106 protein-coding genes and 1 tRNA gene (1 of these 107 running past the window's edge) are annotated in these 113,733 nt (G+C 70.8%); 55 read left to right on the forward strand and 52 right to left on the reverse strand.

The window, feature by feature from the left end:
- Window positions 1-1,016, forward strand: the 3' portion of a protein-coding gene (locus OG509_RS20200; protein ID WP_406183829.1) for a PKD domain-containing protein. 679 nt of this gene lie to the left of the window's left edge; the window shows 1,016 of its 1,695 coding nt (coding positions 680-1,695); its start codon lies beyond the left edge, outside the window; the stop codon is at window positions 1,014-1,016.
- Between the two features lie 19 nt (window positions 1,017-1,035).
- Here OG509_RS20200 and OG509_RS20205 read toward each other — a convergent pair whose 3' ends face one another.
- Window positions 1,036-1,533 (reverse strand): DUF4232 domain-containing protein, encoded by a 498-nt coding sequence (locus OG509_RS20205; protein ID WP_406183830.1) that lies wholly within the window; start codon window positions 1,531-1,533, stop codon window positions 1,036-1,038.
- 299 nt (window positions 1,534-1,832) lie between these two features.
- Complete coding sequence (locus OG509_RS20210) at window positions 1,833-3,116, reverse strand: adenylosuccinate synthase (RefSeq protein ID WP_406183831.1); 1,284 nt, start codon at window positions 3,114-3,116, stop codon at window positions 1,833-1,835.
- A gap of 184 nt (window positions 3,117-3,300) precedes the next feature.
- On the opposite strand from OG509_RS20210, the gene OG509_RS20215 reads away from it, so the two are divergent.
- Complete coding sequence (locus tag OG509_RS20215; protein WP_406187635.1) at window positions 3,301-4,107, forward strand: diacylglycerol kinase; 807 nt, start codon at window positions 3,301-3,303, stop codon at window positions 4,105-4,107.
- Between the two features lie 31 nt (window positions 4,108-4,138).
- On the opposite strand, the gene OG509_RS20220 is transcribed toward OG509_RS20215, so the two are convergent.
- A complete protein-coding gene (locus OG509_RS20220; protein WP_406187636.1) occupies window positions 4,139-4,642 on the reverse strand; it encodes a GbsR/MarR family transcriptional regulator in 504 nt (167 codons plus the stop codon).
- Between the two features lie 75 nt (window positions 4,643-4,717).
- Here OG509_RS20220 and OG509_RS20225 point away from each other — a divergent pair, with 75 nt between their 5' ends.
- Window positions 4,718-5,677: an ATP-binding cassette domain-containing protein gene (locus OG509_RS20225; RefSeq protein WP_406183832.1), complete on the forward strand. Its 960-nt coding sequence runs from the start codon at window positions 4,718-4,720 to the stop codon at window positions 5,675-5,677.
- Entirely contained in the window at window positions 5,674-7,248 is a 1,575-nt protein-coding gene (locus OG509_RS20230; RefSeq protein ID WP_406183833.1) for an ABC transporter permease, read from the forward strand. The genes OG509_RS20225 and OG509_RS20230 overlap by 4 nt, the downstream gene beginning before the upstream one ends.
- Before the next feature lie 25 nt (window positions 7,249-7,273).
- On the opposite strand, the gene OG509_RS20235 is transcribed toward OG509_RS20230, so the two are convergent.
- Window positions 7,274-8,470 (reverse strand): cytochrome P450, encoded by a 1,197-nt coding sequence (locus OG509_RS20235; RefSeq protein ID WP_406183834.1) that lies wholly within the window; start codon window positions 8,468-8,470, stop codon window positions 7,274-7,276.
- 133 nt (window positions 8,471-8,603) lie between these two features.
- Between OG509_RS20235 and OG509_RS20240 the strand changes: the two genes are divergently transcribed.
- Both OG509_RS20240 and OG509_RS20245 read left to right on the forward strand, forming a co-directional pair.
- Window positions 8,604-9,260: a DUF6232 family protein gene (locus OG509_RS20240; RefSeq protein ID WP_406183835.1), complete on the forward strand. Its 657-nt coding sequence runs from the start codon at window positions 8,604-8,606 to the stop codon at window positions 9,258-9,260.
- Complete coding sequence (locus OG509_RS20245; protein ID WP_406183837.1) at window positions 9,257-9,616, forward strand: hypothetical protein; 360 nt, start codon at window positions 9,257-9,259, stop codon at window positions 9,614-9,616. The genes OG509_RS20240 and OG509_RS20245 overlap by 4 nt, the downstream gene beginning before the upstream one ends.
- A gap of 71 nt (window positions 9,617-9,687) precedes the next feature.
- Here the strand turns inward: OG509_RS20245 and OG509_RS20250 are convergent, their stop codons facing one another.
- The 7 genes from OG509_RS20250 to OG509_RS20280 all read right to left on the reverse strand — a co-directional run bounded on the left by OG509_RS20250 (window position 9,688) and on the right by OG509_RS20280 (window position 16,536).
- Window positions 9,688-10,347 (reverse strand): response regulator transcription factor, encoded by a 660-nt coding sequence (locus OG509_RS20250; protein WP_030152841.1) that lies wholly within the window; start codon window positions 10,345-10,347, stop codon window positions 9,688-9,690.
- Entirely contained in the window at window positions 10,344-11,696 is a 1,353-nt protein-coding gene (locus tag OG509_RS20255; protein ID WP_406183838.1) for a sensor histidine kinase, read from the reverse strand. Before OG509_RS20255 ends, OG509_RS20250 begins: the two co-directional genes overlap by 4 nt.
- Before the next feature lie 87 nt (window positions 11,697-11,783).
- Complete coding sequence (locus tag OG509_RS20260) at window positions 11,784-12,464, reverse strand: response regulator (protein WP_406183840.1); 681 nt, start codon at window positions 12,462-12,464, stop codon at window positions 11,784-11,786.
- A gap of 9 nt (window positions 12,465-12,473) precedes the next feature.
- A complete protein-coding gene (locus OG509_RS20265) occupies window positions 12,474-13,817 on the reverse strand; it encodes a sensor histidine kinase (protein ID WP_406183842.1) in 1,344 nt (447 codons plus the stop codon).
- Entirely contained in the window at window positions 13,810-15,033 is a 1,224-nt protein-coding gene (locus OG509_RS20270) for an acyltransferase (RefSeq protein ID WP_406183844.1), read from the reverse strand. Before OG509_RS20270 ends, OG509_RS20265 begins: the two co-directional genes overlap by 8 nt.
- Window positions 15,026-16,003 carry an alpha/beta hydrolase gene (locus tag OG509_RS20275; protein WP_406183846.1) on the reverse strand — a complete coding sequence of 326 codons (978 nt, stop codon included), beginning with the start codon at window positions 16,001-16,003 and terminating at the stop codon, window positions 15,026-15,028. The genes OG509_RS20270 and OG509_RS20275 overlap by 8 nt, the downstream gene beginning before the upstream one ends.
- Before the next feature lie 233 nt (window positions 16,004-16,236).
- A complete protein-coding gene (locus OG509_RS20280) occupies window positions 16,237-16,536 on the reverse strand; it encodes a hypothetical protein (RefSeq protein ID WP_406183848.1) in 300 nt (99 codons plus the stop codon).
- Window positions 16,537-16,626: 90 nt separating this feature from the next.
- Between OG509_RS20280 and OG509_RS20285 the strand changes: the two genes are divergently transcribed.
- Window positions 16,627-17,115 (forward strand): HIT family protein, encoded by a 489-nt coding sequence (locus OG509_RS20285; protein WP_406183849.1) that lies wholly within the window; start codon window positions 16,627-16,629, stop codon window positions 17,113-17,115.
- A gap of 10 nt (window positions 17,116-17,125) precedes the next feature.
- On the opposite strand, the gene OG509_RS20290 is transcribed toward OG509_RS20285, so the two are convergent.
- Together OG509_RS20290 and OG509_RS20295 are read right to left on the reverse strand one after the other, a co-directional pair.
- On the reverse strand, window positions 17,126-17,626 hold the full coding sequence (locus OG509_RS20290) for a MarR family winged helix-turn-helix transcriptional regulator (RefSeq protein ID WP_406183850.1): 501 nt from the start codon (window positions 17,624-17,626) through the stop codon (window positions 17,126-17,128).
- Complete coding sequence (locus OG509_RS20295) at window positions 17,619-18,281, reverse strand: DJ-1/PfpI family protein (protein ID WP_406183851.1); 663 nt, start codon at window positions 18,279-18,281, stop codon at window positions 17,619-17,621. Before OG509_RS20295 ends, OG509_RS20290 begins: the two co-directional genes overlap by 8 nt.
- A 170-nt stretch (window positions 18,282-18,451) precedes the next feature.
- On the opposite strand from OG509_RS20295, the gene OG509_RS20300 reads away from it, so the two are divergent.
- The 4 genes from OG509_RS20300 to OG509_RS20315 all read left to right on the forward strand — a co-directional run bounded on the left by OG509_RS20300 (window position 18,452) and on the right by OG509_RS20315 (window position 23,861).
- Window positions 18,452-19,834 carry an aspartate aminotransferase family protein gene (locus OG509_RS20300; protein ID WP_053692712.1) on the forward strand — a complete coding sequence of 461 codons (1,383 nt, stop codon included), beginning with the start codon at window positions 18,452-18,454 and terminating at the stop codon, window positions 19,832-19,834.
- A 99-nt stretch (window positions 19,835-19,933) separates the two neighbouring features.
- On the forward strand, window positions 19,934-20,614 hold the full coding sequence (locus tag OG509_RS20305; protein ID WP_406183852.1) for a GntR family transcriptional regulator: 681 nt from the start codon (window positions 19,934-19,936) through the stop codon (window positions 20,612-20,614).
- Complete coding sequence (locus OG509_RS20310; RefSeq protein ID WP_406183854.1) at window positions 20,611-23,034, forward strand: glycosyltransferase; 2,424 nt, start codon at window positions 20,611-20,613, stop codon at window positions 23,032-23,034. The genes OG509_RS20305 and OG509_RS20310 overlap by 4 nt, the downstream gene beginning before the upstream one ends.
- 176 nt (window positions 23,035-23,210) lie before the next feature.
- Window positions 23,211-23,861 carry a hypothetical protein gene (locus tag OG509_RS20315; protein WP_385573782.1) on the forward strand — a complete coding sequence of 217 codons (651 nt, stop codon included), beginning with the start codon at window positions 23,211-23,213 and terminating at the stop codon, window positions 23,859-23,861.
- A 52-nt stretch (window positions 23,862-23,913) separates the two neighbouring features.
- Here OG509_RS20315 and OG509_RS20320 read toward each other — a convergent pair whose 3' ends face one another.
- Window positions 23,914-24,678: an SLATT domain-containing protein gene (locus OG509_RS20320; RefSeq protein ID WP_406183855.1), complete on the reverse strand. Its 765-nt coding sequence runs from the start codon at window positions 24,676-24,678 to the stop codon at window positions 23,914-23,916.
- Between the two features lie 267 nt (window positions 24,679-24,945).
- Here OG509_RS20320 and OG509_RS20325 point away from each other — a divergent pair, with 267 nt between their 5' ends.
- The 7 genes from OG509_RS20325 to OG509_RS20355 all read left to right on the forward strand — a co-directional run bounded on the left by OG509_RS20325 (window position 24,946) and on the right by OG509_RS20355 (window position 31,143).
- On the forward strand, window positions 24,946-25,290 hold the full coding sequence (locus OG509_RS20325; RefSeq protein WP_385573776.1) for a YbaB/EbfC family nucleoid-associated protein: 345 nt from the start codon (window positions 24,946-24,948) through the stop codon (window positions 25,288-25,290).
- A gap of 38 nt (window positions 25,291-25,328) precedes the next feature.
- Window positions 25,329-25,928, forward strand: a complete 600-nt coding sequence (gene recR, locus OG509_RS20330; RefSeq protein ID WP_030152816.1) for a recombination mediator RecR — start codon at window positions 25,329-25,331, stop codon at window positions 25,926-25,928.
- Entirely contained in the window at window positions 25,921-26,577 is a 657-nt protein-coding gene (locus OG509_RS20335) for a DUF5063 domain-containing protein (protein WP_385573774.1), read from the forward strand. Before recR ends, OG509_RS20335 begins: the two co-directional genes overlap by 8 nt.
- Before the next feature lie 154 nt (window positions 26,578-26,731).
- Window positions 26,732-28,006, forward strand: a complete 1,275-nt coding sequence (locus tag OG509_RS20340; RefSeq protein WP_030152812.1) for an aspartate kinase — start codon at window positions 26,732-26,734, stop codon at window positions 28,004-28,006.
- Window positions 28,003-29,079: an aspartate-semialdehyde dehydrogenase gene (locus OG509_RS20345; protein WP_406183857.1), complete on the forward strand. Its 1,077-nt coding sequence runs from the start codon at window positions 28,003-28,005 to the stop codon at window positions 29,077-29,079. Before OG509_RS20340 ends, OG509_RS20345 begins: the two co-directional genes overlap by 4 nt.
- Window positions 29,080-29,248: 169 nt before the next feature.
- The gene (locus tag OG509_RS20350) at window positions 29,249-30,049 is read left to right on the forward strand and encodes a SigE family RNA polymerase sigma factor (RefSeq protein WP_406183858.1); all 801 of its coding nucleotides are present in this window, start codon (window positions 29,249-29,251) and stop codon (window positions 30,047-30,049) included.
- Window positions 30,046-31,143 carry a hypothetical protein gene (locus OG509_RS20355; RefSeq protein ID WP_406183859.1) on the forward strand — a complete coding sequence of 366 codons (1,098 nt, stop codon included), beginning with the start codon at window positions 30,046-30,048 and terminating at the stop codon, window positions 31,141-31,143. The genes OG509_RS20350 and OG509_RS20355 overlap by 4 nt, the downstream gene beginning before the upstream one ends.
- Here the strand turns inward: OG509_RS20355 and OG509_RS20360 are convergent.
- The gene (locus tag OG509_RS20360) at window positions 31,115-31,954 is read right to left on the reverse strand and encodes an SURF1 family protein (RefSeq protein WP_406183860.1); all 840 of its coding nucleotides are present in this window, start codon (window positions 31,952-31,954) and stop codon (window positions 31,115-31,117) included. The genes OG509_RS20355 and OG509_RS20360 overlap by 29 nt on opposite strands.
- Before the next feature lie 56 nt (window positions 31,955-32,010).
- On the reverse strand, window positions 32,011-33,804 hold the full coding sequence (locus tag OG509_RS20365) for a prolyl oligopeptidase family serine peptidase (protein ID WP_406183861.1): 1,794 nt from the start codon (window positions 33,802-33,804) through the stop codon (window positions 32,011-32,013).
- A gap of 108 nt (window positions 33,805-33,912) precedes the next feature.
- On the opposite strand from OG509_RS20365, the gene OG509_RS20370 reads away from it, so the two are divergent.
- From OG509_RS20370 to OG509_RS20440, 15 genes are all read left to right on the forward strand, one after another.
- A complete protein-coding gene (locus OG509_RS20370) occupies window positions 33,913-34,080 on the forward strand; it encodes a hypothetical protein (protein WP_385573759.1) in 168 nt (55 codons plus the stop codon).
- Window positions 34,081-34,192: 112 nt separating this feature from the next.
- A complete protein-coding gene (gene codA / locus OG509_RS20375) occupies window positions 34,193-35,488 on the forward strand; it encodes a cytosine deaminase (RefSeq protein ID WP_403733501.1) in 1,296 nt (431 codons plus the stop codon).
- 32 nt (window positions 35,489-35,520) lie between these two features.
- Window positions 35,521-36,069: a DUF5956 family protein gene (locus OG509_RS20380; protein WP_406183863.1), complete on the forward strand. Its 549-nt coding sequence runs from the start codon at window positions 35,521-35,523 to the stop codon at window positions 36,067-36,069.
- A 581-nt stretch (window positions 36,070-36,650) separates the two neighbouring features.
- Complete coding sequence (locus OG509_RS20385; protein WP_406183864.1) at window positions 36,651-37,433, forward strand: hypothetical protein; 783 nt, start codon at window positions 36,651-36,653, stop codon at window positions 37,431-37,433.
- Window positions 37,433-37,756, forward strand: a complete 324-nt coding sequence (locus OG509_RS20390) for a PqqD family protein (RefSeq protein WP_406183865.1) — start codon at window positions 37,433-37,435, stop codon at window positions 37,754-37,756. Before OG509_RS20385 ends, OG509_RS20390 begins: the two co-directional genes overlap by 1 nt.
- Window positions 37,757-37,820: 64 nt before the next feature.
- Window positions 37,821-39,818: a BTAD domain-containing putative transcriptional regulator gene (locus tag OG509_RS20395; RefSeq protein ID WP_406183867.1), complete on the forward strand. Its 1,998-nt coding sequence runs from the start codon at window positions 37,821-37,823 to the stop codon at window positions 39,816-39,818.
- Window positions 39,819-39,892: 74 nt separating this feature from the next.
- Entirely contained in the window at window positions 39,893-41,200 is a 1,308-nt protein-coding gene (gene purB, locus OG509_RS20400; protein WP_406183869.1) for an adenylosuccinate lyase, read from the forward strand.
- Complete coding sequence (locus OG509_RS20405; protein WP_406183870.1) at window positions 41,187-41,591, forward strand: GNAT family N-acetyltransferase; 405 nt, start codon at window positions 41,187-41,189, stop codon at window positions 41,589-41,591. The genes purB and OG509_RS20405 overlap by 14 nt, the downstream gene beginning before the upstream one ends.
- Window positions 41,592-41,657: 66 nt before the next feature.
- Entirely contained in the window at window positions 41,658-43,394 is a 1,737-nt protein-coding gene (locus OG509_RS20410; RefSeq protein ID WP_406183871.1) for a hypothetical protein, read from the forward strand.
- Window positions 43,384-44,922, forward strand: coding sequence for an amidase (locus OG509_RS20415; protein ID WP_406183872.1), 1,539 nt, complete (start codon window positions 43,384-43,386; stop codon window positions 44,920-44,922). Before OG509_RS20410 ends, OG509_RS20415 begins: the two co-directional genes overlap by 11 nt.
- Complete coding sequence (locus OG509_RS20420) at window positions 44,919-46,481, forward strand: glutamine synthetase family protein (RefSeq protein WP_406183873.1); 1,563 nt, start codon at window positions 44,919-44,921, stop codon at window positions 46,479-46,481. Before OG509_RS20415 ends, OG509_RS20420 begins: the two co-directional genes overlap by 4 nt.
- A 25-nt stretch (window positions 46,482-46,506) precedes the next feature.
- Window positions 46,507-48,411: an FAD/NAD(P)-binding protein gene (locus tag OG509_RS20425; protein WP_406183874.1), complete on the forward strand. Its 1,905-nt coding sequence runs from the start codon at window positions 46,507-46,509 to the stop codon at window positions 48,409-48,411.
- Window positions 48,411-49,850 (forward strand): lyase family protein, encoded by a 1,440-nt coding sequence (locus OG509_RS20430; RefSeq protein ID WP_406183875.1) that lies wholly within the window; start codon window positions 48,411-48,413, stop codon window positions 49,848-49,850. Before OG509_RS20425 ends, OG509_RS20430 begins: the two co-directional genes overlap by 1 nt.
- Window positions 49,851-49,911: 61 nt before the next feature.
- Window positions 49,912-50,595: a thymidylate kinase gene (locus tag OG509_RS20435; RefSeq protein ID WP_406183876.1), complete on the forward strand. Its 684-nt coding sequence runs from the start codon at window positions 49,912-49,914 to the stop codon at window positions 50,593-50,595.
- Window positions 50,595-51,830, forward strand: a complete 1,236-nt coding sequence (locus tag OG509_RS20440; RefSeq protein ID WP_406183877.1) for an MFS transporter — start codon at window positions 50,595-50,597, stop codon at window positions 51,828-51,830. Before OG509_RS20435 ends, OG509_RS20440 begins: the two co-directional genes overlap by 1 nt.
- A 34-nt stretch (window positions 51,831-51,864) precedes the next feature.
- Here the strand turns inward: OG509_RS20440 and OG509_RS20445 are convergent, their stop codons facing one another.
- Genes OG509_RS20445 through asnB form a run of 9 tightly spaced genes read right to left on the reverse strand, consistent with a single transcriptional unit; the run spans window position 51,865 to window position 62,184 of the window.
- Window positions 51,865-53,094, reverse strand: a complete 1,230-nt coding sequence (locus tag OG509_RS20445) for a GNAT family N-acetyltransferase (protein WP_406183878.1) — start codon at window positions 53,092-53,094, stop codon at window positions 51,865-51,867.
- Between the two features lie 52 nt (window positions 53,095-53,146).
- Window positions 53,147-54,196: a hypothetical protein gene (locus tag OG509_RS20450; RefSeq protein ID WP_406183879.1), complete on the reverse strand. Its 1,050-nt coding sequence runs from the start codon at window positions 54,194-54,196 to the stop codon at window positions 53,147-53,149.
- A complete protein-coding gene (locus OG509_RS20455) occupies window positions 54,193-55,128 on the reverse strand; it encodes a TauD/TfdA family dioxygenase (RefSeq protein WP_406183880.1) in 936 nt (311 codons plus the stop codon). Before OG509_RS20455 ends, OG509_RS20450 begins: the two co-directional genes overlap by 4 nt.
- Before the next feature lie 6 nt (window positions 55,129-55,134).
- On the reverse strand, window positions 55,135-56,436 hold the full coding sequence (locus tag OG509_RS20460) for a biotin carboxylase N-terminal domain-containing protein (RefSeq protein ID WP_406183881.1): 1,302 nt from the start codon (window positions 56,434-56,436) through the stop codon (window positions 55,135-55,137).
- 43 nt (window positions 56,437-56,479) lie between these two features.
- Entirely contained in the window at window positions 56,480-57,241 is a 762-nt protein-coding gene (locus OG509_RS20465) for a metallophosphoesterase (protein ID WP_406183882.1), read from the reverse strand.
- Window positions 57,238-58,350: a phosphonopyruvate decarboxylase gene (gene aepY / locus OG509_RS20470; RefSeq protein WP_406183883.1), complete on the reverse strand. Its 1,113-nt coding sequence runs from the start codon at window positions 58,348-58,350 to the stop codon at window positions 57,238-57,240. Before aepY ends, OG509_RS20465 begins: the two co-directional genes overlap by 4 nt.
- Window positions 58,347-59,201: an isocitrate lyase/phosphoenolpyruvate mutase family protein gene (locus tag OG509_RS20475; protein ID WP_406183884.1), complete on the reverse strand. Its 855-nt coding sequence runs from the start codon at window positions 59,199-59,201 to the stop codon at window positions 58,347-58,349. Before OG509_RS20475 ends, aepY begins: the two co-directional genes overlap by 4 nt.
- Window positions 59,201-59,902, reverse strand: a complete 702-nt coding sequence (locus OG509_RS20480) for a class I SAM-dependent methyltransferase (RefSeq protein WP_406183886.1) — start codon at window positions 59,900-59,902, stop codon at window positions 59,201-59,203. The genes OG509_RS20475 and OG509_RS20480 overlap by 1 nt, the downstream gene beginning before the upstream one ends.
- Before the next feature lie 26 nt (window positions 59,903-59,928).
- Window positions 59,929-62,184: an asparagine synthase (glutamine-hydrolyzing) gene (gene asnB / locus OG509_RS20485; RefSeq protein ID WP_406183887.1), complete on the reverse strand. Its 2,256-nt coding sequence runs from the start codon at window positions 62,182-62,184 to the stop codon at window positions 59,929-59,931.
- Window positions 62,185-62,802: 618 nt separating this feature from the next.
- Here asnB and OG509_RS20490 point away from each other — a divergent pair.
- Complete coding sequence (locus OG509_RS20490) at window positions 62,803-63,726, forward strand: hypothetical protein (RefSeq protein ID WP_406183888.1); 924 nt, start codon at window positions 62,803-62,805, stop codon at window positions 63,724-63,726.
- A 459-nt stretch (window positions 63,727-64,185) separates the two neighbouring features.
- Window positions 64,186-65,832, forward strand: coding sequence for a DUF262 domain-containing protein (locus OG509_RS20495; RefSeq protein WP_406183889.1), 1,647 nt, complete (start codon window positions 64,186-64,188; stop codon window positions 65,830-65,832).
- Between the two features lie 334 nt (window positions 65,833-66,166).
- On the opposite strand, the gene OG509_RS20500 is transcribed toward OG509_RS20495, so the two are convergent.
- From OG509_RS20500 to OG509_RS20510, 3 genes are read right to left on the reverse strand one after another with little or no spacing between them, the layout of a single operon-like run.
- Window positions 66,167-66,823 (reverse strand): hypothetical protein, encoded by a 657-nt coding sequence (locus tag OG509_RS20500; protein WP_406183890.1) that lies wholly within the window; start codon window positions 66,821-66,823, stop codon window positions 66,167-66,169.
- 5 nt (window positions 66,824-66,828) lie between these two features.
- Window positions 66,829-68,487 carry a DEAD/DEAH box helicase family protein gene (locus OG509_RS20505; protein ID WP_406183891.1) on the reverse strand — a complete coding sequence of 553 codons (1,659 nt, stop codon included), beginning with the start codon at window positions 68,485-68,487 and terminating at the stop codon, window positions 66,829-66,831.
- A 10-nt stretch (window positions 68,488-68,497) separates the two neighbouring features.
- Entirely contained in the window at window positions 68,498-70,843 is a 2,346-nt protein-coding gene (locus OG509_RS20510) for an ATP-binding protein (RefSeq protein ID WP_406183892.1), read from the reverse strand.
- A gap of 20 nt (window positions 70,844-70,863) precedes the next feature.
- On the opposite strand from OG509_RS20510, the gene OG509_RS20515 reads away from it, so the two are divergent.
- The gene (locus tag OG509_RS20515; protein ID WP_406183894.1) at window positions 70,864-71,256 is read left to right on the forward strand and encodes an AbrB/MazE/SpoVT family DNA-binding domain-containing protein; all 393 of its coding nucleotides are present in this window, start codon (window positions 70,864-70,866) and stop codon (window positions 71,254-71,256) included.
- Between the two features lie 6 nt (window positions 71,257-71,262).
- Here OG509_RS20515 and OG509_RS20520 read toward each other — a convergent pair whose 3' ends face one another.
- From OG509_RS20520 to OG509_RS20530, 3 genes are all read right to left on the reverse strand, one after another.
- A complete protein-coding gene (locus OG509_RS20520; RefSeq protein ID WP_406183896.1) occupies window positions 71,263-71,874 on the reverse strand; it encodes a very short patch repair endonuclease in 612 nt (203 codons plus the stop codon).
- A gap of 161 nt (window positions 71,875-72,035) precedes the next feature.
- A complete protein-coding gene (locus OG509_RS20525) occupies window positions 72,036-73,370 on the reverse strand; it encodes a DNA cytosine methyltransferase (protein ID WP_406183897.1) in 1,335 nt (444 codons plus the stop codon).
- A gap of 418 nt (window positions 73,371-73,788) precedes the next feature.
- Entirely contained in the window at window positions 73,789-74,022 is a 234-nt protein-coding gene (locus OG509_RS20530; protein WP_202200496.1) for a hypothetical protein, read from the reverse strand.
- Window positions 74,023-74,222: 200 nt separating this feature from the next.
- Between OG509_RS20530 and OG509_RS20535 the strand changes: the two genes are divergently transcribed.
- Window positions 74,223-76,670 carry a WD40 repeat domain-containing protein gene (locus tag OG509_RS20535; protein ID WP_406183899.1) on the forward strand — a complete coding sequence of 816 codons (2,448 nt, stop codon included), beginning with the start codon at window positions 74,223-74,225 and terminating at the stop codon, window positions 76,668-76,670.
- A gap of 141 nt (window positions 76,671-76,811) precedes the next feature.
- Here the strand turns inward: OG509_RS20535 and OG509_RS20540 are convergent, their stop codons facing one another.
- On the reverse strand, window positions 76,812-77,384 hold the full coding sequence (locus OG509_RS20540; protein WP_406183900.1) for a hypothetical protein: 573 nt from the start codon (window positions 77,382-77,384) through the stop codon (window positions 76,812-76,814).
- Window positions 77,385-77,456: 72 nt separating this feature from the next.
- Between OG509_RS20540 and OG509_RS20545 the strand changes: the two genes are divergently transcribed.
- Window positions 77,457-78,619 (forward strand): IS3 family transposase gene (locus tag OG509_RS20545; RefSeq protein ID WP_331741652.1). Its coding sequence is split into 2 segments (ribosomal slippage): window positions 77,457-77,741 and window positions 77,744-78,619, totalling 1,161 coding nucleotides; the frame shifts between segments, so codons are not numbered across the junction.
- 347 nt (window positions 78,620-78,966) lie between these two features.
- Here OG509_RS20545 and OG509_RS20550 read toward each other — a convergent pair.
- Window positions 78,967-79,434 (reverse strand): NUDIX hydrolase, encoded by a 468-nt coding sequence (locus tag OG509_RS20550; protein WP_406183901.1) that lies wholly within the window; start codon window positions 79,432-79,434, stop codon window positions 78,967-78,969.
- A 487-nt stretch (window positions 79,435-79,921) separates the two neighbouring features.
- On the opposite strand from OG509_RS20550, the gene aspS reads away from it, so the two are divergent.
- Window positions 79,922-81,238 (forward strand): aspartate--tRNA(Asn) ligase, encoded by a 1,317-nt coding sequence (aspS, locus tag OG509_RS20555; RefSeq protein ID WP_406183902.1) that lies wholly within the window; start codon window positions 79,922-79,924, stop codon window positions 81,236-81,238.
- A gap of 61 nt (window positions 81,239-81,299) precedes the next feature.
- On the opposite strand, the gene OG509_RS20560 is transcribed toward aspS, so the two are convergent.
- The 6 genes from OG509_RS20560 to OG509_RS20585 form a co-directional block, all read right to left on the reverse strand.
- Entirely contained in the window at window positions 81,300-82,082 is a 783-nt protein-coding gene (locus tag OG509_RS20560) for a hypothetical protein (protein ID WP_406183903.1), read from the reverse strand.
- Window positions 82,083-82,096: 14 nt separating this feature from the next.
- A complete protein-coding gene (locus OG509_RS20565) occupies window positions 82,097-82,975 on the reverse strand; it encodes a radical SAM protein (RefSeq protein ID WP_406183905.1) in 879 nt (292 codons plus the stop codon).
- Window positions 82,972-84,273, reverse strand: a complete 1,302-nt coding sequence (locus tag OG509_RS20570) for a radical SAM protein (RefSeq protein ID WP_406183906.1) — start codon at window positions 84,271-84,273, stop codon at window positions 82,972-82,974. The genes OG509_RS20565 and OG509_RS20570 overlap by 4 nt, the downstream gene beginning before the upstream one ends.
- 4 nt (window positions 84,274-84,277) lie before the next feature.
- A complete protein-coding gene (locus tag OG509_RS20575; RefSeq protein WP_266907177.1) occupies window positions 84,278-84,637 on the reverse strand; it encodes a hypothetical protein in 360 nt (119 codons plus the stop codon).
- Window positions 84,638-84,805: 168 nt separating this feature from the next.
- Window positions 84,806-85,078, reverse strand: a complete 273-nt coding sequence (locus OG509_RS20580) for a hypothetical protein (protein ID WP_406183907.1) — start codon at window positions 85,076-85,078, stop codon at window positions 84,806-84,808.
- Window positions 85,075-85,290 carry a hypothetical protein gene (locus OG509_RS20585; protein ID WP_406183909.1) on the reverse strand — a complete coding sequence of 72 codons (216 nt, stop codon included), beginning with the start codon at window positions 85,288-85,290 and terminating at the stop codon, window positions 85,075-85,077. Before OG509_RS20585 ends, OG509_RS20580 begins: the two co-directional genes overlap by 4 nt.
- 236 nt (window positions 85,291-85,526) lie before the next feature.
- Here OG509_RS20585 and OG509_RS20590 point away from each other — a divergent pair, with 236 nt between their 5' ends.
- Complete coding sequence (locus OG509_RS20590) at window positions 85,527-86,849, forward strand: DNA-binding protein (RefSeq protein ID WP_406183910.1); 1,323 nt, start codon at window positions 85,527-85,529, stop codon at window positions 86,847-86,849.
- A gap of 15 nt (window positions 86,850-86,864) precedes the next feature.
- On the opposite strand, the gene OG509_RS20595 is transcribed toward OG509_RS20590, so the two are convergent.
- From OG509_RS20595 to OG509_RS20615, 5 genes are all read right to left on the reverse strand, one after another.
- Entirely contained in the window at window positions 86,865-87,875 is a 1,011-nt protein-coding gene (locus OG509_RS20595) for an NAD-dependent epimerase/dehydratase family protein (protein ID WP_406187637.1), read from the reverse strand.
- Window positions 87,876-87,974: 99 nt separating this feature from the next.
- Window positions 87,975-88,409 (reverse strand): NUDIX domain-containing protein, encoded by a 435-nt coding sequence (locus OG509_RS20600; protein ID WP_406183911.1) that lies wholly within the window; start codon window positions 88,407-88,409, stop codon window positions 87,975-87,977.
- Window positions 88,410-89,231: 822 nt separating this feature from the next.
- Window positions 89,232-90,023 (reverse strand): DUF2637 domain-containing protein, encoded by a 792-nt coding sequence (locus OG509_RS20605; protein WP_406183912.1) that lies wholly within the window; start codon window positions 90,021-90,023, stop codon window positions 89,232-89,234.
- Between the two features lie 93 nt (window positions 90,024-90,116).
- Entirely contained in the window at window positions 90,117-90,815 is a 699-nt protein-coding gene (locus OG509_RS20610) for an ATP-binding protein (RefSeq protein ID WP_406183913.1), read from the reverse strand.
- Window positions 90,812-91,732 (reverse strand): hypothetical protein, encoded by a 921-nt coding sequence (locus OG509_RS20615; RefSeq protein WP_406183914.1) that lies wholly within the window; start codon window positions 91,730-91,732, stop codon window positions 90,812-90,814. Before OG509_RS20615 ends, OG509_RS20610 begins: the two co-directional genes overlap by 4 nt.
- A gap of 641 nt (window positions 91,733-92,373) precedes the next feature.
- Between OG509_RS20615 and OG509_RS20620 the strand changes: the two genes are divergently transcribed.
- From OG509_RS20620 to OG509_RS20630, 3 genes are all read left to right on the forward strand, one after another.
- Entirely contained in the window at window positions 92,374-92,625 is a 252-nt protein-coding gene (locus OG509_RS20620) for a helix-turn-helix domain-containing protein (protein WP_406183915.1), read from the forward strand.
- Between the two features lie 123 nt (window positions 92,626-92,748).
- Window positions 92,749-93,099 carry a helix-turn-helix domain-containing protein gene (locus OG509_RS20625; protein ID WP_406183916.1) on the forward strand — a complete coding sequence of 117 codons (351 nt, stop codon included), beginning with the start codon at window positions 92,749-92,751 and terminating at the stop codon, window positions 93,097-93,099.
- A gap of 28 nt (window positions 93,100-93,127) precedes the next feature.
- Window positions 93,128-94,621, forward strand: coding sequence for a LacI family DNA-binding transcriptional regulator (locus OG509_RS20630; RefSeq protein WP_406183917.1), 1,494 nt, complete (start codon window positions 93,128-93,130; stop codon window positions 94,619-94,621).
- A 115-nt stretch (window positions 94,622-94,736) separates the two neighbouring features.
- On the opposite strand, the gene OG509_RS20635 is transcribed toward OG509_RS20630, so the two are convergent.
- The gene (locus OG509_RS20635; protein WP_406183918.1) at window positions 94,737-95,225 is read right to left on the reverse strand and encodes a hypothetical protein; all 489 of its coding nucleotides are present in this window, start codon (window positions 95,223-95,225) and stop codon (window positions 94,737-94,739) included.
- A gap of 136 nt (window positions 95,226-95,361) precedes the next feature.
- Between OG509_RS20635 and OG509_RS20640 the strand changes: the two genes are divergently transcribed.
- Window positions 95,362-96,204, forward strand: coding sequence for a PE-PGRS family protein (locus tag OG509_RS20640; protein ID WP_406183920.1), 843 nt, complete (start codon window positions 95,362-95,364; stop codon window positions 96,202-96,204).
- Here OG509_RS20640 and OG509_RS20645 read toward each other — a convergent pair.
- A complete protein-coding gene (locus OG509_RS20645) occupies window positions 96,134-97,786 on the reverse strand; it encodes a PE-PGRS family protein (protein WP_406183921.1) in 1,653 nt (550 codons plus the stop codon). The genes OG509_RS20640 and OG509_RS20645 overlap by 71 nt on opposite strands.
- A 131-nt stretch (window positions 97,787-97,917) precedes the next feature.
- On the opposite strand from OG509_RS20645, the gene OG509_RS20650 reads away from it, so the two are divergent.
- Window positions 97,918-98,904, forward strand: a complete 987-nt coding sequence (locus OG509_RS20650) for a hypothetical protein (protein ID WP_406183922.1) — start codon at window positions 97,918-97,920, stop codon at window positions 98,902-98,904.
- 121 nt (window positions 98,905-99,025) lie between these two features.
- Here OG509_RS20650 and OG509_RS20655 read toward each other — a convergent pair.
- Together OG509_RS20655 and OG509_RS20660 are read right to left on the reverse strand one after the other, a co-directional pair.
- Window positions 99,026-99,099 (reverse strand) — tRNA-Pro (locus OG509_RS20655).
- A gap of 102 nt (window positions 99,100-99,201) precedes the next feature.
- The gene (locus OG509_RS20660; RefSeq protein WP_406183924.1) at window positions 99,202-100,140 is read right to left on the reverse strand and encodes a metallophosphoesterase; all 939 of its coding nucleotides are present in this window, start codon (window positions 100,138-100,140) and stop codon (window positions 99,202-99,204) included.
- Between the two features lie 67 nt (window positions 100,141-100,207).
- On the opposite strand from OG509_RS20660, the gene OG509_RS20665 reads away from it, so the two are divergent.
- Complete coding sequence (locus OG509_RS20665; protein WP_406183925.1) at window positions 100,208-100,669, forward strand: GatB/YqeY domain-containing protein; 462 nt, start codon at window positions 100,208-100,210, stop codon at window positions 100,667-100,669.
- Between the two features lie 89 nt (window positions 100,670-100,758).
- Here OG509_RS20665 and OG509_RS20670 read toward each other — a convergent pair whose 3' ends face one another.
- Window positions 100,759-103,062, reverse strand: a complete 2,304-nt coding sequence (locus OG509_RS20670) for a transglycosylase domain-containing protein (RefSeq protein ID WP_406183927.1) — start codon at window positions 103,060-103,062, stop codon at window positions 100,759-100,761.
- Between the two features lie 397 nt (window positions 103,063-103,459).
- Between OG509_RS20670 and OG509_RS20675 the strand changes: the two genes are divergently transcribed.
- The gene (locus OG509_RS20675; protein WP_406183928.1) at window positions 103,460-103,828 is read left to right on the forward strand and encodes a WhiB family transcriptional regulator; all 369 of its coding nucleotides are present in this window, start codon (window positions 103,460-103,462) and stop codon (window positions 103,826-103,828) included.
- A gap of 100 nt (window positions 103,829-103,928) precedes the next feature.
- Here the strand turns inward: OG509_RS20675 and OG509_RS20680 are convergent, their stop codons facing one another.
- Window positions 103,929-105,236 carry an ArsA family ATPase gene (locus OG509_RS20680; RefSeq protein ID WP_406183930.1) on the reverse strand — a complete coding sequence of 436 codons (1,308 nt, stop codon included), beginning with the start codon at window positions 105,234-105,236 and terminating at the stop codon, window positions 103,929-103,931.
- Entirely contained in the window at window positions 105,233-106,213 is a 981-nt protein-coding gene (locus tag OG509_RS20685; protein WP_387282537.1) for an ArsA family ATPase, read from the reverse strand. Before OG509_RS20685 ends, OG509_RS20680 begins: the two co-directional genes overlap by 4 nt.
- 72 nt (window positions 106,214-106,285) lie before the next feature.
- Between OG509_RS20685 and OG509_RS20690 the strand changes: the two genes are divergently transcribed.
- The 5 genes from OG509_RS20690 (at window position 106,286) to OG509_RS20710 (ending at window position 109,250) form a co-directional block, all read left to right on the forward strand.
- Window positions 106,286-106,447 (forward strand): DUF4177 domain-containing protein, encoded by a 162-nt coding sequence (locus OG509_RS20690; protein WP_007264966.1) that lies wholly within the window; start codon window positions 106,286-106,288, stop codon window positions 106,445-106,447.
- On the forward strand, window positions 106,444-106,914 hold the full coding sequence (locus tag OG509_RS20695) for a RidA family protein (RefSeq protein WP_053690985.1): 471 nt from the start codon (window positions 106,444-106,446) through the stop codon (window positions 106,912-106,914). The genes OG509_RS20690 and OG509_RS20695 overlap by 4 nt, the downstream gene beginning before the upstream one ends.
- Before the next feature lie 307 nt (window positions 106,915-107,221).
- The gene (locus OG509_RS20700) at window positions 107,222-108,121 is read left to right on the forward strand and encodes an NUDIX hydrolase (protein WP_406183932.1); all 900 of its coding nucleotides are present in this window, start codon (window positions 107,222-107,224) and stop codon (window positions 108,119-108,121) included.
- Window positions 108,118-108,963, forward strand: coding sequence for an MBL fold metallo-hydrolase (locus OG509_RS20705; RefSeq protein ID WP_406183933.1), 846 nt, complete (start codon window positions 108,118-108,120; stop codon window positions 108,961-108,963). The genes OG509_RS20700 and OG509_RS20705 overlap by 4 nt, the downstream gene beginning before the upstream one ends.
- Complete coding sequence (locus OG509_RS20710) at window positions 108,960-109,250, forward strand: hypothetical protein (protein ID WP_406183934.1); 291 nt, start codon at window positions 108,960-108,962, stop codon at window positions 109,248-109,250. The genes OG509_RS20705 and OG509_RS20710 overlap by 4 nt, the downstream gene beginning before the upstream one ends.
- A 101-nt stretch (window positions 109,251-109,351) precedes the next feature.
- On the opposite strand, the gene OG509_RS20715 is transcribed toward OG509_RS20710, so the two are convergent.
- Window positions 109,352-110,026: a Crp/Fnr family transcriptional regulator gene (locus OG509_RS20715; protein ID WP_003981529.1), complete on the reverse strand. Its 675-nt coding sequence runs from the start codon at window positions 110,024-110,026 to the stop codon at window positions 109,352-109,354.
- Between the two features lie 358 nt (window positions 110,027-110,384).
- Between OG509_RS20715 and nth the strand changes: the two genes are divergently transcribed.
- The 3 genes from nth to OG509_RS20730 all read left to right on the forward strand — a co-directional run bounded on the left by nth (window position 110,385) and on the right by OG509_RS20730 (window position 113,332).
- Entirely contained in the window at window positions 110,385-111,206 is an 822-nt protein-coding gene (nth, locus tag OG509_RS20720) for an endonuclease III (protein ID WP_406187638.1), read from the forward strand.
- Between the two features lie 145 nt (window positions 111,207-111,351).
- Window positions 111,352-112,116, forward strand: coding sequence for an NUDIX hydrolase (locus OG509_RS20725; protein ID WP_406183935.1), 765 nt, complete (start codon window positions 111,352-111,354; stop codon window positions 112,114-112,116).
- A gap of 13 nt (window positions 112,117-112,129) precedes the next feature.
- Window positions 112,130-113,332, forward strand: coding sequence for a MarP family serine protease (locus OG509_RS20730; protein ID WP_406183937.1), 1,203 nt, complete (start codon window positions 112,130-112,132; stop codon window positions 113,330-113,332).
- The last annotated feature ends 401 nt before the right edge of the window (window positions 113,333-113,733 follow it).

A 113,733-nucleotide genomic window follows, 5' to 3' on the forward strand; every position in this document is an offset into this window, starting at 1 on the left:
TCAACGTCACCGCCACCAACGCCGCGGGAGCGGGCCACGTCGTGGTCCAGCCCGACAAGGACGGCTTCGAGACCGGGTCGAACCTGAACTACGCCGCGGGGCAGACCGTTGCGAACCAGGTGATCGTGCCGGTCGGCGAGGACGGGTCCATCCACCTGATCAACGGCGGCTGGGACTCCGTCGACCTGCTGGCGGACGTCACCGGCTACTTCACGGCGTCGGTCGCCAGCGGCTACACCACGCTGAACCCGGTCCGCGCGGTCGACACCCGCGAGGGGATCGGTACGGCGAAGGGGCAGGTCCCCGGCTACGGGAGCTTCGGGGTCGACATGGCCGGGCACGGGGGCGTCCCGAAGGGCGTCACCGCCGTGGCGCTCAACCTGACGGTCACCAACCCGCGGGCGGCCGGGCACCTCACCGCCTACCCGAGCGGGCAGGCGGCGCCGTCCACGTCGAGCCTGAACTTCTCCGCCGGTCAGACGGTCGCCAACTCGGTGATCGTGCCGGTCGGCCCCGACGGGAAGATCACCATCCGCAACGGCAGCTGGGACCGGGCCGACGTGGTGGCCGACGTGGTCGGCTACTACAGCACCGACAGCAGGGCGGCCCTCGTGTGTCTCGGGGGCCCGTACCGGGTCATCGACACCCGCATCGACAGCTGGGGCCGCAAGGCCGGCCCGCTGCCCGCCCGCACGATGCTCCCCGAGCGGTTCGACGCCGATACGACGAACTCCGACAAAGACGGCTGGGTGCTGAACACCACGGTCACCAACACCACCGGGGCGGGCTTCCTCTCGGTCACCGCCGACCCGAACACGTGGCCCGACTACGTGAAGGGCACCGCGGTCACGCCGCAGCGGCCCGTCTCCTCGTCCGTGAACTGGACGGCGGGTGCGACCGTGCCGAACCTCGTCCAGACCTCCGGCGGCAAGGGCGGCATCATCGACTTCTGGAACCAGGGCTGGCAGGACATCGACCTGATCGTCGACCTGATCGCCTGGTACCAGACCGTCTAGCTCCGTCGTCGGTCGGGGCTCATTCCGCGGCTTGCACCGGGCTGATCTCGAACTGTCCGCACACCTTCAAGTGGTACGGGATCTGCTCGGCCACACCGCTGTTCGGCGGGTAGACCTTGACGTAGGTCGACGTCGGCCGACAGCTCGGGGCGACGCCCCGGCTGTTGGTGCGCAGGACGGCGGTCACGGTCTCGCTGGGGAAGACGGACACGGTCTCGTACGACTCGCCGGTGCGAATCGCGGAGGTACCGATCTGGCGATGCCGGGCATCCACGACACTGACGCCCGGGTATCCGCGCAACGCGCAGGTATGGGTTGTGGTGTTGGTGAACAGGATGGGGTAGTAGAGCGACCCCGCGGCGCCGTCCGGCTCGCCGACAGCCAGATCCAGGTCGGCCACACGGCAGGTCGGGGTCTTCGGCACGGCGGATGCCTGGGTGGCGCCGACCGAGGCGCCGGTGGTTGCGAGGAGGGCTGCGCACGCGATGGTCGCCGCCCGGGTCAGGACGTTGCTCATGGGCCAACTCCTGTGCCAGTGAGGGAATCTGTCCGCATCCGGGCACGACGGAATCCACAGGACGAGATCCAGGGGAGTCGGTGTCCGGAGTCGAAGTCGGTGTCCGGTATTTCGACGTGCCGTCCACGGGAGAAGTGCTCGCACCCTCGCGGAAACCTGACCGAGTGGTGCGCTCCCGCGGCTGAACGGCGCGGGCCTGATGGCACCAGTTTACCGGCCGGGGGCTCCCGCGGCCTTTCGGCGGCGGACACGCCGGAGGGGCGGTGCGCCACACGGCCCACCGCCCCTCCGCGGTCCTGCTACAGGAACGAGTTGATCTCGATCGTCTCGGTGCGGCCGGGGCCGACGCCGATCGCGGAGATCGGGGCGCCCGACATCTCCTCCAGGGCCTTCACGTACGCCTGGGCGTTCTTCGGGAGGTCCGAGAACGTCTTGGCCTTGGTGATGTCCTCGGACCAGCCGGGGAGGTTTTCGTAGATCGGCTTCGCGTGGTGGAAGTCCGTCTGCGAGTACGGGAGCTCCTCGACGCGCTTGCCGTCGATCTCGTACGCGACGCAGACCGGGATCTGCTCCCAGCCGGTCAGCACGTCCAGCTTGGTGAGGAAGAAGTCCGTCAGGCCGTTCACGCGGGTGGCGTAACGGGCGATCGGCGCGTCGAACCAGCCGCAGCGGCGGTCGCGGCCGGTGGTCACACCGCGCTCGCCGCCGATGCGGCGCAGGTCCTCGCCGTCCTGGTCGAACAACTCGGTCGGGAACGGGCCGGCGCCGACGCGGGTCGTGTACGCCTTCAGGATGCCGATGACGCGGCTGATCTTCGTCGGGCCCACGCCGGTGCCGGTGCAGGCGCCGCCGGCGGTCGGGTTCGAGGAGGTGACGAAGGGGTACGTGCCGTGGTCGACGTCGAGCAGGGTGCCCTGGCCGCCCTCGAAGAGCACGACCTTGTCCTCGTCCAGCGCGTTGTTGAGGATCAGGGTGGTGTCGGCGACGTAGCCCTTGATCTGGTCCGCGTACTGGAGCATCTCCTCCACGATCGCGCCCGCCTCGATCGCGCGGCGGTTGTACAGCTTCGCGAGGAGCTGGTTCTTGCCCTCCAGCGCCGCTTCGACCTTCTGGGCGAGGATCGACTCGTCGTACAGGTCCTGGACGCGGATGCCGATGCGGTTGATCTTGTCCGCGTACGTCGGACCGATGCCGCGGCCGGTCGTACCGATCTTGCGCTTGCCGAGGAAGCGCTCGCCGACCTTGTCGAGGGTGACGTTGTACGGCGTGATCAGGTGCGCGTTGCCGCTGATGAGCAGCTTGGAGGTGTCGATGCCGCGCTCGTTCAGGCCGCGCAGCTCGGAGAGCAGGACGGCCGGGTCGACGACGACACCGTTGCCGATGACCGGGGTGCATCCGGGGGAGAGGATGCCGGAAGGGAGAAGGTGCAGCGCGTACTTCTGGTCGCCTACGACGACCGTGTGGCCGGCGTTGTTGCCGCCCTGGTAGCGCACTACATAGTCAACGGATCCACCGAGCAGGTCGGTGGCCTTTCCCTTGCCCTCGTCACCCCACTGAGCTCCGAGCAGCACAAGAGCGGGCACAGGCGTACACCTCTTCCGGATGGGGCATGTCCAAGGTCAGGGGGCGTACGACGATGTACACCGCAGGCTGAGCCGTCGGACCGGTACCCCGGAATAGACGAAGGCCCTGGCGCAATAGCGCAAGGGCCTCTTGCACAAAGATGCTACCCGAGGAAGGACCGAGGTGTCGGCTCCAGAGCCCACCATGAGCCATGCGGGCGCGCCGGTAGGCGGCCTGCTCGTGCTCATCGACCCGGTCGCCCGCCGTCTTGACGGCGAGTCCGTGCGGATCGCGAAGGATGTTCTGTCGGCGGGAGCTGCGGCGAAAATCTGCCTCCCGGACTCGCAGGAGGAGTTTGCGCGGGCCCTTGCCCGCCGGGGCCATCGGCAGCCGGTGATCGTCGGCGACGACCGGGCGCTGGTACGGGCCGTGGGGCTGCTGCACCGCGAGCGCGGGCTCGGGGACGGGGCGGTTTCGCTGATTCCGGTGGGGCAGCTCGGGTCGCTGGGGCTGGCGCGGTCGCTGGGTGTTCCGCTGTCGGCGGTGGCGGCGGCGCGGGCGGTGCTGGACGGGGCCGTGCGGACGCGGGACCTGCTGGTGGACGACAGTGACGGGGTGGTGCTCGGGGATCTGCGGATTCCACCCGTCCGGGCGGCACCGAGACCGTCGGGGCCGTCGGTGTGGAGCGCGTACCGCTCGCTGGTGCGGACGCTGGTCCCGCCGGGGGCCCGGGTGGGGCACCGGCTGCGGGTGGAGGCGGACGGGCAGGTGCTGGTGGACGTGGACCGGGCGGTGGAGGACCTGCGGGCGGTGCCGGCGTCGTCCGGCGGGGTGATGGAGGTGACGGTCCGGCTGGCCGGCGGCGCGTCGCTGCGGGTGAAGGCGGCCTCGCTGACGGTGTCGGGCTCGGACTTCCGCTACCGGGCGGACGCGCTGGTGGCGGGCCCGGTCCGGCGGCGTACGTGGACCCTGCGGCCGGGGGCCTGGTCGCTGACGCTGCCGCGGGGGTAGCGCAGGGCGGGGCGGGTACGGCGCTGCGGGGTTACGGGTTCGGGAGGTCCAGCGTGGCCCGGTGGGCCCGCCAGCGGTCCATCATCGCGTGCATCTCGCCCTGCAGGAACTCGAAGAACGCCGCCGTCTCCGCCATGCGCGCGCCGGCCGGGGTCTCCGTGCCGACTCCGGCCGCGCCGTCGCGCAGGGTCTTCTCGAAGAGGTTCAGCACCTGGTCCCGCCGGGTGAACGTCTCGTACCAGAGCTCGTTGTGCAGGACGTACCGGTCCCGGCGGGAGCCCGGCTCCCGCTCCCGGCTGACCATGGTCACCTGCGTCAGGTAGGCCACCGCCCCCGACACCGCCGCCGGGCTGATCCGGAGCGCCTCGCTCAGCTCAGCCGAGGTCATCGATCCGCTGTCGCTCGCGAGCAGCTGCGCGAAGACCCGCGAGGCCATCCGCTGCATTCCCGCCTCGGTCAGCTGCGCGGCGAACCGCTCCACGAAGCGCGAGACCGCCGCCTCGTCGCTCCGTACGTCCTGAGCCTGCACATCCATGTCGTCCGCCACCCTTCTGACTTTATACGTTTCCCTAGCTTCACAAATTTGTGAAAGTAGCGTACGTTCAAAATCATGACGAAGGCAATCAGCGTCGCCGGACTCCACAAGGCGTTCGGCCGCACCCACGCACTGGACGGCCTCGACCTCTCGGTCGCCACCGGCGAGGTCCACGGCTTCCTCGGCCCCAACGGCTCCGGGAAATCCACCACCATCCGGGTTCTGCTGGGCCTGCTGCGCGCCGACTCCGGAACCGCCGAGCTGCTCGGCGGCGATCCCTGGGCCGACGCCGTGGAACTGCACCGCCGCGTCGCCTACGTCCCCGGCGACGTCACCCTGTGGCGCAACCTCTCCGGCGGCGAGGTCATCGACCTCTACGGGCGGCTGCGCGGAGGCCTGGACCGGGCCCGGCGCGCCGAGCTGATCGAGCGGTTCGAGCTGGACCCCACCAAGAAGGGGCGTACGTACTCCAAGGGAAACCGGCAGAAGGTCGCGCTCGTCGCCGCCTTCTCCTGCGACGCCGAACTGCTCATCCTCGACGAGCCCACCTCCGGGCTGGACCCGCTGATGGAGGGGGTCTTCCAGGGCTGCGTCGCCGAGGCGCGCGCCGCCGGGCGGACCGTCCTGCTCAGCTCGCACATCCTGAGCGAGGTCGAGACCCTCTGCGACCGGGTCAGCATCATCCGCAAGGGCCGCACGGTGGAGACGGGCACGCTGGCCGACCTGCGGCACCTGACCCGTACGTCGATCAGCGCCGAGCTCGCCGGCCCGCCGAACGGCATCGCGCACCTGCCGGGCGTGCACGACGTGGAGGTGCAGGGGCTGAAGATCCGGCTCCAGGCCGATACGGACAAGCTGGACGCCGTACTGCGCTCGCTCGCCGACTCGGGGGTGCGGTCGCTGACCTCGACCCCGCCCACGCTGGAGGAGCTCTTCCTGCGGCACTACGCGGACGGCGCTGACGCCGAGGGCGGCGCGGACGGCGCACACGGCGACGGCGGTGGCGCGAGCGTGAAGGTGGGCGTGTCGCGATGAAGGACCAACTGGCCGGCACCGGCACGCTGCTGCGCCTCGCACTGCGCCGCGACCGCGTGATGATGCCGGTCTGGATCATGGTCGTGGCGCTGCTGGTGCTCAGCCTGCCCGCCTCGCTGGAATCGGTGTACGGGACGGCCGCCGAACGGGCCCGGCTGCTCACCACGATGAACACCAACGGCTCGCTGCGCGCCCTGTACGGGCCGGCCTTCGGCGACTCCATCGGCGGCCTGACCGCATGGCGCGGCGGGGTCTTCGCCGGGGTGCTGGCCGGGGTCATGAGCCTGGTCGTCGTGGTCCGGCACACCCGCGAGGAGGAGGAGACGGGCCGTCAGGAGATGCTGTCCGCCGCGATGGTGGGCCGCCGGGCACCGCTGACGGCCGCGCTGCTGGCGGCCTTGACGGCCAACGGGCTGGCCGCGCTGCTGGTGACGGCCGGGCTCGCCGGTCGCGGGGCGGGCGGTGCGCTCGCCCTCGGGCTCGGCATCGGCGCCACCGGGATGCTGTTCGCGGCCCTTGCCGCCATCGCGGCGCAGCTCACCGAGAGCGCGCGGCTCGCGAAGGGGCTCACGGGCGCGCTGATCGGCGCGGCGTTCGTGCTGCGCGCCGCCGGGGACGCCGGGAGCGCCGGGGGTTCGAGCGTGCTGACCTGGGTGTCGCCGCTGGGCTGGCTGGAGCACGTACGGGCCTTCGCGGCCGAACGCTGGTGGGTGTTCGCCCTGTTCGCGGCGGCCGTGGCGGTGCAGGTGGCGGCGGCGTACGCGCTGGCCGGGCGCCGCGACGTCGGCATGAGCTTCCTGCCGGCCCGGCCGGGCCCGGCGGAGGGCCGGCTCGGCAGTGCGGGGGCGCTGGCCTGGCGGCTCCAGCGGGGGAGCCTGATCGGGTGGAGCCTGGCGTTCCTGGCGGCCGGGGTGGTCTTCGGCGGGATGACGGACGGGGCCACGCAGCTGGTCGGCGACAACGAACGGACTCGCGAGATCATCGAGCGGATGGGCGGGCGGAGCGGGATCGCGGACGCCTTCCTCGCGACGATGGCCGGGATGCTCGGCATGATCGCCGCCCTGTACATCGTCTCGGCGGTGCTGCGGCTGAGCGGCGAGGAGTCCGGGCAGCGCGCCGAACCGCTGCTCGCGAACGCGGTCGGCCGGCTGCGCTGGGCCGGCGGCCACCTGGCGGTGGCGTTCGGCGGCTCGGCGCTGATCCTGCTGCTGGCGGGGCTGGGCCTGGGGATCGGGCACGGGCACCATATGGGTGCGGCGGTGGGCGCGACGCTCGCCCAGCTCCCGGCGGTCTGGGTGATCGGCGCCCTCGCGGCCCTCCTGCACGGCGCCGCCCCGCGGTACGCGGTGGCCGCCTGGGCGGTGGCCGGGGGTGCGCTGACGCTGGGCTGGATCGGCCCGGCGCTGAACCTCCCGCAGGCCGCCTTGAACCTCTCGCCCTTCGCCCACCTGCCCAAGCTGCCGGGCGCCGAGGCTGTGGCCTGGGCCCCGCTGCTGGCGCTGACCGCGCTGGCGGCGGCCCTGCTGGCGGCCGGCCTGACGGCACTGCGCCGCCGGGACCTGGCGGTGTAGTACCCACCCCGAATTCTGTGAACTCTCAGAACTCCACGAGGAGTTCGTCCAGACCGCGGATGACGTACCCGTCCCGCCACCGAGGCTCCCGTACGAGCTTCAGGGGCGGGACGCCGTCTGCCAGCAGGGCCCCGAACGAGGCGGTCAGCTCCCGCCGCGCGAGCGGAGCGCCCAGGCAGTAGTGGATCCCGGCGCCGAAGCTGACATGCGGATTGTCGGCCCGTACGAGGTCCAGGGCATCGGGCCGCTCGAACCGGGCGGGATCCCGGTTCGCGGACCCGAAGAGCAGAGCGACCTCGGCTCCGCGCGGGATGAGGGTGTCGCCGATCCGGATGTCGTCGAGCACCCAGCGCTCGAACAGCTGGAGGGGGGTGTCGTAACGCATGAGTTCATCCACAGCTGTGGACAACTTTTCGGAATCGAGCGAGGCGAGCTGCTCGGGGTGGCGGAAGAGGGCCCACCAGCCGTTGACGGTGGTGTTCACGGTGGCCTCGTGGCCCGCGTTCAGCAGGAGCACGCAGGTGGAGATCATCTCCTGCTCGCTGAGCTGCCCCTCGTCATCGTGGGCGGCGATCAGACCGGAGATCAAATCCTCGCCGGGCTCCTTGCGCCGCTCGGCGATCAGCTCGCGCAGGTAGGCGCTGAACTCCACGCTCGCGCGGACCGCCCGCTGCGCGGTCTCCTCGTCCGGGCGGAGCTCGTACATCCCGCAGATGTCGGCCGACCAGGGCCGCAGCAGGGCCCGGTCCGCCTCCGGGACCCCGAGCAGCTCGGCGATCACCGCCACGGGCAGCGGCTCGGCGACGACGGTGAGAAGGTCCCCGCCCCCGTCGGCGAGGAGCTGCCCGACCAGCTCCCGGGCGAGCCGGTCCACGGCGGGCGCGAGCTGCTCCACGGTCCGCGGGGTGAACGCCTTGGACACCAGGCGCCGTACGCGCGCGTGGGCGGGATCCTCCAGGTCCAACAGGCCGTTGTCGTTGAGGACATGGAAGGGCTCGTGCCCCGGGGGCGGGGCCTCGCGGCCGAACTCCTCGTGCGAGAAGCGGTGCAGGTAGGTCCGGCCCAGTCGGCGGTCGCGCAGCAGCGCGCTCACATCGGCGTAGTGCGGCACGAGCCACTGCCCGGTGGCCTCCCACCACAGCGCCCGCCCCTGCTCCCGCAGCTCCCGGTAGGCAGGGTAAGGATCGGCAACAAACGCGGCGTCCCACGGATCAAAGCCCATCCCTTCACTGTAGAAGAAGGCCCCGCGCGCGGCCGGAACTCGCCTTGTGGGGCTGGCGCGCCGGGGGCCTAATGAGGCTTCGTTCCGATGCGGTTCCATCTCAGGGGGATGTATGGAAGCGACAGGGCCACCCGTGCCTGAGCAGCCACAGAGGCCATGGCACCGGCCGCCGGCATCGCCGGCCTCGCCGCCGCCGCTTCCGCAGCAACCTCCGGGGGCGCCTCCAGCCACCGCGGCCGGGCTGCCGGACAGTCTTGATCTGACCGTCACCAAGCGGCTCTTGTGGGTGGGCGGGGCGGTCTACCCGCTCCAGAACGTGGCCCGCGTGTACACGTTCGTCCTGAATCCGCGCCGCAAAGAAGCCGTGCTGACCTTCGTGAAGCGCTTGGCGATCACGCTCCTCACGGCGGTGGCGTTCTTGCTGTTCGCGACCGCGGCGGACACCTTCGGCCGTGATCGCGACAGCCAGGACGGCTTGATGGGGTTCGTCTTGTTCGCCTGCGCGGTGGCCATGATCTACCTCGTCGTGGAACTGCTCGCGGTGCTGACGGCGCCCTCCCACTTCGTGCTGGCCGTCGAGTCGAACGGACAGTCGACCGCGCTGGTCACCGGGGAGACCGGCCATCTGAACCGGCTCGTCCACCAGATCGCCCACGCGATCGAGAACCCGGACACGGAACTCCGCGTCCGAGTCGAGCGGCTGACGATCAGCAGCCTGAGGAACTACTACTTCGGCGACGCCGTGAACATGTACGGCGGCTCCAACAACGTGGGGATGAGAGCCGCATGAGCGGGGACAGCTACTACTTCGGCCGGACCGTCAACATGCACGGCGGTACGCACAACACCGGCATGGTCAACCACGACCCGGAGTCCGCGGCTGCCTGCCCGGCCGATCCCGCCCTCGCCGAGGCCGTCCGCGAGCTGGTCGCCCTGCTGGAGGAGCTGCGCGAGCAGGTGCCCCCGCTGACCGCGCGGTCCATCGACGATGCGCTGCCGGCCCTCTCGGCCGACTCCGGCGCGGCCCCGCCCGAGGAGCGGCACCGGGCGCTGATGGCCGTCGCGGGCATCGCCGCCACGGTCGGGGCGATCGGCCAGCCCGTTCTCGACGCCGTACGGGCCGTCCTGGAACTCCTCGCCGTCTAGCCGCCCCGCCGACGCCGCCCCGCCTGGTGACCCCGCCCCGCCTGGTGACCCCGCCCCGCCTGGTGACCCCGCTATGCCGGGGTCACCAGGCGGGTCTCGTAGGCGAACACCGCGGCCTGGGTGCGGTCGCGCAGGCCCAGTTTCACCAGGATGCGGCTGACGTGCGTCTTGATCGTGGACTCCGCGACGATGAGCCGGTCCGCTATCTCCGCGTTGGACAGCCCCTGCGCGATCAGCACCAGCACCTCCGTCTCCCGCTCCGTCAACTCCCCGATCCCCGCAGGGTCCGCCAGCTTCGGCGGGGTCGACAGCTTCGAGAACTCCAGGATCAGCCGCTTGGTGACCGTCGGCGCCAGCAGCGCCTCACCGGAGGCCACCACCCGCACCCCGTCGGCCAGCTGCCGGGCCGAGGCGTCCTTGAGCAGGAACCCGGAGGCTCCGGCCCGCAGGGCCTGGTACACGTACTCGTCGAGGTCGAAGGTCGTCAGGACCAGCACCTTCGCGTCCGTGTCTGAGGCCACGATCTCCCGCGTCGCCTCCAGCCCGTTCATCACCGGCATCCGGATGTCCATCAGCACCACGTCCGGCCGCAGCGCCGCCACCTTGGCGATGGCCTCGCGGCCGTCCACCGCCTCGCCGACCACCTCGATGCCGTCCATCGCGTTCAGCAGGACGGAGAAGCCCTCCCGGACCATCATCTGGTCGTCGACGATGAGCACCCTGATCGTCATGCCGACTGCCCCGGTGCCTGCGTCGCGTCCTGCGCCTCGCCCTGTCGTCCGCGCACCGGTATGAACACCGCCACCTCGTACCCGCCCGCCTCGGTCCCCCCGGCCGTCATCTCGCCCTCCAGCATGGCCACCCGCTCCCGCATCCCGGTGATCCCGTGCCCCGCGCCCGGCGAGGGCCGCACATCCCCGGTCGCCGCCGCATTGACCACCCGTATGCCGAGCCCGCCCAGTACGTACGAGACCTCGACGGAGGCCGCAGCCCCCGGCGCATGGCGCAGGGTGTTGCTCAGCGCCTCCTGGATGATCCGGTACGCCGACAGCTCCACACCCGGCGGCAGCTCCCGCACCGCACCCGTCACCGTCTTCTCCACGCTCAGCCCGGCCTCCCGCACATTGGCCAGCAGCCCGTCCAACGAGGCCAGCGTCGGCTGCGGGGCGTCCGGCGCCTCGTAGTCCGCGGAGCGCACCACACCCAGCACCCGGCGCAGCTCCGTCAGCGCCGCCACCGCGTTCTCCCGGATGGTGGCGAACGCCGCCTCCAGCTCCGGCGGCGGGTTCTTCACCCGGTACGGCGCGGCTTCCGCCTGGATCGCCACCACCGACATGTGGTGGGCCACCACGTCGTGCAGCTCCCGCGCGATCGTCGTCCGCTCCTCCAGCAGCGTCCGCCGGTCCCGCTCTACGGCCGTGACCTCCTGCTGCGCGCTGACCTCCTCCTCCGCTTCCCTGCGTATGTTGCGGACCGTCACCACCAGCAGCGACACCGCCAGGAGGAAGGCCATCGGCATGATCTCGACCGGCTCCCCCCGGCCGAGCACGACCGGTACCCCGATCCCGACCCCCAGGGTGATCAGCCACATCCAGCCCGCCGCCCGGGGCCTGGTCCGCATCGCGGCGAAGGTCACCGTGGCGAGGTAGGAGACGAAGGCACCCGGAGTCCAGGGCCACACGTCGTTCATGCCGGAGCCGACCACCGCGAGCGCCCCGGTGGCGGCGATGGCCGCCCAGAACGCGCCCACGGGTCGCACCAGGGTCATCAGCACCGGCGTGGCCGCGACCAGCCCCATCACGAGGGAGCTGCTCGGTACGACGTACTCCCCGCTGGTCGTGGACGTCAGCATCACCACGAAGAACGCGACGAACCCGACGACCGCATGCGGCAGATACGCCATGTACGGCCGTATCCGCCCGGGCAGCCGCCGCGTCACCGGACCGTCGGTGCGCATCGGCGCCAGCGGCCGGTACGCGAAGGCGTCCGTGATCAGATCCCGGCGCACGCTCTGGAACAGGCCGGAGGCCATCCGGAACTCGGGTGTCCGGGGGTTCGCCCGGGAGGTCGTCTCGGTCATACCCACACCGTAGGTCGGCCGCCCCCTCGTCCGCGTCGCCGCTGAAGGGGATATCTCGGCCTCCCCCTCAAGTACTACCCGGGGCACTCAGTAGCCCGTCGGACGGACCAGACCCGTCTCGTAGGCGAACACCGCGGCCTGGGTGCGGTCCCGCAGGCCCAGCTTCACCAGGATCCGCCCCACATGGGTCTTCACGGTCTGCTCGGCCACCACCAGGTGCGCGGCGATCTCCGCGTTGGACAGCCCCTGCGCGATCAGCGACAGCACCTCCGTCTCCCGCTCGGTCAGCTCGTCGATCCGCGCCTTGGAGGGCGCCCGAGGCGCCCCCATCCGGGAGAACTCCGTGATCAGCCGCTTGGTGATGTTCGGCGAGAGCAGCGCCTCGCCGGCCGCCACCACCCGGACCGCCTCCGCGAGCTGGTCGGCCGACGCGTCCTTCAGCAGGAACCCCGAGGCCCCGGCGCGCAGCGCCTCGTACACGTACTCGTCGAGGTCGAAGGTGGTCAGCACCAGCACCTTGACGGCGGAGTCCGGGGCGGCGGTGATGATCGAGGTGGCCTCGATGCCGCCCATCCCGGGCATGCGGATGTCCATCAGGACCACGTCCGGCCCGAGTCCGGCGACCTTGGCCACCGCGTCGGCCCCGTCCACGGCCTGGCCGACGACCTCGATGTCGGGCTGGGCGTTGAGGAGGACGGTGAAGCCCTGCCGGACCATCATCTGGTCGTCGGCGATCATCACCTTGATCGGGTCGGCCGGAGTGCTCATGCGTCCTCTTCAGTCCTTCTTCGTCTCGGGATCCATCGGGAGCACGGCGCTCACCTCGTACCCTCCGCCGGGGCGGGGGCCGGCGGCGAGCTCGCCCCCCAGCATGCCCGCCCGCTCCCGCATCCCGAGCAGCCCGTGCCCGGCGCCGTGGGAGGGCGGGGCCGGCCGGGTCGGGGCGCTGTTGGCGATGCACAGGTGCAGCTCGCGCGGCCCGTACGCGATGCCGACCTCCACCCGCGATCCGGGCGCGTGGCGCAGGCAGTTGCTCAGCGCCTCCTGCACGATCCGGTACGCGGTGAGCTCGACGCCCGGGGTGAGGGGCCGCCGGATGCCCGCGATCTCGGTGGTGACGGCCAGGCCGGCGCTGCGCACGTTGTCCACGAGGCCGTCCAGTTCGGCGAGGGTGGGCTGGGGATGGTGCGGGTTCGCCGGGTCGTCGGGCTGCTCGGAGCGCAGCACGCCCAGCACCCGGCGCAGTTCCGTCAGGGCCTCCAGCGCGTTCTCCCGGATGCCCGCCAGGTTCTCCTTGAGCTCCTCGGAGGGGTTCTCCACCAGGTGCGGGGCGACCTGTGCCTGGATGGAGATCACCGACATGTGGTGGGCGACGACGTCGTGCAGCTCGCGGGCGATCCGGCTGCGCTCCTCCAGCAGGGTGCGCCGGGCCCGCTCCTCCTCGGTGATCGTCTCCTGTTCGACGAGCTTGCCGCGGGCCAGGCGGGTGGCCCGCAGGGCGTAACCGAGCAGGCCGACGAAGCCGAAGAGGAGAAGTGCGGCCAGGACGCTGCTCTGGCTGTGCTCCGGTTTAAACAGCAGCTCGGCCAGACCGGTCAGCGCGATGGGGACGGCGACCGCGGCGACGGTCACCCGGGGCGGCATCCGCAGGGCCACCAGCAACAGGACGAGTGCGAACGCGGGGAGCCCGGAGGGCATCCACGGCCAGGTCTGGCCGGGGCCGACGTTGTCCTGGATCGACCAGGCGGCCACGCCCGCGGCCAGCTGGCCGAGCCACCACCCGCCGATCGGGCGGAACATCGCGAGGACGATGGCCGCGCCGGTCAGGAGCGCCGCCAGCAGCGGGATGCCGCCGTAGTCGTCGTAGTGCTCGCCCATCTGCTGCGCGGTGAGGAACCCGAAGAAGACCGCGGCGTAGATGACCACCGCGTGCGGCAGCCGGGCCAGCCAGCGCGGCCGGGACATCCTGGGCAGCGGGTCCCGCTCGATGGTGAGCAGGTCGTGGACCAGGGGCCGCAGGAGCCGGGCTCGCGGCGCGGTGGTCCTGCCGGAGTCCGCTTGCGCTTCAACTCCCGCGGCGGGTGGCTCGCTCTGCTCGTTCACGTCGTCCAGCCTAGGCATGGTGGATCACCTCTTCGGGCGCCCGCAGGGTGCGGGCCGCGGTCCGGGAGTCGGTGACCGTCCCGGCGACCGTCCGGGAGGGCGTGCTCCGCTTCGGCCGGCCGGCCTGCTCGTACGTACGGAACGCGGCCCAGCAGACGCCCAGCGCGGCGGCGAACACCGGCAGCCACAGCAGCCGGGCGGCTATCCACTGCGGGGAGTCGGGCACGGTGTGCAGCCCGGGCAGATCGGCGGGGGCCAGCAGCCCCAGGGCGGTGACGGTCATCATCGCGGTCTGGTGCCACAGGAAGATCGTCATCGCGGACAGGTTCATCAGCGCCACCTTCGCCCAGGCCCGCGGCCGACGCATGGCCCGCTCCAGCGGCCCGCGGAGCAGCAGGGCCAGCCCGCACTGGGCCAGGCCGAAGGCCACGGCGGCCAGCGTCGGCGGGTTCAGGTTCGATATCGGGGCCCCGGGGACGCCGACCATGGACGCCGGATACCCACCCCAGAGGACAAGCCCGACGGTGGCCGCGGCGCCGGCGCCGAACAGCAGGGCTGCCGGGGCGCGCCGGGCGAACGCCCCGCGGGACCAGGCGGCGCCCAGGGCGTAGGGGACGAGCCAGCCGGCGGCCACATTGACCCAGCCGATCCACTCGGGCCCGCCGAGGCCGAACCGCCACACGTCAACACCGGCCACCACGGCCAGCGGCCACAGTGGGCTCAGCCGGGCCACGAGCGGCGTGGCGGCGGTCAGCACGGCGAAGACGAGGAGGAACCAGAGCGGGGAGAGGACGAGCTTGACCAGCGTCTGGACCGTGCTCGGCTCGGCGCCGCCGAGCAGCATCCCGGCCGCCGTCACGGCCCATAAGGCGAGCACCGCGGCGACCGGCCGGAACAGCCGCGACAGCCGCTGCCCGACCCACACCCCGTACGGGACCCCGCGCTCGCGCGCCGAGGCGTGGCCGCGGGCCGCGACATGACCGCCGACCAGGAAGAACACGGCCAGCGTCTGGAACACCCAGGACACCGGCGCCAGCCACGGCAGGTGGGCCAGCGGACTGGTGGTGCTCAGGCCGCCGTTGGCGGTGGTCAGCGCGGTCACCAGCCAGTGGCCCAGGACCACGCCGAGGATGGCGAAGGCCCGCAGGGCGTCCACGGTCCGGTCCCGGTCGGCGGGTGTCCCGGCGTCGATGCGGTCCGCGAGGACGGACCAGCGGGCGCGGAGCTCAGGCATGGGGAACCTCCGGGGCGGTGCCGAGGACGATGCGGGTCAGGCTGTCGAGGGACGCGGTGCCGGGCTTGAGGTAGTCGCTGTGGCCGCCGGGGCCGGCGGCGAAGGGCCGGGCCCCGAAGGCCGGGTCGACGGGGTCGGTGCCGAAGCCGACCCCGCCGAGGCGGACATGGGGGACATGGCCGATCCAGTCGGACCCGCCGCGCCCGGCCCAGACCCGGGCGCCGGTCGGCAGTTCGGCGGCGGAGCCGGCGCCGGTGCCGGGGCTGCCGAACAGGGCGATGTCGGCGACTTCGGGGCCGGTGCGGGTCCGGGCGCAGACCACGGACCCGTACGAGTGGCAGAGCAGGGAGAGCCGGGCGCCTGGCGCGGCGGCCCGCCCCAAGCGGTCGAGGAAGGGGCCCAGTTCAGCGGCCGCCGCATCCGCCCGGTCGGCGGTCAGGACGGTCGCGCTGACCGTACCGGGGGTGTCGTACCCGAGCCAGGCGACCACGGCGGATCGGGGATGCTCGGCCTGGAGGCGCTGCTGCAGGGCGACGGCCCCGGCGCGCAGCCGCTGGTAGGTGTCCAGCGTGGTGTCGGAGCCGGGCACCAGGACGGCGACCCGGTCGGCGGTCTCCAGATCGCCGAGCACCTCGACGGCCCGGCCCTTGCCGCGGCCGTCGAAGGCGAGGAACCGGGCGGTGCCGTCCGCCTCCATGGCGTGCAGTTTCGCTGCGCGGCCGGTGCGGCCGGCGCCCTGCGCCATCCGGGCCGCCTCGGCGAGGTCGGCGCGGTGGGCGGCGTACCGGTCGGGAAGCGTGGCGTGTTCGGCGAGTACGGCGGGCGCCGGAGCGGGGACGTCGGCAGAGGCGGCGGCGGACACGGGGAGCACGACGGCCGCGGCGACGAGCCCGGCCAGCAGGGTGCGCCGCAGCCGGCCGCGGGGTCGTCCTGCGCGGCGTCCAACGGGGGGTCCTGCGGCGCGGGTCATGGCGGGGTCCCTTTTCCTTCGCTCGATCCAGAGGAGCTGTGCTCGCGTCATCTCTGGTTTCGAAGTTAGGAATTGAGGGGCATCGTCGGCGTCCCGCTGCGGAGCCCCCTTTCCGCATAGCTCTCAGGTATGACAGGGCAGACCTGAGAGCCACACCCGAAGAGGTCGGCCATCCATGGGGATGCATCCCCCGGACCCGGGACCCGGGACCCCGGACGTAGCCGCCCGGGGTGTCAGCTCGTGCTGATCGGTGCGCTTTGCTCGGCGTCGAGCTGGTGGTCAGCCCAGATGTAGCTTTCGGGCAGCAGGTCGGTGATGGAGACGGTCCGGAGGCTGTCGCCCGCACCGATGACGACCAGCTCGGCGCAGGGGCCTCCGGTGAAGTGGTAGGCGTTCACCGCGGTGACGATCCGGCCGTCCAGGGCGCGGGCCGCAGCCGCCGTGGTGTGGTTGTCGCCCTGGCAGCGAGTGGCTGCGATATGCCTCGCGGCCCGGATCAGTTCATGGTCGACGCGGTCGGTCCGTGTGGTCATCTTCTCTGCCTTCATGCGCTGTCAGCCGAAGTTGGCCTCGGTGCCACCTGGCAGGGTGAACGTTGCCTGATGCGGAACTAGGGTCCCGGGATGACCAACGACGACTGGCGCAACGACCGCATAGGCAGCGCGCATCGGGGCGGGAATCCGACCGTCCTGCGCCGCCTCGACCAGGGCTTCGCCGTGATCGGGGACCGGCAGTTCCTCCCCGGGTACGCGGTGCTGCTGACCGACGACCCGTCAGTGACCCGGCTTTCGGATCTCCCGCGGGCGCGCCGGATGGCGTACCTCGGTGACATGGAGCGGCTCGCCGAGGCCGTCGAACGGGCCTGCCGGCGGCTCGACCCGGCCTTTCGGCGGGTGAACATCGAGATCCTGGGCAACACCGACCCGTACCTCCACGCCCACATCTGGCCCCGCTACGACTGGGAGCCCGCCGACCGGGTCCGCATGCCGGTGTGGCGGTACGAGCAGGAGGAGTACTGGCGGGGCGGTCGCCACGAGCTCGGTCCCCGGCACGACGGGCTGCGCGTCGTCATCGGGGAGGAGTTGGACCGGCTGGCGGAGACGGAGAGGTAGCCGCGCGCGGCTACGGCGTCGTCGCTTCGCGGCCACCGGCCGTATCGGCCGTATCGGCCAGCAGCGTGTCCAGGGCCTTCGTGAGGCGGTCCAGGACCTCGACCGTTTCCGTGAAGGCCGCCTCGCCCAGTTCCTCCGCGAGGCGGGTGGCCAGGACGGCGTGGGCCGGGGTGATGCGGGCCACGGCGGCACGCCCCTCCTCCGTCGGGCGGAGCAGCTTCGCGCGCCGGTGGGCCGGGTTCGGGACGTACTCCGCGAGGCCCTTCGCCGCCAGCAGGTCCGCGATGCGCTGGACGCTCTGCCGGGTGATGCCCATGACCCGGGCGATCCCCGCCACCGGCAGCGGCTCCCGGAGCACCGCGCCCAGCACCTGCCACCAGGCCGCGGTCAGCCCGGCCGGTCTGGCCAGCTCCTCCGAGATCGCGAGGAACCGGCCGTTCAGGCCGAACACCCCGAGCGCGGTGCGGCTCAGCAGGTCCTGCCGGGCCCGTACCGGCGAAGCGTCAGGCATCGCCGCGCTCCCCCGCCGCCATCAGCACCGGGAACGCGCTCGCGTCCGAGTCGTGGAACAGGCGGTACCAGGCGTCCAGGACCTCCGGCCCGTAGACGTCCAGCCGGGCGAAGACCTCCCGGGCGAAGGCCACCGGTTCCGTCGGGCCCGCCGTGATCAGATCGCCGTCCGTCACCGCGTCGGCCTCGACGTACCGCCCGGCGCCCGCGTAGCCCGGCTGCCCCGCGAGGTAGCCGGCGGCCGCGCCGGTGTGGGCGTACGCGTCGAGCAGGCCTTCCCGGGCCAGGCCGGCCGTGGCTCCGCAGATCGCCGCGACCGGGACCCCGGCCGCCAGGAACTCGCGCGCCTTCGCCGCGAAGGGGGCCAGGTCGTCGCCGGAGTCCCAGAGCGAGGCGCCGGTCAGGATGAGGAGCGAGGAGTCCTCGGGCGAGAGGTCCGCGAGGGCCAGGTCGGGCTGGATGCGGACGCCGCCCATGGTGGTGACGGGCACTCCGGCGGCGAAGCCGACCGTACGGACCCGGCGGCCGCGCTGGGTCAGGTGCGCGGTGGTGTGGCCGGTCTCCCAGTCCGCGTACGTGTCGTACACCGCGAGGTGGACCGGCCGGGTGGACGGAGTGGACGCAGTGGACTTCGTCATCTTCATCGCCTCTTCCATCGGTATGACAGTAGGCTGTCACTTCGACAGTGTGCTGTCAATCACCTGGTTCCGCATCCCGTTCCGCACTCCGTGCCACATCCTGTGGCGACAGACTGCCGAGGCCCGGCCCCCACCCGCAGACAGTCCGCCGATATCCCCTCCCACCTGGGCACTCTTAGCGTGGCCGCATGACCCCTCACGTCACCACGGGCAACCCCGCAGACATCGCGGCCGCCGGCGCGGCCGTCAAGGCCGCCGACCGCGCCCACGTCTTCCACTCCTGGTCCGCCCAGGCCCTGATCGACCCGCTCGCCGTCGCCGGGGCCGAGGGGTCGTACTTCTGGGACTACGACGGCAACCGCTACCTCGACTTCTCCTCCCAGCTGGTGAACACCAACATCGGCCACCAGCACCCCAAGGTCGTCGCCGCGATCCAGGAGCAGGCCGCCCGGCTCTGCACCCTCGCGCCCGGCTTCGCCGTCGACGTCCGCTCCGAGGCCGCACGCCTCATCGCCGAGCGGACCCCGGGCGACCTGGACAAGGTCTTCTTCACCAACGGCGGCGCCGAGGCCGTCGAGAACGCCGTCCGCATGGCCCGTCTGCACACGGGCCGGCAGAAGGTGCTGTCGACGTACCGCTCGTACCACGGGGCCACCGCCGCCGCGATCAACCTGACCGGCGACCCGCGCCGCTGGCCCTCCGACACGGCCGCCGCCGGGGTCGTGCACTTCTGGGGCCCGTTCCTCTACCGCTCGCCGTTCCACGCCGCCACCGAGGCCGAGGAGTGCGAGCGCGCCCTCGCGCACCTCGCCGACACCATCGCCTTCGAGGGTCCGGCGACCATCGCCGCGATCATCCTGGAGAGCGTGCCCGGCACCGCCGGGATCATGACCCCGCCGGCCGGCTACCTCGCGGGCGTACGCGAGCTCTGCGACCGCCACGGCATCGTCTTCATCCTCGACGAGGTCATGTCCGGTTTCGGCCGGACCGGCAAGTGGTTCGCCGCCCAGCACTGGGACGTCACCCCCGACCTGATCACCTTCGCCAAGGGCGTGAACAGCGGGTACGTGCCGCTCGGCGGCGTCGCCATCTCCGGCGCCATCGCCGAGACCTTCGCCACCCGCCCCTACCCCGGCGGCCTGACGTACTCCGGCCACCCCCTGGCCTGCGCCGCCGCCGTGGCGACGATCAACGCCATGGAGGAGGAGGGTGTCGTCGAGCACGCCGCCCACCTCGGCGCCAACGTGATCGGCCCGGCGCTCGCCGAGATCGCCGAGCGGCACCCGTCGGTCGGCGAGGTCCGCGGCCTGGGCGCGTTCTGGGCGCTGGAGCTCGTACGCGACAAGGAGACGCGCGAGCCGCTCGTCCCGTACAACGCGGCCGGGGCCGACAACGCGCCGATGGCCGAGTTCGCCGCGGCCTGCAAGGCCTCCGGCCTGTGGCCCTTCGTCAACATGAACCGGACGCACGTCGTGCCGCCGTGCACCATCACGGAGGCGGAGGCCAAGGAGGGCCTGGCCCTGCTGGACGAGGCGCTGACGGTCGCGGACCGGCACACCACGGCGGCCTGACCGGCGGCGTCCGATCAGGTAACGGCCGAGGTTCGACCGGTTTCAGCCTCGCTGTCTGGCCTAAGGTGTCCGAAAGTTCACTGAAGGAGACGGACCCCTATGTCAGGCAGCGGCGCTGTCACCCGCAACACACTTCGCCAGCAGATCGCGGACGCGCTGCGCGACGAGGTGCTGGCGGGACGCCTGCCACCGGGCACCGAGTTCACGGTCAAGCACATCGCCGAGCAGTACGAGGTCTCCGCGACCCCCGTACGCGAGGCACTGGTCGACCTCGCGGCCCAAGGGCTGCTGGAATCGGTTCAGCACCGGGGCTTTCGCGTGCGCGTCTTCTCCGTGGACGACTACCGGGGCATGATCGAGGCCCGTACGCTCATAGTGGACGGGATCTTCCGGCGGCTCGTCGAGCGCGGCACCGCGCCCGGCTCCGGCGAAATGCTGGTGTCGGTGCGCCGTCGTGCCGAGGAGGCGTGCAGGGCCGCGCAGAGCGGTTCCCTCGAAGTGCTGATCGGCTACGACCTGCGCTTCTGGAGGGAGCTGAGCGGGCTGGTCGGCAACACGTACATCTCGGAGTTCCTGCACCGTATCCGGGTGCAGTGCTGGGTCTTCGCCGTACCGCACCTGAAGGCTGCGCCGGATCTGCACACCGGACTGTGGTCCGGCCACAACGAGCTGGTGGACGCGGTGACCCGGGCCGACGCCGACGAGGTACGCAGCCTCGTGTACGCGTACAACCAGCACGGGCTGGACTGGGCCGCGGGCCTGAAGGCGGTCGGCGCATGACCGACACGACCGCAACCGGCGAAGCCGAAGCCCCCGAAGCCCCCGCCTGGCTCGGTGCCGTCGGCCTCTCCGTCGTCATCCCCGCCCACGACGACGCGCACCGGATCGGCCCGACGCTCGACGCCTTCCGCGCCCACCTCGACGCCCGCCACGGCAGCGGCCCCGGCGACTGGGAGCTCGTCGTCGTCGACGACGCCTCCACCGACGCCACCGCCGCCCTCGTCGAAGCCGCGGCGGCCGACGAGCCCCGGATCCGGCTGATCCGCTCCGAGCACCACCGCGGCAGGGGCGCGGCGCTGCGCGCCGGAGTGCTCGCCTGCGCCGGGGAGCGGGTGCTGCTCGCGGACGCCGGGCCCGGGACGCCGCCGGCCGAGCTGGACCGACTGGAGCAGGCTCTCGGCGAAGAGGGCCAAGGCACGGCCGCCGCCCTCGGCCGGTCGGGAAACCGCCTGGTCCGCGCCCTGGGCATCCCCGGGATACCGGGCTTCCGCGCCGACACCTGCGGCTTCGCCCTCTTCGACGGGGACCGGGCGCGGGCCGCCTTCGGCGCCTCCGTCCTCGACGGCCCGGCCATCGACGCCGAGGTACTGCGCTGGGTACGCCGCCAGGGCTGGCACGTGGCCGAGGTACCGGTGCGCCGCACCCCGGACCCTGCGCCGCGCCCCCGCCGCGCCGTCGGCGACCGCCGCCGCGCGCTGGCGGAACTCCTCCGGCTGAACGCCGGCGGCCTCGCCGTCGCCGCCGTCTTCATCGCCCTCTCCGCGTACGTCTTCCACGGCCTGTGGGCGGACCTCGACGGCCGCTACCTCAAGGACGCGCTCCAGGACCAGAACCAGTGGGAGTGGTTCGTCGGTGTTGCCACCGACAACATCACCCACCTGCGCAATCCACTCTTCACCACGGCCCAGGGCATGCCCGACGGCGTGAACCTGATGGCCAACGCCACGATGCTCGGCCTGACCGTCCCGCTGATCCCGGTCACCCTCCTGTTCGGGGAGACGGTCACCTTCGCGCTCGTCCTCACGCTCGGCATGGCCGCCAGCGCCTGGACCTGGTACTGGCTGATCCGCCGCCGCCTCGTGCAGAGCCGCTGGGCCGCCGCCGCCGGCGGGGCGCTCGCCGCGTTCGCGCCGCCGATGGTCTCGCACGCCAACGGCCACCCGAACTTCGTCGTCCTCTTCATGCTCCCGCTGATCATCGACCGGGCCCTGCGCCTGTGCGAGGGGCGCGACATCGTCCGCGACGGGGTCCTGCTCGGGCTGTTCGCGACGTACCAGATCTTCCTCGGCGAGGAGCCGCTGCTCATCGCCGCGCTCGGCATGCTGGTCTTCTCGCTGGCGTACCTGCTGGTCGACCGGCGGCGCGCCCTCGCGGCCGCACGGCCGCTGGGCCTGGGCCTGGTCATCGCCGCCGGCGTCTGCGTACCGCTGCTGATCTTCCCGCTGTACTGGCAGTTCTTCGGCCCGCAGAGCTACCACTCGGTGCTGCACGGGGACAACGCCGGGAACAGCCCGCGCGCCCTGGTCGAGTACGCCTCCCGCTCGCTCTTCGGCGACGCCGAGACGGCCGGGCGGCTCTCCCTGAACACCACCGAGCAGAACGCCTTCTACGGCTGGCCGCTGCTGGCGCTCGGCGTGGCCGTGTGCGTGTGGATGTGGCGCAACAGGGTCGTCCGGGCGCTCGCGATCACCGGCGCCGTGACCCTGGCGCTGTCCCTCGGGCCCTGGGTGCCCGTCCCGCGTACGGACGTCGTGCTGCCGGGGCCGTGGCGGCTGATGGTGAAGCTGCCGCTGTTCGAGTCGGTGATCGAGGGGCGCGTGGCGATGGTGTGCGCCCCCGTACTGGGCGTACTGCTCGCGCTCGCGCTGGACCGGATCGTACGGATGCGCACGCGCGAGCTGCGCACGCTCGGCCTGCTCGGGGTGGCGGCGGCGCTGATCCCGGTGCTGCCGCTGCCGCTGGCCGTACGGGAGCGGGCGCCGGTGCCGGCGTTCATCACCTCGGGGGCCTGGAAGGGGTACGTCAAGGAGGGCGAAGCACTCGTCCCGGTACCGCTGCCGGACCCGGGGCAGGCGGACGCGCTGCACTGGCAGGTGGAGTCGGACTTCGGCTTCCGGCTGGCCGGGGGCTACTTCAACGGCCCGTGGGGGCCCGACCGGATCGGCATCTACGGGGCCACCCCGCGGCACCTCTCGAACCTCCTGCGGGACGTCCGGTACGGGGCTCAGCCGCCGGCGATCACCCCGCAGTGGCGGGAGCAGGCCCGGCAGGACCTGGAGTTCTGGAAGGCGGGCGCGGTCGTGCTGCCGTTCCAGGACCGGGGGGTGGAGCTGCGGGACATGATCAGCGAGCTGCTGGGCCGGCAGCCGCAGAAGGTCGAGGACGTCTGGGTCTGGAGGGTGGGTCCGGGGCAGGTGTAGCGGGCGGCTCGGGCGCGGGTGCGGCGGGCGGCTCCGGCGCCGGTCGTGCCTGATGGGGGCCGGTTACCGCCGCGGGTTCGCCAAGGGTTCCGCTACAGGTTCTGCGCAGCCCTTCGCGGAGGGTGTTCGGCGCACTACGCTGGCCGGATCGGCGACACCGACTGATCGGAGCCCGCGTGGCCTGTGACCTGTGGCTGGTCCCCCTTGTCGACGTGCTGTGCCACAGCCCCGACAACCCGTTCGCGGAAGAGATCGCCGCGTACGACAAGGCACTGGGCGCGGCGGGGCTGCCGTCGGTGCCCGTGTTCGCGTACATGCCGGGCCTGAGCGGGGACGTGGCCCCCGTGGCCGGCTTCGACTACGACGCCCTGCACTTCCTGCGGCGGGCGTACCTGCTGCAGATCTGCGGGCTGCCGGTGACTCCGGTGGACGAGCTGGGCGGGGACTACGAGCAGCTGCTGGAGATGTTCGAGTCGACGGCGCAGCAGTCGCACCTGGTGTGGCACTACGACCACGCCGGGGCGTACGTGCCGGTGGATTTCGCGGCTCCGCTGGCCAACGAGGAGCTGTTGGCCGGGGGCGGTCCGCTGGGGTCGGCGCAGGGGCTGCTGCGCGAGCTGATGGTGGTGGCGCCGGCGATCGGGATCGACCCCGGGAATCCGCCGGTGGCGCCTGCGGCGCCGGGACGGCCCACGTCCTTGGAGGAGCCGGCGGGGCCGATCCCGTACGACGAGAGCCCCTTCGCGCGGGAGCGGCACGTGTGGCTGGGGCTGCATGCGGCCGCGACGCGCAGCCTCGGACAGGGCTCGATGATCATCTTCAGCTGATGCCGCCGGGTCGGGGGCTCGCCCCCGGCCCCTCACACGTCGGCGGGCCTGGTCAGCGGGGCTGTTCCGGGGGGCGCTGGCGGGGCATGTTGGGGCGGGTGCCCGGGGGGAGGGGGAAGCGGGTCGGGGGGAGGCCCGCTTCGGCCCGGGACGAGGGGGCGCCGAGCGACTGCATCACCAGCGGAGCCGGCCCCGACGAGAACTCCACCATCCACTCCGCGGTCTCGGACCGCACCAGCTCCGTCACGTCCTCCGAGAAGCGGCGCAGCACGGTCAGGCACCGCTCCGCCGCCTCGCTCGCCGTGCCCTCCGTGGGCCCCAGGACCTCCCGTACGTTCTCCGAGGCCCAGTCGAACTGCAATGTCTGCAGGCGGCGCTGTACCGCCTGCGCCGTCGCCACGTCCCGCATCCAGCCCGACGTCATGCCGAAGAACCGGTCGCAGGCCAGGCACGCCGCGGCCAGCAGCAGCGAGAGGTACCCGTACGGGGCCACGCCCGGCGCGGCCCCCGTCAGCTCCAGCAGCGGAATCGCGGCTCCGGCCACCGCCCCGGCCGCCGCGCCGATCCGCAGTACGCGAGCGCCCCGGCGCTTCCACGCCCGGTCGGACAGATACCACTCCGCGGTGCGCAGCGCATCGGCCTCGACCCGCCGGTAGAGCTCGTCCAGCCGCTCGGCCGGCTCGCCCCAGTCCCCGAGGGGGAACGGCCCACCGGTCAGATCGCCCGCCGCCATCGGTCCGCCGCCCTCCTCCCGGGAGTCCCGGGGTTCCCGGGGATCCCGGGGTGGCCCCTCGGGCTGCATCTCCGGCTGGCTCACCCGGCACTCCCTCTGCCTGCGCTGACGTGTGGTGGTGCGCGTGTGCGCAATGATGCGCATGCTCTTCCTACCTTCGAATGGCGGCCGATGGGCGACGAATCCCCGGTTTTCCGCCCGCAAGGAGGTCTCCATCAGGTACGCGCACGCCCCGTCTCTCACTCGAAAGAGTTGGTCCTCACGGCGTAGGGCGCGCCGAGCGGGGAGCACGTAGGCTCGGATTGACCAAGCTGTCCCAGGCTTGGACAGACGTGACGGAGTGAGTGACCTGTGATTCCCGGTGGTGGCCAGCCCAACATGCAGCAGCTGCTGCAGCAGGCCCAGAAGATGCAGCAGGACCTTGCCGCGGCCCAGGAGGCGCTCGCCCAGGCCGAGGTCGAGGGCCAGGCCGGCGGCGGCCTGGTGAAGGCGACCGTCACCGGCTCCGGTGAACTGCGCGCGCTGGTGATCGACCCCAAGGCCGTGGATCCGTCGGACACCGAAACCCTCGCCGACCTGGTCGTCGCGGCGGTCCAGGCGGCCAACGAGAACGCCCAGGCGCTCCAGCAGGAGAAGCTCGGCCCGCTGGCCCAGGGCCTGGGCGGCGGCAGCGGCATCCCCGGCCTCCCGTTCTAGCCCTCCATCCCACCCCCCATAGCGAAAGAAGGCAGTCCGTGTACGAAGGCGTGGTCCAGGACCTGATCGACGAACTGGGCAGGCTGCCCGGCGTCGGGCCCAAGAGCGCGCAGCGGATCGCCTTCCACATCCTGCAGGCCGAGCCCACCGACGTCCGCCGCCTCGCGCACGCGCTGCTGGAGGTCAAGGACAAGGTCCGGTTCTGCGCGGTGTGCGGGAACGTGGCGCAGGAGGAGCGGTGCAACATCTGCCGCGATCCGCGCCGCGACACCACGGTCATCTGCGTGGTGGAGGAGCCGAAGGACGTCGTCGCGATCGAGCGGACCCGCGAGTTCCGGGGCCGGTACCACGTCCTCGGCGGCGCGATCAGCCCGATCGAGGGCGTCGGCCCGGACGACCTGCGCATCCGCGAGCTGCTGGCGCGCCTCGCGGACGGCGAGGTGACCGAGCTGATCCTCGCCACCGACCCGAACCTGGAGGGCGAGGCGACCGCCACGTACCTCGCCCGCATGATCAAGCCCATGGGCCTGAAGGTCACCCGCCTGGCCAGCGGGCTCCCCGTCGGGGGAGATCTGGAGTACGCGGACGAGGTCACGCTCGGGCGGGCCTTTGAAGGAAGGCGACTTCTCGATGTCTGACGCAACGCTGCACGCCCTGGCCCAGGATCCGGACGACTTCGCCGTCCAGATCGCGGACCAGATCGAGTCCTTCATCGTCGCGGTCACCGAGGTGGCCAAGGGCGAGGACCCGGACAGCGCGGTGCCCTTCCTCCTCCTGGAGGTGTCCCAGCTGCTGCTGGCGGGCGGCCGGCTGGGCGCGTACCAGGACGTCCTGCCCGACGAGCGCTACGAGCCCGACCTCGGTCCGGAGCCGGACGTGGACGACCTGCGCGAGCGGTTCGCGATCATGCTGGAGCCGGTCGACGTCTACTCCGAGGTCTTCGACCCGTACGAGCCGCGCAAGGCCCCGGTGGCGCACCGGATCTCCGACGATCTGGCCGACGTGGTGGCCGACCTGCGGCACGGGCTGATCCACCACCAGTCGGGCCGCGTCACGGAGGCGCTGTGGTGGTGGCAGTTCTCGTACTTCACCAACTGGGGCCCGACGGCCTCGGCCACCCTGCGCGCCCTCCAGTCGCTGATCGCGCACGTACGGCTGGACCAGCCGCTGGAGGCCCTGGACGGCCTGGACACCGACGAGGACCTGGCCGAGGACGACCTCGCCGAGCAGGCCGGACGGGTGATGGCCGAGGAAATCGGTGCCCGGCTGGGCCTGCCGGGGAAGTAGGGAGCCGGGACAGCGGGGAACCCGAGCGGGGTACCCGTCGGGCGGGGGAACTCAAACTCCGGTCTGTTCGTCTCATGATGTGGTACGAAGCGGTCGGATCGCGACCGCTCGTTACACTGCACCAGCAATGAGACGGACTGAGCGAGGAGCGCACGTGGGCCTTGTCGTGCAGAAGTACGGAGGCTCCTCCGTAGCCGATGCCGAGGGCATCAAGCGCGTCGCCAAGCGGATCGTGGACGCCAAGAAGAACGGCCACCAGGTGGTCGTCGTGGTTTCCGCGATGGGCGACACGACGGACGAGCTGATCGATCTCGCCGAACAGGTATCCCCGATGCCTGCCGGGCGTGAATTCGACATGCTGCTGACCGCCGGAGAGCGTATCTCCATGGCCCTGCTGGCCATGGCGATCAAAAACCTGGGCCACGAGGCCCAGTCGTTCACCGGCAGCCAGGCAGGCGTCATCACCGACTCGGTCCACAACAAAGCGCGCATCATCGATGTCACGCCGGGCCGTATCCGCACCGCGCTGGACGAGGGCAACATCGCCATCGTCGCCGGCTTCCAGGGCGTGTCGGCGGACAGCAAGGACATCACCACCCTCGGCCGGGGCGGCTCGGACACGACCGCCGTCGCGCTCGCCGCGGCGCTGGACGCCGAGGTCTGCGAGATCTACACCGATGTCGACGGCGTCTTCACCGCGGATCCCCGCGTCGTGAAGAAGGCCCGGAAGATCGACTGGATCTCGTCCGAGGACATGCTGGAGCTCGCCGCCTCCGGTTCCAAGGTGCTGCTGCACCGCTGTGTCGAGTACGCACGCCGATACAACATCCCGATCCACGTCCGCTCGTCCTTCTCGGGACTGCCGGGCACCTGGGTCAGCAACGAGAATCCGCAAGGGGACGAGCAGGTGGAGCACGCCATCATCTCCGGAGTCGCTCACGACGTCTCCGAAGCCAAGATCACGGTCGTCGGCGTACCGGACAAGCCGGGCGAGGCCGCGGCGATCTTCCGCGCCATCGCGGACGCCGAGATCAACATCGACATGATCGTGCAGAACGTGTCCGCCGCGTCCACGGGCCTGACGGACATCTCCTTCACCCTCCCCAAGACCGAGGGCCACAAGGCCATCGACGCGCTGGAGAAGGCCAAGGGCGCCATCGGCTTCGACTCGCTGCGCTACGACGACCAGATCGGCAAGATCTCCCTGGTCGGCGCGGGCATGAAGACGAACCCGGGCGTCACCGCCTCCTTCTTCCAGGCGCTGTCCGACGCGGGCGTCAACATCGAGCTGATCTCGACCTCCGAGATCCGCATCTCGGTAGTGACCCGCCAGGACGACGTCAACGAGGCCGTCCGCGCCGTGCACACGGCCTTCGGCCTCGACTCCGACAGCGACGAGGCCGTCGTCTACGGAGGCACCGGACGATGACCGCCACCCGGTCGACCCCGGCTCCGGCGCTCGCCGTGGTCGGGGCGACCGGAGCAGTCGGCTCCGTGGTGCTCCAGATCCTGTCCCAGCGGGCGGACGTCTGGGGCGACATACGCCTGATCGCCTCCGGGCGCTCGGCCGGCCGCATGCTGGCCGTGCGCGGGCAGGAGTGCGAGGTGCTCGCCCTCACCGAGGACGCCTTCGAGGGCATCGGCCAGGGCGATGTGGTGCTGTTCCTGACTCCGGCCGAGGTCTCTGCCCGCTGGGCCCCGGTCGTCGTCACGCGCGGAGCCGTCGCCGTCGACCAGTCCGCGGCCTTCCGCGAGGACCCCGAGGTGCCGCTGGTGGTGCCCGAGGTCAACGCGCGGGCCGTACGGGTGCGCCCGCGCGGGATCGTCGCGAGCCCGGACTGCGTCACCGCCGCGATGATCGCGACCCTGGGCGCGCTGCACGCCGAGTACGGGCTGGCCGACCTGACCGTGTCCTCGTACCAGGCCGCGAGCGCGGCCGGCCGGGCCGGCTCCGAGGCGCTGCGCCGCCAGCTGTCGCTGGTCGCCGGGACCTCCCTGGGCGAGCAGACCGGGGACGTGCGCCGCGCCGTCGGCGAGGACGCGGGTCCCTTCGCGGCCCCGCTCGCGCTGAACGTGGTGCCGTGGTCCGGCGAGCTGCGCGCGGGCGGCTGGTCCTCGCACGAGCTGGCCGTACGGGCGCAGACCCGCCGGGTCCTGCACCTGGACGCGCTCCCGGTGGCGGTGACCTGCGTGCAGGTGCCCGTGCTGACCGGGCATTCGCTGAGCGTACGGGCGCGGTTCGAGGCCGAGGTGGACGCCTCGGACGCCCGGGAGATCCTGGAGGCCGCGCCCGGCGTGGTCGTGGTGGACGATCCGGCGGCCGGGGAGTTCCCGACTCCGGTGGACGCGGCGGGGACGGATCCGGCGTGGGTGGGGCGGCTGCGGGCCTCGCTCGACGATCCGCGCTCCCTGGAGTTCTTCGTGTGCGCGGACAATCTCCGCAACGGGGCCGCCCTGAACGCCACTCAGATCGCGGAACTGATCGCTGGTGAATTCGCGTAATTCACTTTGTAGGATCAGTGCTGATCCCTTGATCAAGGTGATGGCCTGACTGCCGCCTGGACGGGCGGGGCAATCAGGAAGAGCGGGTACGCATGAGGGCTATGGGGATTTTGCTGGTGAGGCGGCCTCACGCGTACAACCCTGGTGGGGGGACGCGTGTCCAACTGGCGTGGCAGAGGCACTTCTCGACTTCGCCGTCGTACCGGCGCGCAGCGCACTCGGTGCGCCGCTCCGGCCTTCCCGCATGCCCGCGCCCGGCGGGTTCCCGGTGATCCTTCCCGTTCCGCCGGCCGCAGCGCCGATCGCCGTGCCCTCCGCCGTACCGACCCGGGGCGGCCGCGTGCCCGCGCCCCGCGATAGCGCGGAGGCCGCGGGGAGCGGGGAGGAGGCGGCCGCCCAGTCCGCCGTTGCCGCGTCCGGATCCGCGTCCGCTGCCGGCGCCGCGTCCGCGAAGGCCGAGCCTGTGGTCGTCGCGGGCACCACGGTCGACCACCTCACCGAGACCTACCAGGCCCACTACCGCTCGCTGCTCGGCCTGGCCGCGCTGCTCCTCGACGACACCGCCTCCTGCGAGGACGTCGTCCAGGAGGCGTTCATCCGGGTCCACTCGGCGCGCAACCGGGTTCGCGATCGGGACAAGACACTGGCGTATCTGCGCCAGACCGTCGTCAACCTCTCGCGCTCCGCGCTGCGCCGCCGCATCCTCGGCCTCAAGCTGCTCTCGAAGCCGATGCCGGACATGGCCAGTGCCGAAGAGGGCGCGTACGACCAGCTGGAACGGGACGATCTCATCAAGGCGATGCGCGGACTCCAGCGGCGTCAGCGCGAGGTGCTGGTGCTGCGGTACTTCGCGGACATGACGGAGGTCCAGGTCGCCGAGACGCTCGGCGTCTCGCTCGGCTCGGTCAAGGCGTACGGATCGCGGGGCATTGCCGCGCTGCGGGTGGCGATGGAGGCTGCGCAGTCATGATGGACGACCACACCTCGCCGGGCGGGGCGGGCGAGGAACAGGCGCTGCGGAGCCTGCTGCACGGAGCCGTCGAGGGGCTGGAGCCCTCCGAGGGCGCACTGGAGCGGCTGCGGCACGCCGTCCCCGTACGCAGGACCCGCAAGCGGCAGGCTCTCGTCGGGGCGGCTGCGGCCGCGCTGCTGGCCGGTACGGCCATCCCGGCGGCCCTGCACCTGCACATCACCGGCAGCGAGGGTTCCGCCGCCGACCACTCCGCCATGGCCGGGCACGGTGAGCAGCCCGGGACCACGGCCGGTGGCGGCGCCTCCGATCCGCACCAGGACGGTGCGGGCGCGCAGCCCCAGCCCGGCAAGGCCGCCGGCAAGGGCGCGGAGACCAACGGCGCCGGGGCGCGGCCCGACCCGCAAGAGGGCGGAGCCCCGACCGGCGGCGGTACGGCCGGCCCGGACACCGCGGGAGCGACGGCCGGAGCCGGGGCCGGCACCGGCCCGCAGCCCCCGGTGGCGGCGGCGCCCGGAGTGCCCGGGTGCAGCGCGGAGCAGCTCGGGGTGCAGGGCAGCGCCAAGGCCCCGGAGACCGACGGCAAGGTGTACGGCAGTTTCAAGGTCACCAACGTCTCGGCGCGGGGCTGCACGGTCATCGGCCCGGACACCGTGACGGCGGCCTCGGTGTCGGCCACCACGCCCGGCCAGGCCTCGGGGGTCACCGTGGTCGGCCACACGGCGGGGGATCCGGCGGCCGGACTGCCCGACCCGTCGGCGGAGACGCCGCTGCTGCTGCTCCAGCCGTACACGGCGTACGAGGTCCGCTTCGCGTGGGTGCCCTCGGCGCAGTCCTGCCCGGCGGCCACGCCCGACCCGGGGCCCAAGCCCCCGGTGGGCGCCCCGGACAGCGGGCAGGGCACGACGGCCCGTGCCGATGGCCCGGAGCCGGAGACCGGGGCCAAGACCCCGGAGCCGACCGGGGTGGAGGTGACGCACACGCCGCACACGGTGCTGCCGGGCGCGCCGACGACGCAGACGACGATCCCCGCGGCCTGCGGGGGGACGGTCTACCGGACGGGCGTCATTCCGCTGGACGCGCCGAAGCCGTAGCCGTGGCCGTTTCCGTGGCCGTTTCCGTGGACGTGGCCGAAGCCGTGGCCTCGGCGGTCTGCGGCAGCAGCCCCGCCTCGGCATCGCGCAGGGTCTCCACTTCGCGGCGGTAGAGCCGGAACCACATGAACAGCACGAACGCGGCGAAGACGAACCACTCGCCGGTGTAGCCGAGGTTCTGGAAGGCCTTCAGGTCCAGCCCGGTGTTGCTCGGTGCCTGCGCGGGCACCGGGGTCAGCCCGTCGGCCGGGGTCTGCACCGTCAGCCAGGCGTCGTACAGCTCGTACGGCACGAGGTTGACCAGCGAGGCCGCCCCGATCACCCCGAGCTGTCCGGCCGGCAGCCCGCCGTCGGCGTACACGCCCTTGCTGGTGGAGCTCTCCGAGGCCTGGAGCGCGCCCGTCACCTCGACCCGCCCGGTCGGCGCGGCCGGGGCCTTCGCCGGGTCGGCCGCGCCCGGCAGCCAGCCCCGGACCACCGGGACGGCCTTGCCGGAGTCGGTCCTGAGCAGGGTCAGGACGTAGAAGCCGCTCCTGCCGCCCTGCCGCCGCTCGGGGACGAGCAGCTGCTCGGCGTACTCGCCGGAGGCGGAGGCGAGGCGTCCGGAGGTCTTCTTGTCCACCGGGAGCAGCGACTCCAGCGGCGCGGCGGCTTCGGCGGCGGGCCGCCCGGCGGCCGCCTCCTTGTGGCTGTCGACGCGGTCCTCGAACCGGCCGAGCTGCCAGGTCCCCATGAACAGGCAGACGGGAACGGCGAGCGCGACGAAGACGTTGATCCCCCACCAGCGCGGGGTCAGGAGAAACCGGTGCACCCCACCACCGTACGGGGGGTGCACCGGATCACCGGGGCCGGGGCCGCCGCAGGGACCTACTGCGGCAGGTGCTTCTGTACGAACTCCAGCTCCATCCGGACCTGCTTGATCCGCTCCTCCACGACGAGCGAGCCGTGCCCGGCGTCGTACCGGTACACCTCGTGCGCCGCCCCGCGCGCCGCCAGCCGCTCGACGTAGTTCTCGATCTGCCGGATCGGGCAGCGCGGGTCGTTGACGCCCGCCGCGATGTGGACGGGGGCCTTCACCGCGTCGACGTACGTGAGCGGGGAGGACGCCTCGAAGCGGTCCGGGACCTCCTCCGGCGTGCCGCCGAAGAGGGTCCGGTCCAGGGACTTCAGCGCCTCCATCTCGTCGTGGTACGCCGTGACGTAGTCGGCGACGGGTACGGCGGCCAGCCCCACGGCCCAGGCCTCGGGCTGCGTGCCGAGCCCCAGCAGGGCCAGGTAGCCGCCCCAGGAGCCGCCGGAGAGCACGAGGCGCGCCGGGTCGGCCAGGCCGGAGGCCACCGCCCACTCCCGGACCGCCGCGATGTCCTCCAGCTCGATCAGGCCGACGCGGTGCTTGAGGGCGTCGGTCCACTCGCGGCCGTACCCGGTCGAGCCCCGGTAGTTGACCCGGACCACCGCGAACCCGTGGTCCAGCCAGGCCGCCGGGGTCGCCGCGAAGGCGTCGCTGTCGTGCCAGGTCGGCCCGCCGTGCACCTCGAAGATCGTCGGGAAGGGGCCGGTACCGTGGCCCGCGGGCCGCTGCGCCAGCGCGTGGATCCGCCCGCCGGGGCCCTCCACCCACACGTCCTCCACCGGCACCGAGCCGGGCGCCCGGAACCCCGGAGGGTCCAGGACGACCCCGCCCGCGGTGGACCGTACGGCCGAGGGCTCGGCCGCCGAGGACCACTGGTACTCCACGGTGCCGTCGGGCCGGGCCGTCGCCCCGGAGACCGTGCCGGGCGGGGTGGGCACCCTGACGAGCTCCCGCGCGGCCAGTTCGTAGCGCCAGAGCTCGCTGCGCGCCTCGAAGCTGTGCGCGATCAGCAGCGCGGAGCCGTCCGGGTACCACTCGGCGCTGACGTCGCCCGGCAGCTCGATCGCGAGGTCCTGTTCGGCCCCGGTGGCGACGTCCCACACCATCGGCTCCCAGCGGCCGCGCCGCTGGTGGCCGATCAGCAGCCGGGTGTCCCCGGCGACCGGCGCGAAGCCGAGCACCTCCAGGCCCAGCTCCACCGTGCCGCCCCGGGAGTCGTCGAGCTCGGCGACGGTGGCCCCGTCGAGGGTGACCACGCGCAGCGCCGAGTGCATGGCGTCCCCGTGCTCGGTGTGCTCGATCGCGATCAGGGTCCCGTCGTGGGAGAGGTCGCCGACGCCGGCCGACTCCCGGTGCCGGTAGATCACCACGGGCTCCGTGGCGTCCGGCCGCACCACGTGGATGGTCGAGCCGTCCTCGTCGGTGGAGCGGCCGACGACCGAGGTCCCGTCCCGGCCGATGGCCAGCCCGGCGGGGTACGAGGGCTCCAGCCCGGGGGTGGCCGGCTCGTCGGGGCCGCCCCCGAAGGGCTGGCGCACCCAGGTGCCGAACTCGTCGCCGTCGGTGTCGGAGAACCACCAGATCCACTCGCCGTCGGGCGAGAGGGTCCCGTCGGTGGTCCCGTTGGGCCGGTCGGTGGCCTGCCGCCGGCTGCCGGTGGCCCGGTCCCAGGCGTAGAGCTCGTACGTCCCGGTGGCGTTCGAGACGAAGAGCGAGCGGTCCGGGGCGTCCTCGGCCCAGTCGGGCAGCCCGACGCGCGGGGCCCGGAAGCGCTTCTCCCAGTCGGGCACGGCCGTGTTGTCAGTCATACCCCCCATGTAACCCGATTGGCGCTGCCGAATGGTCGTGGCGGACGGGAGGGGGCAGCGTGGGCGGGGTCCCACCCAGCCGTTTTCCAGTTCCAGTGAGGAGTGATCATGGCGAAGCAGCGCAAGGAACAGACTCACGAGGACCGTCGGTCGTCCGACTCCGGGATGCCGAGCAAGCCGGCGATGCTGGTCGAGGACGTGCGCGAGGCGCAGACGATGGCCATGAAGGAGGACCGGATGCGCGAGCAGCAGCGCCGCAAGGGCGGGCGCGGCTGACCCTCTCGCTCCGGACGCGCGGTCCGTCTCCGCGAAGATGCGCTGATCCGATGCACCGGTCGTGGCCCGCGGTTTCCCCGGAAACCGCGGGCCACGGTCGTAGGGTGGCCGCATGCGGATGATCGTCCGGGGCGCCCGGCTGCCACACACCGAGGACCTGTACGACGTCGAGGTCGCCGAGGACGGGCGGATCGCGCGGGTGGTCCCGTACGACGACCAGAAGGAGCCGCCGGCCACCGGCGTGCTGATCGAGGCGCACGGCGGGCTGCTCAGCGCCCCCTTCGTCGAGCCGCACATCCACCTGGACACGGCCCTGACCGCCGGGGAGCCGCGCCCGAACGCCTCCGGGACGCTGTGGGAGGGGATCGCCTGCTGGAGCGAGCGCAAGCGGACCCTGACCCGCGAGGACGTCGTCGCGCGGGCCACGCAGGTGCTGCGCTGGCAGGCGGCCCAGGGCGTGCTGCACGTGCGGACGCACTGCGATGTCACCGACCCCGGGCTCACCGCGCTGGACGCGCTGCTGGAGGTCCGCGACCGGGTCCGCGACTTCATGACCCTGCAGATCGTCGCGTTCCCGCAGGAGGGCATCGTCTCCTTCCCGGACGGCGAGGCGCTGCTGCGCGAGGCGGTCGCCCGCGGCGCCGACGTCGTCGGGGCGATCCCGCACTTCGAGGACACCCGTGAGGACGGGGTCGCGTCGCTGGGCATCGCCTTCGCGGTGGCCGAGGAGCACGGCCTGCGCGTGGACGCCCACTGCGACGAGATCGACGACGAGCAGTCCCGGTTCGTGGAGGTGCTGGCCGCGCTCGCGCTGCGCACGGGGCTGCGGGAGCGGGCGACGGCCTCGCACACGACGGCGATGGGCTCCTACGGCGGTGCGTACAGCTTCAAACTCCAGCGGCTGCTGTCCCGCTCCGGGATCAACCTGGTCTCCAACCCCTTCGCCAACCTCAATCTCCAGGGCCGCTTCGACGGCTACCCCAAGCGGCGCGGCCTCACGCAGGTCAAGGAGATGCTGGCGGCGGGGGTCAACGTGGCCTTCGGCCACGACGACGTGATGGACCCGTGGAACGCGCTCGGCACCGCGAACCCCCTGCAGACCGCCCTCGTCGGGCTGTACGCCGCCCAGCTCACGGGGGCCGACGAGATCCCGGTGGCCTTCGAGATGGTGACGGAGCGCGCGGCGCGGGTGCTGGGGCTGACGGACGCGGAGTACGGCATCGCGGAGGGCGCCCCCGCCTCCTTCGTGCTGCTGCCGGCCGAGACCCCCGCCGAGGCGGTCCGCCGCCAGGTCCGGCCGCGGTACGTGGTCGCGCGGGGGACCGTACTCGCCGAGACCCCGCCGGCGCCGACCCGGCTGAACTGGCCGGGGGAGCCACCGGCCGAGGTGGACTTCCGCCGGTCGTAGGCCGGCGCCCGCTCCGGCGGTAGCCTGCGCGCATGTCGTGGGACGCGTCGGACTCGTGGGCCTCGTGGGACGAGGACGGAACACCGCACCCGCTCGCGCTGCGCCGGACCGGCCGCAGCGAGCAGGAGCCGGACCGGCTGCCCGAGGTGCGGGAGCTGGAGGTGCTCGGCTGGGAGCCCGCGCCCGAGGAAACGCTGTGGGTGTTCCTCCCGTACGTGTGGCCCCCGGCGGCCCGGACCTGGATCCCGGACCGGTCCACCCACTGGGCGGTGGAGACCCGGCTGGACGGCCACGGGCACATCACCGACGTGGAGGCCGCCCCGCTCGCGGACCCCGATCTGCACGACCTCGACCGGGAGGCCGAGGAGGGCCTCGCGGCCCTCGGGCTCCCGCGCCGGCCGCCGGGGCGCCTGTGGCTGCTGCGTCCGCCCGGCTCCCTGCCCACGCTCGGCGCGGTCCTCGACCACCTCCGGGCGGTCGCGCAGGAGCGCGGGGTGGAGGCGGCGCCCTCGGCCGATTTCCTCGCACTGGTCCGCGCCGAACTCGCCTCGCTGGCCGCCGAGTCCGAGACCGATACGTAAGCAACATATAAGGGCGGTACGCCGGTTCGCGCCCTTGCGCCGGTGAAGAACCGGCTCCACCTCGGCCTCGCGGTGGGCGAGATTGCAGCCGCGACCCCGGGAAGGCAAATATTTCTTCCCCGCCGACAGTCCGCGGCGAGGTCGGGTATGGCGAGAATCGGTGGTTTGTGCCCGCATCGATCATGCCCTCCGGGTGCTCCCGCGCGCGGGACCACCATCGCGCGGGCCCGGCCGGGTCCTCCGGGCGCGGTTGATTCCCGCGGCCCAACTGGGCCGTACACGTTTCCTGATGCGCCCTTTACAGACAGTAAACCCCTGAATGTAAAGTCCAATTCGCGCCACCAGATTGTTCTGGACTCAACTGAAGGTTTGTCAATATGCTGGTGCGTGCCGAAGTTCAGTACTTCTGCATGGCCAGCCGATTCTTCGGGTGAGCCGGAATTGGCCCCGGGGTCGGAGATCACCTTTCCGGGGCGTGCCGCCCGTTCCGACGCCGTGGCGGCGATCCAAGGAGAACCAGAGCACGCCGTCATCCGATGATCTCGGTCGCGGCGGGCCGAGACGGGGAAGGGCCGTGCCTCATGACGTATGACACCTCCGGGGTTATCGCCGAGCTCAAGAGCCGCAATCTGCTCCCGGACGCGTACGAGACGGTGTTCGCGAGCGGTTCCCTGATCAGAGGCTGGGGCAACCCCACCAGCGACCTCGACGTCCACGTCGTCACCCGGGACCTCTGGACCAGCACGATCGACGAGACCAACCACGTCGCGCTCGAACCCAACACGCTCCAGTACGAGGGCGCGTTCGTCGACGGCCGCCGGTGGGACGTCGAGTACTGGACCGCGCCCCAGATCGAGCAGGTCCTCTCGAAGGTCTCCCAGGAGCAGTTCGCCGACGGCCAGGGCACCTGGCGCACCCTGAGCTACCACGAGATCGCCATGCTGGAGCGGCTCCCGTACGCCGCGGCCGCCGACGACGGGGCGTGGCTGGAGGGCACCCGCGAGCGGCTCGCCGCCTCGGCCCACCGCTCGGTGCTGATCGTGAACTCGCTCAAGCAGGCCGACAGCTACACGGAGGACGTGGCCGGCCAGATCGCCCGGGGCGATCTGTACAGCGCGGTCATCGCGACGAAGAACGCCTTCAACCACTCGGTGGACGCGCTCCAGGCCAGCCTGGGCCAGTTCGGCTCCCTGTGGCCGAAGTGGCGGGCGCGGCGGATGGAGATCCTCGATCCCGGCCTGCTGCCGTTCGACGCGTACTGGGCCATCGAGACGATGCGCTCCTTCGACCCGGACCACCCGCGCAAGTGGGTCGAGGAGACCATCGCCGTCTGCCAGCGGATCTCCATGGAGGTGTCGGTCTGATGCCGTTCGACGAAGCTCCGCTCGGCAAAGAGCTGCGGGTGGGCCCCGGTTCCGTGGCCTCGCTCCCGCTGAACGTGAAGATCCGCAACCACCGCGGTACGACGGTGGTCGGCGGGTACGAGCACTTCTTCGAGCTGACCGCGTCCGCCGCCCACATCTGGCGGCAGATCGACGGGAAGCGCACCGTGAGCGATATCGCAGCGCTGATCGCCCAGGAATATGACATCGATCAGGAATCCGTGGTGCAGGACATCGTCGAGCTCTTCACGGAACTCGCGCGGCACGATGTCGTGAACATTGCCCAGGGTGATTCCCGGGCCTGAATTCCCTCAGGGGTCACCACCCCTGCTTCTTTTCCCGTGGGTGAGACATTACGGGGGCCATCACATGCTGGACGATCTCCAGTTCGATGTATTCGGTCCGCTGACCGTACGGCGGAACGGAGAATTATTGGAAATTCCGCGGGCCAAACACCGCGTCGTCCTGGCGGCCCTGCTGCTGCACGCCCCCCGCACGCTCACCGCGGAGGAGCTCATCCAGCAGCTGTGGGGCGGGGAACCCCCGCTGACCGCGCGCAAGACCCTCCAGGGCTACATCGCCCGCCTGCGCAAACTGCTGGGCGCCGATGCGGTCGTCAGCCGGGCCTCCGGATACGCGATCGCAATCGGTGCCGAGCGGCTCGACCTCGACCGGTTCAATACCTTCCTGCAGAAGGCGGAACTCACCACCGAACCCGCCGAGCGCGCCCGGCTGTTCCGGTCGGCGATGGAGCAGACCAACGGCACCCCGCTCGTCGACATCCCCTCCGAATACCTCCAACACGGCGACGGGGCGGCCCTGCTTGAACGCTGGCTGAATGCCACGGAAAGCTGGGCCGACGCGGAAATGGCGGTGGGTCGTTACGCCGACGTACTGCCCCGGCTCAGGGCGCTCGTATCGGAACACCCGTTCAGGGAAAGCGCGTGGGGCCGACTCATGACGGCCCTGTACCGGGCCGGCCGCCAGGGCGAGGCCCTCGCCGCCTACCAGGAGGCCCGGCGCCTGCTGGCGGACGAGCTCGGCGTGGAGCCCGGCGAGGAGCTGTGCGCAGCCCACGGGCGGATACTCGCCGGTCCCATCCGGTCCACGGCGGAGCCGGCGCCGCCCCGGCCCGCCCCCGCCGGCCCCCGTCCGGGAGCCGCCGAAGCCGCCGGGCGCCGGGGATGTCCGTACACCCTCCCGCCGCGCCTCGCCGAGTTCGCCCGGCCCGGCATCGAGTCGGACCTGATCCGGCGGCTGCGCGACGTCTCCCGGGAGGGCGCGGAGCGCACGGTCCCGCAGACGCTCAACCTGTACGGGGCCGCCGGAGTCGGCAAGACCACCATGGCGGTCCGCGTCGCCCACGCCGTCAGCCCCGCCTTCCCCGACGGCCAGCTGTACGTCGAGCTCCAGCGCGGCGACGCCTTCCGCGAGCCGGCGGACGTGCTCGGCGAGCTGCTCCGCGCGCTCGGGGCCGCCCCCGGCGCCGTGCCCGACGAGTTCGGCGAACGGGTGGCCCTGTACCGGGGGCTGCTCTCCCACCGGCGCGTGCTGATCGTGCTGGACGGGGCGCGCGACGAGGCGCAGGTACGGCCGCTGCTGCCGGCCTCGCCGACCTGCGCGGCCGTGGTGACCAGCCTGGAGATGCTGTCCACCCTGGGCGGCACCCGGCACGTGCGCCTCGGGCTGCTGACCGCGGAGGAGTCCCGCGAGATCCTGGCCCGGATCCTCGGCCGCGAGCGGGTGGCGGCCGAGGAGGAGGCCGCGCAGGACCTGGTGCGGTACTGCGGCCGGCTGCCGCTGGCGATCCGGATCGTCGGGGCGCGCCTGCTGGAGCGCCCGCACTGGCGGCTGGAGACGCTCGCCCGGCGGCTGGAGTCGGAGCGCAGGAGGCTCGACGAACTGGAGGTCGGCGACCTAGGCGTCCGCGACAGCCTGGCGGTCGGCTACGCCGCGCTGGAGGCACCGGAGCGCAGGGCGTTCCGGCTGCTCAGCCTGCTGGAGATGGCCTCGTTCCCGGTACGGGTGGCCGCCGCCGCGCTGGGGCTGCCGGACGACCGCACGGAGGAGACCCTGGAGCGGCTGACCGCGCAGCACCTGCTGGAGGCCGATTTCGTCAAGGGCAGCGGGGTGCGTTTCTCGTACCACCCGCTGGTCCGGCTGTACGCGCGGGAGCTCACGTTCGACGTGGACCCGATGCGGAGCCGGCACGGCGCGGTGCAGAACGCGCTGGCCGCCTGGTACGCGAGACCGGCCGGAGCGCTGGTCGCGCTGCGGGCCACCCCGTCCGCGAGCGGTCCGGCGGCCCGCGCCGAAGTCGTCGCCGCCGCGAGCCTGTTGCCACCGGAGCTCGGCTTCACCGCCTGAGCCATTGCGAGCTCCCCCCCCACGCCCCGTCCCCCGCCGTGCCGTCCGACGGGGAGATCCGAGGAGAACCGACCTTGATCGAACGCTATTCCACCCCGGAGCTGGCCGAACTCTGGACCGAGGAGCACAAATACGCCACCTGGACGCGCGTCGAGGTACTGGCGACGACCGCCCAGGCCGAACTCGGCGTCGTGGACCAGGGCAGCCTGGACGACATCCGCCGCGCCCCCGTCCCCGCCGTCGCCCGGGTCCGCGAGCTGGAGCTCACCCGCGACCACGAGATCCTCGCGTTCCTCGCGGCCTACACGGAGACGATGCCGACCGCCTCCGCGCGCTGGGTGCACCACGGGATGACGAGCTACGACCTCGTCGACACCGCCCTCGGACACATCCTGGCGCGCTCGTGCGACCACGTGCTGAATGCCGCCCGTACGTTCGCCGAACTGCTCGTGGAGCGCGCCCTGGAGCACTGGGACACGGTGTGCATCGCCCGCACCCACGGCATCCACGCCGAGCCCACCACCTTCGGGCAGAAGCTCGCCGTGCACGCCTTCGCCCTCCACCGCTGCATCGCCCGGCTGACCGCCGCCCGCGCCGCCGTGGCCGTCGGCACCGTCTCCGGGCCCGTCGGCACGTACGCGCACATCTCCCCGTACGTGGAGGAGCGGGTCTGCGGGCAACTCGGGCTCGGCGTCGAGCCGATGCCCACCCAGGTCGTGGCGCGGGACCGGCACGCCGAGCTGCTCTCCGCGCTCGCCGTGACGGGGGCCGTCGTCGAGCAGTTCGCCCTGGAGATGCGGATGCTCCAGCGCACCGAGGTCGGGGAGGTCGACGAGCCGCGCACCAGCGCCTACCAGGGGTCGAGCGCGATGCCGCACAAACGGAACCCGACGACCAGCGAGCGGCTGTGCGGTCTCGCCCGGATCCTGCGCTCCAACGCCGGCGCGGCCTACGAGAACGTGGCCCTGTGGCACGAGCGGGACCTCGCGCACTCCTCCGTGGAGCGGGTCATCCTGCCCGACAGCCTGACCGTGGCCCACTACCAGCTCGTCTCGGCCGCCGGACTCCTGCGCGGGCTGCGGGTGTTCCCCGAGCGCATGGCGCGCAACATCGACGCCACCCGGGGCCTGGTCTACAGCTCCGAGGTGTTCCTGGACCTCGTCGACGGGGGCCGGGACCGCGAGGAGGCCTACCGGCTGGTCCAGGCCGCCGCCACCGAGGCCTGGGAGCGCGGCACGAGCCTGGCCGAGGGCCTCGGCTCCCGCGGTGTGGACGTCACCGCCGATCACATGGACCCGCGGCGCTTCCTCGGAAACCGCGACCACCTCAAATCCCGACTGAACGAACTGAGCAAGGAGCTGCAGCAGCATGTGGAAGTGTGAGCACGTCGTCGGTGCCAGCCTCGACGTCACCGAAGTCACCGCCCTGTACCGCGCGTCCACCCTCGGCGAGCGCCGTCCCGTCGAGGACGTCGAGCGGTTCACCCGGATGCTGGCCGGAGCCAACCTCGTGATCACGGCCCGCCTCGACGGGCGGCTCATCGGCATCGCGCGCTCGATCACCGACGGCTCGTACGTCACGTACCTGAGCGACATCGCCGTGGACGCCGAGTTCCAGCGCCGCGGCGTGGGCCGGGACCTGATCCGCGCCACCCGGGAAGCCGCGCCGCAGGCCAAGCTCGTGCTCCTCTCGGCCCCGGCCGCCGTCGCGTACTACCCGCACCTCGGGTTCAGCCGCCACGAGTCCGCATGGACCCTCGATGCGCTCGGCTGAACCCGGGTCCCGCGGGGCGGGCCGTCCCGCCCCGGTCCCGAACCGCCGTCGAATGACGTTCCGTAGGTGACGACAATGCAGCTGAAGACGCCCGGATTCGATGCCCAGGTCAAAGCGGCCGCCGAACGGGCCCGCGCCTGCGGCCTGGCCGCCGACGCGATACGGATAGCGGCCACCCTCGACGGGATGGTCCCCGAGCAGATCGGCCGAGCGGCCATGGGGCTCGGCGAGCGCGTGTACACGGAGATCGCCGAGTCCCAGGTCGCGGGATTCGCCCCGACCGGCGGCCCCGACACCACGGCGGACGACGGAGGCGGGGACCTGCTGGTCCTGACCGGGACGGGGCGGCTGCGCGTCGTCCCGGCCGGCACCCGGACCGCCGGCCCCGAGGAGGCCGAGCCGCTCGGCACCCTCAAGTGGCAGAACCGGCCGGAATCCCTGGGCCGGCTGTGGACGCTGGCCCAGGACGTCCAGCGGATCCAGTTCGAGGAGGTGCACCGCTGGCTCGCGCAGCAGGACGCCGACTCCGTCCGGCAGCGCATCGACGCCGTGGGCCACGCCCTGCTCCACATGGCCCCCGTGCTGCTGTACGTGGGCGACCGCTTCTACAGCAACCTCGGCAAGTTCAGCAATCTGCCCGGCCGTTCGCTGGCCGCCGGGGCCGAGGGCTCCGTGCTCACCGCGCTCAGGGCGGCTCCGGCCGCGCGGTGGGCCCCCGAGGACGCCACCTTCGTCGTCTGCATGAACGCGCTCATCAGCTCCGGATCCCCGGTCCGGGCCGAGGAGTTCAACGGGGTACAGCTCACCCCGGACCTGCTCGCGGGCTTCCTCCGGGAACGCATCGAGACGTACGGGGCCCCGGTCCCGGACCTCGCCGGCCGGCCGACGGGCGCCGCGCTCGACGCCCTGGCCGCCGCCTGCGCCGCCGCGCGGGCGGAGCGGTTACGCGCGGGCGCCGTGTTCTACCGCGAGATCAACGGAGCCTCCCTGCACAAGCGCGAACGGATCATGGCCGAACCGCTCGGCTGGGACGAGCTCCCGGCGCCGGTGGCGGAGCTGCTCTCCGGAGCCGCGGGCCGGCCCTTCCCCGTGGCGGCCGCGCCCGCGACGGCATCTGCGTACGCCGCGGAGGTCGTGGAGCGCGTCGTACGGCGCGCCGCGCCGGCCGGGTTCACCAGCGCGTACGAGGGGTTCCTCCACCGCTTCTTCGAGACGCTGGCCGGGGCACTGGACTGCGACGTCGTGATGGGCCGGGGGCCCAAGTCCGTCGCCGTCCTGCACAGCGGCCACCCCGCCGAGGACCGGATCGCCCTGGCCACCCGCGATTTCTACTGCTGCGTCGCGCCCGGCGCCGCGTTCGCCCGGAGGTTTTCCGAGGACCGGGCCGCACTCGCCCGGACCCTCTCCGCGTACAGCGCGCGGATGCGCTACAACACCTGGCACTACCTGCCGCACAGCATGTCGTGGACCGAGGAGTCCCCGGGCCGCGACGACTGGTTCTTCGCGCCGATGACGGCCGACATCACCAACTGGTCCGACCAGCACCACACCGGGCACGTCACCTTCGGCGTCCGGCATGCCCTGCGCGTCCCGCTCGGCATCGTGCTGGAAGGCGCGTACCGCCCCGGCCTCTACGACCTGCGGCTGCTGCGCACCTCCGGCGCCGAGTTCGGGCAGGGCGACCTGCGGGCGGCCATGGTGGCCGGCCGGATCCAGGCGCTGCTGCACCAGGCGGCCGCCGACCGGGGCCTGGAGGTCCGCGATTTCGACAACGGCTGGTACCGGGATTTCCATGGCGCCTGACCTGCCCGCCGCACCCGACCTGCCTGCCGCACCTGACCTGCCCGCCGCACTCGACCTGCCTGCCGCACTCGACCTGCCCGTACCGCCGTTTGCCGGGATCCGCACGCTCCGCGCGGCCTACGGGGACGGCAGCCTGCTGCCCTCGGAGCACCTCGCCGCCACCTTCGCGCTGCTGGACCGGTGGGAGCCCCGGATCGGAGCCTTCCTCACGCTCGCCCGCGAGCGCGCCACCGCCGAGGCCGAGGCCGCGGACCGGCTGCTCCACCGGTACGGGAACGCCGTCTGGCGGGACCGGCCGCTGCTCGGCATGCCCGTCTCCGTCAAGGACCTGACCCCGACGGAGGGGATCCGGACCACCCGCGGCTCCCTCCTGCACGCCGACGCCGTGCCCGGCCGGGACGCCCCGGCCGTGGCCCGGCTGCGGGCGGCGGGCGCGATCGTCATCGGCAAGACCAACACCTCCGAGGGCGGCTGGAGCGCGGCCGGCGTCAACCGGCTCCAGGGCCCGACCCGCAATCCGTGGGACCCGGCCCGCACCCCCGGCGGCTCCAGCGCCGGCGCGGCCGCCTCGGTGGCCGTGGGCATCGGGGTCGGTGCCACCGGCACCGACGGCGCCGGATCGATCCGCATCCCCGCCGCCTTCTGCGGGGTCGTCGGGTTCAAACCCTCGCTGGGCCGGATCCCGTACGTGCCCCAGAGCCCGGACGAGCTGTCCCATCTGGGGCCGCTGACCCGGACGGTGGCCGACGCGGCCCTGCTCACCCAGGTGATGTCCGGCTACGACACCGCCGACCCGCTGTCCTTCGGGGCACCCGGCGGGCCGGCCGGGGACCCGGAGGAGGCGGCCGGGCGCCTGCCCCGCCTGCGCATCGGCTGGATCACCTCGCTCGGCGATCCCGCACCGCCGCCCGGCATCGCGGCAGTCGCCCGGCGGGCCGTGGAGGCGCTGGCGGCCCGGGGACACGCGGTCGAGGAGATCGCGCCGCCCTTCGAGGACCCGTACCCGGCCCTGGAGACGATCCTCGCGGGCTGGGAGGCGGCCGCCCACCCCCTGGACCTCGACGAGGTCGCTGACCGCCTCGACCCCGGCCGGCTCCGCGTCATCCGGTACGGGCGCACGCTCGGCGCCGCCCGGCTGGCCCGGGCGTACGAGGCGCGCGCCGTGCTGCGGGCCCGCAGCCAGGCCCTGATGGAGCGGTACGACCTGCTGGCCATGCCGACCGTGGCCATCGCGCCGTTCGCCGCCGACCGGCACGAGCCGCCCGACCCGGTCCGCAAGGGCGCCCTGTCCTGGCTGGCCTGGGCCCCGGAGGCCTACACCTTCAACCTGACCGGCCAGCCCGCCGTGTCCGTCCCGGCGGGGCTGTCGCCCGAGGGGCTGCCCGTCGGCCTGCAACTGGTCGGCGGGCGGGGCGAAGACCTGCGGGTGCTGGCCGCCGCGTACCAGCTGGAGCAGGCACGGCCCTGGCACCACCACTACGCGGCGCTCTCGGCGCGATCGCCGGAACCAGCAAAGGAATCGACATGACCAAGGCCACCACCGCCCGCGAGGCCGACGAGCGGCGCTACGCCCGCTTCGCCACCGGCAGCGTCGGCTTCGTCGAGCGCCACGGCCTGTGGAGCGAGGACCAGCGAGCCGCCGCGGAGGCCTTGGAAGAGACCCTGGCGGGCCTGGAGTTCGTCCGGGTCGGCTTCGGCGATCCGCACGGGCTGATGCGCTCCAAGACCCTGACGGTCGAGGCCTTCCGCACGGCCCTGCGCAACGGCATCGACATGAGCCCGGGCCCCTTCGTCTTCGACACCGGGCACGCCGTGGGCGTCGACTTCTTCGCGCCCGGCGGCGGCATCGGCATACCCGAGCTGACCGGAGCCGGCGATTTCCTGATCGTCCCCGATCCGCTCACCTTCAAGGTGCTGCCGTACACCGAGGCGGCCACCGGCTGGGTCATCGCCGACGAACACCTGCGCGACGGCACCCCCCACCCGCTCTCCAGCCGTGCCGTGCTGCGCCGACAGTGCGCCCGCGCCGCCGGGCGCGGACTGAGTTACGTGGTCGGCCTGGAGGTGGAGTGGTACGTGACCCGGCTGGCCGGCGCGGAACACGGCCCGGGGGCCGCCGCGGCGGTCGGCGGATTCGGAGTCCAGGGCGAACCGCCCGCCGTGGAACCGGTCAACAGCGGCTACCAGTTCAACCTGGACACCTTCACCGACGGCCTGATGCACCTCGTCACCCCGCTCGCGCGGGCCCTGCGCGGACTCGGGCTGCCGCTGCGCACCGTCGAGCACGAATCCGGTCCGGGCCAGCTGGAGTTCACGTTCAGCCCGATGAACGGCCTGGACGCCGCCGACGCCATGCTGCTGTTCCGTACGGTCGCCAAGCAGATCTGCGCCCGCCTCGGCCACCACGCCTCCTTCATGGCCCTGCCCCGGCTGGAGCGCTTCGACCCGAGCGGCTGGCACCTGCACCAGTCGCTGTTCGACACGGCGGCCGACCGCAACGCCTTCGTTCCGCCGCCGCGGGAGGGCGGCGCCGCGCTGCTGTCGGACGAGGGCCTCGGCTACGTCGCCGGGCTGCTCGAACACGCCGCGGACACCGCCCTGTTCTGCATCCCTACCGTGAACGGGTACCGGCGGCTCGACGAGCAGTTCTCGCTCTCCCCGGACCGGGTCGTGTGGAGCGCCGAGAACCGGGGCGCCCTGGTCCGGGTGCTCGGCGGCCCCGGCGAGGAGTCCACGCACGTGGAGAACCGGATCGGCGAGCCCTGCGCCAACCCGTACCTCTACCTCGCCGCGCAGCTCGCCGCCGGGCTGGACGGCATCGAGCGCGGGCTGCGGCCGGGCGCCCTCGCCGAGGACCCGCACGCCCCCACGGCGGCGGCGCTGCCGCGCGATCTGGCGGAGGCGGTGGCGGCGATGGAGGGCAGCGCCCTGGCCCGGGACCTGCTGGGCAAGCCGCTCCAGGACTGCCTGGCGCAGCTCAAGCGCAGCGAGGTGGCCCGGTTCGGGGAGTGGCTGGCCGTCGCGGGGCCCGCCGGCCCGGGCGAGATCACCGCATGGGAGCACCGTGAGTACTTCGGCACGTACTGACGAACGCCCGGAGGGGGAGCACTGGTTGACGGTCTGCGTCATCGGGTCGGGCCCGCGGGGGCTGTCCGTCCTGGAGCGGCTGGCGGCCAACGTGGACGAGCTGCTGCCGGCCGGGGTGCGGCTGCGGGTCCACCTCGTCGACCCGCGGCCGGGCAGCGGGCAGGTGTGGCGCTCCGACCAGTCGCGGCACCTGCTCATGAACACGGTCGCCTCCCAGGTGACCCTGTTCACCGATGACAGCGTGACGATGGACGGCCCGGTGCGGCCCGGTCCCGGCCTGGCCGAGTGGGCCGCCGACCCCGCCCTGCACGGCAGCGCCTCCCCGGCCGGGGACGAGGTCCCGGGTCCCGACGGCTATCCCACCCGGGCCCTGTACGGGCGCTACCTGGAGTGGGTGCTGCGCAGCGTGGTCCGGCGGAGCCCCGCGGACATCCGTACCCACCCCGCGCGGGCCGTCCGGCTCGACGCGGACACCTCCGCACGGGGGCGGGACCGGGTGACCCTGGACGACGGCACGGTGCTGTCCGGGCTCGACGCGGTGGTCCTGGCCCAGGGGCACCTGCCGGTCTCCCCGGCCCCCGCCGAGGCGGCCTTCGCGCGGTTCGCGGCCCGTCGCGGGCTCTGCTACCTGCCCCCGGGCAACCCGGCCGAGGCCCGGCTCGACGCGATCGCACCCGGGGAGCCGGTCCTGCTGCGCGGCCTCGGGCTCAACTTCTTCGACCACATGGCCCTGCTGACGGAGGGCCGCGGCGGGGTCTACGAGGCCAAGGACGCCGGGCTGGTCTACCACCGCTCCGGGCGCGAGCCCGTGCTGTACGCCGGATCGCGCCGGGGGGTTCCGTACCAGGCGCGCGGGGAGAACCAGAAGGGCGCGCACGGCCGCCACCTCCCGCTCGTCCTCACCCCGGCGGCGGTGGCCCGGCTGCGCCGGGGGCCGCGGCGGCCCCGCTTCCGGCGCGACATCTGGCCGCTGGTCTCCCAGGAGGTCGAGACCGTCTACTACGCCGCCCTGCTGCGGGCGGGCGGCCGCCCCGAGGCCGCGGCGCACCTGCTCGAACGCAGCGCCAGCGGTCCCTGGACCCCGTACGACCGCGACCGGCTGCTCGACGCGCTGGGCGTGCCGGCCGGGTGGCGCTGGGACTGGGACCGCGTTGCCCGCCCCTGCGCGGACCGCGTCTTCGCCGACCGCGCCGCGTTCACCGGCTGGCTGCTGGAGCACCTGCGGCGGGACGTGGCCGAGGCGCACGCCGGGAACGTCGACGGCCCGTACAAGGCGGCTCTCGACGTGCTGCGCGACCTGCGCAACGAGGTGCGGCTGCTGGTCGACCACGGCGGGATATCCGGAGCCGACTACCGCGACGAACTGACCGCCCGCTACGGGCCGTTGAACGCCTACCTGTCGATCGGCCCGCCGCCGCGCCGGATCCGGGAGACGATCGCACTGATCGAGGCCGGTGTGCTGACCGTCCTCGGTCCGGGGGCGGAGTTCGGCGCGGACGAGGCCGCGGGCCGTTTCACCGCCCGCTCGCGCCGGGCCGGCGGGGACGCGGTGCAGGCGCGGGCGTTCATCGACGCGCGGCTGCCCGAGCCCGATGTGATGCGCACCGAGGACCCGCTGCTGGGGTACCTGTACGCCACCGGCCAGTGCGTCCCGTACGTGATCGACGACGAGCGCGGCCCGTACCGGACCGGAGGGATCGCCGTCACCGAGCGTCCGTACCACGTCATCGACGCGGCCGGCGCGGCGCACGAGCGGCGCTTCGCGTACGGCGTGCCCACCGAGGGCGTGCACTGGGTGACCGCCGCCGGGGCCCGGCCGGGCGTCGACTCGGTGATCCTCGGCGACTCCGACGCGATGGCCCGCAGCATCCTCGGCCTCGCCCGCGGGGCGGACCGCCGCTTCGACTCGCTGACGAGGAGCACCACCTGATGGACCGTCCCACGACACCTCTGGACACGGGTCTCCTTTCGCCGGTCCGGGCCGCTGCCGCCACCGAGGCGGCCCTCACCGACACCGCCTGGGCCCAGGCGGTGCTCGACGCCGAGGCCGCCCTGGCCCGGGCCCAGTCCCGGCTGGGCACCGTGCCCGCGAAGGCCGCCGAGACGATCACGGCGTGCGCCCGGGCCGGGGCGCTAGACCTGCCCGCGCTGGCCGTACGGGCGCGCGGCGCAGGCAACCCGGTGGTCGCCCTGGTCGAGGAGCTGACGGCGCTGGTCGCGGCCGAGGACCCCGCGGCGGCGGAGTACGTGCACCGCGGCTCCACCAGCCAGGACATCCTCGACACCGGCGCGATGCTGGTCACGGCCCGCGCGCTGCGCCTCGTACGCGCCGAGCTCGACCGGACGGCCGAGGCGCTGGCCCGGCTGGCCGACGCGCACCGCGCGACGCCGGCGGTGGCCCGCACCCTCGGCCAGCACGCCGTCCCCACCACGTTCGGCCTCAAGGCGGCGGGCTGGCTCGTCGCGGTGGTCGACGTACGGCGCCGGGTCGGGGCCCTGCTCGACGGAGGGCTGCCGGTCCAGCTCGGCGGGGCCGCGGGCACCCTCGCGGGCTATCTGGAGTACGCGCGGCTGACGCCGGCCCGAGCGGGCACGGGCACGTACGCGGGCACGTACGCCGGGGAGTTGATCGCCCTCTTCGCCGCCGAGACGGGACTCGCGGAGCCCGTCCTGCCCTGGCACACCCTGCGCACCCCGATCTGCGACACGGGCGCCGTCCTCGGGCATGCCGCGGCGGCGCTCGGTAAGTTCGCCACCGATGTGCAGACCCTGGCCCGCACCGAGCTCGCCGAGGTGGCCGAACCCGCCGGGGCCGGCCGCGGAGTCTCCTCCGCCATGCCGCAGAAGCGCAATCCGGTGCTCGCCGCGATGATCCGCTCCGCCGCCCTCCAGGTGCCCTCGCTGGTCCTCACGCTGACGCACTGCGCGGCCGCCGCCGAGGACGAGCGGCCCGCCGGGGCCTGGCACGGCGAATGGCAGCCGCTGCGCGAGGCGCTGCGGCTGGTGGGCGGAGCCGCCTGCACCGCGGCGGAGCTGGCCGAGGGGCTGGACGTGCGTCCCGCGCGGATGGCGGCCAACCTGCGGCTCACCGGCGGGGCCGTGGTCACCGAGCGGCTGGCCGCCGCACTGGCCCCCGTACTCGGCAAGGCGGGCGCGAAGCGCCTGGTCGGCCGGGTGGCCGTGGAGAGCGCGGACAGCGCGGAGACCCCGGACCCACTCGTCGAAAGGTTTCTCGCGCAGGCACCCGAACTGGCCGAGGAGTTCACCGCCGCGCAGCTGGAGCGGCTGCTCGACCCGGCCGACTACACCGGCGCCGCCGAGGCGCTGATCGAGCGGGCTCTCGCGTACCACCGCGGCAGCACCGCATGACTTCCGTACGGCGATGGCCCGTGGCGGATCTTCCGAAGGGATTTGAACAGTGATCGTTGCGATGGACGGACCCGACGGCGCGGGCAAGAGCACGCAGGTCAAGCGGCTGCAGAGCTGGGCCGAGAGCCAGGGCCTGTCGTTCCGCGTCGTCGGCAAGTGGCAGGTGTTCGCGGAATCGGAGGTACCGCAGGCCCGCTTCCTGCGCGGCACCACCCTCGACGAACTGCGGGTCTGCATCGCCGAGATGCCGAACCCGGCCCGGATGCTCTTCCTCGGCTGGCTCAACACCCTGGCCGCGGAGCGCGCCCGCGCCGCCGAGGCGGACCTCGTCGTCCTCGACGGCTACTGGGTCAAGCACGCCGCCACCGAACTGCTGGCGGGCTGCCCCCAGGAGCTCGTGGACGCGATCGTGCACGCCATGGCCCCGGTGGACAGCGTCGTCTTCTTCGACGTCACCCCCGAGGAGGCGCTGCGCCGCAAGAAGGGCGACATCACCCCGTACGAGTGCGGCCGCGATCCGGAGTGCCGGCCGGAGAGCTTCCTGTCCCACCAGGCGGCCGTCCGGGACGTCATGCTCGACTGGGCGGCCCGGCACGGCTGGGACGTCGTACGGGCGAACACCGCCGAGGCGGCGGCGCAGCAGCTGCGCAAACTGCTGGCGCCCAAGCTGGGGGTCGAGGTCAACCCCCGCCCCGCGGAGGCCGCCCCCCGCCCCGCCGTCGTCGAAGCCCCGGCGGGCCACTGATGCCGAACGACGGGCGGAGCCTGAGACGCGGCCTGGCGGCCGCACTGTTCGTCCGCTACCTCGGGGCGGGCAGCTGGGCCCCACTCCAAGTCCTGTTCTTCGTCCGGTCCGTGGGCCTGTCCACGGGCAACGTGGTCATGGGGCTGACGGCGGCCGGGCTCGCGGGCCTGGTCGCCGGGCCGCTCGTCGGCCGGCTCGCCGACCGGTTCGGGCCGCGCGAGGTGGGCATCGCCGGACTGGTCGCCCAGGCGGCCGCCGCAGGCGCACTGCTGCTGGTGGAGGGCATGGCCGGGTTCCTCGTGGTGATCACCCTGATCTCCCTGGGGCGCGGCGCCTTCCCCGCGATCAGCGGGGCGCTGATCGCGTACGTCGGCGGTGAGGACCGGGTCGCCTACCGGGCGCGGATCTACTCCCTCCAGAACCTCGCGATGGTCTCCGGTTCGCTGCTCGGCGGGCTGGCGCTGCAGGCCGACACCCGGACCGCGTACGTGATCGCGATCTGCGCCGACGTCGTCTCGTACCTCGTCGCCGCGGTGCTGGTGGCCCGGCTGCCGCATCTGCCGCCGATCCCCAAGGGGCCGGGGAGCGGCCGGCACTACGCGCTCGCCGACCGCCCGTTCCTCGCCGTCAGCGTGCTCGCGGGCACCCTCGTCATGTTCGACGTCTTCATGACGGTGCTGATGCCGGTGTGGATCGCCGAGTACACGAAGGCGCCGCGCTGGACGGTGTCGCTGGTCTTCGCGCTGAGCTGTGCGCTGGTGGTCCTGCTCCAGACCAAGGTCGCCAAGGGGGTCGAGACCCCGCACGACGGGGCGCTGGCCATGCGGCGCAGCGGGCCCGTCATCGCCGTGGCCATGGCCCTCGTCTTCGCCGCCGCGCACGTCCCGATGTACGGGGCGATGGGGCTGATCCTGATCGGCACGGCGGCGCTGACCTTCGGGGAGATGCTGTTCACGGCGGGGGAGTACGCGCTGTCGTTCGGGCTGGCCCCCGAGCACGCGCAGGGCGAGTACCAGGGCGTGTTCTCCGTCGGGGTCGGCATCGGCGGTGCGGTGGCGCCGACCGTGCTGAACGCGCTGTGCCTGAGCGCGGGCCCGCTGGGGTGGGCCGTGCTCGTCACCCTCATGGTCGCGGCCGGGGCGGCGGTGCCGCCGGTGGCGGCGATCGCCGAGCGCGGGCGCGACCAGCGGGAGAGGGAGCGGGACAAGGAGCGGGAGCCCAGACCGGCCGGGTGAGCGTCGCGGCCGGCCTGGGCCCGTCTTCGGGGGCCTACCTGCCGCGCGCGTCCACCAGCTGCGCCACCCGCGACTCGATCCCCGGGTCGTGGGAGGCGAACTCCTCGCGCCGGGCCCGCTCCTCGGCGCGTACGCGCTCCAGGACCGGACCGGTCCACGGGGCGTCGAGGACGACCCCCCACAGGGGCTGGAGCCGGGCGGCCCGGGACACCTTGGCCTGGAAGGCGTCGCAGCTCAGGTCCACGCAGTGGTAGCCGTGGGCCGCCGCGTACTTCACGGCCTCGTAGTAGGTGAGGTTGAAGTAGAGCTTGGCCTCGCGGGCGATGGAGTCGTCCAGCCCGTGCGAGCGGGCGTACATGGTGTTCCCCCAGAAGAAGTACTGGGTGAAGCCCACCATCCGGTCGCCCTGGTAGGCGCCCAGGATCCGGCAGTTGTCGTCGAACAGCGAGGCCTGCTGGGCAAAGCGCTCCGACTCGCTCTCGTCGGTGACGGGGTGCCCGTACCGGATGAGCACCTGCGCGGAGAGCGGGCCGAGCAGCTGGTGGCACTCGGAGAGGCGCTTGACCTCGGTGCGGCAGCCGGCGTCGGTGTAACGGCGCATCTCGCGGCGGATGGAGGTGAACTGGTGTGAGGTGAAGCGTCTGCGGTAGCCCTCCAGGCCGTCGGGGTCGACGGGCAGGACCGCGGTCGCGTCCATCAGCACCACCTGGTCCCGGGGGCCCAGGTGCGGCAGCAGCCGCTCCACCGACTCGTCGGTGAGGTAGAGCAGGGCCGCGAGGCCGCCGTCGTCGGCGCCCATCGCACGGAACCGGTCCAGTACGGTCCGCACGCCCGCCGCGGCGAGCGGTTCGACGGTGCCCGGGGCGACGATCACCTCGCTGGTGTAGCCGAGGCGGGTGCCGCCGAGGAGCAGCGGGCGCTCGGGCGTGGCCGGCTCGGCGGCGCCGGGGAACAGTACGGCGGGATCGTAGAAGTGCGGGACCTTCCCGGTGAAGCGGTGGGTGGGGAGCCCGACGGTGTACGTGCCGCCGGAGGCGGCGACCAGGTGGCGGGAGCCGGCATCGGCCAGCTCCTCTCCGTAGAGCAGCCAGCGGTGGGTCGAATAGAGGGCGGCGTCGCCCGCGAGGGCGTTCCACCGGTCGACTTCCGCGTCCCGTATCGAGGCGAGCTCGACGAGCTCGGGGCTCTTCGGGCCGTTCCCGCCGTCGCCCGCGCCGTGCTTCGTCCCGCCGTTGCCCGCGCCGTCCGTCCCTGCCGTCGTCACGCTGTGCGTCCTTCCCGATCGCGATCGAGTGCGCCGGTCACGGTAGCCACCTTCAGCCGTCCGCGCGGTCGAGGACACGAAAGTCGGCCATCCCGGCGTCGATCCGCAGATAGGCCAGCCGGGCGGCCGTCGCCCCGCGGCTCGCGTACGTGGCGACGGCGGCGGCGGTGAGCTCCTCGGGGTCGGCCTGCGGGTCGGTCTCCAGATGGTCGGACACCGTCGTCTGGACGAGGTCGGAATCGGCGTCCACCGCCATCCGCTCGGTCAGCGTGACCGTCAGGCCGTACCCGTTCGCCGCGGCCCAGGCCCGCAGTTCGCCGTCGGTGACGAGCTGTTCGCCCGCCTGGAGGAGGAGCGCGGTCAGATGGGCCGTGCCGCCCGCGCCCAGGTGCCGGGGGAGTCCGGCGAGGACCCGCCGGCCCACGCCGAACCCGTCCTCGCCGCCCTCGTGGGCGGCCTCCTCGCCCGGGGCCGCGAGGGTCGGCAGGAAGGGGATGTTCGCGATGACGTGGTCGTACGGTTCCACCCCGGCCGGCAGCGGCTCGTACAGGTCGCCGACGAGGACCTCGATCCGGTCCGCCGCCCCGTTGATCTCCGCGTTGAGCCGGGCCACTTCGGCGGTCTCGGGCAGCAGCTCCACCAGCGTGGCCCGGGCGCCGCCGTGGGCGGCGACCAGCCCCTGGAACCCCGGTCCGGAGCACAGGTCGAGGACGCGCGCCCCCGCCCGGAAGCCGGTGCGCCGGGCCAGCGCGATCGAGTCCCGGCCGAAGTAGTGGCGTACGGGGAAGGGGCTCGGCGGCTCCGCGAACAGCCACACCCCGGCGGAGCGGAACAGGCTGACGTCGACCAGCCGGACCTCGGCCCCGCGCTGGTGCGCGACCCCGCTCTTGACCAGGGCCGGCAGCGCCCCGGCGAGGGCGGGCGGCAGCCGGTCGGCCGCCGCGACCTCCCCGAGCAGCAGGAACCCGGCGAGGGCGCGCAGCTCGCCGTCGAGGCCGCGGGCGCCGGCGGCCCACTGGCGGCGGTCCACCGAGTCCCCGGGGAAGTCGGCCAGGAACTCGGCGAGGCCGAGCCGTTCGAGCTCGGTGACGACCCGTGTCACCGGACGGCTCCGGCGTCGGTGTCGGCTCCGGCATCGGCGTCGGCCCCGGCCCCGTGCTGCGCCGGGAGTCCGATCCAGGTGCGGAGCATCAGCCGCCCTCCGTCCACCGGCCGGTCCTCGTCGAACGCCGTCCGGCCGTGCACGATCGACCGGTTGTCGATGAAGATCATCTCGCCCGGTGCCAGCCGCCCGTGCGTCTGCAGATCGCGCCGCTCCAGCAGCGAGTCCAGCAGGTCCAGCGCCTTGACCTGCTCGGGCGTCAACGGCGGTACGTGCGGGTGCCGGTGTCCGATCTCGATGTAGTCCCGCAGGTAGTACATCCGCTCCCGGCCGTCCTTGAACTCCAGTACCGGCCGCTCGGTCGTGAGCGGCACCCCCGGCGTGTCGTCCCGGGTGTCGAAGTGGACCGGCAGCCGCAGCGCCGCGAGCTCCTCGGGGTGGCCCCGGAGGATCTCCAGCAGATCGCTCACGTGCACCGTGACCAGGGCCCCGCCGCTGGAGGCCTGCCGGACGCAGAACAGCGCGAAAATGTCCGGAAGCCGCCCCGGCCGGTGCGCCGCGTCGGTGTGCAGGCTGCCGCCCTGCCGGCTGTCCGAGTAGCGGCCGGTCGCGCCCTCGCCGAGCCGCATCCCCCGGTCCCGTACGTCCCGCAGCAGGGCTCCCGCGCCGTCCTGCGGCAGCAGGTCCCCGGCCAGCCGGGAGACCGCGACCGTGAACCGGCGCGCCTGCTCCTCGCCCAGGTGGTCCAGGCCGCTCAGCACGAAGTAGCCGGGCCGGGCGTCGAGGTGGCGCCGTACGAAACCGCCGACCGTCCGCCCGAACTCCCGGTACCAGGGCGCGCGTACGTCTTCCTCCCCGCTCTCGGCGACGGCCGTCGCGAGCGCGCGGTCGACGGGGTGGCGGACGGTCGAGAACGGATCGTTGCTGTTCATCTCGGATCACACTCCCAAGGCCTGGCTGCCGAGGCGTTCCGGGACCAGCCCCGAACCCCGCAGCCACACGGCTATCTCTTCCGCGCACGTTCCGACCCCCGACACCCCGCTGCCCTCGACGGCCCGCAGCACCGCCCCGGCCGCCGCGCCGCGGCGCCCGCCCAGGGCCAGGACCTGCGTGACGATGTTGTCGAGGACGACCGGCCTGCGCACGTCCAGCGCGCAGTTGTACGTCACCCCCGGCTCGGGGGCCAGTTCCAAGGCGGTGATCGCGCCGGGCGCCCCGCCCGGCGACGGCTCGATGAACAGGCGCGCCTCCAGGCAGTGCCTGTCCCGGTCGACGCGGATGCGGCCGGGGGCGGGCAGCGCGCCCTGCGCCAGCTCCATCTGGAGGGCCACCACGTCCAGGCCGGTCTGCGCCTCGCACATCCGGTAGGCCAGCGGCAGCCGCCCGTTGACCTCCAGGAAGTAGTGACTGCGGGCGCACGGACCGCTGCCCGAGCCGACGATGAACTCGACCGTCGCCACGCCCCGTAACCCCATCCCGGTGACGAGCCGGGCCGTGTCCGCCCGCATCCGCTCCACCAGCTCCGGGGCCACGCCCTGGACGGGCGAGGCCTCCAGCAGCTTCATGCTGCCGTCGACCAGCAGACTCTCCCGCTCACCGAGCGGGTGCACGGTTCCGGCGTCGTCCACGGCGACCGTGATCCCGACCACCGCTCCGCGCTCCACGTACCGCTCGGCGTACCAATCGGCACCCTCGTCGTCCGCCATGAGCGCGAGCGCCCGCTCCGCCTCCGCCTCGGTGTGCACGATGCGCACGCCGAGGCCGCCGCACCCGGTGACCGGCTTGAGGATGACCGGCAGTCCGATGTCCGCCACCAGCTTGGCGATGCGCCCGTTCCCGGTCGCGTGCGGCAGTACGGGCAGGCCGAGGCGGTCGGCGGTGGCGACCGCGTGGTCCTTGTCGCGGGCCGCCGCGAGCACCTCCGCCGTCGGCCCGACGAAGGCGATGCCCGCCGCCGCCAGCCGCTCGGGCAGCTCCGGGTCCTCCGCCAGCGCCCCGTAGCCCGGATAGACCGCGTCGGCTCCGCAGCGCCGGGCCGCCTCGACGATCCGGCCCACGTGGTCGTACGTCTGCGCGAGCCCGGTGCCTTCGAGGTACTCGCACCCGTCCGCGGCGAGCGCGTGGAGGCGCTGGGGGTCCGATGAGGCGACGACGGCGATCGGCGACCAGCCCAGCCCGCGGAAGGTGTCGACGGCCCGGGCCGCGATCGCCCCGCGGTTGGCGATCAGGACTCTTCTCATGGCCTTCTCCCAGCGCTTCTCGGTGGCTCGCAGTGGCTTCGGTTCAGTGGTCGGGATGCGTCCGGCCGAGCGCCCTGTAGTGCGTGACCAGCCGCCGCCGGTCGTCGAGCACGTGGAAGGCCAGCGCCGGGGCCAGCTCGTAGTCCACGGCGGGCCGGCCCTCGAAGGGCAGCGGTACGGTCGAGGCGACCCCGGGCGCCACGAGGAGCGGGCGCCCCGCGAACGTCGTGGCCGCGGCCACGTGCGCGTGACCGCACAGCAGGGCCACGACCTGCGGGTGCCGCTCCAGCACCGCGGCGAGGCGCTCCTCGCCGAACTGCCGGACCCGGTCCACGTACGGGGTGTGCAGGTCGACCGGCGGGTGGTGGAAGCAGACGAACACGGGCAGCTCCCCGCCCTCGGCGGTCAGCGTCCGGTCCAGCCACCTCAGGGTCAGGTCGCTGAGCAGACCCTCGTCGCTGCCCGGGACCGTCGAATCGCACAGCAGGAAGACGGCTCCGGGCGTACGGACGACCTGGTTCAGCTCCTCGTCCCCGGGCGCCGCGTCGAGCAGCCCCGTACGGAACGGGCCCCGCCGGTCGTGGTTCCCGGGCAGCACGAGCACCGGGTAGGGCAGGTCGAACAGCTTGCGGGCCTGCGCGTACTCGTCCGCCGTCGCGTGGTCGGCGATGTCACCGGAGACCAGGACGGCGTCCACGGGTCCGGGCATGTCGCGCAGGTGGTTCATGACCGTCAGCGCGCGCTGCGTGGCGCGCTCCGAGAGGTCCAGGTGCAGATCGCTGACATGGGCGATGACGGTGGTCACGGCAGGTCGTCCTTCCGGGCTTCGGTCGCCGCGGCCTGGAAGCGGGCCCTGACCTCGGCGTTGGTGTGCGCCGAAGTTACCCGCGGGGGCGTGGCCCCACCCCTGCCGATGTGCAGCGCCACCAGATGCGGGCCCGGCCGCCCCTTGATCTCCCCCAGATGGGCGGTGACTTCCTCGGCCGTACGGCAGACCCTGCCCGTGCGGTATCCGGCCGCCAGCGCCAACTCGTCCCAGCGCATGGCCGTCGCGCGGGTGCGCTGGCCGCCGGTGGAGTCGTACGCGCCGTTGTCGAGCACGAAGTGGGTCAGGTTCGGGGGCCGCCGCTCGCCGACGAGCGCGAGCCCGCCGAGGTGCATGACCGCCGCGCCGTCGCCGTCGATGACCACGACGTCCTGGTCGGGGCGGTTCAGCGCGGTGCCCAGGCCCAGGCCGATGGCGTGCCCCATGGAGCCCTGCATGTAGAAGTTGCGCGCGGCGTCGACGACCCCGAACAGCTCCCGGCTGATCATGCCCGTGGTGCTGTAGACCAGCGCGTCACCCAGGTGCCCGGCGATCACGGAGACGGCGCCCTGTCGGTCCATCCGCGCGTCCGGCGCGGGCGCCGGCACCGGATGGGCGTCGACGGTCTTCGCCGGTACGAGGACGACGAAGGACCGCCTCTCGCGCCGGGCCCGCTCCGCCCGGTCGAGGAGCCCGCCCAGGCTCTCCTCGGCCGGGTCCAGGATGCCGTGGGCGATCCCGAGGGCCTCCAGCACGCCGATGGTCCCGGCGCCCATGGCCGCGTGGTGCGGCTCGTCGTCCTCGGCGCGCGGCCAGCCGCGCAGGCTGACGAACAGCAGCAGCGGGATCTCGTACGCCATGGTCAGCGAGGTCAGCGGGTCGAGGAGGTTGCCGAGCCCCGAGTTCTGGGCCAGCACCACGGCCCGGGTCCCGCCCAGTTCGGCGCCGGCGGCCATGGAGAGCGCGATGCCCTCGTTGGGCGCCGGGACGTAGCTGTCGCGCTGTTCCAGCAGCGCGAACGGGCCCTTGAGGAAGGAACACGGCACCCCGCTGAAGAACCCGTACCCGCGGCGGTCCAGCTCCGCGCAGAAGAACTCGGCGCTGATCATGCGCTCCACTCCTCCCACCGGTTCACCTGGGTGAGGCCGAACAGCTCCTTCATCGGGGCGATGGCGTCCTCGACCCCGCCGGTCCCGCCCTGGAGCCGGATCTCGCCGAGGACGTCGCGCATGGCGGAGACCGAGGCGCGCAGCGCGTGGTTCGCGTAGATCACCATCGAGACACCCGCCGCCTCGGCCTCGGCGAGGTCCCAGTGCGGATAGGTGGTCGGTACGACGACCACGGGCGTGCGCGCCTGCCAGGCCTGGAGGAACTCCAGGATCTCGATCGGCGTGGACTTCTTGGAGTGCATCAGTATGGCGTCGGCGCCGGCGTCCGCGTACAGGTGCGCGCGGCGCAGCGCCTCGGCGAGCCCGGCCCCGGCGATGAGCGCCTCGACGCGGGCGATGACGGTGAAGTCCGCGGTGGTCCGGGCCCGTACGGCGGCCTGGATCCGGCCGGCGAACTCGCCCGCGTCCTCCAGGTTCTGGCCGCCGCCGAGGAAGCTGTTCCGCTTGGGGAACACCTTGTCCTCCATGCAGATGCCGCCGATGTCGGCCGCCTCGAACTGGCGGACCGTACGGACGACGTTGATGTTGCCGCCGAAGCCGGTGTCGCAGTCCGCGAGCAGTGGCAGCCTGGTCGCCTGGTTCACGTGCGAGCAGGCTTCGAGCAGCTCGGACATGGTCAGCAGGCCCAGGTCGGGCAGGGCCCGGGAGGCGGAGATCTCGAAGCTCGACGCCCACAGACCGTCGAACCCGGCCTCCTCGACGAGCAGGGCGGTCAGCGCGTCCCGGGATCCGACGATCCGGGCCAGCGCCTTGCGTTCCAGCAGTTCGCGCAGTCGCGTCGCCTTCGACACTATTCCCCGGCCCTCTGCGCGAAACGGCCGTGGTGCGTGCCCGCCACGTCCTCCCCCGCCGACTCGAACACGCAGTGCCAGTGGAAGGAGCCGGGCACGGCATGCTCGGCGTCGGTGGCACTGAGCAGGCGGAACCCGGGGTGCAGGCGCAGCAGGTCGGCGGCGTCCACGTACAGGTGCGGGTGCACCTTGTCGTCCGTGGCCCCCGGCTGGCAAAAGGTGTTGGGGCTCACCTCGATGCCGCGGCCGTACTCGCCGTTGCGCTTGGAGAGCATCGTGGACTGGTAGATGCCGCCCGGGCGCAGCACGCGCCGGACCTCGTCGAGCACGCGGCCGAGGCCGGCCTCGTCGTTGTGGTAGACCACGTTGAAGGCGAGGACGTAGTCGAAGCTGTCGTCCGCGTAGGGGAGTTCGCCGAAGTCGCCGATGTCGAGGGCGACCCGTAACCCGCGCCTCTCGCTCTCCTCGCGGGCGGCGCGTACCGCCGCCTCGCTGGCGTCGGTGCCGGAGCTGGTGAATCCGGCCTCCGCGAACCAGAGGGCGTGCCGGCCCACGCCGCAGCCGAGGTCCAGTACGTCCTGCGCGCCGAGCTTCTGCAGTCGCGCGGCCTCGTCCACGACCCACGGGTGCGGCCGCGACCAGTCGCCTGTGCGCCCGCTGTCGGTGCGCCAGACCTCGTCCCAGTAGAGATGGGCTGTCATCGGATGACCTCACTCGTGATTACTTTTCAGGGGGCGTCGACGGACTCCAGCAGGCCGGCTTCGAGCGATCCGTCCAGCAGCGGCCGCATCGCGTCGAGTGCGCAGCCGGCGGCGGCGAGCGCCTCCGACAGCGGCCGGCGCCCGTCGAGTCCACGCAGCAGCCGCAGCCAGTCCGCGTGGGTGAGGTGGTCGATGACGAAGCGGATGCCGCCGTCGACCACGACGTACGAGGTGTTGGCGCCCTGTACGTCGTCGAGTACGAGGACGCCCTCGGCGAGGCGGAACACCGAGGTCTCCTCGATCCGTGCCTGCGGGAACAGCTCCTGGACCTCGGAGCCCTCGAAGTCCGTGACGCGCAGTTCGTACGGGGCGGGGCCGCTCGGGGCCCGGCTGCCCGGGACGTCCACGGCCATCAGGTCGAGGATGCCCAGGTTGACCACGCGCAGGAGCAGTTCGACGTGGCCGGAGCCCTGGTCCCGCTCCAGCCGGCGCAGGGCGCGGTGGATGTTCGCGCCGTCGAGGTACTGGGCGGCGCGCGGCGAGGAGAGGGCCTGCTCGACGAGCTCGTCGCCGCTCTGCGCGAGCATCCGGGTGAAGGTGCGGTGCGTGTGGCGCACGCCTTCGCCCTCGTAGAAGGCGAGCTTGGGCCGGCCGATCACCTCGGCGGGCAGGATGTCCCGTACGGCCTCGCGGATGACCTGCTTGTCCCAGAACAGCCGCTTGCGGTAGGCGCGCGGCACGGTCGCGAGCAGCTCGATGATGCGGTGGTCGAGGAAGGGGACGCGGGCCTCCACGCCGTTGCCGGAGGCGGTGCGGTCCTCGACCCAGAAGTTGTACTGCTGCATGTCCCGGAACTTCCAGGCCAGGTAGGAGCCGTACGGGTCGTCCACCGCGCCGGGGGCGTACGCGCCGACGGCGTCGTCGCTGAGCAGCGGCAGGTCGGTGCCCTCCCACCAGACGGAGAGGGCCGACTGCGAGCCGAGGGCTTTGCGGCGGGCCATCGTCCGCAGGTTGCCCTCGAAGTCCTCCCAGTCGCCGCCGCCGGAGAGGGCGACGCTGTAGCCGCCGCTGAACTCGTCGGCGCCCGAGCCGAGCAGGATCGCCTTGAGCTCGGGGCGTTCGGCGCGGGCGAAGCGGTACATCTCGCTCTTGTAGAACTGCTCGGGGCCGCACAGCGGCGTCTCCATCAGCCAGAGCAGGCGCCGCCACTCGTCGGGCGAGGGGATCCGGTCGGCCCCGAAGGCGACCTGGTGGTTGGGCAGTCCCAGCAGGTCGGCGGTCTCGCGGGCGTACTGCGCGTCCTTGTTGACGACGGTGGCGCCGGTCAGCGCGGAGAAGGTGTGCAGTCCGGTGTGCGCGGCCAGGGAGGTGATGGCCGCGGAGTCGAGGCCGCCGCTGAGGAAGACGCCGATCTCGGCGTCGGCGATCAGGCACTCGCGGACGGAGGAGGCGAGCAGATCGCCCATGCTCCGCACGAAGAAGCTCTCGGGAAGCCCGCCGGCCTCGGCCGGCGTGGGCAGCTCCCAGTACCGGTGCACGCGGGTGGCCCCACCACGCAGGCTGATGTCGACGATGGCCCCGGAGGGCACGTGATCCACGCCCTTGAACCAGGTCAGGGGCTCGTCGTCGCTCATCACCGGCGCGGAGCTGAGCCCCTGGTCGGCGAGGGCGCGCGCCCAGTCGAGCTCGCGCGGGCAGTCGGGGTGCGCGAAGAGCGCCTTGACCTCGGAGCCGAAGAGCACGGTGTCGCGGTTGCGGTGGATGAACAGCGGCTTGATGCCGAGCCGGTCGCGTGCGAGCAGCAGCCGCTGCTCACGCAGGTCGATGACGGCGATCCCGAACATCCCCCGCACATCGTCGAGGAACCCAATCCCCCTCTCCAGATAAAGATGGAGAAGCACCTCGCAATCGCTCTCACTCCGAAAGCGAACCCGCCCCTCGAACCCCTTCCGCAACTCCCGGTAGTTGTAGATCTCCCCGTTCGCCGCGAGGATGACGTTCCCGTCCTCGCTGATGAACGGCTGCCGCCCGCCCTCGGGGTCGATCAGCGCGAGCCGCGTGAACGACATGCACGCCGGCCCGGTGTGGTGGAACTGCATGTCATCCGGCCCGCGCGGCCGCAGCGCATGGGCCATGTCGCGGAGAATCGCGTCGGCCGACCCCGCGAGGGTGCTTCCGTCCGTGTGGGCGAATCCTGCAATTCCGCACATAAGGCTTCCGATTCCCCTGTCACTGATGTGTGGAGCGGACATGCCACGCCCCCCGAACGGGAGGCGTGGCATGGGGTCGCTACTAGCGGACAGCGGCGACGATGGTGCCCTGGTCGACCTTCTTGGCCTCCGGCTTGACGTAAACCTTCATCTCATTCACCTCCGCTCAGCGTCAGTGGTCACCTACTGCTGAACAGCATCCCCACCCCCGGTGTCCCCCCGGTGGCCCCCCAGTGGCCCCCCGGCTCCCCGAGCCGGCACGCCCCGTACGCGGCGGATGACACGCAGTACGTCACGCCAAAACGAAGCAGGGCCGGCTTCCCAAAGGAAACCGGCCCTGACCTCGTACTACAGCGTCGGGGTGGCGGGATTTGAACCCACGACCTCTTCGTCCCGAATGAGGTCCACCCGAGATCGCCACCAGTACGAACGCCGATTCCCCTGGTCAGCGCCGTGGCCCCGAACGGTCTGGGGGAGTCTCAAGGGGCCTCGGGGAGCAGACCGGCTCCCAGTCGGCTCCCAGCCACCGGCGCTGTCCCGTCGATGATTACTCGCGATCCATCCGGGCCGCGAGGGCGCGTCGGCAACTTCTTCCTCCGTTCGGGCGAAGGGAGCGTTATCTTCCTCCCAGGCCGATCTCAGGGTCCCTACCGTCGGCCACAGCGGTTCGCATGGCGAGAGGACCTGAACGTGGCAGACCCCGCCGCTGATATGCGCCTACCTGTTCTAGCGCGCCGACTGCCCGGCCGCGCGAAGCGGCGAACGGACGTCCTGCGCGAGTACGAGAAGTTCAACGCCGATCGCCGTAGGACGATCCCTCCGGTGTTGTGGCCGTTCTTCGCACCGGACCCGGACCGGTACTACCGCTGGAGGGTGCAACTTGATTGCGCTTGCATCAAGGAGCTCATGACACCAGGCGACGACACCCCGCCGAGCGAAAGGCAGTGGCGAGCTCCCCGTGATGACGAGACGTTGCCGCCGGGACAGCTGTACTGCTGGCACGACGAATCCGGTCATGCCCCCTACCGCGACATCGTCGAGTGGGGAGACCGGCGAGAGGTGAGCTTCCCCGCCGACCCGGCGGAGCCACCCGAATGGGCCGATGCCGAAGTGTGGGCCGTGCTGCGCCACGACAAGCCCCATACCTCGGCGTTCTGGAAGGTCACGCTGGACTGCGGACACCTCGAAGAGGTCGTAGCGCCAACCCTCGACTGGAAGCCGGCCGACGGGCCTCGTTTGGCCGACGCTTCCAGGGTGAAGCAGATGACCGAGGAATTCGAGCAGCTCTTGATCTCCAACCCGACCCTTGAACCCGAGCACCAACGTGAACACACCCGCCGCATGTTGGCGTCAGGCTGGCCGATTCCGAGTCCGGAACGGCAGTGCTATACGTGCCCCCACGCGCGCGTGATCGTGGCGTACCAGCGCGTGGGCTGGCTCACTCCACGCAACGAGGCACCGAAGCCCGAGAACCCGGCACCGCCGGCCCGCGATGTCTTGGAGCGCCGGCTCCGCAGGGCCGAGGCCGAGGCTGAGAAGCTACGAACGCAGCTGAACGGGTATGACGAGGGCGCAGACGCATGTCGTGTTCCTGCTCAGCGGTGGTTGCCATAACCATCGGCAAGACCACTCTTCAGATGACCCTTGGTACAGACGACCTGTCCTGACAACGACTTGATCGCCAAGACGCCATCTTTTGCGACGCGTTGGCGGCGGGGATGTTCGCAGGCGTGTCTGAGATCACGACGGACTCCGCCGCGCCGTTCGGTTGGCGGGCAGCCATAGCGGACAGCCTCGGTCGCCGCCGCGGCGCAGCCATGTCTTCGCTGCCGGCCGCACGTCGCCGCACACAGCGGCCACATTCCAACACGGGCGCTCCGCCAACCGCACGGTCACGTTTGCGCGATGCGTCCAGCCAAGAGTGCGGGAAGGGCCGTGCCGCCTGTGGCCAACTCGCTGGCAAACCTGCGGTAGAGGGTGGCACCTCCAGCCACGTGATCGTCTGATTCCACCACGATGCGCTACAGGGGCCGCTAGGCTCAGAGCACCGTAGGAAAGCAGCTAGGAGTTGGAATGCCTAATTGGGTGAATCTAGATGCCCTAATCCCTCGTGAAGACTTTGAGGCAATAGATTCCGGGGGGCTCACTCAACCGTCCGCCATCTCGAGTACGCTCCGCGTTACGGATCTACTTCCGGACAGTATCGGCTATAGCGTTTTGCGAAAGCCAGATTTCCAGCGCGAAACAGCCAACTGGACGCCAGAGAAAGTAGCAGCGCTTGTCCGGAGTTTCCTGGAAGGTGACCTCATCCCTTCTATCATCCTCTGGCGTTCACCAAAGAGTGGCAGCGTTTTCGTTATTGACGGCGCTCACCGATTGAGCGCGCTTATGGCCTGGGCTCACGATGACTACGGCGACCGTCACACCTCCCGCCAATTTTTCGATAACGTAATCCCCGAAGATCAGAGAAAAGCTGCGGAGGCGACTCGACGTCTGATTCAGGAGAATGTAGGTTCGTTCAGCGACCTGAGCCTCGCCCTCAAAAATCCGCGCACAGTTTCTGAAGAAAAACTGCTCCTAGCGCGGAATCTGAGCGTCTTCTCTCTGCACCTGCAATGGGTAAACGGGGAGGCCGAGAAGGCGGAGAGCTCGTTCTTCCGGATCAATCAGCAGGCGACGCCGATTGATCCCACAGAGCTCGACATGATTAAGGCGCGGCGTAAGCCAAACGCCCTTTCGGCGCGTGCGTTCATTCGGGCCGGTACAGGGCACAAGTACTGGTCATCGTTCGACGAAACCACACAGTCGGAGATCGAGACTATCGCGAAGGAGGTATACGACCTCATCTTCCAACCCAACGTCGACCTCGCTATCAAATCTGCCGATCTTCCCGTTGCGGGGAGCAGGTACTCGGCAGATAGCGTGAAGATGGTCTTCGAACTCGTCAACTTCACCAACGGCATGCAACCGGAGATGTGGCGCGATGAGACGGGGACCCGGCGCCGCAAGAAGAGCGGAGAGGTAGAACTCGCTCCACTCGGCGACGATCCCGACGGCACAGCCACCATTCAGTTCATGCGAGTTGTGAAAAGGGCATCCGAGCGAATCGCTGGTAATACCCCTGGCTCGCTAGGTCTGCACCCTGCGGTGTACTTCTACAGCTTCACTGGACGCTTTCAGCCGGCGGCCTTCCTGGCTGCAGTAGCCTTCGTTCAGGATCTCGCCGAAAAACGTCGCCTCTTGAAGTTCTCAGAAAAGCGGAAGGAGTTCGAAGAGTTCCTGGTCAAGCATAAGTATTTTTTGAATCAAATCGTACGGCGCTATGGTAGTCTGCAACGCTCCGTTCCGCCGATTCAAAAGCTGTACACCGTCCTCTTTGAAGGTCTAAGGGATGGTAAATCAGAAGGCGAGATCATTTCTCAACTTCAGGATTCCGCAACAAATCGTCTCCCCGTCAAGCTTGTCGATGCAGACGACTATGAGCATGGACGTGATTTTTCGACGAAGACGGCTAACGCGGTCTACCTGGAATCCGTGCTACAGAGCGCCCCTAGGTGTGGTATCTGTGAGGCGCGCCTGCATATGAAGTCCGCAACCGTCGACCATAAGATTCGAAAAGAAGACGGAGGTACGGGAGCCCCGGCAAACGGGCAGTTGGCCCACCCGTATTGCAACTCCGGATACAAGGAGTATCTCCATTCCGTCAATTTGAAATCCTAACTGCGCCGCGTTGGCCGTCGACCTTTCGAGATGTGCGACAGTGGCGACCAAGTGGGATGACCAATGGCCTCAGCTCGGAGAGTAGTTGATGGGCCGCTGGCGGCGGCGCAACGTGGAGTTGTCTGGACTGACATGGACGGTGTGACCCCTGGAGCCCTGCTGGATTCACAGGCTCCAGGGCCCAGCTTGGAAGAGCCGAGCCTCATAGAACGGGCGGGCGCCGTAACGGACGTCTGACCAGTGGCTCGCCGCGTTCGCCGTGCTACTGGCCATCCGCGCGTACGGTGCCGCCCTGCCTCCTCCCAGGGGCGAGGCTGATCGAGTGGACCGGTGGCTAGTCCAGGAGCGTGGGCTGCAATTGGCTGCGGCCACCGTCCGTCACCCCGAGGTAGTCCGGGTTGGGGACCATCTCGCGATGCAGGTACCGCAGGTCCGCTCCACAACGCAACGCGAGGCGATCCTGGCGCGCGTGCTCGGCCGTGGAGACGGTCTCGCCGTTGCGGGTCGTGATGACGATCGCGGGCCGTTCCGTCGAGTCGATGGCCTCGTTTAGGGCGGCCCAGACGAGGTCACGGAAGTTTGCGGAGCGGCCCCAGCAAATGTATCGAGTGGCGTCGCCAGTGACGGCATAGCAGTGGTTCGGCTTCTCCCCAACCGAATCGGGCTTAATCACCCAACCACTGCCACATGCCGCACGGACAATTTCCTCCGGACCCTGGAATCGATTTACCGCGTAGCGGACATAGTTCCCGATTCCTTCCTGTGCTCGGGCATACTCCTTCATGGGGACGTCCTTGATCCAGACCCTGGCGTCCTTCTCTGGCCCGTAGGCGAGCAGGACTCCGCCAACCTTGGGGTCCTCGATCCATCGCCGGTACTGATTCGTCTTCTCGGTGTTACTCAAGAACTCCCAGTCCATGTCGTTGGCCTGCTGGTAGATCTCGATGAGAAGGCGCTCGCGAATGGGCGCAGGCAGATGCTGCAAGGCCACGGTGATTACTCCTGGGGGGCGCGGGTGGAGGGGAACTGGAGTCGGTGCTCGTCGTACGCGGTCTCAAGACTGGCAGCGTCCTTGATCCACTCATCCATGAGGGTGGCCACCTTCTGGTCGCTGAAGTCGATGTTCGACGGGGCGATCTTCGCCAGGGTCTCGATCTCGCCGTCTCCGTCGAGCGCGCGTTTGAGCTTGAGCGCGGCAGCGATGCGGCGGAGGTCGCTGACGAAGTCCAGCACTGTGACTCGCTCCTTTCCCTCGCGCAAGCGGAGGCCTCGCCCAAGCTGCTGAACGAAGATGCGGCGGGAGTGAGTGACTCGCGCGAAACAGAGGATATTTACGTCCGGCACATCGACGCCCTCGTTGAGGATGTCGATCGCCGTCAGGATGGGCACTTCGCCGGCTCGGAAGGCGAGCAGGCGGTTCTGCCGCTCCCTCTTGGCGAGTCCCGCGTGGATGGCGAGGGCACCTGACCAAAGAGGGGTGCGCCGCAGCATGTCAGCGAGCCGCTCGGCATGTTCGATAGTGCGGCAGAAGACGATGGCCCGGGGATTACGCGTGCCGGCCCACGCGGTGGCCAGCTCGTCGCGGATGGCTTCATCCCGCTGCGGCAGGAAGAGCTTGGCGTTGAGTTCGGCCAGTCCGTACGAGTGGTCGCTGGCCTCACGGACGATGTCCCAGTCGATGTCGTCGACGAACAGGCGATAGTCGACCCGAGCGAGGTAGCCGCGCCGCATGCCCTCCTCGATCCCCAGGCTGAAGCTGGGGGCACCCAGCTGATAGGTGATGTCGTGCTTATCACCGCGCCATGGAGTCGCCGTGACGCCCAGGTGCCTCGCCGAGCTGAGGAGCTCCAGCAGCTCGTCGTACTGGCCCTCTTCCCCCACGTGGTGCGCTTCGTCGATCATGACGAGGCCTGGGCGGTATCCGAATCGAGCGGCCGACAGCGCTGAGCCGACCGTCGCGCAGGTGAGACCCGAGAGATCGTCGGGGCGGGTGTCACCCGTCAGGAGCCGCGTCGGAATATCTTTGGGAAGGTGCCGCCAGAGCGCACGCTCTAGTTGCTGGACGAGGTCTTTCGCGTGCGCGACGACCAGGACCTGGTCCTGGGGGACGCGTCGCAGGTGCGCCGCGATCATCTCGCCTCCGACGACCGTTTTGCCCAGGCCGGTGGCCAGGACAAGGAGCGCACGACCCGAGGCGTCGAGATCGGCGGTCAGTGCCTGGAGTGCTTCGGTCTGGTACGGCCGTGGTGTCACTCGCCCAAAGCGGGGTGGTACCCGGTCGAAGCTGGTCGTCAGGTCAGTTCCGCCCCACAGGAGGATCCCAGGACCTAGGCGTGCCAGATTCGCCACCCGCTTCCGAGCATCAGGGCTGAAGCGAGTGTTGGTGACGACGACGGCTTTGTGGGCGCGGTAGTGATCCCGGGCGCGAGCGACCTCATCCACCGCGTCGGCTCCTACGGCTCCGTGCCGCTTCCACTTGCACTGGATCACCCAGGTCTCGCCCTTGTGGAGGGCAAGGATGTCGCCTCCCTCGTCACCGGAGCCATCGATATTGGACACATCGGAGAAGCCCAGGTGCCACAGGAGGCGTTCAATGCGGCGAGGAAACTGCAGTGGGCCCGAGTCCAGCAGCGAGGCGGCGTCAAGGAATCGCATTCCGCTCCCCCTATGTGTTGTCGGCGAGGTCGCGCGCGATGAGTCTGCAGCTGATCCTGATCCGGGCCAGCTCCTCCACGTCGAGGCGTGGACGGTGCTGTTCCAGGAGCGCGAGGTCCCCCAGGGGGTTGACCAGTCGTTCCACGACGAGCGCTCGAGCGCCGGGATCGCTCAGAGCGATGTACCCGCGCTTGAAGACGCACCCGTCGAGGAAAGTCTCCGGGGAGTCCTGGATGATACGGATGACCGCACTGGCCGGGACATAGCGGATGAACTCACCGCTGGAGATCGCGTCGTTCCAAGGGGACGCTCCGCCGGCCTCGACCGCGAACCGGCGCTCGGCATCGGCTCGTTCATCCTTCGTGAGCAGCAGCCAGTGCACTGCGGGGTTCGCCGAAACAGGCGCCACCATCGCCATGCGCACCTGTTCCAGCAGCCTCTCGGACTCCTCCGCCGTCGCCGCCGGCGTCAGCCGAGGACTGGAGGTGTGGCTCTTGAGCTGCGCCACGATCTCACTCAAGGGCATCGAGACGATGTTCGCCCGTACCCGCATAAACTCCGCGACCTCGACGAGCGCCAGGTCACGCATGTCCGCCCCGTGCTCTCGGAAGAGCGAGTGGCCGGTGTCGACGAAAACATCCAGGTGAGGGGCTCGGACCATCGAGACGATCGCAGGTGCGGGCCGCTCATCCTTGGTAACGAGGTTCTGTCCGCGGACCGCCCAGGCCGTCAGATCCACGCGGCCCAATTCTTCAAGGTAGTACGGGCCTGTCAGGTCCACGATGGGGTCGGCGTTGTCTCGGTATCGCTGGAGCCTCTGGTCCAGCGTCTCCGCCGGTGCGACCTCGTCCTCGGGCGGTTCTTGACCAGCTGCGGTCATGCCCGTCGCACCCGGCGCCGCACCGCCTTCCGGCTCGTCATCCAGGTCGAGGAGTCCAGCCCCGAACCCGGGGAGGATGTCGTCATTCTCCGGTTGCGGGTCCACCGCTATCGGGTTGTCGTGCTGATAAGCGGCTCGGTACCACACCTCATCGGTCTGGTACTCGTAGCCGCCCTTCCGCATCAAGCCGGCCCACTTCACCGCCGTCTCGTGGAGAGCGTTACGTCCATCGCCGGGGATCAGGTAGTTGAGCCCCGGGTCCTGGCGACGGAAGCCCGCGTAGAGCAGGGCAAGAGGGCTGCGATTCTCCGGCAGCCCAAGGTTCTTGGCGATCTTAGGGCGCAGGGGACTGGTTCCGCGGACCTCGCGCAGGACTTGACGCCATTCGGCTGTATCGAACTCGAAGGCGGTCTTCTGATAGTTCGGAGTGACGTGGTCGCAATGGATCTCACCGACGATCCGGCCCATCTGCACGGCCCCGGAGTCGATGGGGTACTCCAGCTCCGGCTCCGCGATGCCGTCCTCGTCCTCCCAGTGGAAGGCACGCTTGTCCTTGAGCATGATCTTGCGCCCGTTACGGAGGAAGTCCAGCCCGTAGTCGGTGCGGTGGAGGTAGCGCTGAATCCCGATCCAGCCCCAGATCCTGCGCTCCCGCAGTTCCAGGCGGTCCTGTCCGCATTCCTCGCAGTGCTCCGCATCGGCGGTGCTCCAGTATCCGCACGCCATGCACGCGTTCTTCGTGCTCAGAACGCGGTCGATCCTCTGTACAGCATGAATCTCCACGCCCTGGCGGGTGACGGTCCGCTTCTCATCCCAGACACAGGGCAGGCGTGGCCTGATCTTCTTGCCGTTGAGCGTGAGCAGGAAGCCCTTCTCCGCCAGCAGGTAGCTGTAGACGTCTCCGAGCTTCTCCCTGATCACGGTCTGCGTCTGAGGGCGGCAGAGCGTCGCGTACTGCTCCTGCTTGAGCTCGCTGATCGTGACCGTGGTGCCGTGCTCGTCACGATTGTCCTTGGGGGTCAAGCGGTACGGTGCCTGGTACTCGGAGGAGTTGGCGATCCGCGCCAGATCCAGGGTCACCTCGATCCAGTCCGGATCGCCCGCACGACTGGTGCGTACCGTGGTACGTCGACCAAGCCGGGCGGTGCTGATGTTGAAGCCCATGCCGAACAGGCCGAGGGAACCGTGTCGACCGTTGCTCGTCCAGCCCGCGCTGATGGCGTTGGTGACGGCCTCCAGGCTCATGCCCCGGCCGTTGTCCTGCACTTTGATCTCAGCCGTCGCACGCTGCGAGTTCGCCGGCGGGAGCGAGATCGCGACCGAGGGTCGGTCCACAGTCCCGGCGGCCGCCTGGAACTCGTCGAAGGAGTTGTCGATCAACTCGGCCAGGCACTGCCAGTGAGAGAACTCGATGTCGCCCAGCACACTCAAGATGCGCGGGTGTGGCGTGACATTGATGTACTGGCTCGCGGTCACAGTCGGCCCCCGTCTTCGTCGTGAACAAACGCGTTGCCGGCAGACGCGAAGCGCGCCCACCAGCGTCTAGACGCCCCCACCGGTCCCGGTCCCGGTGCATCCACCAGCATGGCGTCAACCCTAATGGGCGGCACCGGTACCCGCGGGACATAGATCTCGAAACCCCCGCTGGAACCCACTCCGCACCCCGCCCCCCACGGTTAACAGCGTGCGAGAATCACCTCACGATCCGGGAACCCGCGCAGGTCACAATCGATGCGAGCGGCCAGGTGCAGATCCCCTTGGGGATCCTCGCCGAGGCCGGTCTCGACGCGGGGAGTGCCGTCCTCGCATACAGCGATGGTGACGGCCGCATCGTCCTACGCAGGTTGACCGACGCTATGGACGACCTACTGCATGGTGAGGAGCTGTAGGCACAGCTAGGCGGTCGCACGGCGGACCGCTGAGATGACCCGTCGCGCCACCTTGTCCGGCGCCTCGTGCTCCCAAGCCCGGATGACCGTCCAGCCCGCTTCCTCCAGGATCCGGTTGGTCTCGGCGTCCCGCCGCTGGTTCTCGGCGAACTTCTCCGTCCAGAACTCCTTGTTCTTCTTCGCCGGCCGATGATGCTCCGGACAGACGTGCCAGAAGCAGCCGTCGACGAACACCGCGACTCTTGCCTTCGGGAACAGCACATCCGCGCTACGTCGGAGGCCCTGGACGGGCGGTGCGTTGACCCGGTAGCGGAGCCCTTCCTTGAAGAGGAGGGACCTGAGTACCTTCTCGGGCTTTGTGTCCCTTCCACGGTTGCCTTTCATGGAGGCACGGACCGCCGGCGTCGAAGCCGTCGAGCCCTCCGGCAGGGCGTGCTCCCGCAAAAGGCCCTTAGCCCAGGCCAGCCGCCACCCCTCAGCGAGGTTGGCCCCACGGCTGTCGTGTTCGACCTCCCCCAGATAGCGCTCCGGGGACTTCCTTCCATCGCCCCAGCGTAGTGACGCGCGGATACGCCGCGTCTTGGGTAGGACCCTCAAGGAGACCGAGGCGTGAACCACGCGGCCGTCTCCCAGGACAACCTCACGCCGATGGCGACCACCCGCCGCTTTGTCCTGTTCAGCGGACAGCGCCTTCCGGGTCCTTCCCGGCCGCCCTTTCCAGGCGCGATCGGGGGGCAACCTGTCGTTCCATCGACCCTGAGGCGGCTTCAAGACGTCAATCACGTCGTCGGCCCCGACGCCGTATCGAGGGCCTTGGCCACCGCATTGGCGAATACCGCGCCGAGCTTCACCGGGACCGCGTTGCCGAGCTGCCGCATCTTCTCCCCACGAGGTCCTTCAAGCTTCCAATCGTCGGGGAAGGTCATGACGCGGGCCGTCTCTCGCACGGTCATATACCTGTGCTTGTAGGTAGTGCCTCCGGGAGTCTCCAGATCATCGGTCAGCATCACGGACTCCCCGCCCGGGACCCCGTGCACGCCAGCCTTCACGGTCTTGGCGGGACGGTCCAGCTCATTGGGTGTGTGGCCCTTATAGATCCGAGCCCCGGGCCACCCGATGTGGTCAGTGAATCCCCCAGCGCGATGCTCCTGGCGGTCGAGCCTGTCCCAGGAGATCTTCGGCAGCGGATCACCCTCGTTCTCGTCGATACCGGCGATGGCGTCCCGGAAGGTCCGCCAGGGCTTCGATCCGTCCGGGATGAGCGCGGCGCCCTTAGCGATCCCGGCCCTGGCCCTGGCCTTGGCCGCAGCGCGTACGGGTTCGGGAACCTCGGGATGGCGGCTCCAGTAGGAGTCGTCGGAATCATCGAGCATGGCCCGGAAGAGCGCCTCCTCGGAGTACTGGGGAAGTACATCCTTCTTGAACTGCTCGATGTCGACACCGAGGTCCTCCCGGAAGGCGACGATGATGATGCGATGCCTGATCTGCGGGACGCCGTAGTCCGCGGCGTTCACGCGCGTCATCACCACCTTGTAGCGCTCCGCCGGGTCACCCGAAGCCCTGTCTCTGGCCTTGACGAGGTCCATGAGGTCTTGATTGTGCTTCTGCCAAGGGGTATTGGGGTCTCGCAGCTCGAAGGGCATCTCCATCTCACGCAGGATGTACTCGAGATACGGCTTGAAGGACGGCCTAAGCAGTCCCACGACGTTCTCGCAGATCACGGCCTTGGGCCGGATCTGGCGCATCGCCTTGAACATCTGCGGGAACATGTTCCGCTTGTCCTCGTCCCCCTTCGCGATACCCCCGAGGCTGAAGGGCTGACACGGAGGGCCGCCGGCGAGCACGTCGACACGGCCGAGCAGATAGCTCATGTCCAGGTCTTGGACGTCGCCCGCCACCAGCGGCCACGGCTCCCCAGGCTCGGGGATGCGTTCCTCGTCTCCCCGAGGCTTCGCCCCGTTCGCCTCCAGGGTCTGACAGGCTCGCGGGGCGAACTCGTTGAACAGCAATGGCCGGAAGCCCGCCTGATGGACCGCCATGGCCAGGCCACCCGCCCCCGCGAACAGCTCGACCCCGGTGCGATCACACTTTGGCTCTTCTTGCAGCTCAGACATTGCGAAAGCATACCGCGGATTGGATGGTACATGTAACCGTTGTCGAGAAAGTTCGCCTCATTCCTGTGGGTGGCTGAGCATGGCGCGATTGGTGATCCCAACGGGGAGAGCGCTCACTCTTCGTAGGTGGTTGACCACCGACTTCAGGGCGAGGGCGTCTCGCCCAGGCCACGCACGGGCGGTGCCAGACAGGTCCGAGAGAGCGCGGCCAGCACAAGTCCGCCGGGACATCCATGGGGGCATCCGTCGGATAAGTCCCGACGCCGGGTGCGCCGCTCGGTGATGGAGCCGGCGTCGGCCCGCCCTGCCGATCCATACGGGGATCCCTCGATGGATCGCGCGTGGGCCCGAGGGTCGCCTCGCGTAGCCCCATCAACAGGAGGCGACCATCGGCAACCGTCGGGGTCTCCACCGCGACTCACGGTCTCGGCGGCCGGCCACGCCAGGCCGCGAACAGCCCCAACCCGACACTGGTGACCGCGGTGAACGCCTCGGGGCCCGCGAGCATGAAGACGCCCGTCGCCATGGTGATCAGGATCAGCAGCGCGGCCAGGTCGAGCATCCGTTCGTGGATCGGCGCCTCCGGCGCCGGCTCCGACGTGGCGGGAGTCCGAGGAGCGGGCGGCGCGGTGGTCTCTTCGTTTTCGTCCATGCCTTCAGCACACCAGCCCAGCCAGCAACGCCCCGCACGGCACGAAGAGACCCGGACAAGCTCGATCGGCGCAGGCCATCGCCGTACCGTGTGGCCCGCCGAGCGAACACACACTATGTATGGTGATGTTCGGCAGAGTTCGGTCCTGTTCGGTAAACCGCGTCCTACGCTGAATCCCACAGACCATCAGGGGGACGTACGTGGCGGACGAGGACGCTCCGGGAGCCGTGTTCCAGCGCGAACTCGAGGACTTCGCCTCCAATCTCGAGACGCTGCGGATCGATTGCGGCAAACCGGCCCAACGCGCGATCAGCCGTGCCGCGCCTCCGGGGCAGACGTTGTCAGCCTCCGCGATCAGTGAAGCCCTTAACGCGAAACGTCTGCCCCGCCTCGACTTCCTCATCGCGCTCGTCCAGACACTTCTCAGCATCTCGAACGGCAGCCGTCCAGTAGGCCGAGATCATCCGACAGTCGAGTGGTGGCGCGCGGAGTGGACCCGACTCGAAAAGCTACGCGTTAGGGTCCGCCACGCGCGCTCGGCATCCAAGTCCATGCGGACGCCCGTCCCGGCTAACGCCTCGCCCAACGCGTCGCTCTCCGATACGCCAGTACATTTGGCGAACTCGGCCGCATCCGTGGTGGGCGGTCGGGGCTCAAGATCTCGTCCCGAGTCGCCGACGCTTCCACACTCCGGTTTCGTGTGGTCAGTGGCGTTTCGCTCCGCTGACAACCTGATGGCAACCGCTAGCGCATCTGGAGTGGTGACGCTCTGGGACCCGGCCACCCAAGAAGCGGTCGGTGAGCCCCTGCTTGGTCGCGCGAACATCACGCGGTCGGTCGTGTTCTCCCCCGATGGCAGCTTGCTCGCGACGGCCAACGACTACGGTGAGGTGACCCTTTGGGATCCCGGCACCCACGAGGAGGTCAAAGCGTTCCTTACCACGGAGGATGTCGCGGTCACGGAGGTGGCGTTCTCCCCCGACGGCAGTCTGCTGGCCGCCGCCAGCTTCGATTGCACGGTACGCCTATGGGATCGATTCAGCCACGAACCCATAGGCAAGCCGCTGGCCGGCCACTCCGGACCCGTCACAGCGGTGAGGTTCTCCCCTGACGGTGGGCTGTTCGCTACGGCGAGCTTCGACGGCATGGTGCACCTTTGGGACCCGACAACTCGCCGTACAGTCGGCAAACCCCTGATGGGCCACTCAGGCGCCGTCAGATCGGTCGCCTTCTCCCCTGACGGCGACCTGCTCGCCACCGCCAGTGACGACGGCACGGTGCGCCTTTGGAATCCCGCGACCCGACGGACAGTCGGAGCGCCCCTCACAGGACACACCGGCTCCGCCACGGCCGTAGCGTTCTCCCCTGATGGCAAACTGCTCGCCACCACCGACTTCGATGGAGTGGTGCGGCTTTGGGATCCCGCCACCGGGCAGGCTGTCGGCGCGCCCCTAATCGGCCATGCCGGCAAGGCCACAGCCGTAGCTTTTGCCCCCGATGGCGGGTTGCTCGCCACCGCCGGATTTGATGGCACGGTGCGGCTGTGGACGGCCGAGGACATCCTGCCAGTGTCGGTTCCGACACAGCGTGCGCGGCATGAAAGCGACCCGCACGAGAACCTGATCACACAGCGCGCCGAACCACGTACCCGGCTTGATTTCCTGACCGCACGGGGGCTCGCCAGCAGAAGTGTCCTCACCGCACTCAAGAACGGGGAAGCCATTTCCTTGGCGCCTATGGTCGGGCACCGCGACGCGGTCCGCGCTGTGGTGTTCTCCCCGGACGGGACCCAACTCGCGACTGCCGGCGCTGACGATACGGTGCGCTTCTGGGACCCAGCCAGTCGGCGATCAGTCGGCCGGCCCCTGACCAATCACCGTGACTCCGTGAGTGCGGTGACCTTCTCTCCCGACGGCACCCTGATCGCCACGGCGGACCGTGGCGGCGCGGTACGTCTATGGGATGCGGCCACTCGGACGCCAGCGGGCAGCCCTTTGACCGACCACCTCGGCCCCATCACGTCAGTGGTCTTCTCGCCCACCGGAACCCTCCTCGCCGTCGCCAATGACGGAGGCGCCGTACGGCTGTGGGTGCCAACCACCCAGCAAGCCGCGGGTGACCCGTTGACCGGCCACGACGGGCTCGTCACCGGCATCGCGTTCTCCCCCGACGGCAGGTTGATCGCAACCGCCACCGACGCCGGCACGGTGTGGCTGTGGGACTCCACGAGCCGAGTGTCAACAGGCAAGCTCCTGGACGGCCACGGTGGCTCCGTCACCTCTGTGGGCTTTTCGCCCGACGGCAGCCTGATCGCTACCGCTGGAGATGATCACTTGGTTCAACTGTGGGACGTACCCACCCACCAGCCGGTAGGAAAGCCCCTGAAGGGCCATGATGATGCTGTTGCGGCCCTGGTTTTCTCTCCCGATGGCGGCCTACTAGCTACGGCCAGCGACGATCGCACCGTCCGCCTTTGGGATCCTGTCACCCACCAACCTGTCGGAGACGCTCTCGTCGGTCACCACGGCGCAGTGACGGCTGTCACCTTCTCGCCGGACAGCTCCGTGCTCGCCAGCGCTAGCGTCGACCGGACCGTTCGGCTGTGGGTGCCTCCGGCGGCAAGCAGCCTGCCTGGAGCCCAAGGTTGATCTGACAGGAGCCGAGTGGACAACCTGCGGCCTATTCTGACCAAGGATGACCAGGTCGCACCCCGCTGATGACCAGTTCCTGGGCTCAGGGAGGGGTAGCACGCTTGCTCGGCGGGCTCTGCGGGCTTCCAGGAGGTCAGATCAGTAGTCGTTGATCCTCTCGAGCTGCTCCACAAGGCCATCGACCCACTTCGGCTCGGGAAGCGCGTCGAACGCGTCTCGCTGTTCCAGGATCAACTGCCCAAGGGCGTGCGTAGCACTCACCGACTCGGCGTAGAGGTACCAGCGGCCCCACTGCTGTCCGATTCCGCAGCCGGCGCGTTCCGCGAGTTCGGCGAGCAGGCACGCTCGCTGAGCGTCAGGCACGACGCCCACCATCGGGTACTCGGCATGGTGGTGACTATCGAGACCGCTGGAGCAGGAGTAGAAGGTGGCTCCCCGAGCCGCGCTGAGGGCCAAGCTCAGGCCAGCCACTCCGACGTCGTTCCCGTAGAACGCCGCCATGAACTCGGCGAACTCCACCCCATCCCCGTCCTCGTCGTCGATCGCGTCAAGTACTTCCTTGATGCCATCCGGCGCACTCGACTGTCTGGCCTGCGCGAGGATCTCAGTCTCAGCGCTGAGGCACTCCGCGACGTCCTGCCAACTGGGCAGGCCGAGGCTCTCGTACCCGTGGTGGTCAGTGAAGCCACTGGCTACCTGCTCGGCGGTCAAGTCGGGTCTGCCGCACGATCGGGTGACATCTGAAGTGGCTTGCCCTGTAGGGCAGGTGGGAAGGATGTCGCTGTGCCCAAGCCCTATCCGGAAGAGTTCCGCCAGGACGTCGTGCGGGTCGCGCGGAACCGTGGCCCGGGTGTGACGGTCGAGCAGGTCGCCACCGACTTCGGGGTCCACCCGATGACGTTGTGGAAATGGATGCGCCGGGCGGACATCGATGACGGGACCAAGGCCGGGACCACCAGCCAGGAGAACGCGGAACTGCGGGACGCACGTCGGCGGATCAAGCTGCTGGAGCAGGAGAACGAGGTCCTGCGCCGGGCCGCGGCCTATCTGTCGCAGGCGCATCTGCCGGGAAAAGGATCTACCCGCTCGTGAAAGAGCTGGCCGCGGACGGAACGCCCGTCTCGGTGACGTGCCGGGTGCTCAAGCTCGCCAGACAGCCGTACTACCGCTGGCTCGACAAGCCGGTGGCCGACGCCGTCCTCGCTGAGGCGTATCGCGCGAACGCGCTCTTCGACGCTCACCGCGAGGACCCGGAGTTCGGCTACCGGTTCCTGGCCGACGAAGCACGCGATGCCGGGGCCCGGATGGCGGACCGGACCGCGTGGCGGATCTGCCGGGAGAACCGCTGGTGGAGCGTGTTCGGCAAGAAACGCGGCCGGGGCAAGAAGGCCGGCCCGCCGGTGCACGACGATCTCGTGAGCCGCAACTTCACCGCGAGTGGCCCGAACCGGTTGTGGCTCGCCGACATCACCGAACATGCCACCGGCGACGGCAAGCTGTACCTCTGCGCGATCAAGGATGTCTTCAGCAACAGGATCGTGGGCTACTCCATCGACGTACGGATGAAGTCCCGCCTGGCCGTGACCGCCCTGGACAACGCCGTGGCCCGGCGTGGACACGTCGACGGATGCATCCTGCACAGCGATCGCGGATCGCAGTTCCGGTCCCGGAAATTCGTCCGGGCGCTCGACCGCCACCGGATGGCCGGATCGATAGGGAGAGTCGGGGCAGCCGGCGACAACGCGGCCATGGAGTCCTTCTTCAGCCTGCTGCAGAAAAACGTGCTCGACCGCCGCAGCTGGACCACACGCGAGGAACTGCGGATCGCGATCGTCACCTGGATCGAGCGGACCTACCACCGACGCCGCAGACAAGCCGCACTCGGCCGGCTGACCCCCGTCGAATTCGAGACCGTCATGACCACACCGGCCCTCCAGGCCGCGTGACCGAACCTGTCACCCGAACCTGCACCAGACCCGTCTGTCCGTAGGTCGGCCACGTCATAGTCGTGGCGAATTTCGACATCGAACGTAGGAATCATGCCTGTCATCATTCCGGAGATTTGGTACAGCGGGGCTTCTATGAAGACATCGGCCGGTCTACGAGATCGTGTCGCACAGCCGATCCTCCTACCCAGCTGACTGAGGGAGACGGCCCGGCTACCAAGTCTGCGCGACAGCCCGAACGGCTTCGAAGCACCGAGTTGATGTCGTCCCGGAACCAGCCACATGTAGCGGGTGGTGTCCAGGCAGCCTCACGTACGGATCTTTGCAGTGGAGGCGGCGCTGGCGGCTCAGCCCAGGTAGGGGTACGTGCCAGCGAGGTAGTCGCCGATCTGCTGGCGCATGCTGGCGTGGATGTCGTATTGGTCGAGGTCGGCGGGCTGGATGAAGCGGACGCCGTCTGCCTCGTCGTTGATCGTGGGTTCGCCGCCGACGGGGCGGCCGATGTAGGTGTTCTCGTACTGCTGGCGGATCTCACCGTCGGTGTACGCCACGATGTGGCGGGGGTTGGTGTAGATGCCGAGGAAGCCGGTGATCTCGGCGACGATGCCGGTCTCCTCCAGGCACTCGCGTACAGCGCACTCGGCGGCGGTCTCGCCGATGTCCTGGGCGCCGCCGGGCAGCGCCCACTGGCCGGTGTCCCGGCGGCGCTGGAGCAGGATGGCGCCGTTGTCGTCGATGACGAGCAGGTTGCTCGCAGGGATGAGGGTGTTGGCCTTCGGTGCGGTGGGGTCATTGTAGTACTCAGTCCTACCCATGTGCGGCGGCGGTCCCCTCCTGGTCGGGAGTCCAAGGCCGCGAGCGGCCCGGACGGCTTCGCGGCCCGATCGTAGTTCCCGCGCACTCGTGACGGCCTTGCACGGCAGCGATGGAAGAAGGGGCGTCCTATCTGGCCTCGGCAGGGGTGCCATCCGGCCACCTGGCGCGCCACCGCCCTGAATCCGTTGCGAGGGGCTTGTGGCATCCCTATCCTCGTGACCAACGCGTCGACGGAGACGAGTAGCCGCGGATCACGCGAGCAGAGAGAGCCGCCGGTAGCTGGGAAGGCGGACTCGTGCCCATGGTGAAGACCCTCCCGAGCGCGGGGAGGAAAGGCCCCCGGGCCCAATGCCCCGCCGGTTTGCCCCCGTCATCGGGCTGAATGAGGCCGCCGCTTTCTGGCGGTGGCAAAGGCGTGGTGGCACCGCGAGTACCCTTCTCGCCCACGCTTCCAAGGGATCATGACGACGCCCCTGGAGGGCTGCGATGATCCACACCACTAGCCGCGTACTGGCTGCTGACCTACGCGCACACCTCGACAAGACCGTCACCGTCTCCGGCTGGGTGAACGCACTCCGGCTGCAACGCAAGATGCAGTTCGTCATCCTGCGGGACCACTCCGGCATGGCCCAGGTGACCCACAAGCGCGACGGCGGCCCGCTCGAAGCCGTCATCGAATCGCTTACCCCTGAGTCCGCCGTCCGGATCACCGGCCGCGTCGTCGAGGCGGCCCAGGTCAACCTGGGTGGCCTGGAGATCGTCCCCGAGACGATCGAGGTGCTGAACCGGGCGGAGACGCCGCTGCCGATCGACGAGCACACCGGCCCCGAGCACCGGCTCGACTGGCGGTTCCTCGACGTACGCAAGCGGGCGACCGCGCAGATGGTGTTCGCCGCGCAGACGACTCTGGAGCAGGGGCTGCGCGAGTACGCCATGGAGAACAGCTGCACGGAGATGCACACGCCGAAGCTGATGGGCACCGCCTCGGAATCCGGGGCGGAGGTGTTCAAGCTCGGGTACTTCGACCGGTCCGCCTATCTCGCGCAGTCGCCGCAGTTCTACAAGCAGATGGCCGTGGCCGCGGGCATCGACCGGGTCTTCGAGATCGGGCCTGTCTTCCGCGCCGAGCCGTCGTACACCTCACGCCACGCGACCGAGTTCACCGGCGTGGACGTCGAGCTGTCGTGGATCGACGACGTCGAGGACGTGATGGCGTTCGAGGAGCGGATGCTCGCCCACGCCATCGCGAAGGTCGCCGAGGTTCACGGGGAGGCGATCCGGGACGTCTTCGGCATCGAGGTCGTCGTGCCGGAGGCACCGTTCCCCAGGATCACGATGGCCGAGGCACAGGAGATCCTGCGGGCCGGCGGCTGGGACCCCGAAGGCGTCAAGGAGGACCTGGACCCGGAAGGTGAGCGCACCATCGCCGCCCACATGAAGCAGCTCACGGGCCACGAGTTCGTGTTCATCACGCACTACCCGGCCAGCATCCGGCCCTTCTACCACATGCGTCCGGCGGACCGGCCGGACCTCACGCTCAGCTTCGACCTGCTCTGGAAGGGCCTGGAGATCACCACCGGGGCCCAGCGAGAGCACCGCTCCGACGTGCTCCTCAAGCAGGCCGAGGAGAAGAGCATGGACACCGAGCCGATGCAGGACTACATGAACATCTTCCGCTTCGGCTGCCCGCCCCACGGCGGCCTCGGCGCCGGGCTGGGCCGGATCCTGATGGTCATGCTCGGCCTGGACTCGATCCGCGAGGCCGCGTTCCTGTTCCGGGGACCGAACCGACTGACCCCCTGAGCCAGGGGTAGACGCACCGCTGCCCCACCGCCTGTCTGGCGGTGAGGCAGCAGGGGCTCGCTCAGTACCGGGTGTGGCCGAGGTCGAGGGTCCATGGCTCGGCGGGGTTCTTGTCCCAGTGGTCGCGCAGGGCCAGCTCGCGGTCGGCGTATCGGCCGCGGCGGGAGAGGCCGCCGTGGGAGAGGGTGACGCTGAGCGCGAGCGTCGATTCGGTGGTGACCCAGTGCGGGGTCAGGGCGTGGCTCCACAGCTGGTCGCCGGGCTGCATAGTCACCGACTGCCGGGCCGCCTCGTCGTGCGGCGGGGGATCCTCAGCGGTGGTCTCACCGAGGACTGCGGCTTCGGGGGACAGGTGTTTGTCGGGGTTGTGGTAGCTGTGGAAGGTCTTGACCCCTTGGACCTGCCACACCAGACCGTGCGAGTTGTCGTTGTGGTAGGTCGAGGCCGCCCCTTCGGTGGACAGGAAAAGGATGGGCGCGCACCGCTGCCACGTGAATCCCTGCGACGACAGATAGGTGCGCCAAGGCACCATGACCTCGTCCTGGAAGCCGGTCAGGATCTCGCCGTAGAACCGGGCGAGGTTGAAGTGCACCAGGCGGAACGGCCACGTGGCGATCTCCTCGACCGGGGCCGTCCGGAACGTGGCGGTGCGGTCCATGCGCACCTTCCAGTCGTCCTCGCCGAGGACCGTGAACCGCACCTCCTCGTCCCGGCGGACGTGGTCGAGGATGTCGATCGCCGGCAGGAACAGGTAGTCGAACGGGACCTGCATACGGAAGTTCGGCGGCTGCCTCCAGTGGCTGTTGAAGTCGTCGGGATCGGTGACGGAGACCGACGGTTGCACGTGGACCCCCAAGGTCAGGCCGCCGCGCAGTCGCGGGACGCGGGGCGGCAGATGGCGGCGCAGTCGGGTACGACGCGGTCCGTGGCCGGCGCGTCGAGGAAGGCCCGGATCTCGGTACGTGGGGCGTGGACACTGACCTCGGAGGCTCCGTAGGGGCAGTGCCGCACCTCGCCGTCAGCCGACATGTAGAGGGTGGCCGACCGACAGGGGTGACTCTCCTCCTTGGACAGCTGTAGCTGCCGCAGGCCGTCGAGGTAGGACCGGTATCCGTTGGACAGGCGGAAGTACTGGTCGAGTGCCGCCGTGTCGCGCGCCCTCTGCATCAGGGAGTCCTGGAGTGATCGGCTGTCCCGGCGCAGGGCGCTTTCGGAGAGGAGGACGGGGCTCAACTGGATGTCGATCCCCGTTCCCGCTACGAGGTCGGCGAGCTGGGCGGCTTCCTCGTCGTCCACATCCCAGTAGGTGAGGTGAAGGACCTTCGAGGGGGTGTCGACGGCGTCCAGCGTCGCGACCGCTGAGGCCGCACTCCGGGTGGTGCGGCCGAGCGTCATCGCGCCCTGCGAGTCTGCGGAGACGGTCACGTTGGTCAGAAGGTGGCCGACCTCCGCGAGGGCGGTGACCTCAGCCTCCGAGCGGGCCGAGGTCACCATGGACACCGTCATGCCGAACTGGAGGGCCAGGCGGACGAGCTGCCGGAGGTCCGGGTGGTGGGTCGGCTCACCGCCCGTGAGGCACACGCCCTCGACCCCGGTCTCCTTCAGCCGCGACAGGGCACGCGTGTACGTCGCGGTGGTGAGGAAGCCGCGGGCGCGGTCGGCCCGGAAGCAGAAACTGCACGCGACCTCGCAGTGCCCCGCCGTCGAGACCAGCGCCGTACGGACGGGGGTGCTCATTGGACCCCCGTGTTGTCCCACACCGCGATGGCCACGGTGCTGGTGTAGAAGGCGCACATCTGCGGGTCGGGTGTGCTGCCGCCGATGAGCGCCTGTTCGTTGCGGGACGGGCCGCCGCAGATGGCCAGCGCCGGGCAGTCGCCGCACGCGGGGATCGGCGCGACTTTCTTCGTCGCCTTTGTAAGGCGGCTGGGATCCGACCGCAGCTCATCGAGTGTGTGGAGGAACTCGGGCTCGGTGAAGTTGATGTCGCACACGCTGACCCGGTTGCCTGGCAGCAAGGCGGCGTTGAGGCTGCGGTCGCCCTGCATGTGGTCGAAGAGCATCGGCCGGCGGGTATCGAGGGCCTGGAAGGCCCGGTCGAGGACGGAGAAGAGCATCCCGCCCTTGCCGAGTGCGGTCAGGCGGGCCTCGTAGAGCTCCCGGGCCAAGTCGGCGCCGTTCACCCGCCACTCGCCGCCGGTGGGGATGGGCGTGTTGACGTAGATGAACTTGAGGCCGAGGTCGTCGATGATCCACTGCACGCTCTCGGCCAGGCGCCCGATGTTCGACGCCGTCGGGGTGAGGTTGCAGCCGACGTGCAGGCCCTTCGCCTCGACCAGGCGCCGGACGTTTCGGCGGATGCGGTCGTCTGCGGGCTGCCCGCCGAGGAGGAGTCGGTTCGCCGAGTTGATCCCCGGAGGGCCGTCGATGGAGATGCCCACCCCGTACTCGCGCTGTACGAAGTGGTCGAGGGCCTCGTCCGTCAGGCGAGCGCCGTTGGTGACGACTGTGCGCCGGACCCGCTCGACGCCGTAGCGGGCAGCGAGAGTGTCGGCGAGTTCGTCGCCGTACTGCATGAGGTCGAAACGGATGGTCGGCTCGCCGCCGAACCACTGGATCGAGACCTCCTCCTGCCCGGCGTTCTGTGCGAACAGGAACTCCAGGCCGGCGGCGAGCTCCTGCTCCGTCATGTCCGGCTTGCCGGTGTTGGTGTCGACGAAGCAGTACGTGCAGGCCATGTTGCAGCGGTCGGTGAGCACCACCCGCAGGCCGCTGATCCTGCGCGGCGTCGGGTCGATGCCCAGGGTGTGGAGGCGGTGGTGGAGTGCTTCACGGCGGTCGGCCGAGGGGCTGTCCTGGGTGAAGCCGAGCCCTGCGAGGGCTAAGTGTGTCGCGGTCGGGGGGACCCCGGCGAGGTCAGAGACCTCGCCGGAGTCGAGAAGCACACTCTCCAGCGTGACCGGGTCGAGGAGGACAGCTTCCCCATCCCGGTCGTACTGGAAGTATTTCCCCCACAGCGGCTGGGGAGTGGCCACTGGGTCAGGCCGCCGTTTCCTCTTCGGCGATGCCCAGCTCGGCCATGACGGCGCGGACCTTGTCCTCGGCGTCGGCCTGGAGCCGGGCGGAGGCCGCGGGGGAACCGCCGTCGGAGAGGACGATCACACCGGGGAGCGTCGGGTTCGGCGCGATGACCGTGAGACCGGCCGGCTCGGTGCTGATGACCATGACCGCGCCTTCCAGACTGACCCAGTCGGTACGGTCCTTCAGGGCCTCCAGGATGCGGCCCTGCTTGTCGCGGAAGGAAGCACGCTCACCCATCCACACGCCCGCCTTGGACTTGGAGTCCACGACGTCCGCGTAGATGAGGTGGTTCTGCTTCTCTTTCCTGGGCTTCGGCATAGCTGATCTCCTTGGTGGAAGGGTGACTGCCCGGGACGGGCAGCTTGGATCCGCTCTGGTGCCGCCGGTCCGGTGTCGTATGGCACCAGACCGGTTTCGTGCACGGCGCGCTGGGCGCCGTTCCCCACCGGTGCCGACCGCTTGATCAGCACCGGGCGGGAAGCCTGTTCAGCCCTTCGTGCGGCTGGGCTGTTCCGAGCGGGCGATCGGCTGGAGGAGCTGGAGGGTGTCCGGATCGGCGGTCCATTCCCGACCCGAGTGGTCCAGCGGGCGCATGTGCGCCACTTTTCTGACCGGCCTGCCGGTGAGTTTCGATGCGTAGATCAGGACGGCGCCCACGGTTCCGCGACGTCCGCTGGCGGGGTGTGCGACGTCCTGGCCGAGGAGCCGGTGCCCGGTGTCCTCTGTGACCCAGACGTTCGCCTCCCTGGTCGGACTCATTGGGCACCCCCGAGGCCGAGGAAGGCGTCGAACTGCGCGGAGCTCCAGGTGGAGGGATCGCCGTTCCGGCTACGGAACGCCTCGGCGGCCCGGGGCAGACCGCGACGCTCCGGCGGGGTGCCGGCGTCAGTCTCCACGTACGGGGCCACGACGGCCTCGTAGTGCGTGCTGGTCGCGCCAGGGGTTCGTCGGGGAAGCCGGGGGCTGCTCACGTCCACTCCCTTTCGCCGGGGTCGTCGAAGTGACGTAAGAGTCCCCCTGGTACGGGTGTCACGGCCACGACGCGGTGGGTGTCATCTGGTCCTCGCCCGGGTGACCGAGGTGTCATGGAGGTAGCTCCGCGATGTCATCTGCTCGGATTCCATTGCGCAGCAGGGGCGTTGACAGGTAGGCACGAAGTGGAGCGGGGCGCGACGTGGCCCGTCTCCTGACCTTGAGGGAGCGACCGATGGACGATCCGGCGACGCTGCTGCGCGTCTTAGTCCAGCAGCGGCATTGGCGTTACAGGGACTTCGTCACGGCGTTCGAGCGCGCGGCCTCACAGGCCGGCGTGCAGGGCCTGTCGGTGTCCGAGGCACAGTTCCGGCGGTGGACCTCGGGCCGGATCAAGACCATGCCGGGGCCGGACACGTGTCGGGTACTGGAGCGGCTCTTCGACGTGGAGGCCGCGGCACTGTTCGGGTCACCGCCCGCTCTGTCGAACTCGACATCGGTGACTTCCACTGCGTACGACCTCGAAAGTGAAATCGCGATGACCGCACGTGACGCCGCCGATGAGGCGGGGGCTGCCGCCGCGCAGTCCGTATCCGACACGACCATCGACCAGCTCCGTGACGACGCACTGTCCCTGGCCCGCTCGTACGGGGCCGTGAGCGCCTTCGACGTGTTCCGGCGGGCGAAGGTCCTGCGCTCGGAGGCGGAGCACCAACGTGGACTCACCAAGGTGCCCGTACAGCAGCAGGACCTGCTGATCGTGGCGGGCCAGGCGTGCGCGCTGCTGTCGACCGCCGCGTTCGACCTCGGCGCCCTGGACGACTCGGCACGCCTCGCCCGGTCGGCGGCCCTGTACGGGGAGATGGCCCGATTCGATCCTCTACGGGCCTACGCCACCGGCTCCTTGGCGATCTGTGCGTACTTCACGGGCCGTCCCTCGGAGGCCGTACGGCACGCGCGGACCGCGCTGGCCTACGCCGGTCTGGGCGACACTGCCAGGCGGCGGCTGCTGTCCATCGAAGCCCGCGCCCACGGACACCTCGGGGACCGTGAACGGGCCACCCGCGCGCTCGTCGCGTCCACGCGGCAGGACAGCGGCGAGCGAGACGCCCTGCACGATGACGTCGGCGGTGAGTTCGCCTTCAACGAGGAGCGACTGCTGATGTCCAACGGCACCACCGCCCTGCTTGTCGGTGACGGAGCGGGGGCGGAGGTGACGGCGCGACGGGCGCTGGACCTGGTCGCCTCCCGGCCGCCGGCCCGGCAGTCGGTACCAGTACGAGGCAAGGCCGCGGCCGACCTCGCAGCGGCGCAGCTACTCCGGGGCGACCTGGACGCTGCGGCTGCGACGCTGGAGACGGTGTGGGCGATCCCGGCGGAACAGCGTGTGGCGGGGCTGCTGGAGCGCACCGGCGGTTTGCGGCGGGCTCTGACAGCCCCCGCGTTCAGGGAGACACGGGTGGCTGTCAGCCTCGGCGAACAGATCGAGGAATTCGGGCGCCTCTCGGCGCCGAGGCAGCTGGGTACAGGCAGCGGACTCCTCGCCATCGAGCCCTGACCCTGCTCCCTGTTCCTACCGGTGGCCGAGGGCGGCGAGGATCAGGGCTTCCTTGGCCGGGTCCACTCCGTGCTCGTCCCACCGTGGGTGTTCGACCGGTCGACCGTCTGCCTGCATCCACGCCCAGGTGTCGGCAATGGTGTCGGCGAGCGGACGGCAGCGGAGCCCGGCCGCCACGGCACGGGAGGCGTCAACGGACCACACTCCGGAGTGGGTGCGCCACAGCGGGAGCTCTGTCCACTGCTTCACACCGTGCGCGGTAAGTGCCGCCGCATCGGCCCACGCCGGGCTGCCAGTGCCACCGGTGACGGCCAGGCACTCGGCGATGAAGTCGGCCCAGCTGATGCCTTCGGGGTGGGCGATGTTGAACGCCTGGCCGGGGCCATCGGTGCCAGCGGCCTGATCGACGGCGAAGGTGGCGACGTCCCGCACGTCCACGGGCTGGATCGTTTGGGCGGCCGGTGCCGGGACGACGATCGGGCCGCCGCGCTGGGCACGGGTGAGCCACCATGGGAGGCGGCCGACGTACTCGCCAGGCCCCAAGATCACTCCAGGCCGCAGGAACACGACGTCGTTCCCGAAGGCGGCGCGCACCGCAGCCTCCCCGCCTGCCTTCTGGAACCCGTACTTCGTCGGGCTGCCATCGGCGCCGGTGTACCCGAACGACTCATCGGCGTCCGGCGGGCACTCCAACAGTGAGGAGTCCTCGGTGAGCGGGTCGTGGGGCCAGCCCTGATAGACGGACACCGTGGATACGTGCACCCACCGGGCGGCGGCCGGGCGCAGGATGTCGGCGGCGAGGAGCACATCACGGGGCGGGAACTCGCTGCTGGACGTGTCGATCACGGCATCCCACGGCCCCTGTGAGGCGAGCCGCTTCAGGTCGTCGGGACTCGTCCGGTCACCCCGGACCGTGCCGACGCCCTCAACCGCACCGGAGCGGCCCCGGTTGAACGTCGTTACGTCCCACCCGCGCCGAAGTGCGTCGTCAACGATCGCGCGACCAAGGAACCAGGTGCCACCCATCACGAGAATCCGCATGGGGTCGACCCTGCCACGAAGCACCGTACGGGCACCATCCCGGCTCTCAGGGCGGCCCTTCCCGGATTGTGGCCGGATGACTGGCTAGTCGGACAGGCGCCCCAGCAGGGCGCCCTGGCCGGACTGGAGAATGTGCGCGGCCTCCAGCGGGATCCAGAAGCACTCGAAGTGAGTCGGCTCCTGCTCGCCGTCGTGGTTCTCCTGGCTCATCCACCGGTCCGGGGTCGGCTCGGTGAGCTCCAGGTGGAAGACGTGCCGGCGCTGGATCTCGAACCGGTACGGGCTGATGTCGTACTCGGTCTCGCCGAGTTTGCGGACGATCTTGAAGTCCGACAGGCCGGTCTCCTCGCGGGCCTCGCGCAGGGCGGCGGCCTCCGGGGTCTCACCGGGGCGGATGCTTCCTGCGGGGACCTGGATGCCGACTTCCTCGTAGGAGTAGTCGGTGTGGCGGAACACCAGCAGGTGCCCGTCGCGCACGACGTAGACGAGGACCTTTGCCTTCGTGACCTTCTCGGGCACGGCGAAAGCCTCCACTTGGTCTAGGAGCTGATTCTTGGGTCCGGCCCGGTACAGGGCCGAGGACTACTTATCCCTGGGCCGACCGTGCGTCGTCTGCGCGGCAGGGAAGGCTCAAGATCCCAGGCCTCCAACTTGCTGTCGAGTCGGCGTCATTCAGTCGATGAGTCGGACTCCGGCAGGTCTGGCTGCTGCAAGGCGGTGCCTTCCTGGGATTGGTTCAGCATGCAGTTGGTGGCCGCCTGGACGCGGCCCAAGTGCTTTCGGACGGCGACGAGGACGGTGTCCAGGTCTTCCGGCCGGCCAGCAGAGCCGATGGGGCGGGCGATCTGCCTAGGGGGCGTGCCTACGTGACCGGTGCGGAGTGCTGTCGGCGCAGAGGCTGCTTCTGCTCCGGCTGTGGTCCGCCTCCGGTTTCCACCTCCCGGACCAGTGCCCCCCGGCGCTGGTTCGGGCCCGCCACCCCCGGGGCGGGCTCTGGCCAAGGCACCTTCCCCAACGGGGAAGAGTGTCTTGGCCGATAACTTGCTGTGCTGGTGTCGGTGAGTGGCTACTGACCGCTGCCGTGACGGCTGCGTTCTTCGCCTTTCCGTCGTGCATGTGCTGGCCGGATGCGTGGGCTGATGGGCTCGTGCGCGGTGGTGGTCCGCATGGGCGGGGAGCCTGTGGTCCGCGGCAGGGCCGGGTCCGGACCGGGGAACACCGTCTGAGGGCGGCGCAGGGCGTGTTCCGGACAGCGGGATGCCGGCCGGTTTTCGTCGACGGACGTGCGGTCTCCGCCCTGGTCCGGGCCAGAGCAGGGCTGTGACCTGCGGAGACTTTGGGTCACTCGGGATGCGTGCGAGGACCATCGGTGGCGGCGTGGTCCGCGCGCAAGGTGGTCATGAGCTGGGTGAGGCGTAAGCCGCTGATGCCGAGGTCGGCGTCCCGGATGATCGAGCGGACCCAGTCACGGGTCGGCTTTCTGTGCGCGTCCATGGCAGGGCGGACCAGGTCCAGCAATTCGTCCAGCTCGGCCTCGGGTGGACGCCCGATCCGGGTCCGGCGCGGTTCGTCGGGCGGGGCATTCGGCTCCGCTGGTGGACCGGCTGGAGGCTGCTCCCCGGTAGCTGGATCTGGATCCGTGGCCTGGTCGGCGTCCTGTTCTGCAGGAGGCTCGACGGCGGAGTCGGGTGCGGTCCCGGATTGGCGGGTGATGAGGATGTGGAGGTGCACGGCGCCCGCGAGGGCGAGCGGGGCGAGGGTGGAGAGGATGCCGACGGTGACGTCGCCCAGGCGTAGGCCGCCGCCCGGTGGAGCGAGCTGGTTGAGTCGGATGGCGTGGAGAGCGTTGGCCCAGATGCTGGCCGCCGTGGCGGTGGCGAAGAGCGTCCATACGTACAGGCGGGCGCGGTAGGGCGCGGTGCGCAGTACGAGGAGGGCGCGGACGCCGTAGGCGATGAAGCCGTCGATCACCAGCGGGAAGAGGTAGGTCAGGAACCCGCGGACGTGGATGGCGACAGCCATCTGCTGGAGCGCGTCGTAGGAGAGGGCGCAGCCGGCGGCGCCGAGGGCGAAGATCGCGGCCCGGTCCCACGCCGTGGTGCGGGGGAGGGGCGCGTACGCGTGTGAGGTCAAGCGGGGTTTCCAGAGGGCCTCCACCGTGTGCTGGGCGCGGGCGGTGGAGGGTGGTGTGAAGGGGGGCGGAGGTGTTGGAGTCGCCGACGCGGCTCAGGAGGCGCGCGGGGCGGAGCGGCGGCGGTCGGTGCCGCTGAGGACGACCCGGCCGGTCATCTCGGCCAGGCGGGAGGCGACGCGGTCGCCGACGGCGTCGCGCAGGGCCTGGGCGGGGAGGTTGGTGGTGATGAGCGTGGGGAGCATCTCGGTGTAGCGGCGGTTGATCAGCCGGTACGTCAGCTCCTCGGTCCACTCCGACTGCTTGGCCGCGCCGAGGTCGTCCAGGATCAGCAGCGGGCACCGCCCCAGGTCCTGGATCTCCCGTTCGGGGTCGTGCCCATTGCGGGGCCGGAGCTGGGCGTGCAGGTCGGCGGAGGTCACCGCCTGCCAGCGCAGCCGGACCCCGGCCATGAGCAGGGAGCGGACGGCACCGTACGCCTGGTGGGTCTTGCCGGTACCGGTGGTGCCGGCGATCAGCAGCGAGGGCCCGTACGAGATCCCTCGGGTGCCGCCGGGGCCGACCCGGCCCAGGCGCGCCACCTCGGTGGTCCAGGTCCGTACCCCGGGGTCGGTGGCGGTGGCCTCGCGGTACCGAGCGGGGATGCGCCGGTCGGCCAGTTCCAGCGCGGTCACGGGCTCGGACGCGGGCTGCACGGGGGCGGAGTCGGGGTCGATGCCCCGGGCGGCGAGGATCGCGTTCAGGCGGGCCGCCAGGATTCCGGCACGCTGCGGTTCGCGGGTCGCGGTGGTCACAGGGCGCCTCCGTACGCGGCTTCCGCGTCGGCCGGGTTGGCGTAGGCCTGATGAGCATGGCGACCGGGAACCTGCTTCTGCGCTGGGTTCATGGCCTCGTTGACCAGGCTGGGCAGCACGCTCGGGTGCAGGGCCTTCTCCCGCAGCCGTACCAGTCCGGCGCGGATGTGGGCGGGGTCGATGCCTTCGGCGATGAGCTTGGCGACGGATCGCGCGAGCTGTCCCAGCACCGCGCTGGGCGGGCGGTTGGGGCATGCGGCGGCGTACTCGGCGACCATCTGCTGGGTCGAGACGGTCTCGGGTGCGGGGGCGCTCGCGCCCCCCAACGGAGTTGATCCTAGATCCATGATCCTAGGTCCTAGATCCGGACGGTGAGGGCTCACGGACGACTCGCGGAGATCTCCCTGCACGCTCACGGAGGGCTCAGCGAATCCGCTCTGACCTGCGGAAATCTGACTCGGTGAGGACTCGCGCCGTTCTATCGAACCCTCGCTGAGGGGTGCGTGAGCGTGCACGGAGTCCTCACGGAGCCCTCTGTGAGCCAGCGGTGAGGGCGAGGGTGTCTGGCCGCCGTCGTGGTGAGGACAGGCCGGGTGGCGGACGCCGCTGGGGCGGTTGATCTTCTGGTGCTTGGCGAAGGTGACGATGTGCAGGTACCGCTTGCCGTCCTCACCCTCGTACCGGCAGATCAGGTCGGCCATGGCGAGTTGGTTGAGGTCGTCTTCGACCCCGATCGGCCCGTGCTCGGGTCGCAGGGACCACAGCAGGCCGGCGATGACGGCCGTCTGGTCGCGGAAGCGCCCGTGGTTGTCGGCCTGGGTGAGCAGGCCGTAGAAGGTCCGCTCGGCGGCGACGCTGACGGCGGCCAACGATTCGGAACTGAAGGCTTCCGGCTTGATGGTGCGGATGCGTGCCATGTCTATCGCCCCGCCTTCGCGTCAGGCGTTGACGCGGTACGCGAGGTGGGCAGGGGGCTGTCGACGGCCGCCTGGGCCGTACTGTGGGGCATCTACGTTCCTCACCCGGCGGCGGCAGGGCCTGGCAGCCCGCCACCACCGACTCGATCGTTCAGGAGTGGGCGGTTCGGTAGGGGACTCATCGGCCCTCGGCGTTGGCGCGCCGGGGGCCGTTTCGTATTCCCTCACCGGGTCGTGGCCAACATAGCCACACCCGGCGCGCGCAAGTCCAGCGATTCCGGCTACGGAACAGCAGCAGCCGAAATCGCGGTCGCGGTCTTCGTCGACGATAGGGCCCGACCCGGGAATAGCAAAAGAGTCGGCTACGAATACCGGCGTGAAGGAGAAGGCGCCCTGAAACCCTTGACCTGAGTGCGGGCCTCGAATACGTTGCCGCCCCCGCAGGTGTGGGGCGGCTGTGACCAGCAGGTATGTGTGAGTGTTGCCCGAATGTCTGGAATCGTCGCGAGTGGCGGTTTGATTGAGAATCCATCCTGAGTTCGGCCCGTCGGTATTTCGTCGAGCGCGAAATCGGGCTGCAGGATGCCATACATCCCGATCCGGGATTTCCGAAATCTGGGATCCAGAGCTACAACAGGTAAATGCCCCGACGTCCTACGGAAATCGGCCCCGCCGGAGAACGGACCGCCACCGCCATTGAGAACCTGCGCATTGCGCGAGGATTCGCCCAGCGTGAGCTCGCCGACCGGGTGACCGCGCTCGGCCGCCCCATGACCAACACGATGTTCTCCCGTATCGAGCGCACTCGGCGCCGCTGCGACGTCGACGACCTCGTCGCCATCGCCGCCGCCCTCGGGGTCTCCCCGCTCGTCCTGCTCCAGCAGGCCTCGTAGCAGCAACCCCAGGCCGACGGCGTGCCAGCGCCTCCGCTCGGGCTCTCGTAGCGCGATCTCCTGCCCACTCCTGAACCGCCGCCACGGCGCCGGCTTGCCTGCCGCGCCAGACGAGGATCCGCCTTGCACCAATCGCCTGTGCCCCCGGCCCACCCCACCGCGCCAGCCCTTCCCCGTCTCTACCGCCCGGAGGAGGTAGCCGAAGCCCTCGGCTGCTCCGCCTGGTGGGTCAAAGACCGGGCCAGCCGCGCCCTCATCCCCTTCGCCCGGGTCGGCCGCGCCTACCGCTTCACCGCCGAGCACCTCGCCGAGATCGTCCGGCTCCACGAGACCCGGCCGCCCAGCGCCCCGAGCTTCGGCGCACGAGCCATACGGCCGGTGCCACCGCTGACGACGGCTGTCCGCCCTGCTGCCGGCCTCCGTGCCCGCGCGCCTCGCCGAACCCGCCAGGACGGTTTCGGCGCCACGGCGTAGCGGACCAGCAACCAGAGGGGAGGGAACAGTGGGCTTCGCGGAGAAGCGCGTCAACTACTGGCGTGGCCGGTACAAGACGGCGCCCGGAAAGCACAACACGGTCGTCGACTCGACCGGAGCGACCATCAAGTTCGCCACCAAGCGGGAGGCCAAGCGGGCCGCCGACGAGGCGGAGATCGGCTTCCGGCGCGGCGACGTACGTGACCCGTCACTCGGCCAGGAAACGTTCGGCGAGTACGCGAGCCGCTGGTACGAGGCCCAGGACCTGGCCGCGTCCACCATGCAGAACTACCGGCGCCACATCGAGGAGCACCTGCTCCCCGACTTCGAGGACAAGGCCCTCGCCGGTATCCTCCGCACCGACGTCGCACTGTGGGAGAAGAAGGAACGCGCCTCCTACGCCGCCTCCAGCGTCAAGACCTGGCGGGCCACGCTCCACCTCATCCTCGCCGACGCCGTGGACGAGGGACTCATCGACGCGAACCCTGCCGCCAAGCGCCGAGGGAGGGGCAAGCGGGCCGGCCGCTCCGCCGACCGCGGCCCGGAGAAGGTCGTCACGGACGCGCTCGGCGCCCTCCTGATCGCCGAGCGGGCTGCCCTGCTGTCCGGCCGGGATGACGAGTTCGTCGCGGTGATCCTCAAGGCGTACACCGGCATGCGCTGGGGTGAAATCGTCGGCCTGGAGACCGAGTTCGCCCGCCGGGGCTCGGTGCGTGTGGAGTGGCAGCTGTACGAGCTCGACTCGGGTGTGACGGTCCGCTGCCCGCCCAAGGACGACAGCTACCGCACCATCGACGCCCCCGACTGGCTCTCGGCCCTCGTGGCCGACCACGTCGCCCGTACCAAGCCCAAGTCGTGCCCGTGCCATGGCAGGACGTACGTCTTTCAAGGCCAGGGCACCGCCCGCACCGGAGGCCACCAGGGCGCGAAGCTGGTCGACGTAGCCCGCCGCGCCGGCGTCTCCACGGGCACGGTGTCCAACGTCCTGAACCACCCCGACCGCGTGCGCGAGGCAACCCGTACCCGCGTCGAACTCGCCATCACCGAACTGGGCTTCGTACGAGGCGGCGCACCCTCGGAACACGCCGCCCACTGGCGCCGCAACGGCTTCGCCACTTGGCTCTTCCACCCGGCGACGACGGGCTGGTATCCGAAGAAGGCGCCGCAGGATCCCCGTCCCGTTCCGCTCCTCGGCGACCCGTTCCCGGGCATACCGGTCCGGGGTCGCAACGCCCAGGGTCGCGCCGACGCCTGCTGGACGGCCATCGCCAGGGGCCTCACCCCGCACGGCCTACGCCACTCCCACCGCACCCACATGGAGGACCTCGGCACGGAGAAGGTCCTCATGGACGAGCGCATGGGCCACATCGACGGATCGGTCTCCGCCCGCTACGCCCACGTCACGCCCGGCATGCGGCGGCGCCTCATGGCTGGCCTCACCCAACAGTGGGAGACAGCGCTCGCCGCCCGCCGTGAGATGGGCCCGAGGTCTCCTGTCGCTGCTCTCGACCGGCTTCTGTGAGCGACGTGTAGTCGCTGACAGGTCTACCGCTGCGAACACGCAGGCCCGGCCCTCCCGAAGGAGGCCGGGTCTGCCCCATCGGCGAGAGCCTCTACAGTCGAAGCCGAATCCCGATCTACTTGCCCGTCGCCGGAGCGCGCCTGACGATGTCGGACAACTGGCCGCGGTAGGTGGTGCCGAGCTTGCTCACCACGCCTGCGGTAGGGCCCGGGCCGTCCTTCATACGGCTCACGTAGTTCTCTGGCAGCAGCACCCGATCACCGACTTCGAGCGGCTCGCTCCCACGCCAGCGGTAGCTGTACCTACCGACCTCTACGACCTGGTGGCCGTCGACCTGGTAGACGCGCCTCGTGGCGTCCAGTTGCTCCTCAAGTTCCTTGACGCGATGTTCCAGCCGTTCGATCTGGGACTTGGAGAAGCTCGTGCTGATCTCGCTGCCCGACCTGTAGCCCTCGCTCCACCCACGCCGATGTGCCTCGGCCACGGCTTTGCCCTGCTCCGTGGCGTGCGTGCCGCACGCCACGTCCGAACCCGATATCCGGATCTTGCACGGACTCCCCGAGCGGGTAGGTCGCCCGCAGGTCCGGTCCTGGTGGTCGGTCATGTGCGGTAGTCCCCTTCGGTAGAACGCTGACAACGATCTTCTCCCAGACCGCTTCCGATCGAACGGCGGAAACCGGACAGGCCCCCGATCCGGCGTTCGGCATCCGCCGCCGCCGGTGACCTGGCTCAATGGAGGAATGGAGATCGGGGAGCATTGGGCCTATCGATCAAGGCCCAAGGAACTGGGCGGTGCACTCCGCCGGGTGGAGATCGTCAGGGTGGGCGGCTCAGGCAGGTCCGGGAGCGTCCACGTGCGATTCCTGGACGGTGACGCGGCCGGCCTGCAGGAGTGGGTGAGCCCCAGCTGCCTGGTCGCCCTCTGGCCTGACGTCGAACTCTTCCGGGCGGACGACGCGGCGGAGCTGGCCCTGGCCGAGGCATCGAGGGCAGTGCGGGGGAGCGCCGAGTTCGAGGCGGCCCGGATGATCCTGGGCTTCGTCCGACCCAAGGGCCGGCTACGTCTGCGGAAGGCGGTGGCCGACGCGGGCGTCCTGGAGCTCGGCCACCTTGACGAGACCGCGCCACTCGTTGGCATGGACGCTGCCCGACTGCGTGACGACCCCATGGTCCACGAGGACCGCAAAGGCTGCTCCCTGGTGGGCTGGTCGATCACCGAGCTGGTAGCACGCCAGGTCGCCCAGCGGCTGGCTGAGGAGATCCTGCCGGAGGTCGACCGGCGGCAGCGAGCCATGGAAGAGGAGCGCGAACGATCTTCCTGGTACGGCTACCAGCGTCGGGACGACCGAAAGCTGGACGCGGAGAGGGAAGCCCTGCGCACGGTGCGGGAGTGGTGCGGACAGGAGAAGGCAGAGCGCCACGACGAACTGGTGGCCCTGAGGTCGGAGGTGCTGCGACTCGGGGAACTGGTCGAGCGGGCCGTGAAGGCGCTCCGCGACCGGGGCCACGGTGTCATCGCCTCCACCATTGAGCGCGACCTGGGCGTCCATATCTCCAGCCTTGGTCCAGACGTTCGTCGCTGAACGCCCGCGAGAGCTCCGGCTCCGGGCGCGTCTCGGGCTGGGCCGGAGCGGGCTCCGACGGCGGCTTCTCCTTCTTGGGATGGTGCGGGTGCCAGCCGTCGAGGAACGGACGAAGCTGGTCACCTGTCGGCTCCGCGTGGAAGTTCCGCCCGCGGAGACCCTTGCGGCCGAGGATGGGATCGAGCCGGGCTGCTTCTGACCGTCCCCAGGCCGACCAGTCCCGAAGGCTCTCTGCCTCGGCAGGGTCATGCGCCTGGGCAGCGGCCTCGTCCAGCGCGTCGCAGAACGCCCGGATCTCGCCGACGGCTCGCCACTGGTCCAGAGCCGTCCCGAACTGCTCGGCCCGCGCCGCGTCAACCGCCTTGATCGAAGCCACGCTGACCGCGGCCTCCCACTTCTCCTGAGTCCGCTGCCGCTTCCCCGCCTCCACCCGTTGGCGCTCGGCTTCCTGCCTCGCACGGTCCTCCTGCAGCCGATGCTGTTCCGCGTCGCGCTCTTCCCGCAGGCGGCGCTGTTCCGCCTCGTACTTCAGCCTGGCCCGCTCCTGCTCTTGCGCACGTGCCTTCAGCACCTTGAAGACCTCATCTATCTGGTCTTCCAGCGGCCTCTTGTCGGCGTCGGCCCACTCCCTTTTGATGCCCAGGCGCAACTCAAGCTCCCCGGAAGGCTCGGACCGGTGCGCCGGCGTCACCCGCTGCCAGTCGTACGTGCGCTGACCCGGCTGCTTGGGCACGTACCGGACCTGCCTCTGTCGCTCACGGAAGCTGATCTCGCACGTGATGCCATGGACGGTGAGCAGGGGCCTCGGCTGCTTGCGTTTCCTGGAGACCGTGATCTCGCCATGGAGGGCGAAGGCGCGCTCGGCGAACAGCCGGAGCAGAAACAGAACTCGGGGGAGTACCTCCTCCGAGACTTCGAAGGCACTGTGGTCCTTCTCGACCGCCGCGATCACATCGTCGACGTCGGTCAGAGTCCTGCTGCGTGCGAGCCTGATGCGGTTCCACTCGGTGTCGTCCTCGCCGTTCACCCGGAGCAGCCCGAAGCTGATGTCTCCCTTGGCCCGCCCGGTGTACTTCAGGTGGTATCCGGCCGGGGGACACTGCCTTGCCGCATCGAAGGCCCGCCGGTACCGGGCCCGCTCCGCCTCACCCGGATCCGGGATGCGCAGGAAGCGGCCGGCCTGCTGCACCTCGGTGATCAGCGCCCGTCCGATGTCGGCCGGAGAGGGCCGTGGGGTTCTGGCGATGCGCTGTGCCGGGGGCTTCTGTTCGACAGCGGCCTTCTGCTCAGGGCGGTCGGATTCCTGCTTCTTCGGTCCGGACGTGGTTGCCTCGCGAGACTTTCGTGGTGCCGCCTCGGGCCTGTCGGGGTGATGGCCGTGCTGGAGGTAGAAGCGCCCGGTCTCGGTGATCTCCGCCCGCCACGTCCCGTCCTCTTTGGGCATGGCGATGTGCCCCCGCTCCTTCAGCGCTCTGGCGGTGAGGGCGAGTTCGGGCGTGTCCGACGTGACAGGTTCGACGCCTTCACTGATCCGGGTCAGGAGGGCGAGCTGGCGATCGTTGAGGGGTGACCAACGGTGCATGGTCTCGGTGGTACCGGCCGCGTGCAGCCCCGCACAAGCGGAATCGTGATACGGCTGGAAATCATCGCATTAGCTGACACTGCGTCGGGGAGAGATGAGCGAGTCATCACCGACAGTGAAGAGGGGGTTGCATGCGGCGGAGGGCCGAGACGGACAAGGCACTCAGTCAACTCGACGTCATACGGCGCACACTTGAGGACCCTGCTACGGGTCTGAGTGCGCTCTACGTGACGGTGGACCAGGCACGCCAGAAGGTCCTCGAAGCAGTGGCGCAAGGCACGATGGGCCTGCGCGAGGAGAACCGTGAGCTCCGGCGGCGGCAGGAACGGATGCTCACCGACCTGGCGGAGGCGCGGAGCGGTCTGGAGGCCCTGGGCCGACGCCTGGAAGAGAGCATCCAGGCGGTACCGCTGGTGCCGCCTCAGGTGGCGAGCGCCTTGGTGGCCGGCGCTCCGGCCACCACCGAGTCCGTTGTGCAGCCGCCCGCTGGGCCGGACCCGGCCGAGCCCGAGGTACTCGGAGAGCCGGCCGAGCTGACCGAACGATCCGACGGGAAGGAACCCCGCGTGCTGGAAGAAGTCCGCAATGCCCACGGTCATGGGAACACGACAGGAAATCCGGAAACCGCGCCGCACCTGACCCCTGTCGCGGAGCCGGTCCAGGAGCCTGCTCAGGCAGACAAGGAGGACCAGCGCGCCCACCTGGAGTGCCTCCTGTCGGCTGCTGCTATAGCCTCCGCGACGCTGATCTGTCACAGGGAGACGTGGGACTTCGTCGCAGAGCACACCAGTGGGCACACCCACTTCCGGCTCCCCGAGCGGATCGACGACGCGGATGGCGGCCGGATCGAGGCATCCCTGTCGGGAAGGTCCCTGCTCGCCGTGCTCACCACGATGTGGAAGGTGACCCGGGAACACGAGGGCGGCTCAACGTCGTCCGGTGATGGAGACCAGGACCTGGCCACGTGGGCGCTCGCCGCGGCCGTCTACCGCAGGACGGCTCTCGCGGTCGACCACGTGACGCATCTGGCCGAGAAGGAGAATGGCCCCGCCTTGATCGTCCTCGACGACCGGAGCACGCGCACGACTGCCCTGGACCCCGGCGCCGCCGCTGCCTGACCGGCTCCCCGGGGAGCCGGATTCCGAAGTCGGCTCCCAGATGGCTCCCAAGACAGGGGCAAACGCCAAACAGGGGCCTGATCCACTGAGTGGATCAGGCCCCTGACCTGGTCTTACGAAGTCGGGGTGGCGGGATTTGAACCCACGACCTCTTCGTCCCGAACGAAGCGCGCTGCCAAGCTGCGCTACACCCCGATCGTCGCCCTGCAGCCTGGGCTGTCCTGGCGACATCGATTACTTTAGCGGACCCTCGGCCGGAGACGAAATCCGGTTTTCGCGAGGGGGGCGGCGGGGCCGCTACGCCTTCGGGGTCAGCGTCAGGAGGGTGGCTTCCGGGGGGCAGGCGAAGCGGACCGGGGTGTAGCGGTTCGTGCCGCAGCCCGCCGAGACGTGGAGGTAGGCGCGGTGCCCGTCCACCTCGTGGGTGGAGAGCCCCTTCACCCGCTTCGTGTCCAGGTCGCAGTTGGTGACGAGCGCCCCGTAGAAGGGGACGCACAGCTGCCCGCCGTGCGTGTGCCCGGCCAGGATCAGCGGGTACCGGTCGGCCGTGAAGGCTTCCAGGACCCGCAGGTACGGGGCGTGCACGACCGCCATCGAGAAGTCGGCGTCCGCCTCCGGCCCGCCCGCGACCCGCTCGTAGCGGTCGCGCTTGATGTGCGGGTCGTCGAGCCCGGTGAAGGCGAGCTCCAGACCGGGCAGTTTCAGGCGGCCGCGGGTGTTGGTTAGGTTGACCCAGCCCGCCGCGTCGAAGGCGTCCCGCATCTCCTCCCACGGGTTGTGCACGGCGCCGACGACCGGCTTGTTGCCGTTCAGCCCGTGCCGGCCCTGGACCTTCTCGATCAGGTAGCGCCCGGGGTTGCGCAGCCGCGGCCCGTAATAGTCGTTCGACCCGAAGACGTACACCCCGGGGAAGGACATCAGGGGGCCCAGGGCGTCCAGTACCTCCGGAACGCCCTCCGTGTCGGAGAGGTTGTCCCCCGTGTTCACCACGAAGTCCGGCCGCAGGCCGGCCAGCGACTGCAGCCACGCGCGCTTCTTGTGCTGCCCGCCGACCATGTGGATGTCGGAGACCTGGAGCACGCGCAGCGGGCGCATCCCGGCGGGGAGCACCGGCACGGTGATCCGGCGCAGCCGGAACGACCGGGCCTCGAAACCGGCGGCATAGGCCACACCGGCGGCCCCCACTGCCGCGATCGACGCCGTGACCTTCAGGGGTACTCCGTAACGCGCACGCATGGCCCCATCGTCGCAGACGCGGAAAACCTGCGGGCGCCACCGGCCCTCCACCTGGCAGACTCAGGTCATGACCACGCTCAAGGCCAAGCTCCAGGAAGACCTCACCACCGCCATCAGGGCGCGCGACGAGCTGCACTCGTCCACGCTGCGCCTGACCCTCTCCGCCATCACCAAGGAGGAGGTCGCGGGCAAGGAGGCGCGCGTGCTCTCCGACGACGAGGTCCTCAAGGTGATCGCCAAGGAGGCGAAGAAGCGCCGCGAGGCCGCGGAGGCCTTCGCGCAGGGCGGCCGCCCCGAGCAGGCCGCGCGCGAGACGGCGGAGGGCGAGTTCCTCGACACCTACCTGCCCAAGCAGCTCAGCGACGAAGAGCTCGACGGGATCGTGGCGCAGGCCGTCGCGGAGGCCAAGGCCTCGGGCGCCGAGGGGCCGCGGGCCATGGGTGCCGTCATGAAGATCGTGAACCCGAAGGTGGCCGGTCTGGCGGAGGGCGGCCGGGTCGCCGCCGCCGTCAAGAGGTCCCTCTCGTAGACATGAATACATGAACGCATGAATGACCGAGGGCCCCGTCTGCGCGTTGCGCGGGCGGGGCCCTCGGTCATTCGTTCACTTCATGCCCGCTAGTCCTCAAGGCCGCCGAGCACGCCGCCCGGGAACGGGTCGGTCGGGGTGCCGCCGCCCGTCGCACCGCCCGTCGCCCCGCCGATCGCGCCGCCCGTCGGGCCGCCCGTGGCCCCCGCCGCCGTCTGGCCGCCGGGGCGGCCGCCGGGCTTGCCGTCGCCGCCCGGCTTGCCGGGCTTCCCCGGCTTGTTCGGGCTCGGGTTCGGGGTGCTGGGCCGGCCGCCGCCCGTCGGCGCGCCGCCCTCCGGGATGCCGACCGTGGTGAAGCTCGGCGCCTCCCGGCCCGACAGCGCGCCCGAGACCGCCTGCTTCCAGATCGGGCCGGGCAGCCCGCCGCCGTAGACCTTGTCGTAGTACTGGCCGCCGATGGTGATGTTCTCCATCGACACCTGCTTCGCGCCGCCCGAGCCGACCCACGTCGCGCCGGCCATGTTCGGCGTGTACCCGACGAACCAGGCGTTGTAGCGGCTGTCGGTGGTACCGGTCTTGCCCGCGTTCTGCCGGTCGGTCAGACCCGCCGCGGTACCCGTACCGGAGTCGATCACGCCGAGCAGCAGCGTGTTGACGGTGTCGGCGGTCTTCTCGCTCATCACGCGGTCGCACTGCGACTTCGGCACGGCCAGCGCCTTGCCGTGCGCGTCGGTGATGGACTCCAGGGCGACGGGGGTGCAGTACACGCCGCGGTTGGCGAAGGTCGCGTACGCGTTCGCCATGGTCAGCGGGGACATGCCCTCGGTGCCGAGCGCGATCGCCGGGACCTCCGGCAGCTTCGTCCCGTCGGCCGGGATCACGCCGAGCTTGGTGGTCATCTCGGTCACGGGGCAGAGCCCGTTCTCCGAGATCATCTCCACGAAGTACGTGTTGACCGACTTGGCCATCGCGTCCTGCATGCCGTACGGGCCGCGCTCGGACTCCGACTCGTTCTCGACCCGGTCGTGGGAGGTGTTGACCCAGGGCTTGTCGCCGCAGGTCTCCACCGGGCTCGGGTACTCCATGTCGTGCGGGGACGGGTACGTCTTGCCCGCGGACACGCCCTTCTCCAGGGCCGCGGCCGCGACGAACGGCTTGAAGGTCGAACCGGTCGGGAAGCCGAAGTTCGATCCGCCCATCCGCTTGTCGACCGAGAAGTTGATCTGGGTCTCGTTCTTCCCGAACCCGTACGGCTTCGACTGGCCCATGGCGAGGACCCGGCCCGTGCCCGGCTGCACCAGGGTGACGGCCGTGGCGACCTTGTCGTCCTGGTTGACGTGGTCCTTGATCGACTCGTTGACGGACTCCTGCGACTGCGGGTCCAGCGTCGTCCGCACGGTCAGGCCGCCCTGGTTCCAGAGCTTGGCCCGCTCCTCGCGGGTCTTGCCGAACACCGGGTCGGTCAGGAACGTGTTGCGCACGTAGTCGCAGAAGAAGCCCGCGCCCTTGACCGCGGTGATGCAGCCGTTCTTCGGCCGCGTCACCTTCAGCGTCACCGGCTTCTTCTTCGCCTCGTCCGCCTCGGTCTGCGAGACGTCCTTCATGTCGGCCATCCGCTGGAGGACGACGTTGCGGCGCTTCATCGCCTCCTGCGCGTCGTTCACCGGGTCGAACCGGCTCGGCGACTGCACCACGCCCGCCAGCAGCGCCGACTCGTCCAGGGTCAGGTCCTTGGCCGGCTTGCTGAAGTAGCGCTGGGCGGCGGATTCGATTCCGTACGCCTGCTGGCCGAAGTACGTGATGTTGAGGTAGTTCTCGAGGATCTTCTTCTTCCCGAGCTCCTCCTCGACCTGGATCGAGTACTTCAGCTCGCGGATCTTGCGGCCCAGGCTCTTCTCCTGGGCCTCGCGCACCTTGGTCTCGTCATCGCCGGCCTCTTCGACGAACACGTTCTTCACGTACTGCTGCGTGAGTGTGGAGGCGCCCTGCGCGGCCCCGCCCTCCTGCGCGTTGCGGTTGACCGCGCGCAGGATGCCCTTCGCGTCGATCGCGCCGTGCTCGTAGAAGCGCGAGTCCTCGATCGCGACGATCGCCTTCTGCATGTACGGGGAGATGGCCGTGAGCGGCACCACCTGCCGGTCCCGTGAATAGACCGTGGCGATCAAGCCACCCTCGGCGTCCAGAATCGTCGTGCGCTGACTCAGCGGCGGTGTCTTGAGATTGGCCGGGATCTCGTCGAATCCCTCGACCGTTCCCTTGGCGGCGAGCCCCAGGGCGCCTGCGCCCGGGATCGCGATGCCGGCCAGCACAACTCCGGAGAGAACGGACACCCCGAGGAACTTGGCGGCCTGCTGCGGCCCCGTGAGCCCGGCGCCCGAGCGCTTCTTTCCCATGGAGGGCAGCCTACGTTCTCATTCGCCGGACACGCGCGAATGCCTTGGCCTAAGCTGTCCTCAACTGTCACAGCAGTGCGGTGCGACATCAACCCCTCGGCTTGATTTTCACCCTTCCCGAATGGGGTGGACTTATGTCCGAATCTCGCCCCTCACTCTGACGGTCGCTCGTCCGTGGTCCGCCGATTCCATCCGAATTGCCGGAATGGTCGGGCATGTCGCCGGATCACTCCGTCGGGTGATCTGCCGCTTACCCATAGTCCGTTCGGACCATTCAAGATTGGGCCCGTCGGGGGTGTTGCACTGTGCCCGCCTTCCGTAACGTCCTCAACTGGCAGCGGTGAATATGCCGCTACCGCCGTGGGGGAGCCTCGATTCGGGAGAGGACGGCGCCGGGATGGGCTGGGTTACCGACTGGAGTGCGCAGGCAGCCTGCCGCACTACCGATCCGGATGAACTGTTCGTTCAAGGAGCGGCACAGAACAGGGCCAAGGCGGTGTGCACCGGATGTCCGGTGCGGACCGAGTGCCTGGCCGACGCGCTCGACAATCGTGTCGAGTTCGGAGTATGGGGCGGAATGACCGAGCGGGAGCGTCGCGCACTGCTGCGCCGGCGTCCCACCGTCACCTCGTGGCGACGGCTGCTCGAAACCGCCCGTACGGAGTACGAGCGCAGTACGGGCATCCTCACCGTGGATGTCGATGCGGACATGGCGGAGATCGACGTTCCGTACGAGGCGTACGAGACGTACGCGGCAGCGGGGTAGGCCGCAGGTCCCCTCGCGCGGTCCCGCGTACGACTGTCTCCGCACCCGGAGGCACCGCTCGTACGCAGGCATCCGTCGTAGGCATCCGCCGTACGAACGCCTACGCTCCGGCCGGCACCCCGGCCGCGAGTCGCTCTCCGATGGCCCGTAGCCCGGCGAGGTCGTGCACATCGCCGGGCAGGGCGGCCACTTCGGCCACCGCCACCTCGGGGTGCAGCGAGGTGAACCGATCGCGGGTGCGCTGTTCACGCGCGATCACCTGCATCCGCTCGGCATGCAGACGCAGCAACCCTGCGGTGATCTCGTCCACATCGGCCCCCGCCGCGTCGGCGTCCGCCACGCCGGCGTCCGCCGCTTCAGCCTCAGCGGCCGAGTCACGAAGTCCAGCATTCCCGGACTCCTGATCGACAATGCCGCCCTCTTCAAGATTCTCTGCGGCGGCCAACGCCCGCTCCGCGGACAGCTGATCGGCACCACTGCCGTGCACCCGGTTCAGTACGAGCCCGGCCAGCGGCATCTTCTCCGCGGCCAGCCGCTCCACGAAGTACGCCGCCTCCCGCAGCGCGTCCGGCTCGGGCGCCGCGACCACCAGGAAGGCCGTACCCGGAGCCTGGAGCAGCCGGAACGTCGCGTCCGCGCGGGTGCGGAACCCGCCGAACATCGTGTCCATCGCCGCCACGAACGTCTGCACGTCCTTCAGCAGCGAGGCGCCCATCAGCTTGCTGAGCGTGCCGGTCATCAGGGACATGCCGACGTTGAGGAACTTCATCCCCGCCCGGCCGCCCACCTTCGCCGGAGCCATCAGCACCCGGATGAACTTCCCGTCGAGGAAGGACCCCAGCCGCTTCGGCGCGTCGAGGAAGTCCAGCGCGGACCGGCTCGGCGGGGTGTCCACGACGATCAGGTCCCAGTCGTCGCGGGCCCGCAGCTGGCCCAGCTTCTCCATCGCCATGTATTCCTGCGTGCCCGCGAAGCCGGCCGACAGCGACTGGTAGAAGGGGTTGGCGAGGATGGCCTCCGCCCGCTCGGCGTCCGTGTGCCCCTCGACGATCTCGTCGAAGGTCCGCTTCATGTCGAGCATCATGGCGTGCAGTTCGCCGCCGTCCGCGCCGTCGACCCCCTTGCCTCCCTTGACCCCCTTGACCTTGCGCGGGGTGTTGTCCAGCGAGTCGATCCCCATCGACTGCGCGAGCCGCCGCGCCGGGTCGATGGTCAGCACGACCACCTTCCGCCCGCGCTCCGCCGCCCGTACGCCGAGGGCCGCGGCGGTCGTGGTCTTGCCGACCCCGCCCGCGCCGCAGCAGACGATGATCCGCGTCCCGGGGTCGTCCAGCAGCCGGTCCACGGGCAGCCGCGGGGGAGCGTCCATGCCGGCGCCGGTCTTCATTGCCGTTCTGGCCTCGGTCATTCGTCGCCCGCCTGCTTCCGCAGCTCCGAGGCCAGCTCGTAGAGCCCGGCCAGATCCATCCCCGCGCCGAGCAGGGGGAGTTCGTACGTCGCCACGTCCAGCTGCTCCAGTACGGTGCGCTGCGCGCGCTCCAGCTCCACCCGGCTCGCGTGCTCGGCGGCCTGCGCGAGCAGCGGGTCCACCAGCCGCTCGGCGAGCCCGCCGCGGCGCGCGCCGCCCAGGCCCGCCCGGGACAGCGCCTTGGCCACGTCCGCCCGGCGCTCGCCGGCGGCGGCGCGCAGCGTGTCCTCGTCCAGATGGTGCGGCCGCACCATGTTGACGACGACCCGCCCGACGGGCAGTCCGGCCTCCTCCAGCTCGGCGATGCCGTCGGCGGTCTCCTGGACGGGCATCTCCTCCAGCAGAGTCACCAGGTGGACGGCCGTCTCCGGGGACTTGAGCACCTTCATGACGGCCTGCGCCTGGTTGTGGATCGGCCCGAACCGGGCCAGCCCCGCCACCTCGTCGTTGACGTTCAGGAACCGGGTGATCCGCCCGGTCGGCGGCGCGTCCATGATGACGTGGTCGTAGACGTAGCGCCCGGCCTTGTCCTTGCGCCGGACCGCCTCGCACGCCTTGCCGGTGAGCAGGACGTCCCGCAGACCGGGCGCGATGGTCGTCGCGAAGTCGATGGCGCCGAGCTTCTTGAGGGCGCGGCCGGCGGAACCGAGCTTGTAGAACATCTGGAGGTAGTCGAGCAGCGCCCGCTCGGCGTCGATGGCCAGTGCGAAGACCTCCCCGCCGCCCGAGGCGACGGCGATCTTCCGCTCCTCGTACGGGAGCGCCTCGGCCCCGAAGAGCTGTGCGATCCCCTGCCTGCCCTCGACCTCGACCAGCAGCGTCCGCCTGCCCTCGCGCGCGAGGGCGAGCGCGAGTGCCGCGGCGACCGTGGTCTTTCCGGTTCCGCCCTTGCCGCTGACCACCTGGAGCCTGCTCACAGCGTCTGAGCCTAACCACTCGCCCCTCGGGCTGCGCATGAGCCCTCGGCATCACGCGTTACGCTCGCCCCCATGACCAAGAAGTTCGAATACGCGACGGTCCCGCTGCTGGTCCACGCCACCAAGCAGATCCTGGACACCTGGGGCGAGGACGGCTGGGAGCTCGTCCAGGTCGTGCCCGGGCCGAACAACCCCGAGCAGCTCGTGGCCTACCTCAAGCGGGAGAAGGCATGAGCGGCGTCGTCGAGGCGAAGCTGGCCGAGCTCGGCCTGACCCTGCCGGACGTCGTCCCGCCGCTGGCCGCGTACCAGCCGGCCGTGCGGTCGGGCGCGTACGTGTTCACCGCGGGGCAGCTCCCGATGGTCCGCGGCAGCCTGCCGACGACCGGCAAGGTCGGGGCGGAGGTCTCCGCGGAGGAGGCCAAGCAGCTGGCCGCGGTCTGCGCGCTGAACGCCCTGGCGGCGGTGAAGTCCGTGATCGGCGACCTCGACAAGATCGAGCGCGTCGTGAAGGTCGTGGGCTTCGTGGCCTCGGCCCCGGACTTCACGGGCCAGCCGGGCGTGCTGAACGGTGCGAGCGAGCTGCTGGGCGAGGTGCTCGGTGAGAAGGGCGTCCACGCCCGCAGCGCGGTCGGCGTGGCGGTCCTCCCGCTGGACGCCCCGGTCGAGGTCGAGCTCCAGGTAGAGGTTTCCGCTTCCTGACGCGCCGCGCCCTTTCTTCACGCGCCGCACCCTTTTTTGACGCGCCGCACCCTTCTTGACGCGCCACTCGCGCGCTTCGGCCCTGGCGGGCCTCACCGGCTTCGTGCCGCTGCGCTGGGGGCACCTCCCAGCGGTAGCTGGGGGAGCCTCCGTCCGGCGGCCCGCCGGGGCCGTTCCCGTTCCGCCGGGGCCGTTCCCGTTCCGCCTCTTCCCGCCCGTCAGGCGTTCGGGGGTCGGGTCCGGGCGACCCGGCCCGCCGCTCCGGGGGGCTCTCGAACATCGGGCCGGATACCCGTAGCATCCCGTCATGCCGAATGGTCAGAACGGTCAGCAGCAGCCCCCCGCCGGAGGCCAGTGGTACCCGCCGGAGTGGCCCGACCGCATCCGCGCGCTCATGGACGGTTCGCTCGTCCCGGTGGAACCCCGCCGCGCCGCCACCGTCATGCTGCTCCGCGACACCCCCGCCGGACCCGCCGTGCACATGCTGCGCCGCAAGGCCTCCATGGCCTTCGCCGGCGGCGCGTACGCCTACCCCGGCGGCGGGGTCGACCCCCGCGACGAGGACCACCTCGTCGGCTGGGCCGGCCCGAGCCAGGACGACTGGGCCGTACGCCTCGACACCGACCCCCGCACCGCCCAGGCGATCGTCTGCGGCGCCGTCCGCGAGACCTTCGAGGAGGCCGGCGTCCTGCTGGCGGGCGAGTCCCCCGACACCGTCGTCGGCGACACCACCGGCGACGACTGGGAGGCCGACCGCGTGGCCCTCGTCGCCCGGGAGCTCAGCTTCGCCGAGTTCCTCGACCGCCGCGGCCTGTTGCTGCGCTCCGACCTGCTCGGCGCGTGGGCCCGCTGGATCACCCCGGAGTTCGAGCCCCGCCGCTACGACACCTGGTTCTTCGTGGCCGCCCTCCCGGAGGGCCAGCGCACCCGCAACGCCTCCACCGAGGCCGACCGGACCGTCTGGATCCGCCCGGCGGAAGCCGCGGCCGGCTACGACAAGGGCGAGCTGCTGATGATGCCGCCCACCATCTCCACGCTGCGCTCGCTGGAGCCGTACGGGAGCGCCGCCGGCGCCCTCGCCGCGGCCGCCGACCAGGACCTGACCCCCGTACTGGCCCAGGCCACGCTGGAGGACGGCGAGCTGGTGCTCAGCTGGCCCGGCCACGACGAGTTCACCAAGCACGTCCGCCCCGGAGGCACCCCGTGACGAATGCGGCCGCTCTGCCCGGACAGCCCAGAGGAATCGTTACCTCAGGGCCCGCCACCGCCCGCGCGGTCAACATCCTGGCCCCCAACGCCTCCGCGATGACCCTGGACGGCACCAACACCTGGCTCGTCTCGGAGCCCGATTCCGCGGAAGCCGTCGTCATCGATCCCGGCCCCCTGGACGAGGCCCACCTGCGCGCCGTCGTGGAGAGGGCCGAACAGGCCGGCAAGCGGATCGCGCTGACCCTCCTCACCCACGGCCACCCCGACCACGCCGAGGGCGCGGGCCGGTTCGCCGAGCTCACCGGTACCAAGGTCCGCGCGCTGGACCCCGCCCTGCGCCTCGGCGACGAGGGGCTCGGCGCCGGGGACGTGATCCGGACCGGCGGCCTGGAGCTGCGCGTGGTCCCGACCCCCGGGCACACCGCCGACTCGCTCTGTTTCCATTTGCCCGCCGACCGCGCCGTCCTGACCGGCGACACGATCCTCGGCCGCGGCACCACCGTCGTGGCCCATCCGGACGGGCGCCTCGGCGACTACCTGGACTCGCTGCGCCGGCTGCGTTCGCTGACGGTCGACGACGGCGTGCACACGGTGCTCCCGGGCCACGGGCCGGTCCTGGACGACGCCCAGGGCGCGGTGGAGTACTACCTGGCCCACCGCGCGCACCGGCTCGCCCAGATCGAGACCGCCGTGGAGGACGGGTACGCGACCCCCGAGGCGGTCGTCGCACACGTCTACGCGGACGTGGACCGCTCGCTGTGGCCGGCCGCGGAATGGTCCGTACGGGCGCAGCTGGAGTACCTTCAAGATCACGGACTGATCCCGGGGGGCCCCGAATGACCACGCTGTTCCTGCTGCTCGCGCTGATCGCCACGGCATCGTGGATCACCTCGACGGTGACCCTGCGCATGAAGGCCTTGGAGCGGCGCTCGGAGCGCCTGGAGCGGCGCCTCGGCCTGGTCCTGGACCACTTCGGCATCGAGGAGCCGGAGCCGGCCGGGCTGGACGAGGTACGGGCGCTCGTGCGCGACGGGCGTGAGGTCGAGGCCATCCGTGTCTACCGGCGGATCACCGGGGCCGGCCTGCTGGAGGCGAAGCAGGCGGTCGAGGCCCTGACGGACGTCTGAGCGCCGCACGAGGGGACGGTCACCCGCAGACGGCCGTCCGGAGACGACAGAGGGGCCCCGCCCGACCGGGCAGGACCCCTCCACGCACATCCGGACCGCGGTCAGCGGGACCGCTTCGCCAGCCGCTCCACGTCCAGCAGGATCACGGCGCGGGCCTCCAGGCGGAGCCAGCCGCGGCCCGCGAAGTCCGCGAGGGCCTTGTTGACCGTCTCGCGGGAGGCGCCGACCAGCTGGGCCAGCTCTTCCTGAGTCAGGTCGTGCACGACGTGGATGCCTTCCTCGGACTGCACGCCGAAGCGGCGCGACAGGTCCAGGAGGGCGCGGGCGACGCGGCCCGGGACGTCGGAGAAGACCAGGTCGGACATCTGGTCGTTGGTCTTGCGCAGGCGCCGTGCCACCGCGCGCAGCAGCGCGGTCGCGACCTCGGGCCGGGCGTTGAGCCAGGGCTGGAGGTCGCCGTGGCCCAGGCCGAGCAGCTTGACCTCGGTCAGGGCGGTGGCGGTGGCGGTACGCGGGCCGGGGTCGAACAGCGACAGCTCGCCGATCAGCTCGCCGGGGCCGAGGACGGCCAGCATGTTCTCGCGGCCGTCGGGGGAGGTGCGGTGGAGCTTCACCTTGCCCTCGGTCACGACATACAGCCGGTCACCGGGGTCGCCCTCGTGGAACAGGGCGTCACCGCGTGCGAGGGTCACCTCGCCCATGGAGGCGCGGAGCTCCGCGGCCTGCTCATCATCGAGCGCCGCGAAGAGCGGGGCGCGCCGCAGAACGTCGTCCACGAGTCTCTCTCCTATGTCGACCAGCTCAGGGGGACCTGGTCCCCCATTTTGCCGGACGGCTCAAACAGTGCGATCAATCACTACCAAGGATGCCGGACGTACGCGTGTGCTGTGCGGTGAGAGGCCAATCAGAGTGGTGTTACCTGAGGTCCAGGCGGGTGTCAGCGCCCGGCCTTAGGCTGGCCGGGTGTCCAACAAGCCGGTGAGAGCACAGGCCAAGGGGTCCGCAGGAGTGACGGGCGGACCTAATTCAGCTGTGGGCGAACAAGCCCCCGAGAAGACGCCCGGGAAGCGCCGGACGGCCCTGCCGAGCCCCCAGGGCAAAGGTTCGGCCAAGAAACCGGAATCGCATCTGGCGATGGTGCGCCGGGCCCGCCGCATCAACCGCGAGCTGGCCGAGATCTATCCGTACGCCCACCCCGAGCTCGATTTCCGGAATCCCTTCGAGCTGCTGGTCGCCACGGTCCTCTCCGCGCAGACCACCGACCTGCGCGTGAACCAGACGACCCCGGCCTTGTTCGCCGCCTACCCGACCCCCGAGGACATGGCCGCGGCCGTGCCCGAGGATCTGGAGGAGATCATCCGGCCGACCGGGTTCTTCCGGGCGAAGGCGCGCTCCCTCCTCGGCCTCTCCCAGGCCCTGCGGGACGACTTCGGCGGGGAGGTGCCGGGCCGGATCGAGGACCTGGTGACGCTGCCGGGTGTCGGCCGCAAGACGGCCAACGTGGTGCTCGGCAATGCGTTCGGTGTCCCGGGGATCACCGTGGACACCCACTTCGGCCGGCTGGTGCGCCGCTGGAAGTGGACCGAGCAGGAAGACCCGGAGAAGGTCGAGGCGGAGATCTGCGCGATCTTCCCGAAGAGCGAGTGGACGATGCTCTCGCACCGCGTGGTCTTCCACGGCCGCCGGATCTGCCACTCCCGCAAGCCCGCCTGCGGCGCCTGCCCGATCGCCCCGCTGTGCCCGGCGTACGGGGAGGGCGAGACGGACCCGGAGAAGGCGAAGAAGCTGCTCAAGTACGAGAAGGGCGGCCAGCCCGGCCAGCGGCTGAGCCCGCCGCCCGACTATCCGGGTCTCCCGGCGCCGCCGCTGGGCGCCGGCGGGGCGGCCTCGGCGGACGCGACGGGCTCCACCGGCTCGACAGCCTCGACCGCCTCCACCACCTCGACCGCCTTCTGAGCACGCGACACGGAGCGGAACTGAACGGAGCACGGCCGCGGGCCGCCGCACGGCGGCCCGCGGAGGAACGAATCCGGCCCGGGGCTGCGTTGTCCCCGTATCGGGACGGCAACGGTGTCGGCGACGGCAGGGAGCAGGGGTGCCTATGACGCGCGGAGCGCGGGACGAGAGCGGTGTGGCCCAGGCGGCCGCGCCGCCGCAGCAGGGCAAGCCGCGGGCCCCGTACGAGGACCGGGGCGCCGTCGCTCCGCACGTGAGCACCCAGGGCCTGCCCGGGTGGCTCGATCCCGTCATCGAGGCCGCGGCGACGGTCCGGCCGACCCAGCTCAGCCGGTTCCTGCCGCCCGAGGACGGCGGCGGGCGCCAGTCCGCCGTGCTGATCCTCTTCGGCGAGGGCCCCCGCGGCCCCGAGCTGCTGCTCATGGAGCGCGCCGGGACGCTGCGCTCGCACGCCGGCCAGCCCTCCTTCCCCGGCGGCGCACTCGACTCGGAAGACGGCGATCCGCACACCACCGGCCCGCTGCGCGCCGCCCTGCGCGAGGCCGAGGAGGAGACCGGGCTCGACCCCTCAGGCGTCCAGCTCTTCGGCGTGCTGCCGCGCCTGTACATCCCGGTCAGCGAGTTCGTCGTGACCCCGGTCCTCGGCTGGTGGCGCGATCCCAGCCCCGTCGGCGCCGTGGATCCGGCCGAGACCGCCCGCGTCTTCACGGTTCCCGTGGCCGATCTCACGGATCCCGATCATCGGGTCATGGCCGTCCATCCGAGTGGCCACTTGGGCCCCGCTTTCACCGTCGAATCGGCTCTGGTCTGGGGTTTTACCGCCGGAGTGATCGACCGGCTGCTGCATTTCGCGGGGTGGGAGCGCCCCTGGGACCGTTCGAGGCAGGTCCCGCTCGACTGGCGCGCATGAGACGGTGACCCTCGTGAACGTGCTGGACATCCTGTTGCTGGTCGCCGCCGTGTGGTTCGCGATCGTCGGCTACCGCCAGGGGTTCGTCGTCGGCATCCTGTCGGTGATCGGCTTCCTCGGCGGTGGTCTCATCGCCGTGTCCCTGCTCCCGCTGGTCTGGGACCGGGTGACCGACAACGGCACCCAGGTGTCCACCACGGTCGTGGTGATCGCCGTCGTCGTGATCATCGTCTGTGCCTCGATCGGGCAGGCCTTCACCACCCATCTGGGCAACCGTCTGCGCCGCCACATCACGTGGTCGCCGGCGCGCGCGCTCGACGCGACCGGCGGGGCGCTGGTCAACGTCGTCGCGATGCTGCTGGTGGCGTGGCTGATCGGCTCGGCCCTCGCCGGGACGTCACTTCCCACCCTGGGCAAGGAAGTCCGCAATTCCAAGGTGCTGCTCGGCGTCTCGCGGGTGCTGCCCGCGCAGGCCAACACCTGGTTCTCGGACTTCAGCTCCACCCTCGCGCGCAGCGGCTTCCCGCAGGTCTTCAGCCCGTTCTCGAACGAGCCGATCACCGAGGTGAAGGCGCCCGACCCGGCGCTCGCCCGCAGCCCCGTCGCCGAGGCGGCGAAGCGCTCGATAGTGAAGGTCGTCGGTACCGCGCCGAGTTGCAGCAAGGTCCTGGAGGGCACCGGATTCGTCTTCGCGCCCGGCAAGGTCATGACCAACGCGCATGTCGTCGGCGGGGTCGGCGAGCCGACCGTGCAGATCGGCGGCGAGGGCAAGCTCTACGACGGCAAGGTCGTGCTCTACGACTGGGAGCGCGACATCGCCGTCCTGGACGTGCCCAAGCTGAAGGCGCCCGCGCTGGAGTTCACCGACAAGGACGCGGCGAGCGGCAGCGACGCGATCGTCGCCGGCTTCCCGGAGAACGGCGCGTACGACGTCCGCGCGGCGCGCGTCCGCGGCCGGATCAACGCCAACGGCCCGGACATCTACCACCGCGGCACCGTCCGGCGCGATGTCTACTCGCTGTACGCGACCGTCCGCCAGGGCAACTCCGGCGGTCCGCTGCTGACGCCCGACGGCAAGGTGTACGGGGTCGTCTTCGCGAAGTCGCTCGACGATCCGAACACCGGGTACGCGCTGACGGCGGACGAGGTCCGCGACGACATCCGGATCGGGAAGGCCTCCGACCGGCGGGTCGACAGCCAGGGCTGCGCCCTCTGATCCGTACGGGCCCGCTGATCCGTACGGATCCGGTGGGCCCGTACGCGTCCGGGTGGGCCCGTACGGGACGGGGCGCGGCTGCGGCTACGTCCGTGGATGCCGCAGGCGCGCCGAGACCCAGCGGGCCCGGCGGCGCAGGATGCGTGGAATCCCGAGTCGGGGGTCGTGGCCGTCCCGGCCCGTCCTCCCGTGCGTGCCCGGCGTCGCTGCCGGGCGGCGTTCGCGTGCGGTGTCACCGTAGTCGTGCGTCCAGCCCATACAACGAGCTGTGCCCGGGCCCCAAGGTCGGTAACCCCGTCCGGGGCGGCCAATTGGCCTATGCGCCGGGCAATTGAATGTTCGTCGGACAGTCGCACTGACGGTTGGTCAGCCGGTCGGCCGGCCGGCTGAGGCCCCGTCGG

The organism is Streptomyces sp. NBC_01006 (genome assembly GCF_045162725.1).
Lineage (GTDB): Bacteria > Actinomycetota > Actinomycetes > Streptomycetales > Streptomycetaceae > Streptomyces.

Coding starts and splice junctions, on each gene's coding strand:
- OG509_RS20270 (WP_406183844.1), bottom strand. CDS start 15,033: ATGCCTGAGCTCCGCGCCCGCTGGTCCGTCCTCGCGGACCGCATCGAC.
- OG509_RS20700 (WP_406183932.1), top strand. CDS start 107,222: ATGCCGAATGGTCAGAACGGTCAGCAGCAGCCCCCCGCCGGAGGCCAG.
- OG509_RS20255 (WP_406183838.1), bottom strand. CDS start 11,696: ATGACCGAGACGACCTCCCGGGCGAACCCCCGGACACCCGAGTTCCGG.
- OG509_RS20285 (WP_406183849.1), top strand. CDS start 16,627: ATGACCAACGACGACTGGCGCAACGACCGCATAGGCAGCGCGCATCGG.
- OG509_RS20710 (WP_406183934.1), top strand. CDS start 108,960: ATGACCACGCTGTTCCTGCTGCTCGCGCTGATCGCCACGGCATCGTGG.
- OG509_RS20230 (WP_406183833.1), top strand. CDS start 5,674: ATGAAGGACCAACTGGCCGGCACCGGCACGCTGCTGCGCCTCGCACTG.
- OG509_RS20355 (WP_406183859.1), top strand. CDS start 30,046: ATGATGGACGACCACACCTCGCCGGGCGGGGCGGGCGAGGAACAGGCG.
- OG509_RS20310 (WP_406183854.1), top strand. CDS start 20,611: ATGACCGACACGACCGCAACCGGCGAAGCCGAAGCCCCCGAAGCCCCC.
- OG509_RS20725 (WP_406183935.1), top strand. CDS start 111,352: ATGACGCGCGGAGCGCGGGACGAGAGCGGTGTGGCCCAGGCGGCCGCG.
- OG509_RS20415 (WP_406183872.1), top strand. CDS start 43,384: ATGGCGCCTGACCTGCCCGCCGCACCCGACCTGCCTGCCGCACCTGAC.
- OG509_RS20220 (WP_406187636.1), bottom strand. CDS start 4,642: ATGGATGTGCAGGCTCAGGACGTACGGAGCGACGAGGCGGCGGTCTCG.
- OG509_RS20680 (WP_406183930.1), bottom strand. CDS start 105,236: ATGACCGAGGCCAGAACGGCAATGAAGACCGGCGCCGGCATGGACGCT.
- OG509_RS20495 (WP_406183889.1), top strand. CDS start 64,186: ATGCCTAATTGGGTGAATCTAGATGCCCTAATCCCTCGTGAAGACTTT.
- OG509_RS20525 (WP_406183897.1), bottom strand. CDS start 73,370: ATGTCTGAGCTGCAAGAAGAGCCAAAGTGTGATCGCACCGGGGTCGAG.
- OG509_RS20215 (WP_406187635.1), top strand. CDS start 3,301: ATGAGCCATGCGGGCGCGCCGGTAGGCGGCCTGCTCGTGCTCATCGAC.
- OG509_RS20280 (WP_406183848.1), bottom strand. CDS start 16,536: ATGACCACACGGACCGACCGCGTCGACCATGAACTGATCCGGGCCGCG.
- OG509_RS20595 (WP_406187637.1), bottom strand. CDS start 87,875: ATGGGTGGCACCTGGTTCCTTGGTCGCGCGATCGTTGACGACGCACTT.
- OG509_RS20615 (WP_406183914.1), bottom strand. CDS start 91,732: ATGGCACGCATCCGCACCATCAAGCCGGAAGCCTTCAGTTCCGAATCG.
- OG509_RS20695 (WP_053690985.1), top strand. CDS start 106,444: ATGAGCGGCGTCGTCGAGGCGAAGCTGGCCGAGCTCGGCCTGACCCTG.
- aepY (WP_406183883.1), bottom strand. CDS start 58,350: ATGATCAGCGCCGAGTTCTTCTGCGCGGAGCTGGACCGCCGCGGGTAC.
- nth (WP_406187638.1), top strand. CDS start 110,385: ATGGTGCGCCGGGCCCGCCGCATCAACCGCGAGCTGGCCGAGATCTAT.
- OG509_RS20235 (WP_406183834.1), bottom strand. CDS start 8,470: ATGGGCTTTGATCCGTGGGACGCCGCGTTTGTTGCCGATCCTTACCCT.
- OG509_RS20660 (WP_406183924.1), bottom strand. CDS start 100,140: ATGCGTGCGCGTTACGGAGTACCCCTGAAGGTCACGGCGTCGATCGCG.
- OG509_RS20335 (WP_385573774.1), top strand. CDS start 25,921: ATGTCTGACGCAACGCTGCACGCCCTGGCCCAGGATCCGGACGACTTC.
- OG509_RS20305 (WP_406183852.1), top strand. CDS start 19,934: ATGTCAGGCAGCGGCGCTGTCACCCGCAACACACTTCGCCAGCAGATC.
- OG509_RS20265 (WP_406183842.1), bottom strand. CDS start 13,817: ATGCCTAGGCTGGACGACGTGAACGAGCAGAGCGAGCCACCCGCCGCG.
- OG509_RS20575 (WP_266907177.1), bottom strand. CDS start 84,637: ATGCCGAAGCCCAGGAAAGAGAAGCAGAACCACCTCATCTACGCGGAC.
- OG509_RS20640 (WP_406183920.1), top strand. CDS start 95,362: ATGGAGATCGGGGAGCATTGGGCCTATCGATCAAGGCCCAAGGAACTG.
- OG509_RS20440 (WP_406183877.1), top strand. CDS start 50,595: ATGCCGAACGACGGGCGGAGCCTGAGACGCGGCCTGGCGGCCGCACTG.
- OG509_RS20225 (WP_406183832.1), top strand. CDS start 4,718: ATGACGAAGGCAATCAGCGTCGCCGGACTCCACAAGGCGTTCGGCCGC.
- asnB (WP_406183887.1), bottom strand. CDS start 62,184: ATGCCACGCCTCCCGTTCGGGGGGCGTGGCATGTCCGCTCCACACATC.
- OG509_RS20460 (WP_406183881.1), bottom strand. CDS start 56,436: ATGAGAAGAGTCCTGATCGCCAACCGCGGGGCGATCGCGGCCCGGGCC.
- codA (WP_403733501.1), top strand. CDS start 34,193: ATGCGGATGATCGTCCGGGGCGCCCGGCTGCCACACACCGAGGACCTG.
- OG509_RS20430 (WP_406183875.1), top strand. CDS start 48,411: ATGGACCGTCCCACGACACCTCTGGACACGGGTCTCCTTTCGCCGGTC.
- OG509_RS20530 (WP_202200496.1), bottom strand. CDS start 74,022: ATGGACGAAAACGAAGAGACCACCGCGCCGCCCGCTCCTCGGACTCCC.
- OG509_RS20260 (WP_406183840.1), bottom strand. CDS start 12,464: ATGAGCACTCCGGCCGACCCGATCAAGGTGATGATCGCCGACGACCAG.
- OG509_RS20675 (WP_406183928.1), top strand. CDS start 103,460: ATGGGCTGGGTTACCGACTGGAGTGCGCAGGCAGCCTGCCGCACTACC.
- OG509_RS20580 (WP_406183907.1), bottom strand. CDS start 85,078: ATGAGTCCGACCAGGGAGGCGAACGTCTGGGTCACAGAGGACACCGGG.
- OG509_RS20670 (WP_406183927.1), bottom strand. CDS start 103,062: ATGGGAAAGAAGCGCTCGGGCGCCGGGCTCACGGGGCCGCAGCAGGCC.
- aspS (WP_406183902.1), top strand. CDS start 79,922: ATGATCCACACCACTAGCCGCGTACTGGCTGCTGACCTACGCGCACAC.
- OG509_RS20345 (WP_406183857.1), top strand. CDS start 28,003: ATGACCGCCACCCGGTCGACCCCGGCTCCGGCGCTCGCCGTGGTCGGG.
- OG509_RS20480 (WP_406183886.1), bottom strand. CDS start 59,902: ATGACAGCCCATCTCTACTGGGACGAGGTCTGGCGCACCGACAGCGGG.
- OG509_RS20390 (WP_406183865.1), top strand. CDS start 37,433: ATGCCGTTCGACGAAGCTCCGCTCGGCAAAGAGCTGCGGGTGGGCCCC.
- OG509_RS20295 (WP_406183851.1), bottom strand. CDS start 18,281: ATGGAAGAGGCGATGAAGATGACGAAGTCCACTGCGTCCACTCCGTCC.
- OG509_RS20405 (WP_406183870.1), top strand. CDS start 41,187: ATGTGGAAGTGTGAGCACGTCGTCGGTGCCAGCCTCGACGTCACCGAA.
- OG509_RS20635 (WP_406183918.1), bottom strand. CDS start 95,225: ATGACCGACCACCAGGACCGGACCTGCGGGCGACCTACCCGCTCGGGG.
- OG509_RS20505 (WP_406183891.1), bottom strand. CDS start 68,487: ATGCGATTCCTTGACGCCGCCTCGCTGCTGGACTCGGGCCCACTGCAG.
- OG509_RS20365 (WP_406183861.1), bottom strand. CDS start 33,804: ATGACTGACAACACGGCCGTGCCCGACTGGGAGAAGCGCTTCCGGGCC.
- OG509_RS20590 (WP_406183910.1), top strand. CDS start 85,527: ATGGACGATCCGGCGACGCTGCTGCGCGTCTTAGTCCAGCAGCGGCAT.
- OG509_RS20420 (WP_406183873.1), top strand. CDS start 44,919: ATGACCAAGGCCACCACCGCCCGCGAGGCCGACGAGCGGCGCTACGCC.
- OG509_RS20690 (WP_007264966.1), top strand. CDS start 106,286: ATGACCAAGAAGTTCGAATACGCGACGGTCCCGCTGCTGGTCCACGCC.
- OG509_RS20665 (WP_406183925.1), top strand. CDS start 100,208: ATGACCACGCTCAAGGCCAAGCTCCAGGAAGACCTCACCACCGCCATC.
- OG509_RS20380 (WP_406183863.1), top strand. CDS start 35,521: ATGTCGTGGGACGCGTCGGACTCGTGGGCCTCGTGGGACGAGGACGGA.
- OG509_RS20205 (WP_406183830.1), bottom strand. CDS start 1,533: ATGAGCAACGTCCTGACCCGGGCGGCGACCATCGCGTGCGCAGCCCTC.
- OG509_RS20290 (WP_406183850.1), bottom strand. CDS start 17,626: ATGCCTGACGCTTCGCCGGTACGGGCCCGGCAGGACCTGCTGAGCCGC.
- OG509_RS20245 (WP_406183837.1), top strand. CDS start 9,257: ATGAGCGGGGACAGCTACTACTTCGGCCGGACCGTCAACATGCACGGC.
- OG509_RS20395 (WP_406183867.1), top strand. CDS start 37,821: ATGCTGGACGATCTCCAGTTCGATGTATTCGGTCCGCTGACCGTACGG.
- OG509_RS20275 (WP_406183846.1), bottom strand. CDS start 16,003: ATGACCCGCGCCGCAGGACCCCCCGTTGGACGCCGCGCAGGACGACCC.
- OG509_RS20300 (WP_053692712.1), top strand. CDS start 18,452: ATGACCCCTCACGTCACCACGGGCAACCCCGCAGACATCGCGGCCGCC.
- OG509_RS20645 (WP_406183921.1), bottom strand. CDS start 97,786: ATGCACCGTTGGTCACCCCTCAACGATCGCCAGCTCGCCCTCCTGACC.
- OG509_RS20435 (WP_406183876.1), top strand. CDS start 49,912: ATGGACGGACCCGACGGCGCGGGCAAGAGCACGCAGGTCAAGCGGCTG.
- OG509_RS20250 (WP_030152841.1), bottom strand. CDS start 10,347: ATGACGATCAGGGTGCTCATCGTCGACGACCAGATGATGGTCCGGGAG.
- OG509_RS20385 (WP_406183864.1), top strand. CDS start 36,651: ATGACGTATGACACCTCCGGGGTTATCGCCGAGCTCAAGAGCCGCAAT.
- OG509_RS20550 (WP_406183901.1), bottom strand. CDS start 79,434: ATGGGTAGGACTGAGTACTACAATGACCCCACCGCACCGAAGGCCAAC.
- OG509_RS20565 (WP_406183905.1), bottom strand. CDS start 82,975: ATGAGCACCCCCGTCCGTACGGCGCTGGTCTCGACGGCGGGGCACTGC.
- OG509_RS20620 (WP_406183915.1), top strand. CDS start 92,374: ATGCCCCGACGTCCTACGGAAATCGGCCCCGCCGGAGAACGGACCGCC.
- OG509_RS20650 (WP_406183922.1), top strand. CDS start 97,918: ATGCGGCGGAGGGCCGAGACGGACAAGGCACTCAGTCAACTCGACGTC.
- OG509_RS20455 (WP_406183880.1), bottom strand. CDS start 55,128: ATGAACAGCAACGATCCGTTCTCGACCGTCCGCCACCCCGTCGACCGC.
- OG509_RS20370 (WP_385573759.1), top strand. CDS start 33,913: ATGGCGAAGCAGCGCAAGGAACAGACTCACGAGGACCGTCGGTCGTCC.